Below are 115,343 nucleotides of genomic sequence, written 5' to 3'. Positions count from 1 at the left end.
TTGTGAAATCTTTTCATTCAACCATACGCCTCAATATGGACGAGGGAAAATTTATCATAGAGAGGAGCGAGGGATGAAGTCAGTTTTTAAGAATTTAGGATATTATTTACATGAAGTTATGACGATTTTTAAGCTCAATAGAAATTCAAGTATATTGTCAATTATAAGTTTGGCTTTGATTTTTTTTATTGCACTTATAACCGTTTCAGGATGGTTTTTCAGTATGCGTTTTTCTCAAATCTTAAAGGATGAAGCAGAAGTGAGTGTATATTATGAAGAGACTTTAAATGCATACGCATTGGAGACACTAATTGATAACATAAAAAATATCGATGGTGTTGAAGTTGTTAATAAAGTTACTGCTGATGAAGCAGAATATCAAATGGCTGTCGTTTTGGGAGAAGAAGCTAATATCCTTGATCAATTTGAGAGTAGTCCTTTTGTACCTTATCTAGAACTTGAAATTGATATTAAGCAGATTGATCCTATTGTCACAGCTATGAGAAGTTTAGACCATGTTACGTATGTTAGAGATAATCAAGATATATTGATGAAAATAAGTAGTTTTTCAAAGTTGATTGGTGTAATTGGTTTGATGATGACGTTGGCTGTAACTTTTGGAACTTTTATCATTACATCTCATATTATACGAGAAGGTGTGCATGCACACGCAAATCAAATTAATACGCTTCAACTTCTCGGTGCTCCAGATCGATTTATCAATACGCCTTTTTATATTGAAGGCATTGGAATTTCAATTGTCAGTGGTTTAATTGCAATTATATTGTTTGCCTTTTTTTCTAACCTTGTAGCAATGATGAGTGAAGATATTCTACCATTTGTAACTAATATAAATATGCAGACCAATCCGCTAACTTTATCAGCTGTCATGTTGGTATTAGTAGTTATTATGGGTGGTCTAGCAAGTGCATTTGGTTTGAAAATGATAACTCAAAAATAAAAAAGCACTACTTGTTGATTCTAAATTCATCAAGTAGTGCTTTAATTTTATTTTCTAAGTGATATTTCTTCTAATTTTACATTTTTGTTTCTTTCTTCAATTTGACGGATGGACCAATCATTTTGGAAGATTAAAACAGGATTAGTATATTCATCTTGTACGAGCATAGTGTCCATTGTCATTGAGAAATTCTTTTTATCAAAGTTATCAGAAGTGATCCATCTCACATAACGATATGGAAGGGACTCGATGATAACATCAACACCATATTCATTTTTAAGTCTGTACTCTAAAACTTCAAACTGTAAAACACCAACAACACCTATAATTAGTTCTTCTACACCGATGTTTGGTCTTCTAAAAACTTGTATACTACCTTCTTCAGAAAGTTGTTCAATACCTTTGATAAATTGTTTTCTTTTAAGTGCATTTTTAGTATAAACTTTGGCGAAATGTTCCGGTGCAAATACTGGTATACCTTCATATTTAATACCAGAAGCATCTTCACAAAGTGTATCGCCAATTCTGAAAATACCAGGGTCGTGAATACCGATAATATCACCAGGATAAGCTGTTTCAACAACAACTCTATCTTGTGCCATAAATTGTTGTGGCTGTGCCAGACGCACTTTTTTGTTCTCTTGTACGTGATTGACTTGCATTCCTTTTGTAAATTTACCAGAACAAATTCTTAAAAAAGCAATTCTATCTCTATGGGTTGGATTCATATTGGCTTGAATTTTAAATATGAACCCAGAAAAATTATCAGAGTTCGGGTCGATTTCACCTTCATTACTTACTCTCGCAATGGGCGGTGGTGTAAGTTCTAAGAAAGAACGTAAAAAAGGTTCAACGCCAAAGTTAGTAAGCGCACTACCAAAGAATACTGGCGTCAATTCACCTTGGAGAATTTTATCTAGATCATAAGGATCACCAGCATGGTCTAATAGTTCAAGCTCATCCAGTAATTTTTGGTGTAAATCTGCGCCAAACATTTCTTTATATTTTGGGTCTGATAAATCACCTGAATCGATCTTGGCAATGTTTTGACCATGGTTAGAATCGTTAAACATCTCAATCTGTTGTTTGGCGCGGTTATAGACACCTTTAAAATTTTTGTCAGAACCGATTGGCCAATTCATAGGATAAGATCGGATGCCTAAGCTATTTTCTAAATCTTCAAGTAGTTCAAATGGATCTTTACCTTGTCTATCCATCTTATTGATAAAGGTGAAAATTGGAATTCCACGCATTTTACACACTTTAAAGAGTTTTCTAGTTTGACTTTCTACCCCTTTTGAAGAGTCAACAACCATAACAGCGCTATCAGCAGCCATCAAAGTTCTATAGGTATCTTCACTAAAGTCCTGGTGACCAGGAGTATCAAGTATATTGATACAGTGATTTTCATAGTTAAATTGAAGAACTGAGGATGTAACTGAGATGCCTCTTTGTTTTTCAATTTCCATCCAGTCAGAAACTGCATGTTTTTGTGATTTTCTTGATTTAACAGTTCCAGCTTCACGAATAGCCCCTCCGTAAAGCAGTAATTTTTCAGTTAGTGTAGTTTTACCAGCATCTGGATGGGAGATGATCGCAAAAGTTCTACGCCTTTTTACTTCTTGTACGATTTCCGGATTCATATCAGACATATTTACTTCCTTTTCTTTTTACTTTTTTAACACTATTTAATGACATTTGTCAAAATTCTACATTTTCATTATAAACGACTACAACCTTTAAATTTTACCTTATCTAGTTTAGTTCGTCAATATAGGACAATTTAATAGGATGATGCTTTTAAATATAAAGCGTCATTTACCTGAATTTTACATAGAGTATGGTTAAATTCTCAAAAAAAGTTTATAATAATAAGCATATAAAATACAAAATACAATATAAAGCAATGTGATTAAGTGATAAAGCGAGGTATAAATGAACGAAAATATAAACAAAAATGCTTGGGAGCAGGAACATGTATCTGCTTGGATAGAGCGGTTTGGCCCTCCTGAAACATATGCTTTAAAGCTTAAAGCTAATCCACATGGGCCAATTATCAATTTAGAATCACAATTTGGCTCAATTGTGGGAAAAAACATCCTCAATGTAATGGGGTCAAATGGCAATAAAGCAGTTGCTTTAGCATTACTTGGCGCACAAGTGACAGTTGTTGATTTTTCTGAATCAAATAAGCAATATGCATTAGAACTCGCCAAAGAAGCAGGCGTAAATATTAATTATATTTTGTGTGACATATTAAAGCTGGAGGTGGATGACCAATACGACTTGGCATTTGCTGAGATGGGAATTCTTCACTATTTCCTCGATTTAGAAGTCTTTTATAATGTGCTATATAAAGTGCTTAAATCTGGTGGAGAACTAATCATCAGAGACTTTCATCCTGTTAGTACTAAGCTTATTTCTTCTAGGGGCTCTACTGCAAAAGTAAGGAAGCACAAAGTAGAGGGTGATTACTTTGATTCTAATTTGGTTGAAAAGACAGTATCATATGGCAAATATATTGCTGGTGAAAAAAGTGAAAAAGCAGAGAAAGTTTTTTTAAGAAATTGGACATTGGGTGAAATAGTAACCTCAGCTGCGAATGTCGGATTTAAGGTTGTATCATTAACAGAAGAACCTAACAAATCCAGTGATGTATATGATAAAGGTATACCGAAAACCTTTATAATTAAACTTAGAAAATAAATGATGGGGGTTTTTATGGATTATGATTACAAAAGAGCGATTCGTGCTAATGTAGGGTTTGTTTGGGCCTTTTCAGTAATATTATCGATTACAGCATTTATTAATGGTGGTGTCGCTTATGGTATAGAAGCAGTGACTTTAACTGCAGCAGCTTCAATTTTTTCAACTATATTTAGTCTGTTGCCAATTAATAGAGTATTCAAAGGTGAAGTGATTGTTACTATACCATTTTTAGCAGCCATTGGTATGTCAATTGTTAATGGTGGCATATCAAGAATGTTCAATATATACTTTTTAGCCTTGATTATGCAGTCACTCTATTTCAACCTAAGGTTGATGATTGGTTTTGGTTTGGGGTCATCTACAATTCTATCTGCTTTATATTTGATAAAACCGACCTTTCTGCTAGAGCCCAATCTAGGTTTAGGCGATTTTATACCACGTATGGGGGCTTACTTTTGTGCATTTATCGTTTTATTGCTTCTTTCAAAGTGGGGGCAAGAAACATTGCGTTCAGCACAAGAGGAAGGACGAAAAAGCAAGCATGCTTTTGATCAATTGAATTTAGTATTTGAAAAGATAAATCAGACAAGTCATAGCATAGATGCATCAGCATCAACTGCTCAAGTTAAGATGAATGATAATTTGATAAGTATTAAAGAGGTTAACTTGTCAATCGAATCACTTTCTGAAAGAGTTTCCAATACTTCTGAAAGCTTAAGAGATGCAAAATTGCGTGTAGAAGATTCTAGTGACTATGTAAAAGAAACATTTGATTTGATGACGACTATAGAGACTCTTTTTACTGGTGTCAACGGAAAAGTGGATGAGAGCGGAGACTCAATTACCGAAATGCAACATAAAATGAAACAAATTGAAGAAGCAATAGCTCAAAGTCATGATACCATCAACATACTGTCAACTAAAATGTCGGATATTTATAGCTTTTTAGATGGGATATCATCAATCGCTGATCAAACCAATTTATTAGCGCTTAATGCTTCAATTGAAGCAGCACGTGCTGGAGAACACGGCAGAGGTTTTGCAATTGTAGCAGAAGAAATAAGAAAATTATCAGAAGAAAGTGGACAATTTGCTGATGGGATTAGAAAAATCACAAAAGAATTTATAGCTTCAACTGAACTCGCACTTGATCAAGCTAATCTTGGTAAAATAGCAATGAATCAAGGCAATGATAATATGAGTACTTTGGGGGCCTATTATAACGAAATGAAAGCGAGCTTCAACACTGTAAGTGAAGAGCTCGCCAAAGAAGCAAAATTAATAGAACAAATTTACAATCAATTTTCATTTTTAGAAAAAGCCATTGAAGATGCTTCTGCTACACTTCAAAATAACAATGAAAAATTCATCGAAATTAAGTCGGTGATGCAGCATCAAGTTGAGATATCAACCGATGTAAACCAAGAGGTTAACGTCATCAACTCTCACTCTAAAGCACTCACTAAACTATCACAAAGCAGCAATTAAAGATTCTTTCTCTTTTAATGCTTCATACTGTTCCATCAAATCAAGAAGCTCAAGTTCAAGGGCTTCTTTTTTTTCTGTTAATTGCGTAAGTTTGGAAAAATCTGTACTAAAGCGTTCAATTTCCTTATCCAACAAGCCTAAGTCATCTGAAAGTTTATCGATATTTGAAGGCAAAGTTTCAAGCAATTTTAACTCTTTAAACGTCAATTTCTCCTTTTTGGTGCGATTGAGTTCTTGATCAGAAGCTTGATTTGTATCAATATCTGCTTTTGCTTTCACAGGTGTTTTTGAGTTTACTTCTTGCGCTTCATCATGAATGTGATCTTCTAAATACTCACTATAACTCTGATTGGCAAAGCTGAGTTTGCCATTGTCAATTGCAAGTAATTTATCACAAGTTCGGTCTAGAAAATAGCGATCATGTGACACAACTAATATTACACCTTGAAACTGATCAAGGTATTCTTCAAACACTTTAAGTGTGTCAAGGTCAAGGTTGTTGGTTGGTTCATCGAGCAATAGTACATTGGGTGCACCAATCAAGATTCCTAAAAGCTGTAATCTTCTTCTTTCACCCCCAGATAATTTAGCAATAGGCGTCCATTGTAGATCAGCTGGAAAGAGGAAAGTTTCCATTAGTTCTGAAGCGCTAATGCGATATCCAGAAGGCGTTGTAACATATTCAGCGATATCTCTAATGTACTCTATCGCGCGCTGGTCATCACTACCAAAACCTTCAAAATCTTGCGTAAAATAACCAAATTTTACGGTAGAACCAATTTCCACAGTCCCTTTAATAGGCGTGATTCTTTGTGCGATAATGTTGAGTAGAGTGGTCTTGCCGACACCGTTATCGCCAACTATTCCGATGCGATCATTTGGTGCAAGACTGTACTCAAAAGTATCAAATAAATGTTTGTTCCCAAATTGCATAACGATGTTTTTAATTTCAGCTATTTTACTTCCTAGACGTGTAAAACCTGCTTCAATTTGAACAGAAGAATCATTAAACTGTTTTATATCTTCTTGAATTTTTTCAAATCTTTGAATTCTTGATTTGGACTTTGTTCCTCTCGCTAGAACACCAGCGCGCATCCAAGCGAGTTCGCGACGGTATAAATTCTGGTTTTTCTGATGACTGCTTGTTTGTTGCAGCATCCTTTCAGCTTTTTTTTCAAGGTAATATTCGTAATTTCCTTGGTATTCATATAATTTTCCTCTAGAAAGTTCAACACTTTTATTAACGATGCGATCGAGAAAATAGCGGTCATGGGTAATCATCAATAGACCGCCTGTTCGCGCTTTTAAAAAGTTTTCAAGCCAAAGAATCGTTTTACTGTCTAGATGGTTGGTAGGTTCATCAAGTACGAGTAAATCACATGGTGTTACAAGTGCTTCAGCTAGTGCGACACGTTTTTTTTGCCCACCAGATAGTGTCTGTACTTTTGCTTCTAAGTCATATATGCCCAGTGCACCAAGGATGCTTTTCATTTGAAATTCAATATCAAATAATTGCTTGGCGTTCATTACTTCAGAGAGGTGATTAAAGGTACTGAGAAGTTCAGTGTCATCCGGATTCTCTTCTAACTCCTGAATAGCTATCTCATACTTTCTAATGGTTTCCATTGCTTCGGAATTTCCGTGAAAGAGTTGTTCGATTACAGTGAGATCTTCGGTGTAATCGTGCTCTTGTGCCAAATAGTTGATTTTGATGTTTTTGGCAGTGACCACTTGACCAAAGTCAGGGAATTCAAGCCCAACAATGATTTTTAAAAATGTAGATTTACCAGTTCCATTGACACCAATTAGACCTATTTTGTCGTTTGAATCGATAGAAAAATCGATGTCATCTAATAATTTTGTCATGCTATAACTTTTACTGATTTGGTTGCAATTGAGTAAATGCATATTTAAACTCCTTTAAGAGGTATTTTGAAAATTTAACTCTCTCTATTTTAACATAATATGATAAACTGTATAGTAGTGAGACACTAAACAATTTTTTCGGGAGGATACGACATGACAACAATGTACGAGGCGCATAGAGCTCAACTTGAAGGATTCCTTGAAGTTGGAGATATGGCGATACTATTTTCAGGTAAAGCACCAAAAAGCACAGCGGATTCACACTATTCTTTTCTACCGAACAAAAACTTTTACTATTTCACAGGTTGCACGCAAGAACATTTTATCATTGCAATGGTTAAAACGATAAAAGGTCTTGAAGCGACTCTTTTTATAGAAAAACCAGATTATGATATAGAGAAATGGATTGGTAGAAAACTAACGCGTGAGGCTGCTGAATCAATATCTGGTATTAGAGATATTCAGTACCTTGACGGTTTTGTTTCATGGGTTTCAAGGACTGTTTATAATGGTAAAGTGGAAAGACTATTTTTAGATCTTGAAAAGATGAATTGGGATGAAATGGATAGCCCAGCATCGGTATTTGCCCATGATTTTACCAAGCGTTATCCATTTGTAACCGTTAAATCTTTACATTATATTTTATGTGAACTTAGAGTCCTTAAATCAGATGAAGAAGTATCACTAGTAAAAAAAGCAATTGATATTACTAGTATTGGAATACAAGAAATTATGAAAGCACTAAAAAATGAGTTGTACGAGTATCAATTAGAAGCAACTTTTCAATATCATATAAGAATGAATGGCGCGGAAAGATGTTCATTCGAAACCATTGCAGCTTCTGGAAGCGATGGCGTGATTTTGCACTATGTTGAAAATAGCAAAAAACTTAAAGATGGAGATTTAGTACTTTTAGATTTGGGTGCTCAATATCAACAATACGCTGCTGATATCTCTAGAACTATTCCGGTTAATGGTAAGTTTACTGACCGCCAAAAGCAGATTTATAATATCGTGCTAAAAGCACAAAGTGCGGTGATCGATGCGATGAAACCGGGAATTCCATTTGAAGAACTCAATAAGGTTTGTCAGAGAACACTTACAGATGAACTTAAAAAAATTGGTTTAATCAAAGAAGATTCAGAGCTTTCTAAGTATTATTATCACGGAGTAAGTCATTATTTAGGACTTGATGTTCATGATATCGGTAGCAGAAATGGCTTATTGAAAGAAGGCATGATCTTGACGGTTGAACCTGGTCTTTATATCGCAGAAGAAAACATTGGTATACGCATTGAAGATGATATACTGATCACTGAAAACGGAAATGAAATATTATCAAGTCATATCCCTAAAACGGTGGAAGAAATTGAAGCCATCATGTACAGGTAATGGAATGTAGAATAGGGTGTGGTGCATGTTGCATTATCCCGTCAATATCTACTAAAACAAAACTTTTACCTAATGGTAAACCAAGTCATACGCCTTGTATTCATCTGGATGATAAGATGAGGTGTCTAATCTTTGATCATGCTGAAAGACCTTCAGTGTGTGGCAGTTTGAAGCCAAGTTTTGAGATGTGTGGCAACAATCGCGACGAAGCTATAAGTTACTTGATCATGTTAGATGAGTTGACAAAATAAAGCAGTTAATTATCAGAAAAATTAATTTATATGCAAAAGGGTGTTGACATCTCTTTTAATAATGCATATAATCAGTTCAATATATTAAAGACTTTGACGAGAAGAGTAATCATAAAGTAGAGGTAATAGCGAGCCGATGAGGGTGTAAGTTCGGCACTGAGCTTTTGATGAAGAACATCTCTGAGTTATCAGGCTGAAAGCTTAGGCGAGTAGGCGTGGTCGTATCCGAAACGTTACCTTCGGTAGATATCGACAATTTTGTCCGTATCGATGAGCTGGATCAATTGATCAATTTGGGTGGTACCGCGAAATAAGCTTTCGTCCCTGTTTATATAACAGGGATGAGAGCTTTTTATTTTTGTATACCTTAAAGTGATGCTCTCGATAATAAAGAAAGGGGTAAATTTATGAAACTTAAAAGAACACATTTCTGTGGGAGCATAAGGCCAGAGCATGTTGGTCAAACTAGCGTTCTCAAAGGTTGGGTACAAAGAAGAAGGGATCTTGGAGGTGTAATCTTTCTTGATCTACGCGATAAAACAGGTATCTGCCAAGTTGTATTTGATGCAGCAAACTTAAGTGAAGCAGATTTTCAAAAAGCTGAAAGTATTAGAAACGAGTTTGTCATAGAAGTATCTGGATTAGTTGAAAATAGAAGTGAAGATACAATTAATTGGCTCCTTCCAACAGGTGCAGTGGATATAAGAGCAAACAAATTGACCATTTATTCTCAAGCAAAGAATCCACCCTTTAAAGTGGGAGAATCTTTAAATATCAAAGAGGAACTTAGAATGGAATACAGGTATCTAGATCTTCGCACGCCAGAGATGTTATCCAATCTGATGATGAGGCAAACAGTTACAAAAGCAGTAAGAGAGCAACTTGTTGATCTTGGCTGCCTTGAAGTTGAGACACCACTCCTTACTAAAAGTACACCAGAGGGTGCAAGAGATTTTCTAGTGCCAAGTCGTATGAGTAAAGGCAGTTTTTATGCACTACCTCAATCGCCTCAAATCTATAAACAACTTTTAATGGTTGGTGGCATTGATCGATACTTTCAGATTGCAAAATGTTTTAGAGATGAAGATTTAAGAGCGGATCGGCAACTAGAATTTACACAAGTAGATATGGAGTTTTCTTTTGTTGATGAAGAGGATGTCATTGAGATACTAGAAAAGCTTTTTCAAAATATAATGCGTGATGCTGTTGGTTATGAACTTAAGTTACCGCTTAAAAGGATGACATACCATGAAGCCATGGAATGTTATGGGTTTGATAAACCAGACTTAAGATTTGGTATGCCAATGGTAGATTTAACTGAAATGATGCGCGTAAGTGATTTTTCAGTATTTAGAAAAGTAGTTGACCAAGGTGGTGTCGTCAAAGCACTTAATGTCAAAGGTGGACAAAGTTTTACGCGTACTCAGATTGAATATTTGACGCAAAAGGCAGTGGATTTCGGTGGAAGTGGCATGGCATGGATTTCAATTGATGAACATAACGTCATCCAATCTATTCTGACAAAGTATTTTACTGAGGCTCAGATGGCTGAGATCCTTAGACAAACTGATGCTAAAGCAGGAGATCTTATTATATTTTGTGCTGAACCCCATAAGCAAGCAAGTGTTATACTTGGAAGTCTTCGACTTGAAATTGGAGACATGCTTGGACTTAGAAAAAAAGATGATTATGCATTTGTGATTATCACTGAGTTTCCACAGTTTGAATATGACAGTGAAGCTAAAAGATATGTTGCCATGCATCATCCTTTTACACATCCTGTGGACGAGGACATTGAACTATTTGATACAGCACCAGAAAAAATGAGAGCAAAGGCATATGATGTCGTCCTAAACGGCATAGAACTTGGTAGTGGAAGTATCAGAATTCACGATCATAAATTACAGGCCAAAATGTTCCAAATGTTGGGTTTCACCGATGAACAAATCGAAAGTAGATTTGGATTCATGTTAAAAGCTTTTGACTATGGTGTACCACCACATGGTGGATTTGCATTTGGTCTTGACCGATTAGTGATGATGTTAGTAGGCGCTTCGAGTATCAGAGAAGTCATTGCATTTCCAAAGATGAGAGATGGTTCTTGTGCCATGATGGACGCTCCTTCAAAAGTGGATCAAGTGCAACTTGAAGAATTGTCTCTCTTCTTAACAAGTGCAATGGAGTTTGAAAAAAGAAAAGAAACTTTGGACTTAAGTGTGATTGAATATGTATCAGAACTTGCAAAGATTGAACTATCACCTTTTGAGAAGGAAATTTATGCAAAGGATTTAAACGATGTCATCGCATTTGCAGATGCAATCGCCAATATAGATGTTTCAACTTATGAACCACTTAACTATGTCGGTGGTGGTGAGAATGTACTCAGAGAAGATGAAGTGAAGCACTCACTTAGCCCTCAAAATGTACTTCAAAATGCACCAAGTCAATATGAAAATTGTTTCTTTGTTCCTAAAACAGTAGAGTAGGAGGCTTTATGCAATCCGTTATTTTTGAATCAATGAAAGAGCAAGCTAAGATGCTTCAGGATAAAAAAATATCCTGTGTTGAGCTAACAAAGGCTTATTTAGACAATATAAAAAGTCAAGACGAAGTGATCGGTGCTTACCTGCATGTGGCAGAGGAAAGTGCAATAGCTTCAGCAAATAGAGTAGATGAAAAAAGAAGAAAAGGTGAAGCGTTACACCCTCTTTCAGGTTTACCTATGGCAATAAAAGATAATATATGCACAAAAGGCATGCCAACTACTTGCGCATCAAAGATGTTAGAGGGTTATCAATCCCCATTTGATGCTACTGTGGTAAAACTTTTAAAAGAAGCAGATGCTGTGGTGCTTGGAAAAGTAAACATGGACGAGTTTGCCATGGGTGCATCTACTGAAAATTCTTATTATAAAAAAACGCGTAATCCAGTAGATACAGATCGAGTACCTGGCGGAAGTTCAGGCGGTTCTGCAGCAGCAGTAGCTGCACATATGGCAACTTATACGCTAGGATCAGATACTGGTGGATCTGTACGTCAACCTGCAAGTTTCTGTGGTGTGGTTGGCCTTAAACCTACTTATGGGAGAATATCACGAAGCGGTCTTATTGCTTTTGCATCATCTTTAGATCAAATTGGTCCTTTGGGAAGAAGTGTTGAAGATGTGGCTGCGGTATATAAAATGCTTGCTAAGCACGACGAGATGGATTCAACTAGTGGCCCAGATGAAGCTCTGAGCATAGATGCACTCCTAGGTAAATCAGTTAAAGGCATGAGAGTTGCACTTCCAACGGCTTTTTTTAGCGAAGGCATACAAATAGAAGTAAAAGAAGCGGTACTTCACGCTGCAAAAGTCTTTGAATCCATGGGGGCGATTGTTGAGGAAGTATCTCTAAAGGCAATTGACGCTGCACTACCTGCATATTATTTGATATCATCTGCTGAAGCGTCATCGAACTTAGCACGTTTTGATGGTGTAAAATACGGCTACCGAACAGATGATTTTCAGTCGATTGAAGAACTTTACAAACGCACTAGAGGTGAGGGGTTTGGTCGAGAAGTGAAACGTAGAATATTACTTGGCACTTATGCGCTAAGCTCAGGCTATTACGATGCCTATTATCAAAAGGCACTTAAGATTAGGACGATGATTTTAAGAGAGTATACACAGTTATTTGAAAGGTATGATTTTGTGCTTTCACCAGTTGCACCAAGCACAGCTTTTAAGTTTGGAGAACATGGAAAAAGTCCTGTTGAAATGTATCTTGGAGATATCTATACAGTACCAGTTAACATAGCGGGACTGCCTGGGCTTTCAATCAACTGTGGTTTTGATCAAAACCATATGCCCATAGGACTACAGCTTATAGGTAAGGCGCATGATGAAGCGACATTGCTTTCTGCTGGCTTTGCATTTGAACAAACTAAAAAACTATGGAGGGTTGAGCGATGAGTTATGAATGTGTCATAGGTTTAGAAGTGCATGTTGAATTAAATACGAAAAGTAAAATCTTCTGCAGTTGTTCAACTGAGTTTGGAGGTGCACCAAATACACATGTATGTCCAGTTTGTTTAGGTCTACCAGGTGCATTACCTGTTTTAAACAAAGAAGTGGTGTCTTCAGCTATAAAAGCAGGTCTAGCACTGAATTGCTCTATAACAGAAAAGGGGAGACAAGATCGTAAAAACTATTTTTATCCAGATTTACCTAAAGCTTATCAAATTTCACAAAATGAATTACCAATTGCACTAGGTGGTTACATGAATATAGAGACAGCTTTGGGCAACCGGCAAGTTGGCATTACACGCGTGCACATAGAGGAAGATGCAGGTAAGCTAATTCATGAAGCTTCTGGTGGTACGCTTATTGATTATAATAGAGGTGGTGTGCCTCTTATTGAAATCGTATCTGAACCAGATATGCGCTCAGCAGAAGAAGTTAAAGCATATCTTCAAAAATTAAGAGCGACGATGCTTTATTTAGACATATCTAGTTGCAAGATGAACGAAGGTGCTTTTAGATGTGATGTGAACCTTTCAGTCAGAAAAAAAGGCAGTCAAACTCTTGGCACGCGAACTGAGATGAAAAACTTAAATTCATTTGCTTTTATTATGAAAGCCATAGAAAGTGAAAAAGAGAGACAGATTGCAGTCATCGAGGGTGGTGGTGAAGTGGTTCAAGAGACACGGAGATGGGATGCACAAAAAAACCAATCATTTGCAATGCGTAGCAAAGAAGATGCTCATGATTATCGTTATTTCCCAGATCCGGATTTGATGCCAATAGTTATAAAATCACAGGAAATTCAAGCGATAAAGGATAAATTACCTCAGTTACCAGAAGACTATAGGGTGTTGTTTTCACAGCAGTATGGCATAAAAGGTGACATTTCTGAACAATTGGTTAAAGATAAAGCGATTGCGGATTATTTTTCGAAGGCCGCCAGTATGACGAAAACGCCTGAAATATTCGCCAACCTTTTAATAATGGAAGTGAGTAAGTTTTTAGATACAGGGAGTGAAAATGTTGTTATTCCAATTAAACATGAACACTTTGCAGCGCTTGTTAATCTCGTAGGTGAGCGTAAAATTAGCACAAATATTGCTAAGAAGGTCTTATCTTCAATGTGGCAAACAACAGAAAGTCCACAAAAAATTTTGGATGATAAAAACTGGTGGCCTATTGTCGATAGAGAAGTGTTACTTGTATTAGGGAGAGAGATCCTTAAAAAAACACCACAAATCGCTAGCGATTACCGCGCAGGTAAAAAGCAAGCACTTGGGGCGTTTATGGGGCAAATGATGAAAGCGACTGAAGGAAAAGCAGATCCATCAATCGCCGAAGAGATTTTCACGACTCAGTTGATTCATGAAATTTAAAATTTCAAACTGAAACTTGATGAAGTGCAGCCAAGGAGTTAATTGCAGAAAATATAAAAGTTGCTGCTAAGTTTGAAGTGATGTTGTCATTGTCATATCTAGGTGAGACTTCAGCTATATCGAAAAGTACCACTTTGCCTGTTCTAAAAATCTGTTTGAAGAACTTTAAAATTCGCTCAGGGTGAAGTCCAAGTGGTTGTGTTGCACTAACACCTGGTGCAAAAGCTGATGAGAAAACATCTGTACAAATAGTAACATAAAGCTGGTTTTGTCTTTTAGTAAAGGCATCCAGCTTTTTTAACGCCTCAGTAAGGTCACCTTCACCGATGTCTTTAGCCATTAAATAAGTTGCTCCCATTCTATCTGCTATTTTAAACAGATCTACGGTATTGCCACGCTTTTGAATCCCAATTACAAAATAGTCAAATGGTTTATTGTTTTTTTCAAGTTCGTCATAAATTTGCCTGAACATAGTACCTGATGTACCTTGTACAGGATAGGGCCTGATATCAAAATGTGCATCAAAGTTGATGATCCCTGGCGCGAGGCCTGATTTCATCAAACCCTTGTAATCACCATATGCCACTTCATGTCCGCCTCCAAGAACTATAGGGAAAAGACCAAGAGACAAGATTTTAGAGACTGCATCTGCAAGTGCTTCTTGGCTACTTTCTAAATCGCCATCATTGCAATGAATGTTTCCAGCATCATATAGTTTAAAGTCTTGTGTAAAGCAGCAAGGCAAGCTACATAGCTCTTTGCGAATGCTCATAGGCCCTTTAGAAGCGCCTGTCCTACCTAAGTTTCTTCTAACCCCTTCGTCACTTACAAATCCAATGATAGCAACGCCAGCTACAAATGGTTTTAATACTACATTGTTATCGTTCAAGTCAAGTGGCTGGATCCATTGATGCCATCTATAAGCGTCATAATTTTCTGTAGAATCTATTCTGCCAGTCCAAGTGTCCATATTGGGCACGCTATATTTTAATATCATCTTTACCTCTCACAAATATAGTTTGTCTATTTTTATATTATCATCAACAGTATATCGAATGCGTAACTATTTTACGTCAAGTTTTTTATTACATTTTTTTCAAATTTGATAAAAGTGGTTATTTTCTCTGAAAAATAGGTATGTTACAATAGTAATAGAATTAATTAGGGTAACAAAATATAGGAGGCATTATGAAAATTCACTTAAGAGAAGCGTCAAGCATCGAAAATTCAGACGGATTGATCGTTTGTACTGGAAATGATCTCGATGTAAGCAAAGCCTATGGATTACCGATTGAACACTTAAAACAAAAAGAAACTTTTGAAGGCAAAATTGGAGAAGTTCAGTTTATGACTTTGGTCCAACAAGAAAAATTACAGGATGTTGCACTAATAGGCGTGGGCAATTCTGAAAAGTTTTGTGAAACTAAATTTATCAAAAGCTTAGGAGAAGCAATAAAAGGATTAAAAAAGAAGAAAGTATCTCATATCGTTTTAGATTTAAAGGCACTTTCAAGTGTAGCTGTTGTTGATAAAAAACTACAGAAATTGATATTTAGTGCGCTTATAATGAGCGATTATGAATTTAATGATTATAAAACAGATGCTAAACCGAGTACGCTAGAAACGATTTCAGTTTTGGGAAATGATTTAGATGAATCATGCCTTAACGAGGGTGTGATTTTAGGTGAAACAAATGTATTTTCAAGATATCTTACAAATATGCCTGCCAATATTATGACGCCTGATCAATTGGCGAAGATAGCAAAAGACTATGTTCAGCCCTATGGGTTGGAGATTGAAATCAAAGATGAAAATCAGATCGAAGCACTAGGGATGCACGCGTATTTCGCAGTTGCAAAAGCTTCTGCAAATCCACCTAGACTCATTGTAATGAGACATATGGGTGCACCTGAATCGGATAAAAGACTTGCACTTGTAGGTAAAGGATTGACCTATGATTCAGGCGGACTATCAATTAAACCCACTGCATCCATGGTGACGATGAAAGATGATATGGGTGGCGCAAGTGCTGTAATAGCAGCAATGGGAGCAATCGCAAGATTAGATATTAAAGCAAATGTAATTGGTATTGTTGCAGCATGTGAAAACATGATCTCGGGATTGAGTTATAAACCTGGTGATATTATATCCTCTATGGGTGGAAAAAGTATCTATATTGGTAATACGGATGCAGAAGGCAGACTAACGCTGATTGATGCTGTCACATATGGCTTAAATGAAGAAAAAGCAACTCATGTTGTTGATATTGCGACGCTTACTGGTGCTGCAATTCATTGTTTGGGATCCGTTGCCTCACCAGTTGTGACAAATAATGACGATTTTTATCATATTGTTGAGAAATCATTCAATAAAGCTGACGAAAAAGTTTGGAAAATGCCTGTTTTTGATGCATATAAAGAATTAGTTAAACATGACCAAGCAGATTTAACCAATACAGCAGGCGCACCAGGCACAATTACTGCTGGAATTTTCATTGGAGAGTTTGCAAAAGATGTACCTTGGGTACATATAGATATAGCTGGAACTGCTTTTAAAGATAAAGCTTCAGGTATATATTCTAAAGGTGGTACAGGTTCCGGTGCAATTCCACTGGTATATCTGGCTAAAAAAATGACTAAATAGTGAGGTTGATTATGTTAAAAAGAGATGTAGAAGTTTTTAAACAAGCAATACTCAACGAAGTAGAAGGCTATGAGTTTTATAAAATGGCTGCGTATAATACACCAGAAGAGGATGTAAAAAAAGCATTCCTAAATCTTGCAAATGAAGAACTTAAGCATATTGATTGGCTTAAAGATGCCTTCAAAAAATTAAGTGGTAATCCAGAAGACAGTTCAACTTTGGCGATGATAGAAAATCCGCCAAGTCCTGAAATTTTCAGATGGGATAACCTTCAAACTAAAAATGCAAGCTTAGCAGTATCTGTATTTGGAATCGGCATTGAAATGGAACGTGCATCAGTTACTTTCTATGAAAATGCAATGACTGAAACTACTTTTGAAGCTGCCAAACAACTTTTCGAAGTGCTTGCAAAATGGGAAAAAGTACACTTAGAGCAATTTTCAAGAGCCTATGACGATCTCATCAAAGACTGGTGGATGGAGCAAGGCTTTGACGCATTCTAACAAACTAATATGGAAGAAATTCAAACAGATAGACTAAGGCTTGTCGCGCTCGACCTAGAAAATCTTTATCATTATATCCATGATTATGAGCGCGTACAGACCAATTTAGGCGTAAGTGTAACCATGCCCATACAAGACCAAGAAATCAAGTATGTTTTCTCTAGTGCTCATTATGAAGCAAGTGCGCATCCTGAAGATATTCTTTGGTATACCAGTTGGGAAGTAATCTTAAAAGATGAAAATGTTATCATTGGTGGGATAAGTTTTAAAGGTCCTCCCGATGACCAACTTGAAGTTGAAATAGGATATGAAATAGTATCTGAATATCAGCAAAATGGTTATGCTACTGAAGCAACTGCAGCCCTTATAAAGTGGGCAAAAGAAGTGAAGCACATAGAGCGTATTGTTGCATGCGTTGAACCACATAACTATTCATCGACGCAGGTGTTAAGGAAGCTTGGTTTTAATTATTTCGAGTCCGATGAAGGCCTAAATTGGTGGCGTAAAATTTAATAATAAGGATGGCATCATTGGTACAAGTAAAACTTGTAACCCTTGAGCCATCTTTTTTTGTTTAAGGTCGTAGGTTTGTGATTACTGGACAAGTGATGTAGAATTGATTAAAATAGATGAAAGTAGTGATTTGGAGGCAATTGTGAGTCTGAAAGAAACTGATTTGCATCACCCAATTAAAAATTGGCTGGAAACACAAAACTGTGCTGTGAAAGCTGAAGTTAAGTCGATAGATATGGTGGGCATGTTTAACGAACTATTGATTGCTGTTGAGCTAAAATTAAAATTAAACCTAGAAGTCATCAATCAGGCTGTTGAAAGACAAAGTATAGCAGATTTAGTTTATATTGCAGTTGTGCATGATTTTAAAGCAGTGGAGAGCAAAAGGTTTAAAATGACACTTTTGACTTTGAAACGACTTAACCTTGGTCTATTAGTCGTTAATTTTAGAGCGACTGAACCAATCGTTACAGAGCTTCTTAAGCCAGAACATTTTGACTTTGAAAAGAGCAAGAGACAGAAGCAAAGGAAACGTGCTGAAATTATAAAAGAATTCAACAGAAGAAGCGGTGATTTTAACAAGGCGGGATCGAGTAAGTCAAAGTTAATGACTGCTTATAGAGAAGAATGTATATATATTGCCTATCTGATACAAACACTAGGATTAAGTAGAGCGAAGGAGTTTGAACCTTACGGAATAAAAAGTACTAAGGCAAGCTCAATCATGAGTAAAAATTTTCACGGATGGTTTGAAAGGATAGATAAAGGTCTCTATCGATTAAGTGAGAGTGGTGTACTTGCGCTTGAAGAATACAAGGGTGTAGTAGAATTTATTATCAAATCTAAAGAGGTGAAAAATGACACTTAATGCACAGCGTTTTTCAACTGTACAGATAACGAAGATGATCTTGATAGCATTTGTGGATGCTGTTATTTCAGGTTTTTATCTTAAAATATTTCCTTTTGATTATACGATTAATCTAGCTGTTGTTATTTTACCTATTTATTATTATTTAGATAGACGTTTGGTTCCTGCTGTAACTGGCATCTTTATAGGAAGTGTCGGCTTAATCTTTCGAACTTTGACGGGCTTTTATTATTATGGTAGCTTTGCTAACGCATTTTGGGCAGATTTTAATTTTCTCTATTTTGATTTAATGTATGGTATTGTATTTACAATTCTATTTTTTAGAAATGAAAATAAAACACTTTATACTTTTTTCTTTGCAGCACTTGCGGCCGATTTTTTAGGGAATGCAGCTGAGTTTATCTCAAGGTTTGGTGTAGCAGATTATGTTTCAAATTCTGTTATGGCGACTCTAATGTTAGTTGCTGTTATTCGAGCTACACTTGCAGTTGTGCTGATTAGTGCAATTAAATACTATAATTTCTTTCTTAGAAAAGAAGAGCATGATGAGCGCTACAGAATGCAAATGAATTTGCTCTCGGAACTAAGGGGTGAAATGTATTTTTTGAAAAATAATACTGAACATGTTGAATCTGTAATGGATGAAGCTTTTAGCTTGTACCGAGAATATGATGGGTTGACCTTCGAAGCCCAAAAGACCAAGGCGCTTAACATCGCAAAAAATGTACATGAAATAAAAAAGAATTATTTTAAAGTTATTGAAGGTATTGACGAGATTATTCTAAAAGAGACGCCATTTGATATGCTTAAGTTAATGGATCTCACAAAAATGCTCTATTTATCTACACAAAGAAGTATTGATAATGAGCATCGAAACATAACATTAGTCTTTGATGTGCATAGTGAAACTCAAATTCATGAACATAGTATGCTGATGTCAGTGCTGCGAAATTTGGTAAACAACGCAATCGAAGCAATTGGCAATTATGGTGAAATTAAGCTTCTCCATTCTGAGGATCAAGATAAACATTACTTTATAATAACTGATAATGGATGCGGTATGACTCAAGATACCCTTGCATATATTTTCAAACCTGGTTTTTCAACCAAATATGATGATGATACTGGTAACTCCAATAGAGGAATTGGATTGTCTCTTGTACAAGATATCGTTGATAAATATTTTGACGGACAAATCGAAGTGGATTCAATAATTGGAGTAGGTACAAAATTCAAACTTACAATTCCCAAAAATAAAGTATAGCTGGAAAAGTGAAATAGTAGAAGTAATATAGGGGGACGCATGAAGATCTATATAGTTGATGATGATATCATCGTAATTAAGATGATTGAAGAAATTGTGCTTGATGGCGAATTAGGTGAGATTATTGGCACTTGTGACAAAAGTTTAACTGCTCTAGATGAAATTTGTCTTTTAAAACCAGACATATTGATTGTCGATTTATTGATGCCAGAACTTGATGGTATTTCATTAGTAGAAAGATTTAAACGCGTATGCCCAAATAGTAAATGTATCATGATTTCACAAGTATCATCAAAAAAAATAGTGGGTGATGCTTACGATAAAGGAATAACTTTTTTTATAAGTAAACCAGTAAATAAAAAAGAGATTAGACAAGTCATTAAGAACTTAACCGATCAAATCACTTTAGAATCACATCTCAATAAAATTAAACAGGTGCTTTCACTTGAAGATATAAAACAAGTTTCGTTTAGTGAGAAGCATAAACAAAACGATGAGCAAGATATCGAGAAGAAGTTTAAAATGATTTTTTCAAGATTAGGGATACTTGGGGAAGTTGGTTGCGATGATATTTCAAGACTTTGTCTACATATAATGAGCTCTGATAAACAAGGAAGTAACCATAAGCTCAAAGACCTTTCAAACTATTTGTCAGACAATCCAAAAGCGATGGAACAAAGAATAAGAAGGACAATTAATAAAGGTTTAAGTAACATTGCTAATTTGGGAATCGAAGATTATCTAAACGAAAATTATGTGAAATATAGCAATACTTTATTTGATTTTGATCAAGTGAGGCTGGAAATGGAGTTCATTAGAGGAAAAAAAGGAAGTGGTGGTAAAATCAATATCAAGAAATTTATGGATAATCTTATCTTAATTGTTGATGAAATGTAAAAAAAGTGTACAATTATCAGAAAACTAAATGTATTTTTTTGATTTTTTTTAAATTTTCAAGTAATGATTAAATATAATTAACACAATGGCGATTGGGTTAGTTATAACCCGTGGTTAATAAAAAAAGGGGGAAATAATCATTATGGAAAAAAGAAAAGTTTCACCGCTTATCGCACTAATTCCAGTAATCTTTTTAATTGGTTCACTCTGGTACGCAATTCAAGTACTTGAGGCGTCACCGCATATTCCTTTATTTACGTCAGCAATAGTTGCTGCACTTGTGGGTATGTTTGCTCTAGATATGAAATGGTCTGAAATTGAAGAAGGAATCGTAGATACAATCAAGATGTCAATGGGGGCAATTATTATCTTGATGATCATCGGTATGGTAATTGGTACTTGGATTTTATCAGGTGTTGTTCCGACAATGATCTTCTATGGTTTAAAAATTCTATCACCAAAAATCTTCTTAGTAGCTACATTATTCATGTGCTCTATTGTTTCTCTTGCAACTGGTTCATCTTGGACAACTGCTGGTACCGTAGGTATTGCACTTATGGGTATCGGTCAAGGCTTAGGTATTCCGGTTCCAATTATCGGTGGTGCAATTATTTCAGGTGCTTATTTTGGAGATAAAATGTCTCCGTTATCTGATACAACAAACTTAGCGCCTGCAATGGCTGGTGCAAAATTGTTTGATCATATCAAGCATATGATTTTTACAACAGGTCCTTCATATATTATCGCAACAGTATTTTTCTTAGTACTAGGTTTTAAATACTCAGGAAATGTACTTGATTTAACAATGATTAATGAAATGAACACTGCTATGTCAGCAAGTTTCTCACTTAATCCTTTGTTACTTTTAATTCCAGTAATCGTAATTGGTATCGTTGTTATGAAAGTACCAGCTATTCCAGGATTATTTGGTGGAGCAATCCTAGGTGGACTAGCAGCTATGGTTTTCCAAGGCTCGTCTATTGGAGCAGTTGTTGATGCACTTCACTATGGTGTTGGTGTAGAAACAGGTTCAGTATTTGTTGATGAATTATTATCACGTGGTGGTTTAGACAGTATGATGTGGACAGTTTCTCTGATTCTTTGCGCGATGACTTTTGGTGGCGTTATGGAAAAAACAGGTATGCTTGAAGCATTGGCAAATCAAATCTTAAGACTTGCAAAATCAACTGGTACACTTGTAACTGCAACAATTTTCACTGCAATTGGTATGAACTTAGTAGCTGGTGATCAGTACTTAGCAATCGTTATTCCTGGTAGAATGTTTAAAGATGCATTTGATAAAAGAGGTTTAGCACCTAAAAACCTTTCAAGATGTCTTGAAGATTCAGGTACATTGACTTCTGCACTTATTCCTTGGAATACATGTGGTGCGTTTATGATTGCTACTTTAGGATTAACGCCTTGGACTTATGTTCCTTACTGTATCTTAAACTTAGTAAATCCACTTGTTTCTATATTCTATGGTTTTACTGGTATAACGATGGAAAAAGTAGAACCAGAAGTTCAGCAATAATTTATAATTGTATGTTAAGAGTCATATAGGAGTTCTCCTATATGACTCTTTTTTTAATCTAATTATATGCACTGAAATCGCTTTTTTATTTTTGAATCGACTTTTAAATTTTTGTTAAAAATGCTATGCTTGAGTATATACACTAATAGGAGTTAACTATGAAAATTGAAGAAAAAGTAATAGATTGTCTTTTCGGAACCTCACTTTTTAAGGGAATCGATAAAGCGGGTATTCACAATATGATCCAATGTCTTAATCCAAGAATTCATAGGTATAAAAAAAATGAAAGCATAGCAATAGCTGGAGAACCTTTTTATGGCATCGGTATAGTTATTGAAGGCGAGGCCGTCATTGCCAAGGAGAATATTGCTGGAAATAGAGCGATATTAACCGTATTGAGGCAAGGTGATATGTTTGGTGAGATGATTAGTTTTACTGAGAAAAAAGTTTGGCCAGTTAATGTTACTGCGCAATTTGATAGTGAAATCGTTTTTGTATCGCCTGAAAACATCATAACAAGATGTGAAAAAATGTGTGATTCACATCAAATATTGATTCAAAACATGTTGAAAATTATGTCAAGGAAAGCATTGTTGCTTAGCAGGAAAGTGGATTATCTTTCAATTAGAAGTTTGAGAGGAAGACTTAGTGCTTATCTTATTGAACAGTGGCAAATACAAGATACTTCAGTGTTTTCATTGCCTATGAATAGAGATGAACTAGCAGATTTTTTTAATGTCGCAAGGCCGTCAATTTCGCGCGAACTTGGCAAAATGAAAGATGAAGGCTTAATTGATTTTCACAAATCGTCTTTTAAGATCCTCGATCTTGAAGCTCTGAAAAAAGTAATTTGAGCGATTATAATCAATTCGATTTGTGATGATATAATTTCAACTGAAATGATACAGGCTGAAATGTTAAAATTTAAGAGATAAGAAGTAAGGATAGGTATGATAATGAGAGGAACTAGAGCTGAGGTAGACTTATCTGCATTAAGTCATAATTATCAATCAATGCGAGCAATGGTGCCAGAAAATGTAAAAATCGCAGGTATCGTAAAAGCAAACGCATATGGACATGACCTTGTAAGTATCGCAAAAAAATTAGAGCAATTGGGAGTGGATTATCTAGGAGTAGCCAATATCTTTGAAGCTAAGTCACTTAGAAATCACGGGATTGAATGTCCGATCTTAGTTATGGGAAAAACGTTTGAGGAAGATTATGATCTTGCTGTTAAGCACGATATTACTTTAACAATATTTGATCTGGAAGATGCGCGAAAGTTAAATCTAAATGCATCATATGATAATAAAGTTGCAAAAATTCATTTGAAATTTGATTCTGGGTTTAATCGATTGGGGTATAAAGAGATCCATAAACTCATAAGTGACGTGCTGGAGATTAAGAATTATGAATTTGTTGAAATTGAAGGATTGTTTACCCATCTAGCGCTAAAAAATGTTGAAGCAGATGAAGAGCAGTTTGATAAGTTTGATGAGCTATTAAAAAAACTAAAAGAGCTACAAGTAAATATTCCGATTAAACATGCATGTGATAGTATTGGTGCAGTTGCTTATCCTAGCAAGCATTATAATATGGTAAGGTTAGGCGCAATTTTATACGGATATTGTAGCCGTAAAACAGCATTTGAGCTTAAACCCGTGATGAGCTTTAAAACTAATATTTCTCAGATAAAATATCTAGAGATAGGAGAAGGTGTTGGATATGACTATCTGTTCGTAGCAAAACGAAAGACAACACTTGCAGTTTTACCAGTTGGATATGCCGACGGTTTACCTAGAAATTTATCTAATGCGGGATTTGTCGTTATCAATGGGCAAAAAGCACCTATTATTGGTTTGCTTTGTATGGATCAGTGCATGGTAGATGTAACAGAATTACCATCATTAAGTGTGGGTGATGAAGTTATATTGTTCGATGAACATGCACCGACACTCTCTGAAGTCGCCAAAATTGCACAAACTAATCGAAATGAATTATTAGCAAGAATTGCAATAAGAGTTCCAAGGCTTATTTTGGATGAAGAAAATATTACGCGAATTGACTATATGGATAGATTTTGATGCCAATAAGGAGTAAATATGAAATACTATGATGATCCTATATATAAAGAAGTTATTGGATATAAAGATTGGCTAATAGCGTTGAGGAGACAATTTCATAGCCATCCCGAGTTAAGTGAATTTGAGTTCACAACGCAAGAACGCATAATTGATGAATTAAATGAAATGGGAATTAATAATTACCCAAGTGCAGAAACTGGTGTTTGTGCGGTATTACTCTCAGACAATAGTCGCACAACAATTGGTTTGAGAGCTGATATTGATGCTCTACCAATTCAAGAAGAAAGCATCTCATCTTATGCCTCGACTATACCAGGTGTAATGCATGCTTGTGGACATGATGCACATACGACGATTCAATTAGGTGTAGCTAAGTACTTTTCAAGACGGAATCAAATGCTTCAAAGTAATCTGAAGTTTTTCTTTCAACCTGCTGAAGAGACTGTAGGTGGAGCTGAACGTATGGTTGAGGAGGGTGTTATGAGATCGCCGGATGTAAGTTATATGCTTGGACTTCACGTTATGCCCTATATGCCAGTTGGAGAAATAGAGATTCGTGATGGAAAACTTAACGCAGCCTCTGATTCGTTCTCAATAACGATTAAAGGAAAAGCTGCACATGGTGCATATCCCCAGCAAGGTGTGGATGCTATTGTAATTGCAGCTCAAGTGATTGTGTCTATTCAAACTTTAATTTCAAGAATGATTTCACCTCTCGATCAAGCTGTGATTACTATAGGAAAAATAAACGGTGGCGTGAAAGACAATATTATATCAGACGAGGTTGTTTTTTCAGGTGGAATGCGTACAACAGATGAAAAGACTAGGCTTTTTTTGAAAGATAAGATTGAAAATCTAGTAACTTCAACTTGCGATTATTATGGCGCTACTGGAGAGGTGAGCTTTGAACCAGGTTACAAAGCTCTTGTAAATCATTTGGAAGTGACAAGTATTATTCGAAGTGAGGCGCATGAAGCATTAGGTATCGAATCAGTACATGAAAAAGAATTGCCATCATTAGGAGTAGAAGATTTTTCATATTTCTTAGACGAGGCAAAGGGCGCTTTTTATCATCTGGGTTGCGGCGTAAAAGATCAACCCAATGGAGCACTTCATACGAAAGACTTTGATATTGATGAGATGTGCTTAGTGATGGGAACTTATCTTCAAATTAAATTCATTAATGCGCTATCTAATAATAATAAAGAAGGTGATTAGCAGTTGAAAATCAGCGAAATTAATAACATTAACGATCAAATTGAAAATGATGAAGCTATCACTTTGGTTACCAAGAAAAAGTTGATTGATGAAGCGATAACACTTAGTCAAGCGTTAGATGAACCAGCGGTGCTAGCCAGATCACTTGTAAATCTTGCTACTTACTTACTGAGCACTGGTGAACCTTCATCTGCCAATGAAAAGGCACTTGAGGCAATGAAAATAGCTGAAGAATTACAACTACACAATATTAAGCGAAGACTTTGTAATTTGCTTGGAAATATTAACAGCTATTATGGGCGTTATAATATTGCACTTAATTATTATCATCAATCTTTACGTCTCTCGCAACAGTTAGAGATAGAGGCCGCTAAAAGTGGGATTCTCAACAATATTGCGATACTTTATGGCACCATTAAGATGAACGATCGAGCAGTTGAGTACTATTTAGAAGCTCAAAAGTCAGCAGAAAGAGAGCATAATTATAGACTGTATTTTCTCATAACGCATAATATTATCAATTTATATTTTGATGGTAATAATCTGGAACAAGCAAAAACACATATGTCAAAGATGGAAGCGATGCTTACTTTGAAACCAGAAGTTAAAGAATATGTTGGGATCACTTTTCTTAATAAAGCTAAGATAGCGATACTCGAAGGAAAATTAAAATATTCTCTTGAAGCTACATTAAATGGAGAAAATATTTTTGAAGAAATCGGAGATATTGTAGGGATCAATGAAGCGAGATTGCTGAGGAGCAAAATCTATTTTGAAATGTGTGATTATGAACGTGCTTTTGAGATCGGTATAAAATTATGCGAAGATGCCGAGAGACAAGCGGAATTTGAACTTGAGAGAGAAGCGAGAATGCATGTCAATAAAATTGCTCAATATATGGAAATCAATCCTCAAATAGAATGGAATTATAAACGTATAATTGTACTGGATGAGCAACTTTTAAGCAATTTATATCAGATGAGTTTGTATCAGCATGAAGAACGAATTGATATTGAACTTCAACAACAACTAAAAAATAATACAGATCGACTTATTGAAAATATGAAGTTCATCAATGAAGTATCTAAAGATATTTCTAAGGAACTAAATTATGATGCCCTAATTAAGATTATAATTGGAAAACTTGCTAGTTTTGTTCAATTTGATGCATTGGTAATTGGCTTATATGACAAAAACCGTGAGGTACTGTTTAACCGAATCACATATGAAAAAGGTGTCATTAATCAGAGCTATGATGTGCCCCTTTCAAATAAAAGTAGTATGGGAACTTGGGTTGTCAGGAAGAAAAGAGATCATTATACAGGCTATCTAAGTCATATGGTGCTAGATGATTTTGAACCGTTGCATAAGAATTTTAAAGACATAACTGTGCCTTATGAAACAGTATATTATGCCCCTTTAATTGATGATGAAGAAGTAATCGGTGTTTTTTCACTTCAAAAGTATACAATTAATGGCTTTGATCATTTGCAGATAGATATGTTAAGAGCGATTGCATCATATATTGCCATCGCAGTAGCTAACGCACTAAAAACTGCTAAAATGAGAGAGCTCAATGAACAACTGAAAACTATTTCAAAAAAAGATGGACTAAGCCAATTGCTCAATAGATATGCACTCAATCAAGATGCTAAACCAATTTTAAGCCAATTCAATGATCAAAAGATGACGATATCAACATTGATGTGCGATATTGACTATTTTAAAGAATACAATGATTACTATGGACATGTTGAGGGAGACAATGTAATTATAAAAGTAGCTCAGATCCTCACAAAAATCTGTTTAGACTATACCCCATATATCTATAGGTATGGTGGCGATGAGTTTTTAGTCGTTTTTCAAGATTTAGAGGAAACAAAAGTTGAAAGTATCGCATATGATATTTTAAAGTCAGTCGATTTAGCAGATATGCCACATATTGAGAAGGGTATCGGTGAAAAAGTAACCATAAGCATTGGTCTTGCGCACTTTTCTCCATCTAATGAATTGTTAAATGAAGATGACTTACTGAGAGGTGCAGACATTTCACTTTACATTTCAAAACGGAAAGGTAGAAACCAAGTTAGGGCAACAAGATTTTAAGTTTAAAAGTTTGACATATTATTGACAAATAAGTCTGGTATTGATAAACTATTAACAAGATCATATTCTCGAGAATTTCTTTAGAATGTGTGATTTCCATATTCCACCTAACAAGAAAGAGTTATCTGAATTGAAAGGCAGGAGCTATAGTTTAACCCTATTAGGGTTGTTTCATGTTGACTTTAGCCTTCTCCTTGGAGAAGGTTTTTTTATGAGTTTAATTACATTTGATAACATATAATGCGTAAAAGTTGTTTGGGGGATATATGGATAAGAAAATAGCAGTTATAAGTGCGATATTAGAAGAACCACATGATGTACAACAAAGATTCAATGAGATTATCGCTGAGTTTAGAGGTATCGTTAAAGGGCGTACTGGTATCCCTTTTGATCAGTATGGTTTATCGGTTGTTACGATTATTATTTTAGGTACTGTTGATGAAATCAATAGTCTAACAGGAAAGTTGGGTAACTTAAAACATGTTTCAGTGAAAACTTCAATTTCGAAAAAGACAATTGAAGCTTAATGGAGGAAGATATGGCAAAGTATGGCGATCAGAACTATGGTGAAGCAAATTTTATTGATCATGCATTAATTGAATCAGTGCTTGAAAAAACGAAAGATGCTACTGATGAAGTTATCGATACAATTATAGAGAAAGCAAAGTTAAAAAGGGGATTAGAACTTGAAGAAATAGCAGTTTTATTACAAGCACATTCACCTTCGCAACTTGAAAAAATATATAAAATTGCATCAGACATTAAGCAATCAATCTATGGCAATAGGGTTGTTTTATTTGCACCCCTTTATGTGAGTAATTATTGTGTTAATAATTGTGTCTATTGCGGCTATAAACGTGAAAACGAATTTCCGAGACGCAAATTAAATGAAGCAGAGATTCGTGAAGAAGTAAGAATCTTAGAACGTATGGGACATAAACGACTTGCGCTCGAAGCGGGAGAAGATCCTGTAAATTGTACAATTGATTACGTAATTGATACACTTCGAATTATTTACGATGAAGCGACAGCAAAAAGTAACATCAGACGAGTAAATGTCAATATTGCTTCTACAACAGTAGAGAATTACAGAAAATTGAAAGAAGCTGAAATTGGTACTTATATATTATTTCAAGAAACATATTACAAACCTACCTATTTAGAAATGCACCCTAGATCTTTAAAAGGTAATTATGAATACCATTTAACTGCATTTGATAGAGCAATGCAAGCTGGTGTTGATGACGTTGGAGCAGGAGTGCTTTTCGGTTTGTCTGATTATAGGTTTGAAGTGCTTGCGTTAATGCTTCACAATCAGCATTTAGAGGACAATTATGGCGTTGGATTCCATACCATCTCCGTACCGAGAATCAAAAAAGCAGAAGGAATGGAGCTCAATGAATTCAATCATATACTAGATGATGAGACCTTTAAAAAGATCGTTGCAATCTTAAGAATTGCAGTACCTTTCACAGGTATTATACTTTCAACAAGAGAAACAAAAGAGATTCGCGATGAGCTAATTCATCATGGTGTTTCACAGCTAAGTGCAGGTTCATGTACTGGTGTTGGTGGTTATAAAGAAAGTGAAGAGGGCCCTAAAGAAGTAGCACAGTTTAAAGTATCAGATGAGAGATCACCGGTAGAGGTGATTAAAGGTCTGATTGAAGCTGGTTTTATACCGAGTTATTGTACCTCTTGTTATAGAATGGGAAGAACAGGAGATCGCTTTATGTCCCTTGCTAAGTCAGGACAAATTCAACATGTATGTCAACCGAATGCTTTGATGACTTTAAAGGAATATGCATTAGATTTCGGTGATGAAGCCTTAAATATCCAAGTAGATGAATTTGTTGATAAAGAAATTAAGAAAATTAGTGATGTTAAAACAAGAGAAACCGTAGTAAAGGGCATTCAAGATTTAAACGATGGTGTCCGAGATATTTTCTTATAGCTTAATAAAAAGTTTACTATACAAGGAGTTATTATGAATAAAACACCAAATGCAAATAGAGTTCACATAGGAATCTATGGCAATAGAAACGCTGGAAAGTCATCACTGTTTAATGCGATTATTGGTCAGGATGTCGCTGTGGTTTCTACTTTTGAAGGAACTACCACTGATCCTGTCTTTAAGGCGATGGAACTCATTCCTTTTGGACCAGTTGTTTTCATCGATACGGCTGGATTGGATGACGAGGGCATACTAGGCTCACTTAGAGTTGAGAAAACTAAGCAAATGCTAGGTAGAACAGATTTTGCTCTTTATGTGATGGACGGTTCAAATCCAGACATTACTGCTTATCACAGTATGGTAGATGTCTTCAAAAGATTTAATATTCCACATCTTTTAGTCGTTAATAAAAAAGACCTTTTAACAGATGAAGGAAGTATGAAATTAGAAGGTTTAAATACAGAATTTCAACTCATCAACAGTGGCGTGTTAAGCGATATTCATGCACTTAATGATGTATTGATGAAGAAACTAGATACTTTAAGTGAAGAAGCACCACTTGTAGGTGATCTTCTTCCATATGGCAGTACAGTTGTGCTCGTAGTTCCTATTGATTCTGAAGCACCAAAGGGACGAATTATTCTTCCTCAAGTTCAAATCATTCGTGATTGCTTGGATCATGGCATTAAATGTCATGTGGTGAGAGATACTGAACTTGCTGATACACTTTCAGAGCTAAAAAAAGTTGATTTAGTTATTACTGATTCACAAGCTTTTCGTGAAGTGAGTAAGATAGTGCCTCCAAGCATTCCTTTGACCGGATTTTCGATTCTATTTTCAAGACAAAAGGGCGACATTAAAAAATTGCTAAATGGACTCAATTCGTTAAAAAATTTAGACAGTACTTCTAAAGTCTTGATCAGTGAAAATTGTACACATAATCATTCTCATGAAGATATAGGAAGGGTAAAAATTCCAAAGCTGATTCATGATCATATCAGCCCTGATATCAAAATTGAGTTTGCAATGGGACATGATTTTCCTTCAGATCTGTCAGTTTATGATGTGGTAATTCACTGTGGTGCATGTATGGTAAATCGCAAAACGATGTTAACACGTATTGATCAAGCTGAACAAGTTGAGGTTCCAATGACCAATTATGGTTTGACCTTGGCTCATTTTTCAGGTATTCTCGAAAGGAGTATAGAAATCCTTAAAGACAGGATGTGATTAAGTGATACAACGCTATAATAGTTTGAGCGATTATATGAAAAAGACATATGGTAAGAAGATGGTTAAGCTTTCACTTGATGGAGGTTTTTCTTGCCCTAATAGAGATGGCACATTATCAAGTTCGGGATGTGTATTTTGTTCTGAAGAAGGATCTGGTGATTTTTCAGGGTTAATTGTAAATGGTGAAAAGTGTAAAAATATAGATTTGGCTATGCAAGTAGAGAGCCAGAAAAAATTATTGTCTTCAAAATGGAATGATTGTGGTTATATTGGGTATTTTCAAAGTTATACCAATACTTATAAGCCTTTAGAAGATTTAGAAAACCTCTATGGAGAAGCCTTAAATTGCGAAGGAGTAGAGGGACTCGTCATCGCGACAAGACCAGATTGTGTAAATGATAAGCATATTGAACTTTTTAAACGGTTTAATGTACTTTGGGTAGAAATTGGACTTCAAACCATTCATGATGATCGTGCTGGTTGGCTCAATAGACATTATGATATGATAGCATTTGAAAAGACTTTTCAGCTGCTTAAAAACGCAGGAATACCAGTTGTAGTGCATCTAATTGCAGGTTTACCCAATGAAACAAAGATGGATTTTTTAAAATCCATAGATTATATAACTGCAATAAAACCTTTTGGTATCAAACTTCATATGCTTCATATTGTAAAGAATACGCCCTTGGCAAAGATCTATAGTGAAAGGCCATTTGAACTACTCGATGAAGAAGAGTATATAGAATGGATTTGTGAAGCGATAAGTAAACTACACCCCAAAATTGTGATTCATAGACTAACTGGTGATGGTAAAAAAGAAGATGTGTTAGCACCAAGCTGGATTTTTAATAAAAGACATGTACTTAATCACATAAATAAACGCCTTAACACGATGGAAATCATGCAAGGCGATCAAGTTAAAACAATGGTAGTTGATTGATAGAAGTTACGATATACACAAAAATAATGATAGAGAGTGCAATCATTAGTGTTAAAAGTAACGGCCAATGAATCGTGCTGTTGTTTTTTCTTATTTCCCTAAGGTTTAACGTTAACCCAATAAGATCGAGAATCACAATTATAATAGCGACAATGAGAGCGCCAAAAAGGTATTCACTTTTCCAAAATTGTGGGCGATAAAAATCAAAAAAATAATCTAGAACATACATTTTCTTAGGTCTTGAAAAAAGAAGCATTACAAATGCAATAAATATTCCGACAGTTCCAATAAGACCAAATACTTGTAATCTTTTGTATTCAGTTGAATAGATATCTATAAAGTTATCATCTTCATGATCAAAGTAGCTTGTGATCTTTTGACTTATCTCAGGGTTGAGATGTAGAATCTCAGTTTGTTTTGCGTATAGGTATTGTATTAAAAATTGTGACTCAGTTTCAGTTAACCCCTCAAATTGGATACGATTTAGATAGCGTCTAATTTCTACTTGAGGCATGCTATCGAGGATACGACACCTTATTTTAAATATTTTATAATCTTGGTAGTCAGAGTCAAGAGCTTCCTTAGGTTTAGGATTGGCATCAAAAGTAATTTCTATTATAGTATTACTAGGCAATTGAATTGTGGATAAAGCCAACATGCCAGAAGAACTGATGTCTTTTGTCATTAACTCGTAATTAGAGTTTCTAAAATTAAAGGTGTAAGTATTATATATATTAACTCTAAAAGATTGTCTACGTTGAACTTTTGTAGGTTTATCCACTACCATAAGTTTAATGGTAGATAAATTATGTGCAAAGTTGCGATCAACTATTCGACATTTTACCGAAAATAGGTCTTTGCTAGACGGATCTGGTGATGAAAATGTAACGAGTAGGTATTCATCAATATGGAAATTATATACTTTTCCATGATAAATTGGGGCTATGATCTTAAATACACCGTCTTTGAAGCCAGTCTCAATAACCGTTCTAAGTATTAAATCTGTTGCTTTTAAATTTTCATCTCTTACAGATACGGTAACTTCCACGGAGTGGGAGGGTAGTAATATATTTGATAGCTCCATTGCGATACCTCCAGTACAATTTATTGTTTATTTTCTCATCAAAAGGGGTATTAAGTCAATATAACAAACCACTTTGGTTTTTTATAGATGGAATTTGGGACGTCCGTAAGAGGCAGTGGCCTCAAATAATGAATGAGTATTTCCTACAAGCTTTAAAATGATACCAATTACTTTGTTTTTGATTAAATAGGAGGAATGCTTATATTGAAAGAATCTTATAATACAACTGAATATGAACCAAATATTCGTGCCAAATTCCAGTGAATGGACTTTCATGTGTTATGTGAGAGTCCATTTTATATTTGGCAAATCATAAACTTTAGGGTTGATCGCAAATAAAAGCATCAATGTGACTTTGCTCTAGCATATTGATAAATTGCTCGGTCATGCGAGCGGTTAAACCCCAAATGGTATAATCTTCGTAATCATAAAAAACAACTGGATATTTCATGGTCTTAAAATTATAATTTTTACCCTCGGGAATACTTTGATAAGGAAAATCATCAGACAACTTAAATTTGGAGTCAATTATATAAGTCGTTGGCTGATGCTTAACAAAATACTGAACGGGTACTGTAAAAATATGATCTACTTCATCTTTCGAAAAAGGAATTTTGTCAAAATCATACTTAATAATACCGACAAAACAATGGATGATCATATCGAAGCTGGTTAATATAGAATCAATTTGTCCAATCAACTGGATATCAGAATCGAGAATCCCTAGTTCTTCACATGTTTCTCTTATAGCCGCCTCTCTTGAATGTTCGATCTCCTCAATTGAACCGCCTGGAAAGCAAATTTCACCAGGTTGTGATTTTAATGTAAGGGCTCTTTTTTCAAAAAGCAGATGCCAGCACCCATCTCTTAATATTAAAGGTATAAGAACTGATGATTGTCGTCTTACACCACTTGTATTTGGTTTGTGTCCTTGAATTAAATCTATAAGTGTGTCAATCATTTAATACTCCTAGTTATGTTCTCAATCACCATAAAATGATGTATAATGGTACAGTATCAAAGCCTGTACTATTCTTATAATACTATATTATACCCAAAACTCAAAACACTAGTCTAGATTGATTTAAAAGGAGACAAAGAATGATTTATTTATTTATCGTATTTGCAAAAGTAATTGAAGTTTCAATGGCAACTGTTAGAATGGTTCTGATCACAAAAGGCGAGAGAAAAATTGGCGCAATCATTGCTTTCTTCGAAGTGTCACTTTGGGTGGTTTTGGTAAGTACAGTTCTTGATAATATTATGGAAAACCCTTTAAAAATAGTTGCTTATGCACTTGGTTTTTCAGTGGGTAACTATCTTGGCAGTTGGATAGAAGAGAAAATTGGTATCGGTTTAGCTGAAATGCAGGTTATATTAAAAGATGAACATGGTGAACCAGTTGTAAAAGCATTGAGAGACAAAGGTTATGCTGTAACGGTTTTAAAAGGTGAAGGGAAATTCCACCCTAGATACGTTCTTTTAATGTACGTACAAAGAAAAAAAATCAAAGAATGTGCAAACTTAATCAAATCCGTTCAAGACAATGCAGTTATCACGGTTTCAGATAAGAAGGCAGTTTATGGCGGATACGGTGTTGTGCGCAAATAGTCAAGTGAGGAAGATAATGAATTCAAATTTTAAAGTAAGAGAAATAGATATAGATGGTATAAAAATCGGTGGAAAAAATGCAATAATAATAGCTGGACCTTGTTCTGTGGAGAGTCAGGATCAAATTATACAGATCGCTAAAGCGGCAAAAGCGGCAGGTGCAAATATGTTGCGAGGTGGGATATTTAAGCCTAGAACTAATCCAAATGATTTTCAAGGATTGGGCATAAAAGGCCTGGAATACCTATTAGAGGCAAAGCGTCAAACAGGACTACCGATTGTTACTGAGCTAATGGATACACAGCATTTAGATGCTTTTATAAAGCATGTAGATATCATTCAAATAGGATCAAGGAATATGTATAATTATTCTTTACTGAAAGCTGTAGGAGAGACTAAGAAACCAATTCTCTTAAAACGCGGATTTAGTGCAACGATTAGAGAATGGATTTTAGCAGCTGAGCATATTGCTAAAGCTGGCAATGAGAACATCATTTTCTGCGAAAGAGGGATAAGAACGTTTGAAGAATACACTAGAAATACGCTAGACTTAACGGCTGTTCCTATTATACAAAAGGAGACAGGTTATCCAATTATAGTTGATCCAAGTCACGGTACAGGTATTAGAGCACTTGTAGGGATTATGTCGGAAGCTGCAATAGCGTGTGGGGCAAATGGTTTACTTATTGAAGCACATACTCATCCTGAACAGTCAATTTCCGATAAGGATCAAACGATTGACATAGGGGAGTTGGAACAAATCACCAAACGTATAGCTTTGCTAAAATAATCGATTAAATATGAAAAGGACGCATGTAGATGAAAAAAGATCATCTATATGCGTCCTTTAGTTTTTTATTGATTTAAAGAATTAACACCATTTGAGAAGTATTGTAGATAACTGTTGTTTTTATCAATATACATCACAGTATCTGCATCTATTGTTATCTCGTATGATTTTAATGTTCTCCAGAATTCATAGAAATCTGGGTCTTTACTGAATCCATCTGCATAAATTTCGAGAGCAGTTGCATCAGCTTCACCACGAATTTGTTCAGATTCTTCGATGGCACTTGATTTGATTTGAGCTACATTTCTGTCTGTATCAGCTACAGTGTTTTGGTAAATCTCAAGCCCTTCAGATCTAATTTGCTGTGCAATAGCTTCACGCTCTGCAACCATTTTTTTATAAGTTGATTCGATATTTGATATAGGTACAATTGTACGATAAACATCAATATCTGTTAATTGTATACCTTGCGTTGCTAGGTTTGTATTAAGTTCATCCATAGCTTCTTGAAGAATATTAGAGAGTGCTTCTTTATTATTTAGAAAATCATCACTGCTTAAACGATTTACTCTATCAATGATAACCGCATATGCAATTTCATCAATTTTTGTGTTAGCACCTGTTACTGTTCCAAGTGAAGATCTAAATATGCCTGGATGCGTAATTTGCCACTGTGCATACATGTTAATTTCATATTTGATTTTGTCTTTTGTATTGATTTTCGCAGTGTTTGATACATATGTTAATAATTTGCTAGTATCTTTTTCTACAGTTGTGATAAAAGGTGTTTTAAATTTTAAACCTTTTACTTTATCAATTTTTACATCTTTAAATCTTGAGTCAAGATCATTTTGTTCTTGAGCGAGATTGCTATTTGAGTCAACGATAACAGCTTTAATCTCGCCAAGCTCTCTTACAGTCGCAACTTCATCTTCTCTAACAATATAAAAACTGTTTGCAAGTACAACGAGTAAAGCAAAGATAATGATAAAAACTATCACTGAGAAGAAGCCTTTTTTAGCATGCTCTTTAGCAGTTTTAAATTTTGGTCCTATATCTTGTCCAAACGATGAATTTACTTTTTCTTGAGATTCTTGTTTTGGTTCACCTTGATTAATATTCATTATTGAGCACCTCCATTCGTTTGGAGTGGTAAGAATTTAAGTACATTATCATTATCAAAATCAATAATGAACTTATTTTTAACAGTTGAAAGCACTTTTTCCATTGTCTCGATATAGAGTCTTGTTTTAGTGATTTCTTTAGAAACTTTGTATTTATCATATACTTGGTTAAAGTTAGTGACATCACCTTTTGCTTGTGCAACTTTTTCTGCTTTGTAAGATTCAGCTTGTTGAATCATTTGATAAGCTTCTGCACGTGCTTTTGGTAACATTTCGTTTGAATACTTGTCAGCTTGACTCTTATAAGAATCTTTTTCATTTGAAGCGATATTGACATCATCATAGGCATATTGAACATCTTCTGGTAGAAGAACGTCTGTCAATTTAACTTCTTGGAGTGTAATGCCCACATTGTATTTCGCTAATTTACGTATTAAGTCAGGCATAATTTCATTTGCAATGCTATCTTTGTTTACCAAAGCTTCATCTAAAAGTTGGTTTTGGATGTTGCTTCTTAAAACACTTTCAAAAGCAAGTCTAATTGTGCCTTCCTGATCATCTACATTATAATGATATGCAGCGGTGTCAGTAATTTTATATTGGATAACTGCTCCAATATTGATGAGGTATGAACCTTTGGTCAGTACGATTGCTTCACTATCAACATCTTGATAAGTCGCAGCAGAATCCGTAGTAGCAGCGCTCAAAGGTCTATACCCATACTGTAGTGAATAAATTTCGTTTGTGTTGTAGATGATTACTTTGTCAATAAATGGGACTTTGAAGTGTAAACCTGCTGTGGTATTAACACTTGTTAGTTTACCAAATCTTTCAATTACTGCTTCCTCTGCGTTGTCTAGCGTATAATAACTGCCTAAAAAAACAGCTGCTATGACGATGACAAGTGGAATCAGTATAAAGAATTTTCCTGATTTCATAGTTGCCTCCTGTTATTTTTACGTTGCTCTATTAATAGTTTATGCGCTAGCGACGAAAATTACAATTAACTTTTGATAAAAAGAAAGGTAGAATAAGAGGGATAGACATTAAAAAAGTCTTATGAAACTATTAACGGAGGCAATAATGAGTGGAAAATTACCATTTAAAAGAATATTTGGATTTGTAAAACTATTAAATCAAAGATACAAGACACATAATTTAACAGCTTTTGCAGGACAAATGGCTTACTTTTTTGTGCTATCTTTTTTTCCATTATTAATTTTTTTACTTTCTATCATATCTAAGCTCAAAATTAACTATGATTATGCAATGGAAATCTTTGAACGTTTTATACCCGATAACATCAGTTTAATGATTGCAGATTTTATAAGTCAAACTATTTCTACTGAAGGTGTTGCTGTTCTTTCTATTTCAGGTGTTTTGATGCTATATTCTGCGTCGAGAGCTGTCAATGCACTACAAAGATCCATCAACATGTCATATGAAGTGACTGAAACAAGAAACTTCTTTATGGTAAAATTAATGGGAATGTTCTACACACTTATGTTTACCCTGATTATTGTTCTTTCGCTAATGGTACCAACGGTATTTCAAAGTGTTTTTCAATTTCTCAACACAATGATCACCATTAAAATTGATTCATATTGGTTAGATTTGGCTCATTTTTTAAGAAATATACTATTAATGTCAAGTTTTGTAATTGTGATACTTTCGATTTATGCATTTCTACCCAATAAAAAAATGCACCTAGCTGATATTTTGCCAGGTGCAATATTTTCAATTTTTGGTTCAATATCAACAAATTTCGTTTTTTCCAAAATTGTTGGAGAGTTAACAGATTACTCGATCTTATATGGCTCGTTATCAGCTGTAATTGCTTTTATGGTTTGGGTGTATTTCTTGTCATTAATTATAATTATAGGAGCTGAAATCAATGCCATACACTACCTAAAAGTAAAGCAGTAGATCAAGTTCTATAATCAATAATTCGGCCTTGAATTCTAGTGCTATCAGTTATTCCTTGGATTTTGAGATAAACACGTGCTAGCAATTCCATCATACCATCAGGTAACCTAAATAAAAATTTAAAAGATTCTGGTGATGTGCAAATAACATTGAAAAATATATTTTTGTTTAAGCTATAATTATAGCTTTTATGTGTAATTCCAATAGACGAGAGTTGATTTTCATAATCATTGAGAATGCTCTCTACTAAGAAACCAAAATGGGTACCGTAGATTCTATCGCAAGATCGACTTGATTCTACGATGTTTCTTATGGCTTCAAGTAAACTTTCTGCTCCTGAAAGAACCTCTTCTTCGTGGGTTCGATAATAATTTTTGATATGGTCTTCATCTGTGTCATGTGATGACAGTCTGACAAAAGAAGCTTTTAAATTATGTGCATTTGAATAAAAGGCATCTACAATAAACTGTTCATTTCCAGAACGATGATTGGGAGTATTATGTGTCTCACCTTTACCATATACATGTGTGACAATTTGATTAGATCGCGTACTCTTAACTTTACTAGTTGGACCATTACGATAATTTGATATGGCACTGCTTTTAGTAATATTAGACATAATTCTCCCTCCTTTCACTGCTAATAGATATATCGGTATAAATTCTAAAAATAATTAGTTTCTTTAAGAACGTTTCCGAACTTTGGATTATGGTATAATAATATTATCATTATAATTCATGAGGTGGAGTGATGATCAATCGTGTACAAATTATCTTAGGGGAAATTGAAAAGGAATTATTGAATAGATCATTTTTGAAAAACTTTGGTTTAACACGCAAAAAAATAGTAGATTTAACAGGTGATGATCGATTTAAAGAGCAACTTATTGTGATGGTCAATGAAAACAAGTATCACTGCAAAGATGTTTTTAAATTATTGTCACCATTTTTTGAGTCTTTTATCCATGAAGTTGGAGAAGATGAATGGTTAAAATATTTTTATCAATATAGTTTGAAGTTTTCGTTTCCAGAGGCTGTGGCTATTTCTTTAGATGTCTCTAAGAACAGAATGGCTGAAGTTTATCTTCGTGTGTTGAAAATTATCGCGCATTGGCAAATGAAATCGAAAGATGGTACATGGCAAAGTCAGTATCCACTGGAACTATTAACGGAAAGTGAAATTGAACAACTGGAAGATAAGTCGGAATACCTACTGTTTAAGCATGCATATCAACATGATTATGTATATGAGATGATGAAGTTAAACCAAGAAGTGATTGGCTATACGACTTTAGATCATATCTGTGGTGTAAATCATCTCGCTATGAAGACAGCACGACAGTTAAAAAATGCTGGTTTTCCTATTGACTTAGGAAGAGTTTCAGGTGCAGCAATAGGACATGATGTTGGAAAGTTTGGTTGTAAAGTTGACGAGATGCATAGAGTCGCATATTATCACTATTTTTACACAGGTGAGTGGTTTGAAAAAAGGGGAATTGTGTACATTAGAAATGTAGCAATTAACCATTCTACTTGGGATCTTGAACTTGATGCTTTACCAATTGAGTCGTTGATTTTGATATACAGTGATTTTAGGGTGAAAGCTGAAAGAATTAATCATAAATCTTATATGCATTTTTACAACCTTAAAGATTCGTTTGATGTCATTTTAGATAAGTTAGATAATGTTGATGAGGCTAAAGAAAATCGATACAAGCGAGTTTATGCTAAATTGCGAGATTTTCAAGATTTTCTGATTGATTTGGGAATAAAAACTGAACCCAATGAGGCTTACGACCAATCTGTACCTGATGCTGTAGTAAATAAAAGAAAATATTTTACACTAATGCAAGGTACTGAGATTACACAAAATGTTATTTTTTCTTCTATAGAGCATAATATTGAACTTTTGTATAGACTTAGAGATGAAGCTTCTCTTAATAAGATGTTAGAACCAGTTCGTAATAGTAGAGACTTAACGAGTTTAAGAGGCTATATTGCGATTTTAGAAGAATACTATAATTATTTGACTCAGAAGCAGAAGCAAATAATGCTTAATTTCTTATATGAAAAATTAGTATTACCAGAAGAGGATATTAGAAAGCAATGTGCAGAATTAATTGGTACTATAATAGCTTCATATGATGAAGAAATTAGGAAAGAGACACCCCCAAGTGCTCAAATTGAAACCAATATTCTTGACACGATTGGTCTTTTGAAGACGTTTATTGATAAGTTTATTAATCCAGAAAATAAGATAATAGATAGGCATAAAAAATATATCAGTTATAGCATGCGCGATATGTTAGATGCCTATTTTAAACACTTAAGTGGACATGAAAAACGCATTAAAAGTTTTGAATTAACGGTTAACTTTTTTACGGAATATAGTGATCACGAAGTGATTAGATTTTATTTAATTAAAGCTGCAAGGATTTTACCATTTTCTGAGTTTACGCATGAGCAAACTTATACCATTTTAAATTTTGTATCTAATCTGCTAACAGACGAAGATTTTAAAGTGAGATTAAGAGCTTATAATTTAATCTACTCTATATTGCCATATGCAAGTCAAGAGGTAATAGAACAAGCAGATGTTGCTAGAGTTTTAGTTGGTTATCCAAGTGCTTTAGATGATCCAGCTGAAAATTATGCGCGGTTTAAGCTTGCTGAAAACTTAAAACTTGAAGAAAATGTAATTGAACATTTCAGGGTTATCTGCCAAGATGACTTACAGTATACAAGTAATATATTTTTGAGCAATCTTAAATCGGCAACAATTGATGTTGCAAAGCGATTTCAAATTGAGTTGTTAATGCGCAATACATTGCTTTATGATTATGAAAATTGTTTTTATATGGCGATGCATTTATGCAATTTGTTAAAAGTCAGTGCGCTTGAATCTGTTCGAAATACAGCTGGTAGAATGTTACTTAATCTAGTACCACATCTATCGTATGAACAAAAAAACGATATCGCTGTTGAACTCATTCGTGCTCTTGAGATGGAAAGCTATGAATTCACCAAGTACATTCCACCATATCTTGGTAAAATAATCCTACAAGTAAAACCTAAAGAACTTGATGAAATCATAGAAAGTTTCGAGAAGAAAATGAGTACAAATAACAATAAACTCATTGCACTTATTGAAAAGACAGTTGGGTATGCTATTGCTCAGTATGCTGACTATCGTTATGCATTTAAAGAGGTTGTTGAAAACCATAATCACAGAGTATTAAGGTTGTTTGGAGTGCTTTTCAATGGCTTTGTGCATGGTTCAAGTTATGTGAATCAAATGGCATTTTCAGTGATTGCAAAAGATGTTTTGACAGATAAAATCTTAAGTTTACGTAAGAAAGAATATTTATATAAACTGGTGATTAAGAAAGTAATGTCTTTGATGATTAACACAGATGAGACTGAAGAATTGATTTTTTATAATAATACTGCAAGCTTAAAATATATTTATAGTTTTATATCAGAATTCAGTCACCATTTAGGTCCGATTCAATTAAAGCCCAATAGGAGGATTGCATTTTTTCCTGGTGCTTTTGATCCTTTTACTTTAAGTCATAAGCAAATTGCCAATGATATAAAAAACTTAGGGTTCGAGGTGACGTTATATGTTGATGAATTTTCGTGGTCGAAACGAACACAGCCTAACTTGATTCGAAGAAATATCATCAAAAAATCTATTGCTAGTGAAATCGATATTTTTCAATTTCCTAGAGATATTTCAATCAATATCGCAAATGATGAAGATCTAAAAAAACTTAAATCACTGTTTCCAGATTCAGAAATATTTCTTGTTGTAGGCAGTGATGTTGTGCTCAATGCGTCTGCTTACAAAGGAGAAGAAAAGAAAACGATACACGAGATACCACATATTGTATATGAGAGATTTGCAGATCATGAATCTAATGATGCACATCTTATGCTAGATGAAAAATTTGAAATGCTTCATCCTGATTCATTGAGATTTACGCTTCCCAAAGACTATGAACATATTAGTTCAACACTAATTAGAGATTCTATTGATGAAAAAAGAGATATATCAACACTGATTGAACCTTTAGCGCAAAATTATATCTATGAAAAAGGATTGTATCAGCGCGAACCAATGTTCAAGAGTATGATGACGACTAAATCTATTTTTCTTGAAGTACTTGATGATGTAAGTGATTATTTATATGAAGAGTTTATCGATTTAATTGGATCAGATGCATTTGAGACGATTGCTAAGATCAAGGATTTAGCTACTAAAGAGAGTTTCAAAATCTATGTACTTAGAAGTTTAGAGAGAAGTGGTGAAATTGTTGCTATAAGTATTTCTCATTGGTTGAGAGCAACGGAAATTCACCATGAGTTTTCTGATCAAAATATCATCAGATATATTAGAACCCAATCGATAGGTAGAATCTCTGTAATTGATGGAATTATCAAACGCAAAGGGACTGATGTTAGAAATGTGGAACAAATTATGTTGACTGAAACATTAGCACATGCCCTATCGAGAGATTATACCTACAGTGTATTTAAAGAAGGGCTGAAATCAAATACGACTAAAGACGTAATTGATGTATTAGAACTGCAGGGTTTTGTAAATATTTCATCGAATAAGACCAACGAACATGTTCATGTTGTGAATATGTCGTCGCCATGCACCTTAAATTTGGATATCCACTCGATGTTTAAAGAGCCTTATAGAAGTTCTCAGGATATTTTACAAGCGATGTCTAGAGCACGTCATAGACTTCAAAAATCTCTCACGGGATTGTATCCTGGAAATCTAGTACTCAACTTTGACAGGGCGATGATCTATGAAAACTTGATTAAAAAGGTATGTGAAGAAAATCAGATGCCTACAGTACCGATTATTCCTAAAACGGTGGGCAGTGCAATGTGTGTTCCTTTTGGTGCAGTTTTTAAACGTTGGTTGATCCCAAATACAGTAACTAAGACGCTTCATGCTGAAAAGTATTTTTCACCAGATTTATTAACACATCAGATTAAAGAATATCCATTTTACTTGGACATTGAGAATCAAATTAAAATGCTAAAATCGTTTAATAGACCTGTTATTCTTGTGGATGACCTTTTGAATAAAGGGTATAGGGTACAAGCACTGGAACCTTATTTTAAAAAATATAACTTAGAAGTTCAGAAATTCATAGTAGCAATTATGTCGGGACAAGGAAAAGAAATTGCAGAATCAATGAATATTAATGTGGATTCAGCTTACTTTATACCTAAAATTAAAGTGTGGTTTTACGAAAGTAAATTGTATCCTTTTATTGATGGTGATGCAATTTGGAGAGGCAGTATTCCCGATAGTAATTTAATTAATTCAGTTAACTTGATTCTACCGTATTCGTCTGCTTCTTATATTATGGATGCTTCACAAGAAGCTATTTATAATGTCTCTGAAACTGCGTTGATTAATGCGATAGAAATCATGTCAGCACTTGAAATAGCCTATGAAAGGCTTAATGACAGGTTGTTGACGATAGATCGTCTCGGCGAAGTGTTAAATACACCTAGATACCCAGATAAGGGTAAGCACATATTTTACGCAGATAACATAAGGCCATCTGAATATATCAAAGACGATCTAGAGCAACTTAGAAAAATGAAATCAATTTATATAGGGTAGGGAAAATGAATAAATATTATTATCGAAATTGGGAAATAATTACAGAAGAAACAACTGATTTAACTTCAGAAAAGTGCAAAGATTCGTATGACCCAATATATGTTTTTAGAGCAGAACTTGATGCGACAAAATGTATCACAGAAATTGATGAGGATCAAATAGGGTTGGTGATCACTGAATCACTTGATCAACTTTACACTTCAAATAAGAAATTAATTCCTGCTATTAACTTGAATTTACTTAAACACCATTATGGGGTAGATTCACTAGAATTTTATCTTGAGAATTTAACTAAATCAAAAACAAATAAACGAAAAAAAAGAGTCACTATGTTGGGACTCGGCGATGTAGGTGGATTGCTAGCGATAGGTATAAAGTTACTTGGCGGTGACATAATCGATGAACTCGGGATATATGATATTAATCCTGCTGTTAAAGCACGATATGAAATGGAACTTAATCAAATTGATGTGAACCCGTCTCTTAAAATTAGAGCGATTGAGATGGAAGAACTTTTTGATACAGACTTGTTCTTATTCTGTGCATCTAAGGCTGTACCACCAGTTGGTGACACTGTGAAAGATGTGAGAATGATTCAATTTGAAGAAAATGCTAAGTTGATATCTATCTATGCTCAGAAGGCAAGACAGGTTAACTTTAAAGGAATATTTGGAGTCGTTTCAGATCCAGTGGACCTACTGTGTAAAAAGGTTTATGAAAGTTCAAATACCGATGAAAATAGAAATATTAAGGATTTTAAGGGGTTATTACCTGAGCAAGTTGTTGGGTTTGGACTTGGGGTTATGGATGCTAGAGCAAAATATTATAGTGATGTACTAGGGTATAACTATAGAGAAACAGGACGTTCTTTTGGACCACATGGTAAAGACCTAATTGTTACCGAAAACTATAACAATGTAGATCAAGAAATTTCAGAGTTGCTGACGGAAAAGGTTATACATTCTAATTTGGACATGAGAGCAATTGGTTTTAAACCTTACATTGCTCCTGCGTTGTCCTCAGGTGCCAACTCTGTAGTTAAGATGTTAAAAGGAGAGTTTCACTATAGTGCAAATTATTTAAGTGGAATATACTGGGGAGGACTAAATAGACGTTTTGATGACATTGTTGAATTTGAAAAATTAGTTTTATCAGATACATTATTAAAGCGTGTCAAAAGAACTTATTCTCATTTGGAGGAGTTATGGACAGCATTGAAATAAGGGATTTTACTAATCATCAGTTGACCCTACTTGATAAGATTAAAGTAATGAATTCAACGACCAAAAATGTAGCAAAAACATCTCGTAAAAAAGTTGTTTTTGTTATCGAATTGGATGAAATAGGTGAATGTCAACAAGCAAATGACTATTTGCGACTACAGATGAAAAAGGTTGAAATTGATAATTGTTCAGAGCTAGCTGAGATCATTGGTGCTTTAATTATCATCTCGCCAAAAGAATGTTATACAAAGTCATATGCGAGAAAATTTATGTTTTTATCAAATCAATTGGGTTGTGAATTTATTGGACATCCAATAGTCGAACGTGTAGCAAATTTTCAAAATTTTAAAACTTGGGCAAAAACACTCAATGAGAATTTGGAAGAGATTGAAGCGATACAGATTCAAAAACTCTTACATCGCTTAGCAAAATACGAAACAATTTCTCGAGAGCGTTTGAAAGTTCTTGTTCTTCATGCTGGTCATAAAGATATATCAAATACCTTGATGTTTTGGGAAATGATTAAAGCAAAGCTTTCAGGAATAAAGATGGATATTGATGAACTACATGTTGAAGAGGGCAAAATATCAGATTGTTACGGCTGTAGTTTTGAAACCTGTATGTATTATGCACTTGAGAAAGGTTGTTTTTACGGTGGTTTTGTAGTTGAAGATCTGTATCCCAAAATTGAAACAGCTGATATTGTTGTGTGGATATGCCCCAATTATAACGATGCCATTTCGGCAAAATTAATGGCAGTTATAAATAGATTGACGGCATTATATCGTTCAATTAGTTTTAATGAAAAATATATTCTAAGTATTATTGTCTCTGGTAATTCAGGCAATGATTCTGTAGCAGGACAATTAATTGGTGCTTTAACTATCAATAAAGGATTTAGGCTGCCACCACATTTTGCTGCAATGGCAATAGCCAATGACCCAGGTGAAATTATGGTGGTAAGTGATATAGAACAAAGGGTTGATGATTATGTAAACAGTGTGTATAAATTAACAAACAAAATTGTTTCGAAATAGTAAAAAAAGCTTTGCTTTTTTAAAAAATGTGGTATAATAAGAATAAGAAACCAGTTCAACAATTTCATATGGAACGTAGTTAAAGCAACCATTCTAGGTTATATACAAAGGAGTGAGTCCGCCAGATTACTAAACGTGTTAGAATTGTTATGTTAAAAGAAAATTTGTTAGATTCTTGTAACGAGTTCGTGTTATGTCAACTGTTTTGAAAAGCACACCAAGTTGTGAATCACTGAGGATTCAAGTATATATTTTGGGTCGAGGTTTAAGACAGATAACACGAATTGATAAAAATGATTTGTAAACAATGAACTGGTCAAATGAGCTTAGCTCAAAAAGAAAGGGTGAGTCCACCAGAAGTGTTAGAAACTATTGAAGAAAATAAGTAAAGTGCCTCTCATGTGAATTGCGAGAGGCACTTTATTAGTTTTTGAGTTAGAAATAAATTTATTTAAACAAGTTACATTGATTTTCATTTCTCATAGCAGTTAATAAATTTTTCCTGCTATGCGGATTGTCTTTATAAATAGTTTTTAAAAGTTGGGACATATCTTCGCGTTTGGTATGTCGGTCCATAGGACAAGGACTTTTTAAAACTGGAATGCAATTACTTTTTATAAATCCAATAATGTCAGCCTCAGCAGTATCGAGAAATGGTCTAATAACGGTGATGGCTGTTCTAGACAAATATGAACTATATTCTAGCGAATTGAGTTTTCCAGCATAAAGCATATTGAGGAATAGAGTTGATAATGCATCGTCTGCATGGTGTCCGAGCGCAAGCACATTAAGGTTTCTATCGTTCATCACTTTTGAAAGTGCACCTCTTCTCATATTTGCACAGAGTGCACATGGATTTTTCTCTTCTCTTATCTCAAATACAATTTTTGCAATATCTGTTTTTTCAATCCTATATGGAACTGCCAATTGATTACAAAACACTTTAGCAGCATCCAAATCGAAATTGTTGAATCCCATATCTATTGTAATTGCTTCAAGTTCAAAAGGAATAGGGCTAAATTTTTGAAAACGGCTAAGTTCATGCAATAATGCCATGCTATCTTTACCACCCGATAAGCCAACTGCGATTCTATCTCCTGGCTGAATCATCTCTTGTTCTTGAATCGTCTTGCGCATACTTCCTAAAATATTATTCATTAAATTATCCTTAGTGAGTTTTAGTCTAAACGGTTATATTAAAATAAATCTGATTATGGATTAGTGGTTATTTCTTCGGTTGTCTCTACAAAGTAATCGAGACTGAAAGGATCACTCCAATTTCCTTTCTTATCTTCAACCTTCAAAACAATTGTATATGTGCCTTCTGTATCAAAAATTGGGAACAGATTTTCGTCGGTAAAGGTCTGAATTAGATCACCATGATAGTAAATTTCCCATTCATATGCTTGTACATTTTTAATACCAGTTGTTTTATTCATAAATGCAACATGGTTATCTCGAAGAGGTTCGACATCAAAACGTACAACTATTGGTTCGTTTGAAAACAATATTTTTGAAGTAAAAAAGATAATAAGCGCTAATAAGAGTATACAAATGGGAATAATGACCCATTTTGAGTTTAAGGATTTTTTTGATGCTTTTTCATTTTCAGCTTCATCAAAAAGGTCAAAAACATCATCATCAAAAAGATCTTCATCATCCATATTTCTTTGCTTAGAAGACTTTGGAAGTGACTCAGGTAGAGAAAACTCATCTTCGTATTGCGCTTTAAATGATGTCGTATGATGTAGCTTATCAGAATCTAATGGTGTGCTTTCAATGTGAGTATTGACAGTCTCGTTTTGAGATTGATTGCTATCCTCAAAAGAAAGGGATTCATCTTGTTTTGATAAGTTTGGATCTGGCTCAAGTATCAACTTATTTTCGGGGTGATCAATAAGGTGTTCATCTGTTTCTAGTATTTTTATGTCATCATCCAATAGGCTATTTTCGACCAGAATATCTGTGTCTTGGAGAGTAATTTCTTCAATAATTTCTTCAATAGCATATTCAATTTCTTCTTTGATTTCTTCTTCAAGTTCTTCTTCAAGTTCTTCTTCAAGTTCAAGTGTATCGGGTTCTTTGATTTGTGAATCTTTTCCAAGTAATTCAAATAGTTCACGATGCAGGTCTTCATGATGTGCACCTAAATCAATGGTTGCGGATGGTAATGGGTTTAGATCTTTATGAGGTACACTAGTGTAGGGAAGTGGGGGGCCAGCTTCTAAATCATTAAGTATTATATTGTATTCTGAACTTATGGATTCTAAAGCATCTGGTTTTTCAAAAATAAAAATATCTTTAAAATCTTTCTTGATTACTTTAATAGAACTATAGTTATGATGTCCCAAAATAAGATTGTCTACAAACTGGCTATGATACCCCTCAGCATCACTTATGATTAAATCAATGGTTAAACCAAGTTGTTTAAATACCTCAAACTCACTATAGGTATTACTCAAAGTGTAATCAATCAACTCACGAAAAGCGAGTCCTTCATCTGAGATCAGCAATTGTTCTTCATCGAGTAATTGAATTTTGATAGCATTATTAAACGCATCATATTTTTCTAACATTTTCAGATATTCGTAAACGATTTGTACGCGATCATCATATTCTAAGTTTGAACGCTTGATGAATTTTTGAATGCTTCTTCCTTTTTGCTGTTTAAGAATCAGATGCAGTTTACCTTCTTCTTCGATTAAAGCAACAAAATTATGGAGGTGAGCATCCATTAAATGTTTAGTTGCCTTAGAAATATTTTCTGGTACAAAAAATGTAATAAAAAACACGTCCAATTGATTTATGGTATTAACTGCGCTTGAAAAGCACAACTCTTCATCTTCATATAGTAATTTCCAAGACGTAAATTGATTGAGATTCATTTAGCCCTCCATAGTGATACTCTTTCCAATATTTTAACATACAAATTGATGACATTGCAGTTTTATTTTATTAGGTCCTTTGACTCAATATATTGTAGATTATGTGATTTTAACCCCAATTAGTCTACAATATACTGGTTACTTTGTCTAGCTTGTACTATAATTGAAGTGATAATGACAGAAAGAATTTCTTGGAGGAAATATGGTGAAATTACTGCATATATCTGATGTTCATATGAATGCTGGATATTCAAATAAAAACGAACGTATTAGAAATAGATTAAAAGAAGCTATGAAAATGAGTTTGATGAAAGCTTTTGATTTTGCTTTATCTGCACAAGTTGATGGCATCCTAATTGCAGGCGATTTTTTTGATCACGACAAAATCTCATTTGAAGATGAAAGTTTTGTGTTCGATCAACTCAAACGATTATTAGAAAAGAATGTATTTATCTTTTATTGCTCAGGAAATCATGATCCGATGCAAACAGCTGATTTTCTTAAATCACTTGAAAAACATCCCAATTTTTATCTGTATGAGGACGATCAAGTGACTTGTACAGAATGTACTAGTAAAGATCAGACTAGATTTAAAATTTTAAGTGTAGGACATAAATCGAAAAACGAACAGAGAAACTTGATCCAAACTTTTCCATGTAAAGATGATGATTCAATTTGGATCGGTATGGCACATGCAAGTGTACCAAGTGCGCTTACGACTTCTGATAAAACGAGTTATATGGCAACTGCTTTATCAGATATAGAAAAACTGAATTATAATTATTTTGGACTTGGTCATATTCATATGAGACAGTTGTTAGCACCTAAGGTAGGGTATTCAGGAAATTTACAGGGGTTAAACGTTAAAGAGATTGGGATGAAAGGTGGTTATTTAGTAACTTTGGATGATTTTGAAACTAAAGTTGAACCTGTTAATTTTAGTGAAATTATCTGGGAGCAAATTGCACTTCAAATTCCTTCAGATGTCATCAACCTACCTTTGCTTCAAGAATGGCTTGTCGATTGTGTAATGCCCATTATCTCAGAATGCCCGATGCCAGCTAAGAACATTATTGTAAGGATTGTATTGTCGGGAAAAACAGTGCTTAGAAATGAACTGAGAACATCAGAAAATATCGAGTATTTAGTCGATTATATGGAGAATAGAACGGGCTTACTTCAAGTGGAAATCAAATCCTCTGAACTTACACATCCGGTAAACACCGATGAACTCATAGAAGAAAATACAGTTTTATCAGTTGCATTAAAGACCATATCAGATAGTGAATACGATGAAGATCTTTTAGAACGGTTACTATCACTACCAATTTACAATAAACTTAATACAAGGGAATCACAGATAAGATATTTAACACAAGTTATAATGGGATTAAGTGATGAACTTATTGAACGAATGGTGGTGGAAAAAAATGGTGATTAATAAAATTTCATACAAAACTTATGGTAGGATTTTAGATAGAGAAATCCAATTAAAGAAAGGTCTAAATATATTTATCGGAGATAATGAATCGGGTAAAACAACCATTTTTAATAGTATCTACTCTACACTCTTTGGATTTAATCCAACCAATCGAGATAAACATCCCTATACAAATTGGGATAAAAAAGAAATCGTTTTTTCTACAGAAATTAATCATTTAGAGGAACTTTTTTTGGTTGAACGGAGTCTAAAGAGTGTACCAAAATTAAATTTAGTTCAAATGAGTAATGGACACGTTCAAACTTTTAGAAATGAAGCGTTACCTTTTATTCATCACGTTAGTGAAGGTATGTTTGAAAAAGTTTTTTATTTGTCTGCTGAGGATCTCAACAGTGTGGAGAAAGAGACTTGGGAAAATGTGCAAGAGAAACTCATATTTAACTATGGCTCAGATTACTTGAGAAAGACATCTGATGTCCTTACTTCGCTTGAACAAGAGATCAACTCGCTATGGAGAAGAGATAAACGGGGAAATCCTTTGATTAACCAACTTCAAACCGAATTAGGACAGTTGAAAATCCAGAAGATTAGGGCTGAGGAAAATTATGATTTAATGCATAAGGAAATTGATAGGCTCGATCAATATAAATCGGAACAAATTTCAAATGAGGATTTGAAGAGAAAACGAGAGGCTGAACTGAAAAACCTTAGAAAAATTTTACCTGTAAAAGAGTTGATGGAAAAAATTGAAAGTCTAAATAAAAAAGTTTTCAAAAAAGATGAGTTTGAAGGATTTTCTACCAGTTTACTGTCGGATATGAAAAGCAAAGAAGAAAATTTTATTGCTTTAAAAAACAAATGCGATCAAATTATTGAAAGCATATTAGAGCTCAAAAGTCAGCTAATTCCTATGTCGGCTCATGATGAAAAACTCTTTGAAATCAGTTCTGAACTTGATACTTTGAAATTTCAACAAAATGAGTTAATGCGTTTTGAGCATGAAGAACATTCCAAACTTGAAGAATTAATTAGAATGGGTGAAAAAATTGACGCACAATATCGACTCCTTTTTGGGAACGGAATGGAAGATAAGGTCAAAGAGAACTTAAAAAAAATACAAGTACTGGATCTCATCTCTTTATTACAAAAATATTCAGAGGGTATAGAAACAAACCGAATCAACGAAATGCAAAGTAAGTATGAAGCTATTAATCACAAGAAGTATAATTTTGTTTTGATGTCTTTGGGAATTGTTTTAACGCTTTTAGGCTTTGTATTAAAACCAGTTCAACAGGTAACTTTGTTAGGTGTTGGCATATTAGGATATAGTCTTGCAAAGTTAATGCCATCAAAAAAGAGAGCAAGAGTCAATTTTGTAGATTTAGATAGGATTGAGGAACAAATTGATATTGCTACACATGGTATTAAATTACCTGAATATGTTTTTAGGGAAGATAGTCAACGCTTTTTAAGTAAACTTGAACAGTTGATCACCTTATTATTTGATGAGGAAGTACTTAATGAAAAATGGGATCAGATTTTAGTTCAAAAACATGAACTAGAGGCAAAACTTGAAGAGTTATTTAAACGTGCCAATTTAGATACGTCTAGAGGTGTTCGATTGACTTTACAATATGCACTACTTCAGATTGACACTTTGATTCAGTCAAATGAGTTAGAAAATGCGAAGAAAATGAAAATAGCACATTTAGAAGACAACTTATTACAAGTCAAATCCGAATATAGTGTAAATGAAGAAGAACTTAATTCAATTTATGAGACTATCAAAAGATTTGGTGAGGGGAACCTTCAATTTGGTAAGGACCAATTGATGAAAAATTTGGAACTTCAAAACAGTATCAAAGTATTCAAAGAAGAGTTAAGTAACTATCAATTTGATTTAGAACAGCTAGTGAATTTTGATGTAATGGACATTGACAAATTAGAAGATGAAATTAGAGTTTTGCAGGTTAGGGATAAGGAGTTGACTGAGGCAATTGTTCAACTTACTTCTACAATTGAGATCATGAAATGCAAGTTTGATTTAGATCGTATTGAAAGTGATATTTTAGCGTGTGAAGAAAATTTACATGAAGTCATTAGAAGGCGTGACGAGCTGATGGTAACGTTTGAGATTTTAAAGTGGTCCGATGAAAAATTCCGCGTTAAAAATCAACCGGATATCATTCATCGCGTGAGTCACTTTATGTCAGTTATGACAGCTCAAAAATACACTCAAGTACTTATTAAAGAAGAGAATAATCAATATGAACTTCAGTTTTTAGTTAATGGTGAATTAATGAGTGCTAAAAGAGCATTTAGTAAAGGTACAATTCAGCAATTATACTTTGCATACAGGCTTGCTGTAATTGAAGCTTTAGATCCAGAAAATCAAATGCCTCTCGTTTTAGATGAAGCACTTATCAATTGGGATCAAAGTCGATTTGATGAGACGTTGAAGATTCTAGATGAAATCTCAAAAGATAGACAAATACTATTTTTTACATGTCATAAAGGAATAGCTTTGCGAATGATCAACCAATTAAACGCAAACTTAATAGAGGTGAATTCATGAGTAAAGAAATTTTAGAACAATTAGAATTTGAAAAAAACAAACGAAAGATTCTCGAACAAACAAATATGATGAAAAAACCTATTGTTACAGAAACAGAAAACTCAAACAAATATGCATGGGAATATGAACTAGATTTTTATAGAAAATCTAAAAGAAAAGACAGATTTTATACTTTTGGTTCTATCTGTGGCATTTTGGCACTTGTCATTTCTCTAATTTTTCATGGCAATGAAATTTTGAGTTTTCTAATGCAATTTTAATGTTTTCCTTAGTGTAAGTAAAGGATTAAGCGTTATGATAGGGAAGAGAATAAAGCACCATTAATCACAATGAAAGGAGGTCATAACGTGATAGAGAATAGTGATGCAAAAAAAGACATAAAATCAGCCGAAGTAACAAAAAAAGACTGTGTCATTGAAGTCAAAGATCTCCGCAAAGTTTATAAGATTGGAAATGAAAAAGTAGTTGCACTTAATAAGATCAACTTGTCAATCTATAAAGGAGAGATTTGTTGTATATTGGGAACTTCTGGTTCTGGAAAATCAACATTACTTAATATGATGGCCGGCCTAGAAAAGCCGACTAAGGGTTCTATAGAAATAAAAGGGAATCCAATTGAGAAAATGAATGAAAAACGTTTAGCGGGATTTAGACAAAAATATATTGGCTTTATATTTCAGTCTTATAACTTATTAGCAGCACTTACGGCACTTGAAAATGTAGCGATGCCTTTAATTTTTCGAAGAGTTCCAAAGGCCAAAAGAGAAAAAATCGCAAAAAAATATCTTAAAATGGTAGGGCTCGAAGAGCGTTACAAACATAAGCCAAGCCAGATGAGTGGAGGACAACAACAGCGCGTCGGGATTGCTAGAGCCTTTGTTGGTACGCCTGAGATTATCTTTGCCGATGAACCTACGGGTAACCTTGATACTAAAACTTCTATAGAAGTTATGCATATTATGTGGAAGATGGCGCGTGAGAAAACACAAACAATCGTAATAGTAACACATGATCCAGAAGTCGCACTTTATGCAGACAAAGTCATTCATATCCGTGATGGAGATATACAAAGTATCGAAGAACGAAGTGTTGATGATGTATATGAAAAGTACATCAAACCTTATGAAGAAAATTATGTACATGTTTAATACACTCAAAAAGTCGAATATTAAGGGGAATAAAATGAAGTTGAACATCAAAAAAATAATGGTAATGATGATGGTTTTAATGTTGACATTAAACTCATTTAGTTTTGCAGTATCAGATCCTTATAAGCCAGTGCTTGGAGTCGTTGCAGATGGAGAACTTCAAGTAGTTAAAGCAGGTGAAAAATCTGAATTTAAGGTAAACATTAAAAATGCTGGATATGTAGTAGCACAAAATGTAAGAGTTAGTATACAAGGGGAACATCCTTTTAGAAGTGATATAGCAAATTTGTCACAAACTTTCTCGTTTTTAAATCCAAATGATTCAAAAGAGTTAATTTTCAATGTAACAACGAGTCCAACGGCTGAATCGAAGATATATGAGTTCAATGTTTTAATTGAGTATAGTAACTTTGATGATAATGGCTACTCAACTACAGAAAAAGTATATGTACAAGTTGATAATGGAAATGTTGAGCCTATCTTAGGTGTTTTTTCTTATGAAACTGGACAAAGTGCTTTAGAGCCAAATACACCAGACTCACTTGTGCTTAAAATCAAAAATTCAGGTGGAATTGTTGCTAAAGATGTAAAAATCACCGCTTCGGGTTTTTCTAACGAAGGTGTAGTTCTATACAAGGATGTTGATACAAAAACATTTGCTGAATTGGGAACTAAAAACACACAGATGGTATACTTTAACGTTATTGCAGGTAAAGATGCTAAGGCAGGTACTTTTCCGATCAACCTTAAAATTTCATATATTGATGAAACTGGTAAAGCATATACTAAAGATTCAATAGCATATGTCACTATGGCGGGAAAAGACTCAATTGATGCAGATTTGGAAATCTCAGATGTTGTTTTTCCAAATGCAGTTAAATCAAATCAAGACTTCGAGGTTGCTTTTACAATTACCAACAATGGTAATGTAGAAATTGCAACAGCAGATGTAAGTTATGATTACCCAGATGTCTTTATTTCAAAGGCAACATCTAGAGTTGTCGTTAAGAATTTAGCGCCTGGGGCATCAAAAACAATGACTTTTAAATTAATGGCAAAAGCTGAGACAGCTACTGAAAATTATCATTCTTATATCAAAGTTGCTTATGTACCAAAAGATGCAACAAATGTAGAACCAGAAACCATTCAAGAATATGTGGGTTTATACGTTGAAGGCAGCGAAACTGATACTTCAAGTAAACCAAAATTAATTGTTGATAATTATAACTACGGCGGTGAATATGTCTATGCAGGACAAAATTATCCGTTGACATTAAATATTAAAAATACAAGTACAACTGAGGGAACAAAAAATATTAAAGTGACTTTAACAAGTGAAGACAATGTTTTCACACCTGTTGATTCATCGAGTTCCTTCTTTATCGCGAGCATCGGACCAGGTCAAGTGTATACACAAACAATTAATCTTAAGACTAAAATTGATGCCAATGTAAAAATTTATACAGTAACGGCTAAGATGGAGTACGAAGATGGTAAAGGTAATGCATATGATGCTAATAAGTCTCCATATGAAGAAAGCGAAGTACTAAGTATTGCTGTAGCTCAACCTGTAAGACTTGAAACAGCGGAGATGGTAGTGCCGTTTGAGATCTATGCAGGGCAACCATTCTATATTGAACAAGAATTTTACAATCTAGGTAAATCCACTATGTACAACATGATTGTTAAACTAGAAGGTGTTGAAACTAACGAAGGCAGTTACTTTGTTGGTAATTTTGAAGCTGGAAAAAGCGAATTCTTCTCAGCTCAAGCGTTTGCTTATGAAAGTGGTTCATTTGAAGGAAAGTTAATCTATACATTTGAAGATGCACTTGGAACCATTTCAACGTTAGAACAACCATTTACTTATATGGTTACTGAGATGCCAACTTTTGAAGAAGGCGGCGGAGAATTCCCGATTGATCCAGGTATGCCAATAGAAGAAGAAAAAAAAGGCATGCCATTATGGCAGATTATCATTGCAATTATTGTTGTTTTGGCAATTGTTGCATTTATCATTCGAAAAGTACTAAAAGCTAAAAAACACAAAAAAGAAATGGAGGAGTTAGATGAATAGTTTTGATTTGGCTTTGATGGGCATTAAGAATTTATTGCGTCGAAAAGCTAGAACTATTCTTACTGTACTAGGTGTAATTATTGGAACTGCATCTATTGTTGTTATGGTTTCGCTAGGTTTAGGGATGAACAAGGCATTTGAACAACAATTAGAGGAGTATGGAAGTCTGACGATGATTGATATCTATGCAAATCAATATCGTATGGAGGGCTCTTCAAGCGCTTCAGATGGACAACTATATCTTGATGATGAAACGATTGCAACTATTGAGGCAATTGACAATGTTGATTTTGTGATTGGCTTCAAAAGATTTGAATCGAAAATCTATGCAGGGAAATATGAAAATTATACCAGTCTCAAGGCGGTAGATTTTGATAAATTATCACTTATGGGTATCAAATTAAGTGAAGGTACGCTTCCGACAAAAGAAGGAAATAACGAAGTTCTGTTTGGCTTTTATGCAAAACAAAATTTCTATGATCCCAATTCGAGGAATCCTTATCAAAATCCACCAGTAGTCGATATTTTCAACACGAAAATTGAAATGCTCCCAACTTCTCAATATTATGATGGGAAAAGACCAAGAGGATTTATACTCACACCAACAGGTATTACTTCTGAACAAGATTATACGTATTCTTGGGATGTGTTTATGGATTATGATAATTATGTAAAACTTAAAACTGATTTTGATAGAAAAAACAAAACAGCTGATCAAAATAATGGCTCAAAAGGTTCGCGTAGCTCTAAAACTAAAGAAAATAAATATGATGAGATGAAAGTAAGCGTGAATAATATCAAAAACGTTCAGGAGGTTCAAGATCAGATTAAAGAAATGGGATATGAAGCCTATAGTTTAACTGATGCACTTGAAAATCAAAAACAAACATCGGGTTTAATTCAAGCAATACTAGGTGGCATAGGAGCAGTCTCGCTATTTGTAGCTGCCATTGGAATTACCAATACTATGGTAATGTCGATCTATGAAAGAACGAAAGAGATTGGGGTTATGAAAGTAATTGGTGCACAATTAAAAGATATAAAAAGACTATTCTTATTTGAAGCTGCAATGATTGGATTGTTTGGTGGAATCCTAGGAATCGGAATTAGCTATGGGATATCTGCAATTATCAATTCGATTTTATCTGGAATGAATGGCGAGTCTGGGTATTATGGACCTGCGTTACTCTCAGACATACCAATCTGGTTATCTTTATCAGGGATGGGTTTTTCAACACTGATAGGTTTAATCGCAGGTTATTATCCGGCCGTTAGAGCGACTAAGTTAAGTGCGCTAGAAGCTATAAGAACAGAGTAGTGAGCAATATTGCATAACATACAAAGAAGAGTTAAACAATTAAGAAGATTGTAGAACAATCAATCTATTGTTTGACTCTTTTTTTCTAGTATAATTTAGCATATAATATATTTGGAGGTACGAAATATGTTGAACCAGTTGACAGAATATCGAATTCAAAATGGGAAACTCATTGTTTCAACCGATATTATAAAGTTTTCACAGCCACCAGTATATGAAGTGATACGTCTTTTGGATGGTGTTCCGATGTTCTTTGAAGGGCACATGGAGAGGATGACTCAATCGCTAGAAATGATTGGAGAAAGCCAAGTGGTTTCTCCAATATCGATTTTAGAAGGACTAAACACCTTAGTATCCAAAACGAATATAAAAGATAACAATATTAGAATTGAAATAGGGAGAGATGAAGAACAGCAGTTTATATGGACGCTTTTTTTTGTGATTTCTTATTACCCCACGACAGACGAATATCAAATTGGTGTTAAAACGATATCACATCAGGTTGAGCGCATTAATCCTCACGCCAAAATTTTCAGAAGTGAATTTACTGAGAAAATCAATCGATTAAAGAAGGAACATAATGCTTTTGAAGTGATCTTGATAAATTCTGAGGGTTATGTTACAGAGGGGAGCCGGTCTAACTTATTTTTTGTTAAAGAAAATTGCGTTTATTCTGCAAAAACAAAAGATGTTTTAGAGGGCATTACACGAAAGAAAATTTTGAAGGTGATTGAAGTAATAGGCGTAAAAAATATAGAGATGAATATTTCTTATGAAAATTTAGCTACATTTGATGCTTGTTTTTTATCTGGTACGTCTATCAATATTTTGCCAATAGCTTCAATTGATAACATAAACTATGCTTCATCAGAACATCCCTTATTAACTCAGATTTTAGAGGCACTAAAAAGTGCTGTAAAAAATGATATAGAAACTACGAGGAGGTTATTATGACTAAGGTACATGAAAGATTTTTAAAATACGTTGCTTTCGATACAGAATCAGATCCAGAATCTGAAACTTGTCCTTCAACAGAAAAACAATTGAATTTGGCTAACTACTTGATAGCAGAAATGAAAGCTATTGGGATAGAGGGTGTAGAACTAGATGAAAACGGGTATGTGTATGGTTATATAAGTGGTAATGCACCGGGACCAAAACTTGCTTTTATTGCTCATATGGATACATCTCCAGATATGTCTGGTGCAGATGTAAAAGCTAAAATCGTAGAAAAATATGATGGCGGTGAAATTGTACTTAATGAATCATTACAAATTAAGATGTCACCAAAAGAATTTGAACATCTAGAACATTATATTGGAAATGATCTAATTGTAACAGATGGTACAACTTTACTCGGTGCTGACAATAAAGCTGGAATTGCAGAAATTTTAACAATGGCAGAATATCTGATTACACATCCAGACATTAAGCATAGTGAGATTAAAATTGCTTTTACGCCAGACGAAGAAGTTGGCCGAGGCGCTAATTTATTTAACCTTGAGAAATTAAATGCAGATTTTGGTTATACGGTTGATGGTGGTGAACTTGGTGAAGTTGAGTACGAAAACTTCAATGCGGCAACTGCAAAAATCAAAATCCATGGTACCAATATTCACCCGGGCTCTGCAAAAGGCAAGATGAAAAATGCGATTCTCATAGGGATGGAATTGCATGCGATGTTACCAACATTTGATAATCCAGCATATACGGAAGCTTATGAAGGATTTAACCATCTTAATGATATCAATGGCTCGGTAGAATTAACTAGCATGCTCTATATCATTAGAGATCATGATATGACGAAATTTGAAGCAAAAAAGAAGATTTTCAAAGAAATTGAGACGTTTTTAAATGCTAAGTATGGCAATGGAACTGTTGAAATTGAAATTGTTGATTCATATTACAACATGAAGGAAAAAATATTGCCTTATTTCCATTTGATTGAAAATGCAATACAAGCTATGGAAAACTTGGAAATTAAACCGATTGTTGTACCAGTTAGAGGTGGAACAGATGGTGCTAGACTTTCATATATGGGGCTACCATGTCCAAATGTTTGTACTGGGGGCCATAATTTTCATGGTAAATTTGAGTATATTCCTGTACAGTCAATGGAAAAAACAGTTGATATACTAGTTGAAATAGTTAAGCTTTATGTTGGAAAGTAGTGGACGACATATACAGCTAAAATTTGATGAACTGTAATTAATAAAAAAGAGCAGTGGGTACCATTCTAATTGTTAAAGAATTGGTACCACTGCTCTTTTTAAAAATAACGTATTAATTAATATCTTTCATCATCTTCATCTCTGTCATCACTTTCTACAGGATCAGATTTTCTTAACATAAATAGACCAACAGCAATAAGTCCAACAAAAAGTATCAAATCATAATTGAGGTTGATAAAATTTTCAACTAAAAAAACGAGAGAAATAGCTGAAAGGACAAAACCTGTTCGGTAATTACTTCTTGGTCTATGGCCATAGTATGCCATCTGTAAGAAACCAATTGCTGGTCCTAAAATATAAAGGGGCCATAATTTTCCTTGAATACCCCAAGTCGTAAAATTGCCTAGTAAAAAAAACAAACCATATGTGAGAAAAGTCGCGCCTGTTAACAAGTTTCTACCACTTGCTGAACCAGCAAAATAATCTCTTTCAGCTTTCGCACCAATATAAACTAAAATGAGTGGCCAAAAATCCCAAAAGCTAAAATGAATAATATGATAATAATCTAGTACTAAAATTCCTCCGGCTATTACTAATAGAATGCCTAGTAGCTTGTTCCTTGACTCGTTCATATAAACCTCCAAAGTATAAGTTCAAATCATTATTTAACTAAAGTATAAAGGATAAAGGTTAAATTCGCGTTAGAACAGAATTAGAAAGCCTTAAAAGGGGGATGAGTTGTTGACTTTTTAAGGTGATTTGATTATAATTAGAACAATATGAAAATGAAATTCTGTGAAAATGAGGAGTAGTTGCTGGAAGTTATAAGAGAGGTGGATTCAAGGCTGTAAGATCTACCAAATGAAAGGCAATGAAGGTCGCATTTGAGAAAGTCTGTTAAAGCAATTTAAGGATTAAATTGTGTGTAGGTAGATTCGGTGAGCACCGTTATATGCATTGAGGTGTCATCTCACATGAGATGGAATTAGGGTGGTATCGCGGATCATTCGTCCCTTTAAGACGGATGTTTTTTTTATTTTTTGTAAGCATAATAATGTTTAAGTAATTATATTTTGGGAGGAAATTATGCAAAGTAAGTACAATCCAAAGGAATTTGAAGATCGAATTTATGAGAATTGGTTGGCGAAGAAAAGCTTTAGTGCTAAAGTCAATCCAGATAAAAAACCATATACAATAGTTTTGCCACCCCCAAATATAACGGGTCAACTTCATATGGGGCATGCATTAGATCAGACACTTCAAGATGTGCTAATTCGCTGGAAGAGACTCCAAGGATATGAAGCACTTTGGCTTCCAGGAACTGATCATGCAAGTATAGCAACTGAAGTAAAAGTGCTTAAGTCAATTGAAGAGAAAGAAGGTCTAACTAAAGATGAACTTGGAAGAGATGAGTTCTTAAAAAGAGCATGGAAGTGGCGAGATGAGTATGGCCGTATCATCGTCAATCAAATGCAAAAGTTAGGTTCTAGCTGTGATTGGGATAAAGAAAGATTTACCATGGACGAAGGCTGTAATCAAGCTGTAACCGAAGTCTTTGTACGTCTTTATGATAAAGGCTTAATCTATCGAGGCAATCGTCTCATTAACTGGTGTCCAGATTGTAAGACGACTTTATCTGATGCAGAAGTAGAGCACGAAGAAAAACCAGGTGCATTTTGGCATGTAAAATATCCTGTGGTTGGATCAGATGAGTTTTTAGAAATTGCGACGACAAGACCAGAAACGATGGTTGCTGATACCGGTGTAGCAGTTCACCCAGAAGATGATAGATATAAACATTTAATTGGTAAGAAATGTTTATTACCACTGTTTAATAGAGAAATTCCGATTATAGCAGATGACTATGTAGAAATGGACTTTGGAACAGGCGCACTTAAGGTTACACCAGCACATGATCCAAACGATTTTGAAATTGGTATGCGACATAATTTGGAACAAATAAACGGCATGAATGAAGATGCTACTATGAATGAAAACGCTGGTAAATACCAAGGTATGGATCGTTTTACTTGTAGAAAAGAAATTGTTAAAGACTTAGAAGCTGAAGGCTACTTAGTAAAAATAAAGGAACATCCACATAATGTTGGTACATGCTATAGATGTAGTACGATTATTGAACCAAGAGTATCAGATCAATGGTTTGTACAGATGGCGCCTTTGGCAGGTCCAGCTATTGACGTAGTTGAAAAAGAAGAAATGCATATTATTCCAGATCGTTTTACTAAAGTATATATGAACTGGCTAGAAAACATTAGAGATTGGTGTATCTCAAGACAACTATGGTGGGGACATCGAATCCCAGCTTACTACTGTGAGTCTTGTCCTGAGATCGTTGTTGCAAAAGAGATGCCTGATGTTTGCCCTAGTTGTGGAGGGACTCATTTTAGACAAGATGAAGATGTACTTGATACTTGGTTCAGTTCTGCGCTTTGGCCTTTCTCTACGTTAGGTTGGCCGAATCAGACACCTGAGCTCGATTACTTTTATCCAACCAATGTACTGGTAACGGGATATGATATTATTTTCTTCTGGGTAATTAGAATGGTCTTTTCTGGTCTTGATTCTATGGGTGAGAAACCATTTGATGATGTATTTATCCATGGTCTTGTTAGAGATGCAAATGGCAAAAAGATGAGTAAATCGCTTGGAAATGGCGTTGACCCTCTTGATGTTATCGATCAGTTTGGAGCAGATGCTCTAAGATTTATGCTTGCAACGGGCAATAGCCCTGGTAATGATCTGAAGTTCCAAGTGGAAAGAGTAGAATCTTCTAGAAATTTTGCAAACAAACTTTGGAATGCTTCTAGATTTGTGATTATGGGTCTTGAAGGAGAATTACCTGAACTTGATGGTACTGAAAAACTCACACTTTCTGATCAATGGATTTTATCTAGACTTGAAACGATGATTGCTGAAATTACAGCAGCACTTGATAAATATGAACTTGGAATCGCAGCGAACAAGATCTATGAGTTTACATGGAATGAGTATTGTGACTGGTATATAGAACTTGCGAAGAAAAGACTTTATGGAGAAGATCTTGAGGCAAAACAAACTGTACAGAAAGTACTTGTTAAAGTTCTTAAAGATATTCTTAGACTTTTACATCCTTTTATGCCATTTATTACTGAAGAAATTTGGAGTTTCATGCCTAATATCACAGGACTTTTAGTAACTGATCAATGGCCAAAAGAAGAGAAGGCTTATCATAATGAAACTGCAGTTGGACAAATGAACCTAATCATGGATGCGATTAGAAATTTAAGAAATGTTCGTGCTGAAATGGATGTTGTACCATCAAGAAAAGCAAAATGTATGATTCTTGCTTCTGATGAAAGTGTTGCAAAGATTTTATTAGAGCAGTCAGAATATTTAATAACACTTGCTTCATGTTCTGAGGTTATTGTTGTTGCTGATAAAAATGAAGTGCCTGAAGATTCTGTTTCAGCAGTTATATATGGCGCAGAGCTTTATTTGCCACTTGATGACTTAATTGATTTTGAGAAAGAGATGGAGCGATTAACCAAGGAAAGAACAAAACTCGAAAAAGAAGTTGAAAGGGTAATTAGCAAATTAAACAATCCTGGTTTTGTAAACAAAGCGCCAGCACAGTTGCTAGAAGAAGAACGTCAAAAGGAAACTAAATATCAAGAAATGTTAATGACAGTTAATGCTAGAATTGAAAGTATATCTACGAAAATAAAGTAGACAATTGAGGTATGCGATGACATATGAAGAAGCACTAGCTTTTATACACGGAACGTATAAGTTTGGCAGTAAACTTGGACTCGATAATATCAAAAACTTGTTAGAGAGACTTGATTCGCCACAGCTAAAATTAAAATTTATTCATGTAGCGGGGACCAATGGGAAAGGATCTACGAGTTCTTTTATCCATTCTGTGTTGGTAAAATCGGGATATAAAACTGGGCTGTATACTTCGCCTTTTATAGAGACATTCAATGAACGTATCAGAGTTAATCATACTTTAATCACAGCAGATGAACTTGCTAAGTTTACTTTGGAAGTTAAAGTACAGATAGATAATATGGTTGCTGAAGGCTTCAATCATCCTACGGAGTTTGAAGTTGTTACCGCAATTGCTATGCTTTATTATGTGTATCATCAATGTGATGTAGTGGTACTAGAAGTTGGTTTAGGGGGAAGATTAGACGCAACAAATGTAATTGAAACTCCGTTAGTATCTGTAATTACACCGCTTGCTATTGACCATACTGAATACCTTGGAGATACAATCGAAGCAATTGCACTTGAAAAAGCAGGTATTATTAAAAAAGGTGGGATAACAGTCAGTTATCCCCAAACCCAAACTGCTCTAGAGGTGATTAAGAGCAAATGTGCTGAAATGAATAATCAATTGCTAACAGTAGATTTTTCGAGTTTGTCAGTTATAGATGCAGCCCTCGGTAATCTTGAGTTTGAATTTGAAGATAAAAAGTTTTCACTTTCTTTATTTGCACCTTATCAAGCTGAGAATGCATCTGTTGCCATCAAGACAATAGAAGTACTTGTTGAACGTTTTGGTTTTGAAATTAACGGTGAAGCATTAAAAGAAGGTCTTAAGATGACAAAGTGGATTGGAAGGATGGAGATTCTATCTGATGATCCCTTTGTCATCATTGATGGCGCTCATAATTTGCATGGCATTAGAGGTCTTGTAAATAGTCTAAAGATCATTAAGAAAGATTATAAAGTAGTAGGACTTGTGGGGATTTTAAAAGATAAAGATATAGACGGTATGATTAGCGAAGTAGCACCGTTTCTAGATGCAGTTATTATTACTCGTCCTGATAATCCAAGAGCATTGTCTTCTGATGCATTGAAAGTAGCCTTCGAAAATCAAGGCGTGACTGTGATTTTTAATTCAGAAAGTATTCAGGAAGCCATCAAGAAATTATATGAAGTACATCATAATTCTGATGAAAAGGTACTTTATTTAGGATTTGGTTCACTCTATATGATTGGTGAAGTAAGAACTGCAGTTTTAAAAGCGTTATAAAATATAAAAAACACGCAATTTGAGGCGATCCCTTAACAGGAAAGCCACTCATTTTGCGTGTTTTATTTTTATGGTTTAGTGACTGGAAAAGCAAAAGCTCGTATAGCGACACTAGCGTTTGGACGAATTTCAGTAAGGTCTACAAAGTTTGTTTCAGATCCAATAAAACCTTGTCCAGGTGCAGCGAAAACATTGTAACTGATTCCTGGGTACGGTGCTTCAATAGGTAGTATGAAATTTTGTTTACCTTCATACTTAACAGCAACCCAAAACTTTTCATCTTTTATAAGTGGTAGACCAACGGGGAGCGTTAAGGTGTGATAACCTTTTTCAAGCAGTTTGGTTTCATATATGGGACTTTGATCAAGTGACATTGGAAATTTTGAATTGCCAGTATATATTGAAATGTGAATATTTTCCTCATTATTATATATGCCAACTTGAGTTAATATGCTATCTGATTTAGCTGTAAAATTATTGATACCAGTTACAAGTGGTGCATCATTAAAATTTTCATAATGTGTTACGCCAGTTGTATCATAATAGTAGCTTTCTTTGGAGGGGGAATAATCAGTTATGGGGCTTATTTTATCTATTGCATAGACATATTCTTTAATATGCACGTCTTCATAAGAAACATAAAAGAAACCATTATCACCCCAACTGTTTCCAAAGCTGTTCTGTGCAATAAAAGCACCGTCTTTGGTAGGAGATTCAGTGAAATTTAATTTGCTATATTGATCATCCCAACCAACAAGTACCAGTTCATGTGTTCTTCCTTTTTTATCATTGCTATTAAAGTAGGCGTTAGTCGTTTGGTTGTAAACAGCTTCATCACTTTCATTTAAATAGATAGAAGTTAAAACCGCACCATTTTCTATTATATTTTCCTTCATTTTATTGATATTATTATTAAACTCAAGATACTCATCTAACTGATAAGGAACTTGATCTAGAACGGACTCGCTACCTGCTCGGGTAGCACTTTCGATAACTGGACCTTTTTTGTTAAGAAAGTAGATCGATGATGCTTGGAAATTACCGCCACTTGCATAAGTGGATTTAATGGGTGTATTTTCAATGAGATGTGATTCTGAAAAGTTCAAAGTTTCATGGTATTGCTTTTCAACAGCTAACTCGAATAGTGTGTTTGCTGCGAAAGCCCAACATGAAGCTGCACTCCCTTGATCTCTGACAAAATTTGACTGATCAACTTTATCATAAGTATTATAAGTGGTGGGGTATCTTTTGTTATAGGTAGTTTCTGTGAGAATCTCCAGATCGACATTGGCCTGTATCGTGATTTTAGAACGTAGTATCGGTGTGAACTCTATAGCGACATAAGGTACGTTCGCAAACTGATAGATAGGTTTTTCTGAATAAAGCGTGTATCCAGAGGCCCTAATTTGAAAACTTGATAAATTGAGGATGCTAGAGGATGATGGAGAACCAAAACTCCTTTCCGTTATCATGTTTTTTCCAATTGAAGATCTATGGGTGAGAATCACTTCGTTGTTTTCTGTTTGATGCATTGAAAAACCCAAGACTTGGGTAAACTCAGGTGTTAAAGGATAATAAATCACACCATTAATAAGAACCAGTGGATTTTTTAATGCTTGATTTGAATATGAGTTCCCCCAAATTACTATATTTCCATCTAAGATGCCTATTTTCATGGGGATATCAATTGATTCATTTGCAGATGAAATTGAAAAAGTACTAGTAATTAAAGCGAGTAATATAGCAGCTGTTATAAACCGCTTATATGCTTTTGTTAGTAGTTGCATTTAATTATCCTCCTGATATTAAAAAAATGATACAGGCTATTGCTCTGTATCATCAACAAGTTTATTTAAAATATCACCATATAGATACTGGGCTTTTTTTTCCCAATTCTCACAGATTTGTTTAGCGTGTTTATTTGAAACAACATTTACTTTAATATCCATTAAGGTATATATACCTTCTTTTACAGATAAATGAACGATGTAATCGTTATCGTCTTCTTTATAGTAGTCAGCAGTGATATTGGTCTTAATGACAAAGGACTTTTTTTTCATGTCAACGCTATCGTTGATAGTACGTCTAAGTGTTTGTGAGACACGATCAGAAAACAGTTCTAAAGTATTTCTACCGCTCTCGGTAATGATATAATAACGGTCACCTTCACTCATACTGTATTCAAGCATGGAAGTTGCTACGAGGTCGTTTAAGTATTGTTGTAAATCGAAATAGTTCATAATATCATGCTCTAAAATAAAGTCTGTTAACTGTTGATTCGTAAGTGGAACTGAGAATTGATTAAGAATATATAAAATAATTATTTTAAATTTAAGTTGCTGATCCGAGCTGATTTTCAACAGAGCGGCCTCCTCTTTGAATATGGTTACAGATGATAGTATAGCATAGAATTTAGAAATTTCAAAACGAAATTGACAACTTAGTTGGAATCATTTGTGTTAAAATAATAGTACATAGTTTGTCGTTTCAAAAAACTATTTTTAATAAGGAGGATGCTATGGGAAGTATTAAATATGAATGGATTGGAATTATCTTTTTTTTCATTATTCTAGTTTCGATTCAGTTTTCATTAAACAAAATCATCATATTATTAAAAGAATTGATTCAGATATCAAGGTCAAAAAAATAAGTATATATATTAACAGCAGCCCTTGCAGGCTGCTGTTTGTAATTTTATATCTAATTATTCGCATTTATTTTACAAGCATAGTAAAGAGGACGTAGATATAATGTGCTGAGATTCCAGCCATTAAGCCACCAACTGTATGAGAAATAATTGCTTTAGATGCCAGTTTTCTTACGTTAAGTGCATCCATCATCCCAACATGTGTACTTAAATAACCACTAAAACACATGCCCATGGCAGTAAATACAGCGACATCATTAGGTCCGATTAGGCCTTTAACAAGGAAGTCCTTTACAAGACCCATAGCAGCACCAACTGAACCGAGAGCGGTAATTGGGAAAGCTATTGCTTCTGCGCTTGTAAAACCAAATAGAGGGTCTAATATACCGCTTAGAAGTTCCCCGATTTTAGGAAATAAAGCAACACCTTCTTTTTTTGCACCAGTATAGATGGCAACACCATTGACTGTCTCTGCAGGACCAAAAGTGAATATCATAACTAGAGTACAAATTACGACAACACCAGGAATTATTGCCAGTCCAAGTTCAACACCACTTTTTCCACCTTCTAGAGTTGCATCAAGCACACGTTCAAAAAGATTACCCACTCGGACATCTCTTACTTTGTTGAAGTCCTCATAATCCATCTTTTCTCTTTTTTGTCCTTTAGGAATGTTGTAATACTTCTTGGTAAAACCTGTCATGATACGAACGCTTACAATACTACCTATTATGGCACCAAAGTTTCCAATAACAACAGGTGCAATGAACTCCGTACCATCTCCAAGACCAATCATAAAAGTACTTACAATTAATCCCATGCCAAAAGCAGTACCAAGATTACATAAGGTTGGAATTTCGTAATTTTTAAAATACTTTTTAAAACCTTTATCGTGTGCAAGGGAAATAATCGCAGGATTATCTGAGAGATAAGTTGTGATCATACCTATAGAAGCTGCACCGGGTAAACCATAGATGGGTCTGATAATTGGTGAAATAATCTTATTGATTAATGCGACAACACCAAATTCAGATAAAAGTGCAGCAAATGCACCTGCTAAAACTGCGATTGCCATAATAAAAAATACGACGTCAATCAAAAGATAGTGAGCCGTATTCATAATAGTGTTGAACATCTTGTCGACCCCCATAACCGATCCAAGATAGCTAAATACAACACCTGCAATAAAAATAAAGACAAAAGTTTCCATCGTTATTGCTTTCTTCACTTTTGTGTCGTGTTCCATGTGTAATCCCCCTTCAAGTAGTTAATTTCATTGTACTATTTCTGTGTGCAAATTCACAATATTTTCTGACATTAGGCTGATTAATTTCTTGTAATAATTGTTAATTTTTTTGAAAGTGTAAATTCACTTGAAAAACACAGGCCACTACTATAAAATATTGATAATCACTTAGTTGAAAATTGGAGGTAAAAATGGGAATTGAGAATAAGAGAAGAGAAATCTTATTATCAAAAGAAAAAATTGATGAAAGAATAGAAGCTCTAGGCAAAACATTAACAGAGGATTATAAAGATAAGAATTTACTTGTAATCTCTTTATTGAAAGGAAGCTTTATTTTTACAGCTGACCTAGTAAGAAAGATTGATTTGCCTGTTCGAATAGAATTTATGACAACATCAAGTTATGGTCACAGCGAGGAGAGTACAGGTCAACTAAAGATCGTACAAGATATTACAGCTGATGATCTTTCTGAGTTTGATGTCCTCATAGTAGATGACATTACTGACTCTGCACTTACAATGACTGGTGTTATGGCGATTTTATCAAAGCGAAATCCTAAAAGTCTTAAAGCATGCGTTTTATTAGATAAACCTTCAAGACGAAAAGTATCGTATGTACCAGATTATGTTGGATTTGAAATTCCAGATATGTTTATAGTGGGATATGGTCTTAACTATGGCGATTATTATCGTAATATTGACCATGTATTTGCTTTTGTAGACTAGTTATGGAACAACTAAGTAGCGAATAGTAAGAGGCTATCTTAATGCGATTTTATCGCGCCAAGATAGCCTCTATTAATTTTGTCATTCGGTTTATCTTAAGTCATCTAACAATTGTGTTTTGCTAATTGTTTGATCATCTTTTAATTTAATAACTTTTGCAGGTGTTCCTGCGACCACTGCACCACTAGGGACGTCTTTTGTAACCACAGACCCAGCTGCGACTACAGCGCCTTCTCCTACTCTGACACCTTCTAATACAACACAGTTAGCACCTATCAGCACATTGTCTTCAATAACAACTGGTGTTGCACTTGGTGGCTCGAGTACACCAGCGAGTACAGTTCCAGCACCAATATGACAATGATCACCAACGTATGCTCTCGCACCTAGAACGGCATTCATATCGATCATAGATGCTTTTCCAATATGTGAACCAATGTTGATCACTGCCCCCATCATGATGACGGCTTGGTCTTCAATCTCAACACGATCCCTAATTAAAGCGCCAGGTTCAATTCTTGCGTTAACTGTTGTTAGATCAAGCAGTGGAATCGCAGATAAACGGCGATCGTTTTCTAGCTCATAAAAGAGAATTTTACTTTCGTTTGTATTTAAAAACGCTTTGATATCATCAGCTTCACCAAAAGCAGTATAAAAAGGACAATCGCCAAAGAGCTTGACTGTATCGCTGTATAAAGATTCATTTACTTGGATATATGCTTTCATCGGTGTCGTTTTTGTTGCATTTTTAATAAATTTTGCTATCTCGTACGGGTTAGTTAAATCGTATTCTTGCATGATACCTCCTTGTGTTTAACTATGTGTAACGTATATTTTCAATTTAAAGTAATGAGTTTAACTTTTGTGCAACAAGATCATCCATGTTATATAAACCGGGAGTGCGGCCAACTAAGAATTTTGCAGCATCCAGTGCGCCTTTTGCAAAAACTGAACGGCTTAGTGCTGAGTGTGAAAGCGTAACTAGTTCTTCTGCACCTGCAAATAAAACTTCGTGTTCACCAACGATATTACCACCTCGAATAGAATGTACATTTATAATGGACTGGTCTTTTGAGCCATGTGCACTTCTACCAAGTTCGATTATTTTAGGATCTTGTAAGCCTTCATTTACTGCATCGGCCAGCATAATTGCTGTACCACTAGGTGCATCTAATTTTCTATTGTGATGCTTTTCAATTATTTCAATATCAAAATCATTTTCAAGCACACTAGCAGCCTGTTTGACTAGACGCATCAAAAGATTGATTGCTAAAGACATATTTCCAGATTTAAAAATTGGAATTTGAAGTTTTGCTGTTTCAATATGATCAAGCGTTTTTTCTGTCAAACCTGTTGTACATAAAACAACAGGTATTTTATGATGTTGTGCAAAGTGCAATAAATCATCTACAATGCTAGCAGTAGAAAAATCGATGATACAGTCTATAGGAAAGTCAACAGATTCAAAATTTGAAAAAACCTTAAATTGATTATTTTCTCTTTCGATCTCTACATGTCCTAATCCACCAACTATTTCTATTTCAGGAAATGCTTTTGCCTGCGCAACAACATTTTTCCCCATGGCACCAGTGATCCCGCAAATAAATAAGCGAATCATCTTGACACCTCAAGAGCTAACATCACTTTTTCCAGTTGTTTAACGGTGCTATCAAGAGCAGGTGTTAGCGGTAGCCTGACATTTCCTACTTCAAAACCAAGCATTTGTACTGCAGCTTTAATTGGTATTGGATTGACTTCAGTGAAGACCGATTGAGCCATGGGATTAATTTTGAATTGAAGCGCTTTCGCCCCCATATAATCATTGTTTAAACAGCTTGATGTTAGTTCATGAACTAACTTTGGTATAATATTGCCAACAGTAGTTATTACTCCGGCACCACCAAGAGCCATAATTGGCAGTACATGGTCGTCGTTTCCAGAATAGATATCAAATGTAGGAGGTACAAGTCTGAATAGTTCAGTAATTTGAGTGATATCTGCACTAGCTTCTTTGATGCCTACTATATTTTCAATTTCTGATAGTCTTAAAACCGTTAGAGGTAACATATTAACAGAAGTTCTCGAGGGTACATTGTACAGGATCAAAGGCAAATCTACAGCATTTGCAATTGCTTCAAAATGTAAATAAAGACCTTCTTGTGTACATTTATTGTAATAAGGCGTTACGACCAAAAGTCCATCAACACCACATTCCTTTGCGAGTATGCTGTTCTCAATAGAAGTTTTTGTGCTATTTGTACCGGTTCCTGCGATAACTGGGATGCGTTTGTTAACATACTTGACTGTCTCTGTAAAAAGAATTTTCTTTTCAGTTAGCGTCATTGTTGACGCTTCACCAGTAGTGCCACTGATAATAAGGGCATCTGTACCTTCAGCAATATGCCAATCGATTAATTGGTATAGAACTTCTAAATTTAGGGTATCTTCACTGAAGGGTGTAACTAATGCAACACCTGAACCTTTAAAAATACTCATATTAAGTTCCTTTCAATTAATGTTTCAGCGATCTGAATCGCGTTAGTAGCAGCACCTTTCCTGATATTATCTGCAACAATCCAAAGATTGATACCATTTTCAAGGCTTTCATCTCTTCTAATTCTACCTACATAAACTGGATCAGTTCCAGCAGCAGAAGCGGCAAGAGGATATATCCCGTTTGCAGGATCGTCTTGTAATACCAATCCTTTTGAACTGCTTAATAATGATTTAATTGCCTCAACTTCAAAAGGTTTTTCAAGTTCAATATTGACGGATTCGCTATGGCTATAAAAGATCGGCACACGTACAGCGGTAGCAGTAATTTTAAGTGCGTCATCTTCAAGGATTTTTTTGGTTTCATCGATCATTTTCATTTCTTCTTTTGTATAGCCATTTGATTCAAAAACATCTATCTGTGGTAAACAGTTACCAGCAATAGGATGCGCATAACAGCTTAATGGATTATTACCTTTTAAGCCTTCTTCTAAATCATAAACACCTTTAACACCAGAACCTGATACTGCTTGATAAGTAGAATAGACAATTCTTTTAATGCCAAATGCTTCATATAATGGTTTAAGCACTACCATCGCTTGTATAGTAGAGCAATTTGGATTTGCAATGATATTTTTGTGGTTTTTAAGGACGTGTGGATTTACTTCTGGTACAACAAGAGGGACATTTGGATCCATTCTCCACGCGCTTGAATTATCAATAACGACAACACCTTTTGCGGCAGCAATCGGTGCGAACTTCAAGCTGATATCTCCACCAGCAGAAAAAAGTGCAATATCAATATCTTGATCAAATGACGCTTCGGTCAATTCTTCGACAACATATTCCTTACCTTTACAGACAACGATTTCGCCAGCTGATTTTTTTGATGCAAAGCAAAAAAGTTTTTCAAATGGGAAATCTCTGTCTTCTAGTACTTTTAAAAATGTTCTTCCCACCATGCCAGTTGCACCGACTACAGCCAAGTTGATTTTTTTCATAAAAACCTCCTAAATATAATTGTTTTTTTTGTTAACAGCGCTAACCTTGAATACTTAATCCATATCATATAAAATATAATAATGATTGACACTAAGGTGATGTCCAAAGATGGGTTAATTAGTTCCCAATTATATTGTATACATGCAGTCTTTTGGATAATTATATATATACTATCACTATGAAAAAGTGACGTCAATAATAAAAATAATGTTATACGAGGTGAATATGACAATACTAGAGCAATTAAAAGAAAAAGTTTACGAAGATCGAAAAGCATTACACCTTATTCCAGAAGCTGGATTTTGTGAATATAAAACCAGCGCGTATATACAAAATGTTTTAAAAGAATTGGATGTTGAATACGAACTTGTAGGTGGTACTGGTATTGTTGCGCTTTTTAAAGGGATTTCACCAACACAAACACTTGCATTTAGAACCGATATGGACGGCTTATCTGTTAAAGAAGAAAGTTCATTTGAAACACATTCAACCCATGATAATTTTATGCATGCCTGTGGTCATGATGGGCACATGGCAATGATGCTTGGACTAGCTAGAGTGCTTTCGAGTAGTGATGTTAAAATAGTAGATAACATACTCCTTATTTTTCAACCTGCTGAAGAAGGACCTGGAGGGGCTGAAGTTTTAGTCAATGAAGGGATACTTGAAAAATACAATGTTTCAGAAATCTATGGTATTCATGTTTTCCCATCGGTAGCGCAAGGAAAGATTGGCCTTTGCCCTGGTCCTATGATGGCGATGACTGGTGAATTTGATATAGATATTTATGCAAGGAGTGCACATGGCGCCATGCCTCATACTGGTATAGATGGTATTGTAATTGCGAGTGAAGTTATTTTAGGTCTTCAATCAATAGTTAGTAGAAATATTAGTCCAATTAATCCAGCTGTTTTAACAATAGGGAAAATGGATGCAGGAGAACGTCGTAACATCATAGCTGGAAAGGCGAGACTTGAAGGAACAATACGAGCTTTTGATAAAGTAGTGTACAATCAAATTAAGACAAGAATGACAAAGTATTTGGCTGGTATTGAAGCTGCATACGAAGTGAAAATCGAAATCGAATATAGAGATATGTATCCACCTGTGGTTAATGATCAAAGGCTTTTCACAGAGTTTGTAAATTTTCATGGCGTACAGTGTGAAGTCATTGAACCACAGATGATTAGCGAAGATTTTTCCTATTATCAAGAAAAAGTACCGGGGCTTTTCTATTTTGTGGGGACATATAATGAAGAAAAAGACTATGTATATCCCTTGCACAATTCGAAATTTAATTTTGATAACAGGATATTACTCGATGGTATGCAGTCCTATATCAATATCTTAACATATAAAGGTAGTATCCAAATATAGGAGGACATATGAGTGAATCAAAAATTAGACAACGTGTATTCTCTATAAAAGAAGCCAATATATTTTTTATCCTATTGGCATTGCTCTTTCTAACTGTAGGAGCATATGTTCAGAGCAGAGAACTTATCTCAGGACTACTGATCACAGAATTTGGATTAATGGCAATTCCGATTTTACTATATGCATTTATAACAAAAAAAGATGTGAAGAAAGTCTTTAGATTTAAAAGTATACCTTTTAGTGCTGTGCTCAAGATTATCATTTTAGCAGCATTATTGCTCCCTACAGTTGCAGTTGCTAATTTAATTACGATATTTTTTATTGAGTTGTTTGGTGATTCGATTGTATCAGTGATTCCAACAGCATCAAATAGTGCAGAGTTTGCACTACTTTTTGCTGTAATTGCAGGTTCGGCTGGTATCTGTGAAGAAATATTTTTTAGAGGTGCTATACTCAATGCTTATGAGAGCAAGCTAGGGAGAAAATGGGGCGCGATTTTTAGTGGACTTTTATTTGGAATATTTCATTTTAACCCGCAGAATTTTTTAGGTCCAATCATTCTTGGAATTATGTTTTCATATCTCGTACAATTGACGGGTTCGATATTTTCAGGCATGATTGCCCATATGACGAATAATGGTATTGCAGTTACTATGGGATTTATAACGAATCTTTCTTCATCTAGTGGCGTCATCCCTCAAGAATCAAATGAATTGATTTTTAATACGCCAAGTGTTATACTAGGCGTTATGGTTTTCTATGTTTTAATTGGTGCAGTATGTATTATAGGTATAAAAGGATTACTGAAAAGTCTGCGAACTCAGTTTCCACGGTTAGAAATGACAAATGGAATTGTAGATGATGTAGATAGATCTGGTGATCAGAGCAATTATTTAGAAAACATAAATCTTGAAAAAAATTCGGATAGATATGGACCACTATGGGAGAACAAACCACTTAATATTAACCCAATTGAGTTATTACCTATCGTGCTGGCGATGATGATGTATGGGCTCGTAATCTATTTGGCTTATTTTTAATTTAAGGAAGATAATATGGAAATTTATAGAGAGTTCGCTTCAGTTTACGATCTAATGCAATATGATATTGATTATCCTTTGTGGATCAACCAATTAGATAGTATTGCAAAAAAGCATATGACTAATCCAAGGAGTATACTTGAGTTAGCCTGTGGCACAGGGACAATTAGTGTTGGCTTATCACAAAAGGGATATCTATGCGAAGCACTGGATATTTCAGAAGATATGCTCACAATTGCTCAAAGTAAGGCCTATGACTGTGGTGCTAAGATTAAGTTTTATCATCAAGATATGGCGAATTTTAGTACGAAAAAAAAATACGATATGGTTTGTTGTATGTGTGATGGCATGAACTATCAACATGATATCGATACTTTATCAAAAGTAATGCAACAAATTAACCTCCATTTAAATGAAGAGGGGGTTGTTGTGTTTGATTTGAGCTCAAAGTATAAATTAAAAGAAATAATTGGTAATAACACTTTTGCCGAAACTTTTGAGAGTGAAGCATATATATGGGAAAATGAATATGATGAAACACTCAATCTCTTGAATTTCTCATTAACTATATTCAAAGACGAAGGCAACGGATATGAGAGATATGAAGAATTCCACACTCAAAGGGCATATGAAATAGAAGATGTTTTAACTGTTATCAACCCATTTTTTGAGGTGTTGGATATCGTTGATGGCGATAGTTTTAAACAAAAGCATGAACAATCTCAAAGAATTTGTTTTATATTAAAAAAGAAAACTGAAGTTCAAATTACGGAGGCAAAATGAAAGGTAAATTAATAACAGGGATGTCTGTTAATAGGGAAGTAAGAATTTACGTGGCACAGACAACAGAAATGGTAGAAAATGCGAGAACGACACATGATTTATCACCTATCTCTGCAACTGCACTTGGTAGAACGATTACTGCTGCATCGATGATGGGAATGATGAGTAAAATAGACAAAGAAAAAGTAACGTTACAAATCAAAGGTTCAAATGAAATAAAGCTCATGGTTGCTGTTGCGGATTCTCATGGAAATGTGAAGGCTTATATGAATAATCCTCAAGCTGTTAATATCTTCGACGAGCACGGAAAACTTGATGTAGGAACAGCAATAGGCAAAGATGGAAAGATCATTGTAATAAGAGACATAGGCATGAAAGAACCATTTTTAGGACAGTGTAATCTAGTATCTGGAGAAATTGCTGAAGATCTAGCACAATATTTTGCTCAATCAGAACAACAGCCTACTGCTGTATCATTAGGGGTAAGTTTTGGAAAAGATGCACATGTAAAATACGCTGGTGGCTTTATCGTTCAATTGCTCCCTGAGACTACCGAAGAAACAATCCAACAACTTGAATCAAATTTAAAGGGAATGCCTCCTTTAACACAACAGTTTGAAGAAGGTTTAACGATTATGCAAATTGCTGGACAAGTCTTAGCTGGTCTTGGTTTTGATGAATTAGAAGAGTATGAACTTAACTACAAGTGTGATTGCAGTAGAGAAAAGATGGAGAACGCACTTATAAGTTTAGGCAAAACTGAAATCAAAGCAATCATTGATGAAGAAGGTGAAGCTGAGCTCGTTTGTCATTTTTGTAATCAAAAGTATATTTTTAGTGAGCTTGAATTAACTGCACTTATAGAAGCGCCAAACGAAGTTCTATCATAAAAGTGAGCATCTATGGGAATAATATTTACAAATGCAGAAGTTGCGGAGAAAATTAGAAAAAATAGTTTTTTTGATAACCATCATGTTGTTGAAATAACGTCAAACCCTAGTGTAGATATTAGAGTTGCGCATCACTGTGATTTATCACTTGCAGTCATTGGTGATAAAATTATATTGGAGCCTAGTATTTACAATTTATACGAAGAATATCTTTTAAGCCTAGGGGTAGAAGATGATCAAATCATATGCGGTAAGACTTTGTTAGATGTGACATATCCATATGATGCTGTATACAATGTGCTCCCGATGAAAAATCATTTGTTTCTAAAAAAAAGCATTACCGATCAAATCATCTTAGATCAAACAAAACTCAATATTATTGATGTCAATCAAGGTTATGCAAGATGCAGTGTATTACCTATAGGGCAAATAGCTGCAATTACATCTGATGGTGGTATGTACAAAGCATTAAAGGAACAGGGCTACAAAGTGCTTAAGATAGAACCTGGAAACATTGCTCTAGATGGGTTTCAATATGGTTTTATTGGTGGTGTGGGTGGTACTGTTGAAAAAAATATAATCATTAATGGATCGCTTGATTTCCATCCAGAAGGCGATCTGATTAGGCAGTTTATCGAAAATCAGAGTTTTAAAGTAGTCGAATTACATCAAGGCTTGTTAGTAGATGTAGGTTCGATTTTATACTATCAGAGATAGAAGGTGTTCAAATGTTAAAACTATTAATATTAGCAAGTATAGGTGCGATTATTGGATGGATGACCAACGTCATCGCAATTAAATTGATGTTTAGACCTGTAAACCCAATAGGCATAAAAGGTACACCATTTGTTATACAAGGGCTTATCCCTAAAAGAAAAGCTGAGATCGCTAAATCAATCGGCGATGTCATAAGTGATGAACTCATATCAATCGAAAAAATAGTCGATAAAATGATTACAGATATGGATAAACAGCAAATTATAAATTTGATTAAACAAAAAGTTATGGTTGTAGCAAATGAAAAGATGCCTTCGATTATTCCATCGATGTTTAAAGGGATGATTTTGCAAAATATCGAACAAATGATTGATGAAAATGGTGAGCAAATTATTGTGGAACTTGGTGAACAATTAAGTCACAAAGCGATAGAATCTATCAATATCAGTAAAATGGTTGAAGATCAAATAAACGCTTATGACTTTGAAAAAATCGAAGAGATGACACTTAAGATAGCGAAAACTGAACTTAAACATATTGAAGTTTTAGGTGGTGTTATTGGTTTTTTTATTGGGATTTTTCAAGGGGTAATTGTTCTGTATGCTTTAAAATAAATTGTTTACAATTATTTTTGTATGGACAGTTGACATTTTTCAGTCAGTAAGCTATCATTATTTTAAATTAATAAAAGCGTTAATAAAGAAGAGTACCATTATATAAACTTCAAGAGAATGAGTTCAGTAGCTGTGAGAACACATAAGTAGCGTAATGGGAAAACTAACTTTTAGCTCAAATTTAGTAAGTGAATACTGAAATGTTTGCGTTAGGCCGCGTTAAGGTCTTTTGAGTGGCTCGTTAAGAGCTATTAGGGTGGAACCGCGATATAACCTCGTCCCTAGCGTATGCTAGAGATGAGGTTTTTTTAGTTTCATCTACCTTGTGATAGAATCCAAGTACTTGTTGTACGAAGATTTTTACTTTGACTTAAGTCAAAAAATAAAAAGGAAAAAAGGAGGTTAACATGATTAAAATTACACTAAAAGACGGATCAGTGAGAGAGGTACAAAAAGGCACAACTGTATATGATGTTGCAGCATCTATCTCTGGAAGACTTGCCAAAGAAGCTGTTGTTGGAGCGGTGAATGGTAAAACCGTCGATTTATCATATAAATTAGAAGAAGACTGTGAACTTAGCATCTTAAAATTCGATGACGCTGAAGGTGCACATGCTTTTAGACATACAAGCTCTCATATTATGGCGCAAGCAGTAAAAAGACTATTTCCAGATGCACAACTTGCAATTGGACCTGCAATTGAAAATGGTTTTTACTACGATTTTGACACTGAACATAAATTTGTACCGGAAGACTTAGATCGCATTGAAGCTGAGATGAAAAAAATTGTAAAAGAAGATCTTAAACTTGAAAGATTCGAACTTCCTAGAGATGAAGCTATCAAATTTATGGCAGAAAAAGGTGAGGCTTATAAAGTTGAACTGATTAACGATTTGCCTGAAGACGCGATTATTTCTTTTTATAGACAAGGTGATTTCGTAGATCTTTGTGCTGGTTGTCACGTGAGTTCGACAAAAGAAATTAAAAGTGTGAAATTAACTTCTCTTGCTGGCGCATACTGGAGAGGAAATGAAAACAATAAAATGCTTCAAAGAATATATGGTACATCTTTCCCTAAAGCTTCTATGCTAGACGCATATCTTGAGATGCTTGAAGAAGCAAAGAAAAGAGATCACAGAAAAATTGGTAAAGAACTTGGTTTGTTCGCTTTGATGGAAGAAGGACCAGGATTCCCATTTATGTTACCAAAAGGTATGGCAGTTAAAAATAATCTCTTGAAATATTGGAGAGAAGTTCATGATAAAGCTAACTATGTTGAAATAGAAACACCAATTATGCTTAACAGACATTTATGGGAAACTTCTGGTCACTGGTATCATTATAAGGACAATATGTATGCCCTTGAGATCGATAATGAAGATTTTGCGGTTAAGCCTATGAACTGTCCTGGATGTATGCTTGTTTATAAAACTGCTATGCGTTCTTATAAAGATTTCCCAATTCGCATGGCTGAAATGGGTAGAGTGCATAGACATGAATTATCTGGAGCCCTTCATGGCTTGATGAGAGTAAGATCTTTCACTCAAGATGATGCTCATATTTTCATGTTGCCAGAGCAAATTAAAGATGAAATTATCGGTGTTGTTAACTTGATTGATGAAGTATATAAAACTTTTGGATTTAGCTACCATGTAGAACTTTCAACTAGACCTGAAAATTCTATGGGAAGTGATGAAGAGTGGAATAGAGCTGAAGAGGCACTGACAGAAGCGCTCGTCGAACTAGGTATTAATTACAAACTCAATCCAGGAGATGGTGCTTTCTACGGTCCTAAAATAGATTTCCACTTGATGGACTGTCTTGGTAGAACTTGGCAATGTGGAACAATACAACTGGACATGCAGTTACCACAACGTTTTGAACTGAGCTATATCGGAAAAGATGGTGAAAAACATCAACCGATAATGATCCATAGAGTTGCATTTGGATCAATTGAGAGATTTATGGGTATATTAATAGAAGAGTTTGCAGGTAAATTCCCATCATGGCTTGCTCCTGTTCAAGTTAAGCTACTCACTATCGCGGATCGACATATTCCATATGCTGAAGAAGTTGCTAAGAAACTTAGAGCTATGGGGATTAGAGCTGAGCTTGATGATCGTGCTGAAAAAATCGGATACAAGATCAGAGAAGCGCAACTTGAAAAAGGACCATATATGCTGATCATAGGCGATAAGGAGTCTGAACTAGGTCAAGTATCAGTGCGTTCAAGAGATATTGGCGAACTTGGAAGCTTAGAGCTCGATGTATTTATAAATACTTTGCTAGCTGAAGTTGCTGAGCGTTCTTTAAAAACAAAATTTGAAAAAATAGATCAATAGGCTTGACACACGATTTCTATCGTGGTATAGTTATTGAGGTTAACAAGTAGAAGTCCGCTTCTCACCATATAACTTTGTGTTCATATGGTTCGTAGTATTTAACAGTTTTGATTGTTGAGTTGCTAACGGCGGATATTCGTATCTGCCGTTTTTATTTTTATAGAACCTAGGGGGTGTATCTTATTAAAATAGCTGAAATCAATGAAGAAATTCGTGACCTTGAAGTGAGACTAATTGGTGATGACAACGAGCAATTGGGAGTTATGTCTGGAAAAGAAGCACTTGCATTAGCGCAAGAGAAAAAACTTGACTTAGTGAAAATTGCACCAGGTGCAAAACCACCAGTATGCAAAATTATGGACTTTGGTAAATTCAGATATGAACAACAGAAGAAAGATAAGGAAGCGAAAAAGAAACAAAAAAGCGCTACACTTAAGGAAATTCGTTTGGGTCTGAATATCGAGAAAAACGATTTAGAAACCAAATCAAAAAATGCAATCAAATTCTTACAAAGTGGTGACAAAGTAAAGGTTTCTTTAAGATTCAAAGGCCGTGAAATGGGTTATACACAGCAAGGATTTGAAGTAATTAAAAAATTTACTGCAGAAATTGAAGGCTTTGGAACACTTGAAACACCTACAAAACTTGAAGGTAGAAGCTTAGTTGCAATCTTTGCACCTAATAAATAAAGCGAGCATTTTGGAAGGAGGAAAGAGCTATGCCAAAAATGAAAACACACAGCGGCGCTGCTAAAAGAGTTAAGAAAACTGGTGGCGGAAAACTTAAGAGAAGTAAGGCGTTTACAAGCCATATTTTGACAAAAAAATCTTCTAAAAGAAAAAGAAACTTAAGACAATCTACAGTTGTTAGTGAGTCAGATATGAAACGTGTTAGAACAATGTTACCTTATTTATAGGATAATTAAATAGAAGGAGGTTTTGAAACATGGCAAGAATTAAAGGCGCAGTAAACGCAAAGAAGAAACATAAAAAAATTCTTAAATTAGCTAAAGGCTTCTATGGCCAAAAGAGCTTAGTATTTAGAGCAGCAAACCCTGCAGTTATGAGATCTTTAAGATCAGCATACGTAGGTAGAAAATTAAGAAAAAGAGATTTTAGAAAATTATGGATCGCTCGTATTAATGCTGGTGCAAGAATTAATGGCTTAAGCTATTCTAAATTCATGAACGGTCTTAAAAAAGCAAACATTGACATCAACAGAAAAGTACTTTCTGAAATGGCAATTAATCATCCAGAAGATTTTGCTAACTTAGTAACTTTAGCAAAAGGCCAATTGTAAAATTGAGTAGAATATAGGGAGTGGATCAAGATAACTTGATACGCTCCTTTTTTACGTTTATCAAATTGTGTTTGTAATTTGGACAATAAGTGTATAGTAAGTTTACACAATCAAAATACTTGAAACACATTTAAATGACTGGGTTAAGTCAAATTAAATTAACCTAAAAAAAGATGATTAAATATGAGGATGTATCTTGTATACATTATTTAAATAGCATATAATGAACGTGTGAATAATTAATAAAGGAGTGTGTGTTTATGGCATTTTTAGACCAAGTAATTGAAATTGCTCGCAAGGACATTCAAACAATTGTATTGCCTGAAGCTTTTGATCCGAGAACAATCGAAGCAACTCATAAGATTATCGAAAAAGGGATTGCTAAGGTTATCTTAGTAGGTGATAGAAATGAAATTCTTGCTGGTGCAGGTGAGTGGAAGATAGACGAAGCAATTTTCATTGATCCAAAGAATTTTGATCAAATGGATGCTTTTGCAGCAGAACTTGCAAATCTAAGAAAAAGTAAAGGTATGACACCAGAAGAAGCTAAAGCTATTTTACTTGAAAGCGAACTGTTCTTTGGTGTGATGTTAGTTAAAATGGGCTTTGCAGGTGGTATGGTTGCAGGAGCTGCAAATTCAACTGCAAATGTATTAAGACCGGCTCTTCAGATTTTAAAGACTGCACCTGGAACAAAACTTGTTTCAGCAGTATTTTTAATGGAAGTACCTAATTGTGAATATGGCGAAAATGGATTGTTTATCTTTGGTGACTGTGCACTTAATCCAAATCCAACTGCTGAAGAATTAGCACATATCGCAATAAGTTCAGCTAAAACTTTTGAATCACTTGTACACACTGAGCCAAAAGTTGCGATGCTTTCATTTTCTTCAAAAGGCTCAGCATCTCATGCTGATGTAGATAAAGTGGTTGAAGCTACTAGGATTGCTAAAGAAATAGCACCTGACTTAGCACTTGATGGCGAACTCCAGTTTGACGCTGCTATCGTTGCTTCTGTTGGTAAGAAAAAAGCACCGGAATCAAAGGTTGCTGGTGAAGCAAATGTAATTATATTCCCTGATTTAGATGCAGGAAATATTGGATACAAGCTTGTACAAAGACTAGCAAACGCTAATGCTTATGGTCCAATATGCCAAGGACTAGCGATGCCAGTTAATGATTTATCAAGAGGTTGTTATGCTGACGATATCGTTGGAACTGTTGCATTAACAGCATTACAAGCGCAAATGCAAAAAAAATAGTTTCTAAAAGTAACTATACTATATTTTAGATGAAATCAAATCGGCATGATCTGTTATATCATGTCGATTTATTTTTGATTTTTTATGTATATTTTGATACAATGTAAGTTGTGAATCAATGAAAAATAAAATGCTTTTACATCATTGGAGGCAGCGATGGAATTAAGACAAAGAATGACACGATCTTTAAAACCGGCACAGATTATGGTATTGAGTTTTGGGGGTGTCATTATCATCGGAGCATTGTTATTAATGCTTCCAATCAGTTCCCAATCAGGACAGATCACATCTTTTATTAATGCGTTATTTACGGCAACTTCAGCAGTTTGTGTTACTGGGTTAGTTGTCGTTGACACTGGGACCTATTGGTCTGTATTTGGAAAAACTATTATTTTGATCATGATTCAAATTGGTGGCCTTGGTTTTATGACCATGACGACGTCAATTGCAATTGTGCTTGGCAAGAGAATTGGCCTAAGAAATCGTATGATCATGCAAGAAGCGCTTAATCAATTTTCGATATCCGGTATTGTTAGACTGACTAAGTATGTCATTATGGCGACCTTCTCTGTAGAAATCGTAGGTGCACTGCTCTTATCTATAAGATTTGTACCGCTTTATGGTTTCAAAAATGGATTTTACTATTCTGTGTTCCACTCGATATCTGCATTTTGTAATGCAGGATTTGATATTATGGGTAATTATCAAAGTCTAACACCATTTGCTCGAGATCCAATTGTAAATATTGTTATTATGGCATTAATTGTACTTGGTGGTATTGGTTTTGCGGTAATTGCAGATTTGTCAACATTTAAAAGTTATAGGAAACTTTCGCTTCATACTAAATTGGTATTGCTAATGACCGCTGCTTTGCTGTTATTTGGTTTTGTTTTTATTTTTGTGCTAGAATTTGATAACCCTAATTCTATAGGGAACTATACATTGGGTGAAAAAATCATAACTTCAATGTTCCATTCGATTACACCAAGAACTGCTGGTTTTAATACATTAGATCTGAATAATATGACAGTTCCATCACGTTTTATTACCATGATCTTGATGTTTATTGGTGGTTCGCCAGGTTCTACAGCCGGGGGGATAAAGACAACCACTTTTGGCATGTTAATCCTATATGTAATTTCGGTTTTTAGAGGCAGCGATGATATCAATTTCTCAAATCGTAGAATTTCAAAAGAGGCGGTTAGCAAAGCCTTGGCAATTGTGTTTATATCTTCATTTTTAGTGGTGATTATGACTTTCATGATGACTGTGTTTGAGGGTAATTTTTCATTAGAACAGATTGTATTTGAAACGATGAGTGCATTTGGTACCGTAGGTTTATCTTTGGGAATTACACCATATTTAGGTGTGATGGGTAAAATTATTTTAACAATTATGATGTTCCTTGGTAGATTAGGTCCTTTAACAATTGTTATTGCTATTAGCAAGAAAGCTTCTCAAAATAAAAAAGACTTATTAAGATATCCAGAAGGTAAAATAATCGTAGGTTAATCAAATGATGCAATTATATAAATTCGGAGGTATAATGTGAAGCAATTTGTTGTAATAGGATGCGGAAGATTTGGTCAAAGTGTCGCAATTAAACTCGCTGAATTAGGAAGCGAAGTAATGGTCGTAGACGATAAAGAAGATGTTATTCAAAATATAGCCAATAAAGTAACTTATGCAGTACAAGCAGATGCAACTGATGAAAATGCAATTAAAGCACTTGGAATTAGAAATTTTGATGTTGCAATTGTTACTATCGGCTCTGACATACAATCATCTATACTGGTGACTTTGTTGGTTAAAGAGCTTGGAGTAAAGCACATTGTTGCAAAAGCTCAAAATCCAGCTCATGCGAAAGTGCTCTATAAAATAGGTGCAAATAGAGTTGTATTCCCTGAAAAAGAGATGGGTGTAAAAATAGCCAAGAGTTTAGTTTCTAGTAATGTACTTGACTTAATTGACTTAGCACCAGAATATAGCATCTTAGAGATTAAGATGAATGATGAGTGGGTTGGGAAAACACTTGTCGAAATTAACATGAGACGACGCTATCAGATATCCGTTATTGCAATTAGAAGAGATGATCATGTGGATATTAACGTTGAACCTGATCGTGTACTTTTAAAAGACGATATTCTCATAGTAATTGGTAACAATGCCGATCTTAAAAAAATAGAGAAAAATTAAAATTTGTGACGTCCTTGAGACGTCACTTTTTAAAATTGGAGGCAATAATGAACAGCTCAATTAATGAGATTACTTCAAATAAAAATAAGTATTTCAAAAGATTTAAGTCACTCAATATGAAAAAGTATAGAGAATCTGAGAGACTTTATTTGCTTGAAGGGCAACGGTATATTGATACAGCAATTGAGCTGAAACTAAAGTTTGAAGCATTATTGTTTGATATAGATTCTTGGAATCAAATGGAACTGAAAGCCCAAAACTTTTATCTGGAAGCTGCAGAAGTTTTTGTGTTTCCATCTCATCTATTTAAAGAAATAACTCAAACAGAACAGTCTCAAGGATTTTTAGGTGTTATAAATATGCCAGAGGTATTGGAAATTGATTTCATTGAAAAATCTATGGCAGATAAAACAAAACTCAATATTTTACTACTAGATCGCGTGCAAGATCCTGGTAATTTAGGTACGATTATCAGAACTGCAGATGCAGCTGGAATTGAATTTGTTTTATTGGCTAAAGGAACTGTTGACGCTTATAGTCCCAAAGTAGTAAGAAGCACTGCAGGCTCTATTTTAAATATTAAATTAATCGCACTTGAAGAAGTTGAGGTAGCTATTTCAGAATTGAAAACATATGGTTTTAATATAATTGCAACAGCACTTGAGGGTGCAAAGGACTACGGAGAATCAAGCTGCTATAAGTCACGTAATTGTTTGATAATTGGCAACGAAGCCAATGGTGTGTCAGCAGAAATCCTTAACATGGCTGATAACAAAGTTAAAATACCTATTTTTGGTAAAGCGGAGTCCTTAAATGCTGCAGTAGCAGCAGGTATAATGATGTACAAACTTAATTCGCTGTAAGAATAACTAGAAAAAAACTTGTTCACGTTTTGAAATTGTGTTATGATAGCGATATTGAAAACATGTAAAATCTGTGAAAGAGAGAGTAAGTTTTTTATCGACACAAAGAGAGGGAGAGAATGGTGAGAATCTCCATGTTGATGAGGCTGAAGTTCACTCTGGAGATGTGCTCTTGAAATTAGTAGGGAGTAACGTAGTCCGCGTTAAGGAATCGAGTGAGTTGCGTTATAGCAATTAATTTGGGTGGTACCGCGGAGATAACTTCGTCCCATTAGGGGATGAGGTTTTTTTGTGCTTAAAATAAGGTGTAGGAGGATTTGGAAATGAAAGAAAAACTGCAAGCTTTATTGCTACAAGCTAAAGAAGAAATAGTAAATGCTAAAGCTTTAAAAGAGCTTGAAGACTTAAGAATCAAATACTTGGGAAAAAAAGGTGAAGTCACTTTAGTGTTGAAAAATATGAAGGACCTTTCTCAAGAAGAGAGACCTTTGGTGGGTAAAGTTGCCAATGAGATCAGAGAGCAAATTGAAAATTTACTAGAATCTGTTACTGATGATAAGAAACAGCTTGAAATTGAGAATCAACTTGAAAAAGAGTCGATAGATGTAACGATGCCATCAAAAGGAACACTTAGAGGGCATAAACATCCTATCAATGTCGCACTTGATGAAGCGATAGAGATTTTCTTAGGGATGGGATTTAAAATTGCTGAAGGACCTGAAATAGAAACTGTTTATCATAACTTTGACGCACTCAACGCACCTGTTGATCATCCGTCTAGAAGCTTATCTGATACATTTTATATAACTGAAGATCTTCTTTTGAGAACTCAAACTTCTCCAATTCAAGTGAGAACGATGAAGAGTCAGCAACCACCAATCAAGATTATTGCACCAGGACGTTGTTTTAGAAACGACGAGATCGATGCGACACACTCTCCGATGTTCCACCAGATCGAAGGACTAGTAATTGATAAAAACATTACTATGGCAGATTTAAAAGGCACACTTGATATGTTTGCTAAAAGATTATTCGGAAGCCAAACAAAGACAAAATTCAGACCACACTATTTTCCATTTACTGAGCCAAGCGGCGAAGTAGATGTATCTTGTTTTAAGTGTGGAGGCGAAGGTTGTCGTTTTTGTAAAGGAAGCGGCTGGATAGAAATTTTAGGATGCGGTATGGTACATCCAAACGTTCTTGAAGAATGTGGAATTGATCCAAAAGAGTATAATGGCTTTGCTTTTGGGATGGGACTTGATCGCGTTACGATGCTCAAATATGAAATTGATGATATTCGTGTTCTTTTCGAGAACGACATAAGGTTTATCAAACAGTTTTAATCTAATAAAATCGATCGGAGGATAGTATGAGAGTACCTTTGCAATGGATAAAAGAATATGTTGATTTCTCAAATATAGAAGAACGACAATTAATTGATAAACTCGTTTTGACGGGTTCAAACAATGAAGGAAGTTACAATCTAAAGGATGATATAGAAAATATTGTAGTTGGTAAAATCACAAAAATAACGTCTCATCCAAACGCAGAAAAACTTTGTATATGTCAAGTTGATGTGGGTAATGAAGTGCTTCAAATCGTTACAGGTGCAACCAATGTTTTTGAAGGGGCAGTGATCCCAGTTGCTATTCATGGCGCTATTATTGCCGGAAAGATCAAGATAAAAAAAGGTAAACTTAGAGGTGAAGTTTCTAACGGCATGTTATGTTCGCTTGAAGAAATGGGTTTCGAAAGTTCAAATATTCCAAAAGAATTTGATGATGGTATTTTAATTCTCGATCGCGAATATCCTCTAGGCATGAATATCTTAGAAGCTCTAGATTTAGACCAATCAGTGGTTGAATTTGAAATTACGCCCAATAGACCAGATTGTCTAAGCATGGTAGGGATGGCACGTGAAATTGCTGCAAGTTTTGATTTGAAAGCTGAGTTGCCTAAAGTTTATGTTGAAAATAATGCTTCAGTTATAGATCAATATGCAAGTGTTGAGATCAAAGATTCTGATCTTTGCTCACGCTATGTTGCAAAAGTTGTGACAGATATAAAAGTTGAACCGTCGCCAATGTGGCTACAACTTCGATTAATGCAAGCTGGTATGAGACCGATTAATAATATAGTAGATATTACAAACTATGTTATGCTTGAATATGGTCAACCTATACACGCATTTGATTTAGATTCACTTTCAAATGGTATAGTTATTGTAAAGCGTGCTGGTGAAGGGGAGCTCTTTGAAACCTTAGATGGTAAAGAACGTATCCTTACTTCAGAGATGCTAGTCATTGCTGATGAAAAGAAAACAATAGGCATTGCTGGCGTAATGGGTGGTGCAAACACTGAGATAAAAGAGACTACAAAAAAAGTGTTGATAGAAGTGGCGAGTTTTGATAAATCAAGCATAAGAAAAACATCTAAAGAGTTAGGTTTAAGAACTGAAGCTTCTTCACGCTTTGAAAAAGGCGTAAGTAATGTATTGCCAATGGAAGTTGTAAACAGAGTTTGTTACTTGATTGAACAACTTAAAGCTGGTGTGATTTTGCCAGGTACGATTGACGTTTATCCAAATGGTGAAAAACAAGTAAAAATTCCATATACAGTTGAGGGCATCAATCGTGTTATTGGTTCAGAACTGGTTGAAAGTCAAGTGATAGAAATATTAGCAAAACTAGACATTAAAACAGAAAAAGAAGAGGGTTTAACGGCAGTTGTGCCACACTATAGACTAGATTTAAGTAAAGAAATAGACTTGGTTGAAGAAGTTGCCAGAATTTATGGATACGATAAAATTAAGATGACTTTACCTAAACTAAATGTTTGGGGGGCAAAAACAAATGCGCAACTTATTAAAGATCGTGTTAAATTTGAGTTGTTGGCAAATGGGGTTGACGAAATTTTATCTTACTCATTTGTCTCAAAAAAAGATCTTGATAAGATTAATGTATCTGAAACAAGCATGCTTAGACAACAAGTTGAACTTATCAATCCGTTAGGTGAAGAATTTAGCGTGATGCGCTCGACGATGGTGCCTAATGTTCTTGAAGTTTTAGCGCGTAATAATAATAGAAAAAACAAAAATGTAAAAATCTTTGAAATTGGAAGTATATTTGTCCCTAAAGAAACTCCTGTTGTTAGTTTACCAATTGAAAAAGAGGCAATGGTTGTTGGAATGATAGGTGAACATGAGGATTTCTTTACTTTAAAAGGAATAGTAGAAAGTGTCTTAAAGGGATTAGGAATAACAGACTATTATTTTGAAAAAGAAACGAATCACCCAACTTATCATAAAGGTAGATGTGCAAATATTATATGGAATGGCCATGTTTTAGGCATTATGGGTGAGATTCATCCACATGTTTTGGAGAATTACGATTTGTCTGAGAGAGCATATGTTGCCGATCTTGATTATAATATTTTGCTTCAATTAGCGAGAGAAGATAAAAAATATAAAGCAATTCCTAAATACCCTGCCGTTGAAAGAGATATAGCTGTGTTGGTTAGTGATGAAATCACTTCGATGCAGATTGAAAATATTGTAAAAGAAACAGCAGGCCATTTACTTGAATCAGTAAAAATGTTTGATATGTATAAAGGCAAGCAAATTACTGAGGGGTATAAGTCGGTTGCGTATGAGTTGATCTTTAGAGCAGAAGACAGAACGTTGATTGATGAAGAAGTCAATAAAATTTTTAATAAAGTGCTCAAGGCATTGGAAGAAAAAATAGGAGCTCAATTACGTTAGTTATAGCGGTTATTGACGAATCTCAAATATTTTATTTGAGATTCGTTTTTAGTTTTCACAAAATTGATTTAAATGATTGATTGAATGTGAATTTTAATGGATTATTTCACATGAATTAGGAGTGGAAACTTTAAAACAACTAAGTTATGATGATGTTGGTTAGATCATTTTTAACACACAGAACTTGATAAAGAATAAGTGAGGCATTATGTCGAGAATAGATGAAAATACAAATCCAGTTAAGTTAGCAGTTCCTATATTTATTGAATTACTGTTGTTTATGTTTATGGGAAATGTAGATGCGATTATGCTGAGTAAATATTCAGATTCAGCAGTAGCAGCGGTTGGAAATGCCAATCAAATTACAAACACGCTTTTAATTTTATTTAACATTACTTCTGCTGCAACCGGGATTATGGTTGCTCAGTATATAGGGGCTTCAAAAAAAGAGGACCTAAATAAGATCTATACACTTGGTTATGGCATGAACTTGGTTTTAGCACTTATGTTGGGATTGTCTTTTTCTGTTTTCCAAGCGGATTTCTTTAATTTAGTTAAGATGCCAAAGGAACTGTTTGTCGATGCAAAGGCATATTTGAGTGTGATTATGACTTTTCTTTTTGTACCAGCTTTCTTTAGTTTGTCATCGGTTATTTTAAAAAGTCATGGCATTACCAAGCTTTCTATGTATCTTGCTATTTTGATGAATATTGTCAATATTATTGGTAATTATACATTCCTTTTTGGTCCATTCGGTCTTCCAATTTTAGGTGTTAAAGGTGTTGCGATTTCCACAGTACTCAGTAGAGGTCTTGCAGTACTCATCATGGTAGTGATTCTCATCAAAAATTTAAACATGTCAGTTAAAATAAAGCATTTACTCCCTTTTCCTAAACAGCTTTTTAAGCAGTTTATGAAATTAGGATTACCATCAGCAGGTGAACCGATATCATATCAGTTTTCACAAATGGTTATTTTTACGTTTATTAATATGATGGGTACAACCACGGTTACAACAAAAATTTATGTCCAAATCATTGTTTGGTTTACATTCCTTGGTTCAATGGCAATCGCACAGGCGAATCAAATTGTAGTAGGCCAGTTAGTAGGAGCGGGTAAGGAAGATGCTGCATACCGTATTACATTAAAATCATTTAGGCAATCTCTTGCATATACTGTGGTAATATCTCTTATATTTATTACATTACGTTACAAATTAATTGGTATTTTCAGCTCAAATAAAGAGATAGTAACTTTAGGAGCGACTATTTTACTGATTGATATTTTTGTAGAAATTGGCAGAGTGTCTAATCTTGTGATTATTTCTGCCTTAAAAGCAGCAGGAGATGTTAATTTTCCAGTTGGCGTAGGTATATTTTCAATGTGGTTAGTGAGTACTTTGTTTGCTTATGTTTTAGGGATTCACTTTGGCTTAGGCTTGGTGGGAATATGGATTGCAATGGCTGCAGATGAAATCCTAAGAGGTGTAATAATGTTCTTTAGGTTGAAATCAGGTAAATGGAGAGGAAAACGAATCGTTACAGGTTAGTTATATTTAGTAAAACCATTGAACAAAGTATAAAAGCTGATATAATTAATAGTTGAGTGTTATAAAGTGCAAAAGCACTGTTGAACGGATATTATTTGAAAGGTGGCTATTAACGTGATACAAGTTACGAATGTTAGTTTGAGATTTAGCGATCGCAAACTTTTTGATGAAGTTAATTTAAAATTTACACCCGGAAACTGTTATGGTGTAATTGGAGCAAATGGAGCAGGTAAATCTACTTTCTTAAGAATTCTCTCGGGTGATATTGAACCTTCAACTGGTGAAATATTTATTACACCTGGAGAAAGACTTGCAGTTTTAAAACAGGATCACTTTGAATTTGATGCTTTTTCTGTTATGGATACAGTGATCATGGGACATAAAAGACTCTATGACATCATGAAAGAAAAAGATGAACTTTATTCTAAAGAAGATTTTACTGAAGATGATGGGATGAGAGCAGCTATCTTGGAAGGCGAGTTCGCTGAACTTGATGGTTGGGATGCGGAGTCTAATGCTGAGAAATTATTGAATGGACTTGGCGTTACACCAAGCTGTTTCACTAAACAAATGGCTGATGTTCACTCAGATGATAAGGTTAAGATCCTATTGGCACAATCCCTATTTGGTACACCAGATATTTTACTCATGGATGAACCAACTAACCATTTGGATTTCAAAGCAATCAAGTGGTTAGAAGAGTTTTTAATCAACTATGAAAAAACAATAATTGTTGTTTCGCATGATAGACACTTTTTAAATAACGTGTGTACGCATATGCTTGATATCGATTTTGGAAAAGCAAAAATGTTTGTTGGTAACTATGATTTCTGGTATGAATCTAGCCAATTGATGTCAAGATTACTAAAAGAACAGAATAAGAAAAAAGAAGAGAAGGTAAAAGAATTACAGGACTTTATTGCGCGTTTTAGCTCAAATGCTTCGAAAGCAAAACAAGCTACTTCACGTAAAAAGATGCTTGAAAAGATCAATATTGAAGATATTCAGCCTTCATCTAGAAGATATCCATTTGTAGGATTTACACCTGAGAGAGAAGCTGGAAAAGATATTTTATTAGTCGAAGGGTTATCAAAGACGGTAGATGGCGTAAAAGTACTTGATAACGTAAGCTTCACAGTTAATAAAGGTGATAAAATTGTCTTTATGAGTAGGAATGAATTAGCGAGAACAATGCTTTTCAAAATTTTAATGGGTGAAGAAACTGCTGATGAAGGAACTTTTAAATGGGGTGTTACTACTTCTCAAGCGTATCTACCAAAAGATAATACTGAGTTTTTTGAAGGTGCTGATATGAACCTTATCGATTGGTTAAGACAGTTCTCAGAAGAAAAAACTGAAACTTTTATCCGTGGATTTTTAGGTAAGATGTTGTTCTCAGGTGATGAACCTTTAAAAAGATCAAGTGTTTTATCGGGTGGTGAAAAAGTACGTTGCATGTTTTCTAAATTGATGCTTTCAAAAGCTAATGTAATAATTCTAGATGAGCCTACAAATCACTTGGACCTTGAATCAATAGAAGCTGTTAATAACGGACTTATTGCATTCAAAGGTACAATGATGTTTACTTCTCATGACCATAAATTTATTGAAACTATTGCCAATAGAGTAATTGAAATTACACCAAATGGCTTGTTTGATAAGCCAATGGAGTTTGATGAATTCTTGGATTCCGATGAGATTCAACAACAAATTGAAGAGATGTACAAAAATTAGAATCAGTTCAGAAAAATCATAATATTGCAGAAATTTCTCTAAAACTTTATCAAAATACTTGCATTGATATCACAAAAAGTGTATCATTAATTGTACCTTAGATTCACCTGTAACAAGAAAGTTAATAAGTTGGAACCTATGTTTTCGTATGATTACCGAGCTTCCAAAATTTTATTAATGGTGTACAGTTTAGGTTTTCTAGGAATTAAAAATTTTGGAGGAACAAAAATGATTAACGGAACAGTAAAATGGTTTAACTCAGAAAAAGGATTTGGTTTCATCACTGGTGAAGATGGTAATGATGTATTCGTACATTTCTCACAAATCAACAAAGAAGGCTTTAAATCTTTAGAAGAAGGCGAGCCAGTAAGCTTTACTATCGCTCAAGGTCCTAAAGGTCCTCAAGCAGAAAACGTAACACCAATTAGATAATTTACAAAGGCCTCGGATTTTCCGAGGCTTTTTTTATTGAAGTCACAACTTGTTTCTTATTAAGATAGAAACTATAGTTAATATATGAGAAGGTTTGTTTCATTGTTTTTTAGTGAATCACGATTAGATTTTCATTAACTTGGTTTCTAAACTGTGTTATGGCTTGATAATCGGGTATGTATACATACAGCATTTACAATGGCATAAAAAATGATATAATGATTATCAGACTATAAGATAAGGAGCTGAAGACATGTTTGCAATAGGTAAGATTCAAAAGGCATATGTCAATCGATTTTCCGATTTTGGACCATTTTTAAGCAACGAGAAAAATGGTGAATTTGAGGTGTTACTTCCAAATAAATTTGCACCAAAGGATTTGAAACTTGATGATGAATTAACGGTATTTATATATAGAGATTCTGAACAAAGATTAACTGCAACGATCCAAACACCACTTATATCTTTAGGTGAAATAGCGTACCTTGAAGTGGTAAGTAGTATAAAAAGTGGTTATTTCCTCAATATGGGATTGGACAAAGATTTGTATATGCCGTACAACGAAACTAAGGGAAAACCTCAAAAGGGGCGCAAAGTTTTGGTGATCGCATATTTGGACAACCAAGACCAATTAAGTGCAAGTATGAAAATTTTCAATCATTTACAAGATGCAAGCCATTTTAAGGTAGGTGAGCACGTTAAAGGTACTGTTTACGAAATCAAACCAGAAATGGGTGCTTTTTTTGCAGTGGATGATCGTTACCACGGACTTATTCCTAAGCATGAGCTTTATAAAGAGATTAAAGAAGGTGCGAAAATTGAAGCGAGAATTACTAAAGTTCGTGAAGATGGTAAAGTAAATTTAAGTGTTAAAGAAAAATCGGCTGTTCAAATTAATGATGATATTGATATCATTATGAAAGCTCTTACCGATTCAGAAGGCGTGTTATATCTCAATGATGAAAGTGAACCAGAAGATATCAAACGAAAATTGAACATCAGTAAGCGCGCATTTAAGCGAGCAGTAGGTAGATTGTTAAAAGAAGGAAAAATTCAAATATTTGAAGAAGGCATTCGTTTATTGGATTAGATTTTTGTAAAAGGATAGGTGGTTATATTTGAAGGTCATTTTGATGGTATGTAATGGCGGACTCTCAGGACAACATTTCTTAAAATCTTTAGCAGCAGCTGCTGAAACCGAGGGCTATAAAGCGGGTATAGATTTTGGTGGTGTTTTATATGACAAAAAAGCAATTTCTAAATATCTAGATGTAGATTATTTGTTTTTGTTTGCACCTGCTACAGAGATTACTAAAGATGCGATGGATAGTAGCTTTGTAAAAATTGATACTATTTTACTTGCACCTCAGGTTCGTTACATGTTAGCGGCAATGCGTGAGCTAAGTCATGGAAATGACATTAAATGTATTGCAATTGAACCTGTCACTTTTGCAGAACTTGCAGTTAAAGAGTGCTTTAATCTAATAAAATAGCAAAAAAACACCATTTTTATGTTAAAATTTTAATTTATTTAGTATAATAGAAAGAGAGTTAGTTATAGGGGTGATCAAATGAGCGATAAAAATAAAGTAACCGTCAAAATAATGGATAGAGATTATACTTTAGTGAGCGAAGATGCGCGTGAGCACATGCAGCGTGTTGCTAATTTTGTCGATGACAAAATGAGAGAAACCTATAATGGAAATAAAAAGCTAAGTACCTCAATGATTGGTGTTTTAACTGCTCTGAATATCGCAGATGAGTTATTTAAAGTAATCATCGAAAAAGAAGAGTTGGAAAAGCGAATCAATTCACCACAGTATGAGTTGAAAAGTGCTAGAGATGAATTGGGTGCTGTTGTTTCCGAGTACGAAAAACGTAGTCAGGCATACGAAAAAATGATACAAGAATTTTCGAGATTAATTGACTCTTCCAATATATATGAGACGGGCGTTGCGCAGCTTAAAAAGCGTATGGACAAACTGGATATAGATTTACGTACAAAGGAAGAAAATTTAAGAAAATCGAGAAATGAAGTTCTTGAGCTTGAAAAAGAGTTTTCTCATAAAGAAGGTCAGTCTAGTATGATTGATTTTGATGATGAAACGACGAAATAAACATTAGGCGCCTTGGACAAAGGCGCTATTTTTATGTAAATATGAGGTGGATATGAATAAAATTGAATTGTTAGCACCAGCAGGTTCTAAAGAAGCTCTAGTTGCAGCAGTAAACGCAGGCGCAAACGCAGTGTATTTAGGCGGGAAATCTTTTGGTGCAAGACGTTCGGCATCTAATTTCACCGATGATGAGCTAAAAGAAGTTATTAGTTACTGCCATATGATGAGTGTTTCTGTATATGTAACGGTTAATACGTTGATAAAAGAAGAAGAATTTGTAGATGTGATGAACTTCATCAAATTTTTATATGAGAATGATGTAGATGCAGTTATTCTACAGGATATTGGTTTGCTCATGGAAATAAGAGAACGTTTTCCTGAACTTCATTGTCATGCGAGCACACAGATGACATTTCATGATCTTGAAGGTGTTAAATATGCTGAAAGGATGGGGTTTTCACGTGTTGTTCTCTCGCGTGAATTGAGTTTTCAAGAAATTGAGTCAATAAGCCAAAATACAAATCTTGAAATCGAATTTTTTGTACATGGCGCACTTTGCATATCGTATTCAGGACAATGCTTAATGAGTAGTTACATTGGCGGAAGAAGTGGAAATAGAGGTGCTTGCGCACAGCCATGCAGAAAAGCATACAAGGTAAAAAACTTATCGACAGGATTTCAAACTGATGATGCCTTTTTCATGAGTCCTAAAGATTTGATGACATATGATCAGATCGAAAAACTCAAAACTTTGGATAATATATCACTTAAAATTGAAGGTAGAATGAAAGGCGCAGATTATGTTTATTCAGTAATATCATCCTACAGACGTGGATTAGACGAGGGATTTGACGAAGTAAGTGGAGATAACTTCAAGAGAACTTTTAATAGACAACTCAGCAATGGTTTTATGTTCGATACACCTTATGAGAAACTAATGAATTTTGAAATTCCGAGTTCATACGGGACACCTGCAGCTAAGGTGATTTCAATTAGTGATGGGAAGATGACACTTCAACTTTTAGATCAACTCAACAAAGGTGATGAACTACAATATCGTTTTAAAGGAAAAACAGTTGGTACAAGGGCCGATGTGATTATGATCGGTGATACACGTGTGCAAACGGCCGCTTCAGAAACGTTTGTTAAAATCCCATTTAAACATAAGGTACCAGAAAATGCTGTTTTATATAAAACATATGACAAGACTTTTATCGATGAAATGTTAAAAAATAGCGAAATCCAGAAAATAATATACTTCGTCAAGTTTTGTTTCGAAGCAAAACTCGGTCAAAATCCAGTCTTAATTGGTGAATTTTCTGATCCAAAAGCAACTAAAATTACGATTAACTCTGATAAAATAGTGGAAAGAGCAATCTCTAAAGCCTTGAATGAAGAACGCGTTGTTGAACAGCTTTCAAAACTTGGTGGAACGCCTGTCGCAATTGAAAGTGTTATTTGTACGATTGATACTGAGGTGAGTATACCAGTTAGCGAACTTAATGCTATGAGAAGAAGATGTATCGAAGAATTTTTGAGTATGCAATCAGTTAGGTATAATCGGAGAAAAAGCAATGATCAGAGCATAAAAGCGATAAAAAATAATGATGATTCAATAATAAATAAAGATGAACTGCAAAATACAGTAAATTCATTTCATCTGATTTTTAGAGATGCCAACCATTTGAACCAAAAATTATCTCAACTTGAAAATTTAGATTTTAATTCAAAATCATTTGAAGTTAAGTTATATCTCAATGACTTTAAAGGATTTAATCAAAATTTCGAAGCTCTTTTAAGCTACGATGTGATTCCACTTCTTCCAAGAATTATAAGGAGTGATGATAAAGTTGAGATTCAACTTTTTTTAAAACGATATCACAATACAAGACCAAATGGTTTTATTAGAATATCTCATATTGGACAACTTGAACTGTTAGCGCCATATGCATTTGAAGTTGAAGCAGACTACCCTTTAAATATTATTAATTCCTCTGCAGTAAAACAACTCGAAGGACAGAATATCAAAAGTTTTGTATGGTCAACTGAAATGACAAAAGAGGAAATCAAAACTAGCAATACAAAACTCAATCCAAAATTTAAAAATTGCAGTAGTGCTTTTATATATGGACATTTACCACTTATGTTGTCTGAATATTGTCCGGTTGGAGGCGCATTTGTTGGACATGACAAGTGTATGCTATGTAAAAAGAATGAGTTTGCATTAGTTGATGATCACAATCTTGCATATCCATTATTTTGCGATCCAGAGCATTGCCGTGCTGAAGTTATGTCTGACCAAAAAATAAATTTGATTGACCAAATCAAAGCGCTAGAAAAAATTGGAGTTTACCAATATAGACTTGCAATGGATTGTTATAATTTTGATTGTAGTCGTCTGTTATCTTCAATTTTAGAGAGTGATTCTGTTGACGAAATAAGAGATCAAAATCGATTTGATCACGAACTACACACAAAAGGAAATTTTATAAAAGGAATCGAATAAATTCTGAGTAAAGTAGCATTAATAGTAGGATTATAAGACATGATTGGATGCTATAGGAGGAAAAATATGAACGAAAAAGCATTACGTGTTCTTGAATACAACAAAATAATTGACATGTTAGAAAGCAAAGCGACTTCATCACTTGGCAAAGACATGTGTCAATCACTTAAGCCTAGTTCAGAGTATGAAGAAGTACAAAGTTGGCAAAAGGAAACCTCTGAAGCAGTTATGATGATGCTTCAAATAGGTACGCCGCCTATTGGTCCTATTTTTGATTTGACTGCGTCTCTTAAAATGGCAAGTATTGGAGGGTGCTTATCACCTAAACAATTACTCGAAGTGGGAGATGGGCTGCGCACTTCAAGAAGTATTAAAAAATATATATCGTCTAATGGTGTAAACAAAGATAAATATCCTGTTCTTTTTACACTTGCAGATGGTCTTCAAAATCATATAGAATTAGAAAAACATATTGAACAATGTATTTTAACGGAATCTCAAGTTTCCGATAATGCATCTTCTGAATTAAGACGGATAAGAAAAAGCATAGAAAGCAAGAATGCAGCAATTAGAAATAAGTTAGAGTCGATGATTACATCGCCTGTATACCAAAAATATCTGCAAGATTCATTGATTACTATTAGGCAGGATCGCTTTGTAATTCCTGTTAAAAGTGAACACAAAAATCAAGTTAAAGGACTTGTACATGACCAGTCTGCAAAAGGAAGTACTTTCTATATTGAACCACTAGCAGTTGTTGAACTCAATAATGAGCTTCGAGAACTGGTGATGCAGGAACATGCAGAAATCGAAAAAATATTGAGAATGTTAACAGAAGAAGTTGCCGTTGTTGCACCTGCTATAGCCGTAAATATTGAGATTCTAACCAAAATCGATTTTTTATTTGCTAAAGGTAAATTCGCGTTAGACATCAAAGCTGTTGAGCCTGAAATAAATCAACATAAAAGATTCAGAATTAAAAATGGAAGACATCCACTATTGCCAAAAGATTCTGTTGTACCAAGTAATATATGGCTCGGTGATCACTTTACAACGCTATTGATAACGGGACCAAATACAGGCGGGAAAACTGTAACCTTAAAAACAGTGGGCTTACTCACGCTTATGGCTCAAGCGGGATTGCATGTACCTGCTGATTATGGAACGGAACTCACGTTATTTGATGAAGTCTTTGCTGATATTGGGGATGAACAGAGTATTGAACAGAGTTTAAGTACTTTTTCATCTCATATGACAAATATCGTTAAAATTTTAAGAGACGTAACAGCAAACTCTTTGGTACTTTTTGATGAACTCGGTGCGGGTACTGACCCTACAGAAGGTGCCGCACTTGCAATGTCTATATTAGATCAACTTAAAAGTAAAAATATTCGTACGCTTGCTACAACACATTATTCTGAGCTTAAAGAATATGCGATAATTACTGAAGGTATTGAAAATGCATGTGTTGAATTCGATGTTGAAACACTAAGTCCAACATATAAACTATTAATTGGTATCCCAGGAAAATCAAATGCATTTGAAATTTCTGAAAAACTCGGCTTAAATACAACCGTCATTGCCAAAGCACGTGAATATATCCATAAAGATGATATCCGTTTCGAAGATATTCTTGCTAATATTGAGAAAAACCAAAAGCAGATTGAAACTGAAAGAGATGAAGCAATCAGGATGCGACTAGAGATTGAGAAGCTAAAGAATTCTCTGAAGGATAAAGAGGATAAATGGCTAAGACAACGAGATGATCTTGCAAAAAAAGCAAAAGATGAAGCGAGAGCGATTTTAAAAGAAGCAAAAGATGAAGCCGATGAGATTGTTAAAGAGCTTCGAAGTATTAAATCTTCTGCAGATCAATCGAGAAATAAAGAAATCGAAGAGATGCGCCGTAGATTGTCGGATGGTATTAATAAAAATTCTGATTCTGCAATTGATGCTGATGTGATCAATGAGTTTGCACCAGAAAAACTTTTAGTAGGTGATTCGGTACGGGTACTTAGCATCAATCAAGAAGGAACGGTTATTACCCTTCCCAATGATAAAGGTGATTTGTCAGTTCAAGTCGGATTGATGAAGATGAATGTGAATCTAAAGCAACTTTCAGTGATTAGTAAGAAGAAAAAAGATGAAAAAGTTTACAATAAAGTACGAGAATTTGTTTCAAAAACAGCCAGTATTAGTCCTGAGATAGATGTAAGGGGCAATAATACTGAAGAAGCTATAGCAATACTTGATAAGTACTTGGATGATGCTGCGATATCTTCACTTAGTCAAGTGAGAATCATTCATGGTAAAGGCACTGGTGCGCTTAGAAAGGGCTTACAAGCCTATTTCAAAGGACATCCTCACGTTAAAAAATTTGAAGATGCTGCTTACAACGAAGGTGGAAACGGAGCAACAGTGATTATCTTGAAGTAAATTTGGAGGTTGAGATGTTCAAGGTAGATTTAAATGCTGATGTAGGAGAAAGTTATGGCGACTTCATAGTTGGCGAGGATGACCGTCTAATTCCCATTATAACATCTGCAAATATAGCTTGTGGGCTCCATGCAGGAGATTATAAGATAATGGATCACACGGTTAAACTCTGTAAAAAGTATGGCGTTAAAATTGGTGCCCATATTGGTTTCAATGATATTTTTGGATTTGGTAGACGTAGTTTTCCAATTGACTCAAATGAGCTAGAAATGCTTATCTCATATCAATTAGGTGCTTTGATGGGTGTTTGTAAAATAAATGATGCCGAGATTAATCACGTGAAGCTACATGGTGCACTATATAATATAGTTGCAAATGATTTAAATCTATCGAGAACATTGATACTAACTGTTAGAAGATTTGATGCTTCGATTAAAATATATGGTCTTTCAAGGAGTGAAACTGAAAAGGCTGCTTTTCTATTGGACCATCCTTTTTATGCTGAGGTTTTTTCGGATCGCGCTTATCAAAGTGATGGTCAACTTGTTTCTAGGAATAAAAACAATGCGCTCATTAATGACGCTGAGATCATTGTCAAAAGAATGATTCATCTCATCAAAACTGGACAGATTTCTGCAGAGAATGGCGATATGATTACGCTAAAAGCAGATACAATTTGTATCCATGGCGATCAAATAGGTGCAGCTGTGAAAGCTGATAAATTAAAAAGTGCCTTAGTTGAATCAGGAATCGAAGTCAAAAGTGAATAATTTGAGGAATAATCTAATGACATATGTGACGCTAAATGATAGAACACTGGGCATATATTTTGATCAAAAGATTTCAAGACATATTAATTTAACTGTAATTACACTTTGTCATGAACTCGAAGTGTTAAAAGTAGAAGGCATTAAGGCTATACAGCATACGTATCATATGATTGCAGTACATTATGACCCTTATATAATTGATGAATCTAACCTTAAAGAGATTATAGCTAATATATCCTTAGATGTTTCTTTAGAAGATTCTAAAAGTGAGGTTGTTCGCATTCCTGTATTATATGATGGACCAGACCTTGATCAAGTCTCGATTGCTCATAATTTGACAATAGATGAAGTGATAAATATTCATTCAGGTGTTCAATATTATGTGTATTTTTTAGGTTTTTCAGCTGGTTTTCCATATCTCGGTGGACTAGATCCTCAAATTGCTACACCGAGGCTTAAAACACCGCGTTTAAAAGTAAAAGCTGGGTCAGTAGGTATCGCAGATCAACAAACTGGAATCTATACTGTCGATTCGCCTGGCGGATGGAATATCATAGGGAGGACACCTCTTAAATTGTTTGATCCTAGTAAAGACCAATCTTGTATCTTGCGTGCAGGATGTAATATCGAGTTTTATCCAATAGATGTTCATACTTTTAACATGTTAGAATCAGGTGATGCAAATGACTAAATTGAAAATTTTGAAACCGGGATTATTGACGACTATTCAAGATCGAGGAAGATTTTTAGGGTTATCGCTTGGATTGGCGCAGTCGGGTGTAATGGATAATTTTGCATATGATATTGCACTGTTGTTAATTGAAAGTGAAGGTGAACAACCAGTAATTGAAGTGACAGGTGGGCAATTTTGTATGGTAGTAGACTGTGAATGCGAAATTTCAATTACGGGTGCAGATAGTGAAGTTTATATTAATGAAGTGAAAATCCAGTTGTGGCAAAGTTACCAGCTAAGAAAAGATGATAAAATTGAGATCAAAAATGTCAGTTTTGGTTTAAGAAATTACATCGCAGTTAAGGGAACTTGGCATACAGTGGATTTTTATAAAAGTTCATGTTCCACCGATTTGAAAGCAAAACTAGGTGGCTATTTAGGAAGGCAATTAAAGCTAAATGATGAAATTTTCGTTGATGAACAAGTATCAAATATTAAAAAAATTGCAAAGATAGGTTTAGAGAGTAAGAGCTCAAGTAAGCAATCTTATTTTTCACAAATTAGATTAAAGGATAAGTTAATTCGTGTATGTGACGGACCTCAGATCAATGCATTTACTAGTGAAGTGATTGAGCAGTTTTTCAGTAACGTTTATGAAGTAAGTCCGTTTTCTGATAGAATGGGCATTAGATTAGTGGGGAATAAGATTTCACATAAAGTAAATGCGGACATTATCACAGATGTTGTTGCGTTTGGAGCAATACAGATTCCAGGTGATGGCATGCCAATTGTTATGATGGCGGATAGACAAGCAACAGGTGGGTATACGAAAATTGCAAATGTTATTTTTGAAGACCTTTCTATCTTAGCACAAGCCAATCCAGGTGATCAGATTCGGTTTTTAAGAACTGGAGTTGAAACAAGCAAAGCAAATAAAATTGAAATTGATAAGTATAACCTTGTGGATGTAAGGCAATATAAAATGACGCTTGAAGAGGATAATCCTTCATCAAACGTCATTAAGAATTTTAATGTTTTAGTTGAGACGATAACTTAACCAAAAATTGAGATTAGTTTTTGTCTAGTATAGATTTCATATAAAGTAAGTCAGCTTGCTCTGGATATTTTTTAAGCCCTTTCTCGATAACATCCAAAGAACGATTAATTTTTCCCTCAGTGTAATAGTAATATGCACCTGAGACAAATAGGTCTTCACTAGATTGAATCTTTAAAGTACCAAATACAATAGGTAGAACTAAAAGTAATACAGTGAGCATTTGATAAGGTGCTCTTTTTTTAACCCATATTTTTTCAACGTTTAAGCCTAATGCACTTGCGATTACAAATCCAGAGATTAAACCACCAATGTGACCAGCCATATCAATATTGGGGGTTATAAATCCAAGCACTAGATTGATGCCTATAAGGATCAACAAATCGGTACCATAAAGACGTTTGTAAACCAATGGATTGAGTTTGTATAAAAACAAGTTAGCACCCATAAGACCAAATATTGCGCCAGAGGCTCCAACGGATACACCTGGTACAAGTAGAAAACTTGCTCCTGATCCTACTAATCCAGATAAAAAATATATGAGCAAAAACTTCTTTTTCCCAAAAAAACGTTCTATATCTCTACCGAGAATATAAAGTACCATCATGTTGAAAATCAAATGCATGATACTTGCATGAAGAAACATCGCGGTAAATAAACGCCAATATTCGCCAAGGCCAATTAAAGCATTAACTTTAGCTCCAAGAGTTAGCAAACCATCACCGGAGACTAAATTGAATAGCTGAGTAAGTAAAAACATGATGACATTGATTACTATAAGACCTTCGGTAAGCGTCAAAATCTTGATTCTATTCCTGATTCGATTCTTGTAATAATTGATGTTAGGCATTGTTTGCTCCTTAATTTTTGATCGTGTAAATAATGTTGTGAAATTTTAAATCAAGTTACCATATGATGATTATACTATTTAAACGACAATAAGAGAAATATTATCATGTGAATTCATAAAAACTTTACAGAAAATATGTAAGTCTTCATAATTATGTGGGATTTACCATTAAAAATATAAAAAAGCGAACAAAATTATTGAAAAAACACTGTTTTTATGCTAAACTTAATCACAAATTGAAAAATCTATGATTGGAAAAGTAATTATAATGTCCCTTTTTAGCGAGTCGATGTGGGTGTGAGATCGATAATACATTGTAGTGAAAAGAGCCCATGAGATACCGAAAGGTCGGCTGTCACCGTTATCGACATTGAGTGAGAAGGAATCCCTTCTAAAAAGAGTGGCAACGCGGAAATTTTCGTCTCTTATTTAGAGGCGATTTTATTTTTTTTTGAGGAGGCATTATGATAAATTACAAAGAATCAATTGCTAAAGCATTGGAAGCAAATATCGATGTTTTGAGCTACGATGAAATACTAACTTTAGTTGAGCATCCTAAAAACACTGAAATGGGCGATTATGCATTTCCATGTTTTAAACTTGCAAAAGCATTCAAAAAGGCACCCAATGCGATTGCAGAAGAACTTGCATCCAAAGTAAGTAACGAAGAATTGTTTTCAAAGGTTGAAGCGATTGCTGGATTTTTGAATTTTACGGTAAATTCAGAGCATTTTGCAAAAAATATAATTGAGGAAGTTTTAAAACTAAATTCTAAATATGGTGCTTCCAGTATTGGTGCCAATAAGAAAACAATCATTGAATATTCATCAGTTAATATAGCGAAACCTTTTCATATGGGGCATATTAGAAGCACGATGATTGGGGAATCACTTCACAGAATCTATAAGTTTTTAGGTTATGATACTGTTGCAATTAATCACTTAGGTGACTATGGAACACAGTTCGGAAAATTAATTGTCGCTTATAAGTTATGGGGTGACAAAGAACTGATCGACGCAAATCCAATTCCCGAATTATTGAAAATTTATGTAAAATTCCATCAAGAGGCAGAAGATAATCCTTCTTTGGAAGATGAAGCAAGAGCTTGGTTCACGAAACTTGAAAATGGAGATGAAGAAGCTGTAGCACTTTGGACGTTATTTAAAGATATGTCACTAAAAGTTTTTAACCGTGTCTATGGAAAATTAGGAGTTACATTTGATTCTTATGCAGGAGAAAGTTTTTATTCAGATAAAATGCCTGCAATTGTTAAAGAGTTAAGAGATAAAAACATCGTTGAGAAATCTGAAGGCGCAGAGATTGTCAATCTTGAACCTTATGGATTAACACCTGCCTTAGTAACGAAAAAAGATGGTTCTTCTCTTTATTTGACGAGAGATTTGGCAGCTGCTAAGTATCGAAAAGAACATTATAATTTTGATAAAAATATCTATGTAGTTGGAAGTGCACAAAAACTTCATTTTCAACAATGGATTAAAATTGTTGAATTGATGGGGTATGATTGGTACAAAGATTGTGTACATGTTGAATTCGGTATGGTTGCATTAGAAGATGGCGCACTTTCTACACGTAAAGGCAATGTTGCATTTCTTGAAGATGTGCTTGATAAAGCTGTGGAACAAACACTACTAATCATCAATGAAAAGAGTCCTGAACTAGAAAACAAGGAAGCTGTTGCTAGACAAATTGGTGTTGGAGCAGTTGTATTCCAAGAGCTTTATACTTCAAGGACAAAGGACTATTCTTTTTCGTTAGAAAAGACGCTTTCTTTTGAAGGAGAAACAGGTCCTTATGTTCAATATACGCATGCGAGGGCATGTAGTGTTCTACGTAAAGTTGAGATAAATGACGACGTTGCACCTGATTATTCGGCACTTACAGATGAAGCATCAAAAGATGTTGTAAGGACGTTGTCAAAATTTGGTGAGATTGTGGCACTTGCTCATAAAAATTATGAGCCGCATACAGTAGCAAGATATGCAATTGAACTTGCTCAAGGTTTTAACAGATTTTATCACGACAATCCAATTCTAGTTGATGATAAGCAGATAAGAGCGGCAAGGGTAGCACTTGTTCAAGCGACTGAGATTGTTTTGAAGAGTGCACTTCATCTTGTTTGTCTAGAAGCGCCAGAGAAAATGTAAACTGTATAAAAAGAGCTGAAATCAATTGTGATTTCAGCTCTTTTATTAAGTCATAACTGTTTTGTGACAGAATCTGCTGGCTCGATGCCCGAAGATTCTTTTATTAGTTAAATTTTTTCAAATCGATTAACACATTTTTTTAGAGATTGAATGGTAAGGTTTTCCTTAACAATAAAATCACTAAATTCTATACCTTTCAACCTTTTGTGAATATCTGCAATTTCACTGGAAGTTAAAATTACAATAGGTAGAAAATCAAATTTTGAGCTCTTTATATTTGATATGAGTGATTCAGCACTCATATCGCTGAGTTCCATACCTGTAAAAATCACATCAATATCGTGTTTTGCTAAAATTTTAAATAAATCATCACCGTTACTAGTTCCAATATAATCGTAACCTAGTCTCAATGCCATATCATGAACGACGCGTCTAAAAAAGTCACTGTATTCAAAATGAAGTATTTTCATGGCCTCTCCTTATTGTCGCTGTTATTTGATTGCAAATCAATTTCTTGAATTCTTTGATTAAGTTCTTGAGTCCTTTTTATTATGGAAGCTAATTCGTCTGTAGATAATTTTTTATGCATATACAGGTTTCTAGATCATTTCTGATGATTGAGATTACTTCTTCAGTGCTTCCCAATTGTATACTTTTTAAGTATAACATATTTTATATCACGACCACAGTGTAATTTGTAATTCCTAGAATTATTAAGTCGTGTTATACTAAGTAATAAGTTTTACTATTGATAGCAATTTAAAGGTGTTGAAGGAGTTAAAATGAAAATATTACTAATGTCGTTGAATTCGAAATACATTCATACAAATTTAGCGATTCATTATTTAAAAAATTATATTTGTAAGCATAATCCCGATCATAAAAGTGAGATCATACTAAAGGAATATACGATAAACAACGAGATGGATTATGTGCTAAGAGATATTATCAAAGGAGATTATGATTATATACTAGTTTCAACGTATATTTGGAATATTGAACCTTTAAGTATATTATTCACTAATTTTAGACAAATCAATCATCATACAAAAATTATTTTTGGAGGTCCAGAAGTTACTTATAATCCTAAAACCCAACTAGAGAGACATGCTTTTCTAGATGCGGTTATGGTAGGAGAGGGTGAGCAAATTTTTAATGAGTGGATTAATCAGCTTGAAAGCAACAATAAATCTGAAGCATTTACTCAAACTAGAGGAATCATCTATAGAGATGATGACCAAATTATCAGTAATTCACCGATGCCATTAATAGAGGATTTGGATTGTGTACCGTTTGCATATGATACTAATTTACTTTTAGGCAATAAGATTTTATACTATGAAAGTTCCAGGGGATGCCCATATAATTGTTCTTATTGCTTATCCTCTGCAGAAAAAGGTGTACGTTATTTCTCGTTAGAACGAGTAAAACATGATTTAGACCAATTCCTAAGTCATAAAGTGCCACAAGTTAAATTTGTAGATCGAACATTTAATGCAAAAAAAAGTCATGCACTTGAAATTTTAAATTATCTAGTAGACCAAGACAATGGTGTGACGAATTTTCATTTTGAAATAACTGCGTCACTTTTAGATCAGGATTATTACGATGTAATGGAAAAAGCAAGATCAGGATTGTTTCAGTTTGAAGTAGGTATACAAACCACATATCAACCCACTATGCATGCAATTCACAGACCAATTGAGTTTGAAAAAGTCAAAACTGCATGTATGAAAATTATGGAGATCGGTGGTATTCATTTGCATGTTGACTTAATTGCAGGCCTTCCTTATGAAACATTTGAGAGGTTTTTAATTTCTTTTGATGAAGTATACAATATAGGTGCAGAACAATTACAGCTTGGTTTTTTAAAAATCCTTGAAGGAACAAAAATTCAGGTAGAAGCACCAGAACACCAGTATTTGATAAGAAAAGAATCGCCCTATGAAGTACTTCAAAATAAGTATATAAGCTTTAAAGAGATGACTAGATTAAAAGAGATAGAAACGCTAGTTGAATATTATTATAATTCAGGAAAGTTTGTCCACTCTTTAAATTATGTGATTAAAAGTAATGAAATTTCTCCAAGCGAATTTTATTTAAATTTAGCAGCATATTTTAACAGGAATTATTATTTTGACGCAGCAATTGGCACTTATAGACTATATGAAATTCTTGCAGATTTTTATAAAGAGAACTATGAAAATCTAGAAGTTTTTTTAGACTTGTTAAAAGTAGATTATCACTATGCAAATTTAAAAGGTCAAAAACCACTTTTTAATTACATTGAAATTAAGAATTTTAACAATAAACGTTTAGAATTATTAAATGATGAAGCATTTAGAAAAGAGACTCTAAATATAGATGGGAATATACCTGCAAAACAAATACTCAAAAACGTAGAATTTATTACATTAGGTTATGATATAATGACTTTAATCAAAAGTGATTATAAAGTAGTGAAACAAAAGATTAATGTGGTTATGTTTGATTATAATCAATCTGACCAAACTGCTATAATTACAATAGAAGATTCGAAATTTATCAAAGAAGGTGAGGTTATTTAATGAATAGAGTGCTTATTCATCACAACATAAAAGCAGATTCAATGCATGTAAAAAAAGAGTTGACAGAATTACTTGAAACAAAGGGAAAGCTAATTGTAAATGAAGATCCAGATGTAATAGTTGTTATTGGTGGTGATGGCACGATGCTCAGCGCTATTAGAAAGTATAAACATCTTCGTAAACCCTTTGTAGGGATAGATACTGGTACGTTAGGATTTTTAACAACGATTATGCCCAACAAATTAGAAAAAATATTTGATGTTTTAGACAGTAAAAATTATCGCATAAATTCATATCCGCTATTAATGGTAAATACGAAAACATTAAGTGGTGATGTTTATACTGAATTCGCTTTCAATGAAATAACTATAAAACATGTAGAGCCTAAATTAATGGAAGCGAAAGTTTACTTAAACACGAAGCCATTTAATTATTTTACAGGAGATGGTTTAATCATTTCTACACCTATGGGAGCTACTGGTTATGCAATTTGGGCTGGTGGCGCTGTAATTCACTCTGATATTCCCGTATATCAAATTACACCGTTAACGCCGAATGATAATAGTGTCAATAGACCAATGAGTTCAACGATGATTGTTCCAATTGAAACTATATTGGATATAAATATTGTAAAGGCGCATAAGAGAAAGGTGATTGTAGCATGTGATGGCATAAAATTGTCGAATGAGTACATTGAAGATATCCATGTTAAAGTTGCTGACGACTTAACTATAGATGTAATTCGTTCGGATGAGTTTGATTATTTTGATTTGTTTAAAAGAAAAATTATAGATAAAAATATTAGACGTGTACTTGAATAAGCTGAACTGTTAACAAATCTCTTTAGAATGAAAGGATTTACAAATGCATAATAAATTTAATGATATCATGGCTAAAATGTTGAAACGATTTATTGATGAAGTTGTCTTTATTGAATTAAAACCTGGGCATAGCCTGTCTATTAAAGGTGTTGATTTTCCAGAGAACATTACTTTACCTGTTTTTATAGATGATTTAGCAAAAGGTATAAAAGCCAATGAGGTTGAAGAAATTCCCGTGTTAGGTTTGATTAAAGGTTTAGTTTATATTGTTGGTTCAGAAGCTAGAATTGAACACTATAATTTTTATGTGTCCCTACTAGTGGCATTAGATAACCAAATTACAGATACGCATGCCAAATTAGTTACAAGTATCTTGATGGATGGCCTAAGACTTGCAGATGATCAGCATTATGCCAATGCAATTTTATATTTTAATGCAGTACTAAAATTAGACCCAAGCAATGTTGATGCATTCTATAATATGGGAAGAAGCTTTCAAGATTTAGCCAATGAGGATGAGAGAAGTGAACTAAAAAAACTTGCAAAGTATTGTTTTGAGAAATGTTTGGAGTTTGATCCTGACTTTGCTTATTCTCATTTTAGTTTAGGTTTTCTGTTTTATAATGAAGAAAATTTTCAGTTTGCTCAGATGCATTGGCTTCATGCCCTTCGAATAGGATTGACAGATGAAATGAAAGAAGAAGTTGTAGTTGGACTTGGTCGAGTAAAAGATAAGGCTGCTTATGAAAAAGGTTATGAGCTAATACTATCTGGAAGAGTCGACGAAGGACTTGAGATTTTAAAAGCGCTGGAAGAAGATCACGATGAATGGTGGAATTTACTATTTTTTATCGGTGTTGGTTATAGAATGCAAGAACAATATGAAGATGCACTCTCGTATTTTTTAAAAGTTATGTCATTGAATACTGGTCATATTCAGACGATGAATGAACTTGGAATTTGCCTTTTATCACTTGGTGATTATGATGAAGCAGAAAAATATTTTAAAGAAGCAATAAGACTATCGCCACAAAATGCTGAAATAATATGCAACTTGGGCATTGTCTATTATAATAGAGGTGATGATTTGACTGCTAGATCGTATTTTCAAAATGCTAGTGAACTTGCACCAGATGATGAAGTCGTACAAATGTGGAAAGATCATATCAATAAAAAGCTTATGTAGAGATCTAAAATATTTTGGTCCTAGACGAACAAATTCGTCTATGGACCTTTTATTTTTGTGATATGAAGTTTTTTTATTATTAATGAAAACTATTGAAGCATTCAACAAATTATAGTAGAATGAGATGAGATTAAAATTTTTGTGGAACACATCTAAAAATAATGTAAAAGGTGAAATTATGATTAAAAAACTTGACGAATTGTTAGCAGTTGCAAAAAAAGGCAAAACTATGAAATTGATTGTTGCTGCAGCGCAAGATGAAGATGTGCTCGGTGCAATTTGTAAAGCTGCAGAGGAAAATTTAGTAGATCCTGTTTTAGTAGGCGATAAAGCTGAAATTGAAAGAATTGCTAAAAAAGATGGCTTAGATCTAAAAAACTATGAAATTCACGATATAGTTGATTTGACAGAAGCAGCGAAATTTTCAGTGAAGCTTGTGTCAGAAGGAAAAGGCGATTTTTTAATGAAGGGTTTAATTGATACGTCAATTTTACTTAAAGCGGTTTTAGACAAAGAGTTTGGCCTAAGAACTGATCGTTTGCTCAGTCATGTGATGATTTATGATGTTCCTCATTATCATAAATTGATCTACCTCACTGATGGTGGCATGAATATTGAGCCAACATATGAGGAAAAAGTCAAAATCACTGAAAATGCTATCGATGTTTGTAGAGCTTTAGGTAATGAAGTTATAAAAGTAGCTGCAATAGCAGCTAAAGAGAAAGTTAATGCTAAAATGCCTACAACAGTGGATGCTAGAAAACTTCAAGAGTTATGTACTGAAGGTAAGTTTGGTAAAGATGTTATTGTTGAGGGGCCTCTAGCTCTGGATTTGGCAATTTCTAAAGACGCAGCTGAGATTAAAAAGTTTAAAAGTGAAATTGCCGGAGATACTGATATTTTATTAGTACCTACTATTGAAGTTGGAAATGGTATCGGTAAAACATTGACTTATCTAGCAGGAGCTGAATCTGCTGGGATAATTATGGGAGCTAAAGTTCCCGTAGTTTTAGTTTCAAGAGCAGATAGTTACGAGGCGAAGTTGAATTCAATTGCACTTGGTAGTGTAATTGCATCTTATAAGGGTCAAAAATAGTATTTGAGTTTATGAGTTGTCATTGGCGAAGACATACAAAATAAGGAGTTTAACAGATGAAAGTTTTATTAACTGGTAATGAAGCGGTTGCTAGAGGTGCTTTCGAGGCGGGCGTAACATACGCTAGCGCATACCCAGGTACACCAAGTACTGAAATTCTCGAAAATATGATTGAGTACAAAGAAGATTTAATTGCTGAATGGGCACCAAATGAAAAAGTGGCTTTAGAGTCTGTGATTGGCGCATCAATGGCGGGTGCGAGAACGCTTGCAGCTATGAAACACGTTGGTGTAAACGTTGCTGCCGATCCACTTTTCACAATTGGATATACTGGAATTACGGGTGGTCTTGTTCTTGTGTCTGCAGATGATCCGGGTTGTCATAGTTCACAAAACGAGCAAGATAATAGATATTATGCTAAGTTTGCTAAAATTGCAATGTTAGAACCTAGTGACTCTGAAGAATCAAAAGAATATGTGAAAGCTGCATTTGAAATTTCCGAAAAATTTGATGTTCCTGTTTTATTCAGAATGACAACAAGAGTTTGTCACTCTAAAGGATTGGTAGAACTTGGCGAGCGTAAAAATGTAGAAATCATTCCATATAAGAAGCAACCACAGAAATTTATTTCAGCACCTGCACATGCAAAGATGCTTCACCCTATCGTAGAAGATAAATTGGTGAGATTAGAGCAATTTTCAAACGAAACAGAACTGAATCGCATTGAGTGGGGCTCTAAAAAAATTGGAATCATTACTTCCGGTGTTGCATATAACTATGCTAAAGAAGTATTTGGTGATGATGCATCATACTTGAAATTAGGTTTTACATTCCCGCTCCCAATGGATAAAATTAGAGCTTTTTCTAAAGAAGTTGAGACGCTGTATGTAATCGAAGAACTTGAACCATTTATTGAAGAACAAATGAAAGCTGCTGGTATTTCTTGTATCGGTAAAGAAAAAATTTCCAGAATTGGAGAACTTAATCCTGATATAGTAGCAAAAGCCCTTCTTGGCATTGAAAAAGAAACAGTAAAGCCCGATCCAGATCAAATTGTAGGCCGTCCTCCAACTTTGTGTGCTGGATGCCCCCATAGAGGTTTCTTTTTTGCACTGAGTAAAAAGAAAAATGTCGTTATAACTGGTGATATTGGTTGTTACACACTTGGATCAGCAGAGCCTTTAAATGCTACGGATTCAGTAATTTGTATGGGTGCTTCAATTTCTATGGGGCATGGCGCTTCTAAAGCATTTGCTAAGAACAATGTAGATAAGAAGGTTGTAGCTGTTATTGGTGATTCAACATTTTTCCATACAGGAGTAAATTCATTAATTCATGTAGCATACAACAAAGGTAATACAGTAAGTGTAATCTTAGACAATAGAATTACTGGTATGACAGGCCATCAAGAAAATCCGGGAACAGGCTTTTCATTACAAGGCGATCCAGCAAATATGATCAATATTCCGGATCTTGTAAAAGCTATAGGAATAGAGCATGTAGTAACTGTAAATCCACTTAAATTAAAAGAAGTAGAATCAGCACTTGATGAGGCGTTTGCTTTTGATGGTCCATCAGTAATTATTACAAGATGGCCATGTGTCCTTAAAAACTTTTCAGAAGCAGATATTAAAGAGTTTGATTTAAGTAAAAAACAGTGTCATGTTATTGAAGATAAATGTAAGGGTTGTCGAGTTTGTACGAAAACTGGTTGTCCAGCTATAAGTTTTGACAATAAAACTAAGAAAGCTAAAATAGATAAATATATGTGCGTTGGCTGTGAAGTATGTCTCCAAGCATGTCCATTCAAAGCCATAGAAAGGGTTGGTGAATAGAATGTCTGAAGTTAAAAATATACTTTTATGTGGTGTTGGTGGTCAAGGTATCATATTAGCATCTAAAATATTAGCAACTGGTCTAATTAAGGCTGGCTATGATGTTAAAATGAGCGAAGTACATGGTATGGCACAGCGCGGTGGTAGTGTAACGACTCAAGTAAGATATGGAGAAAAAGTTTATTCTCCAATTATTGGGAAAGGTCAAGCTGATGTACTTGTATCTTTTGAAACGATGGAAACTCCTAAATGGTTAGATTTTGTAAAACCTAATGGGAAAGTAGTTATCAATGCCTATGAAATACCTTCTGCTACAATTTTATCAGGAGCCGCTGAATATCCTCAAGGTGTAATTGAAGATATATCATCAAAGATCAATACAACTGTTTTCAAAGCTGCAGAACTTGCTGAAAACCTAGGCAATATTAAAACTATGAATGTAATCGTAGTTGGTGCTCTTGTAAAGGCTATGGGGCTTGTAGAAATGGTTGATTGGAATGAAGTGATTAAAGAAACAGTTAAAGAGAAGTTTGTTGATATCAATATTAAGGCTTTTGAAATAGGAATTAACCAAGTTCAATAGGTCTTAGATACTGTATTTGTAACTTGTTCCTAAAATTAAATAAATGCTGACTTTTTCATATAATTGAAAGGGTCAGCTTTTTTTATAAATTTGAATTTTACAAGAAGAGATAATTATTGAATAAGAACCAAATTTACAATGGCTAAAAGGGTCTAATCTAGTTGAATTATCAGAATAGTTTTTCTTTTAATTTTGGGGTTGACGCAAAAAATAAATGGTGTTATTATAACTAAGCGGTATTTGTTAGCAATTAGTTGTTTGAAACAATCTAATTTTGAGTACAAATGAAACACCGACATTTATGTAAAATCTATGTAAAAAACTTTCTTGAAAACTCAAATAAAGATATTGACATTAGAAATAATCGATGATATCATAATAGAGTCGCCGCAAGACATTGCGGACATGAGAGAATTTAAAACAGGACCTTGAAAATTGAATAGCGCAAATGAAAAAAACCAAAAACGTAATTCTTTTGAAGATGTCGATTTAAAGCAATTTAAATTGAAACTCCAAAGAAAAACAATAAAACAACTTAACAGTTGTTTCCGGATAAACTTTGCAGAAAGTTTATACAAACGTAAGAGAAATCTTACAAAAGCAAGTTAGCTCATTTATGAGATAACAGGCAAACTTTAAAATTATATTTAAGAGTTTGATCCTGGCTCAGGATGAACGCTGGCGGCGTGCCTAACACATGCAAGTCGAGCGCGATTAAGTGGAACTGAGACTTCGGTCAAAGAGAAACTTATGAAAGCGGCGGACGGGTGAGTAACGCGTGGGTAACCTGCCCCATACAAAGGGATA

The 115,343-nt window shown here is 34.4% G+C and carries 96 protein-coding genes, 1 rRNA gene and 5 other annotated features (1 of these 102 running past the window's edge); of the genes, 77 read left to right on the top strand and 20 right to left on the bottom strand.

The annotated features are described in order from the left end of the window. On the top strand, positions 1–77 hold the 3' portion of the coding sequence (locus QE109_RS05755) for a cell division ATP-binding protein FtsE (protein WP_281093462.1). 598 nt of this gene lie to the left of the window's left edge; 77 of the gene's 675 nt are visible here — the last part of the coding sequence; its start codon lies off the left edge, out of view; its stop codon occupies positions 75–77. Further along, complete coding sequence (locus QE109_RS05750; RefSeq protein WP_281093461.1) at positions 74–961, top strand: cell division protein FtsX; 888 nt, start codon at positions 74–76, stop codon at positions 959–961. Before QE109_RS05755 ends, QE109_RS05750 begins: the two co-directional genes overlap by 4 nt. A 47-nt stretch (positions 962–1,008) precedes the next feature. On the opposite strand, the gene QE109_RS05745 is transcribed toward QE109_RS05750, so the two are convergent. Next, positions 1,009–2,613, bottom strand: a complete 1,605-nt coding sequence (locus QE109_RS05745; RefSeq protein WP_281093460.1) for a peptide chain release factor 3 — start codon at positions 2,611–2,613, stop codon at positions 1,009–1,011. 283 nt (positions 2,614–2,896) lie between these two features. Between QE109_RS05745 and QE109_RS05740 the strand changes: the two genes are divergently transcribed. Together QE109_RS05740 and QE109_RS05735 are read left to right on the top strand one after the other, a co-directional pair. Beyond that, positions 2,897–3,667 (top strand): class I SAM-dependent methyltransferase, encoded by a 771-nt coding sequence (locus QE109_RS05740; RefSeq protein WP_281093459.1) that lies wholly within the window; start codon positions 2,897–2,899, stop codon positions 3,665–3,667. A 15-nt stretch (positions 3,668–3,682) separates the two neighbouring features. Beyond that, positions 3,683–5,158, top strand: coding sequence for a methyl-accepting chemotaxis protein (locus QE109_RS05735; protein ID WP_281093458.1), 1,476 nt, complete (start codon positions 3,683–3,685; stop codon positions 5,156–5,158). Here the strand turns inward: QE109_RS05735 and QE109_RS05730 are convergent. Further along, positions 5,141–7,066 (bottom strand): ABC-F family ATP-binding cassette domain-containing protein, encoded by a 1,926-nt coding sequence (locus tag QE109_RS05730; RefSeq protein WP_281093457.1) that lies wholly within the window; start codon positions 7,064–7,066, stop codon positions 5,141–5,143. The two genes, QE109_RS05735 and QE109_RS05730, sit on opposite strands and share 18 nt — an antisense overlap. Positions 7,067–7,177: 111 nt before the next feature. Between QE109_RS05730 and QE109_RS05725 the strand changes: the two genes are divergently transcribed. The 5 genes from QE109_RS05725 to gatB all read left to right on the top strand — a co-directional run bounded on the left by QE109_RS05725 (position 7,178) and on the right by gatB (position 14,046). Then, on the top strand, positions 7,178–8,416 hold the full coding sequence (locus QE109_RS05725; protein ID WP_281093456.1) for an aminopeptidase P family protein: 1,239 nt from the start codon (positions 7,178–7,180) through the stop codon (positions 8,414–8,416). Next, positions 8,416–8,667: a YkgJ family cysteine cluster protein gene (locus QE109_RS05720; protein WP_281093455.1), complete on the top strand. Its 252-nt coding sequence runs from the start codon at positions 8,416–8,418 to the stop codon at positions 8,665–8,667. The genes QE109_RS05725 and QE109_RS05720 overlap by 1 nt, the downstream gene beginning before the upstream one ends. 84 nt (positions 8,668–8,751) lie before the next feature. After that, positions 8,752–8,996, top strand: a binding site (T-box leader). A gap of 78 nt (positions 8,997–9,074) precedes the next feature. Further along, positions 9,075–11,153, top strand: coding sequence for an aspartate--tRNA ligase (gene aspS, locus QE109_RS05715; RefSeq protein ID WP_281093454.1), 2,079 nt, complete (start codon positions 9,075–9,077; stop codon positions 11,151–11,153). 8 nt (positions 11,154–11,161) lie between these two features. Next, positions 11,162–12,619: an Asp-tRNA(Asn)/Glu-tRNA(Gln) amidotransferase subunit GatA gene (gene gatA, locus QE109_RS05710; RefSeq protein ID WP_281093453.1), complete on the top strand. Its 1,458-nt coding sequence runs from the start codon at positions 11,162–11,164 to the stop codon at positions 12,617–12,619. Further along, positions 12,616–14,046, top strand: a complete 1,431-nt coding sequence (gene gatB / locus QE109_RS05705) for an Asp-tRNA(Asn)/Glu-tRNA(Gln) amidotransferase subunit GatB (protein ID WP_281093452.1) — start codon at positions 12,616–12,618, stop codon at positions 14,044–14,046. The genes gatA and gatB overlap by 4 nt, the downstream gene beginning before the upstream one ends. A gap of 4 nt (positions 14,047–14,050) precedes the next feature. On the opposite strand, the gene hutG is transcribed toward gatB, so the two are convergent. Next, positions 14,051–15,043 carry a formimidoylglutamase gene (gene hutG / locus QE109_RS05700; RefSeq protein ID WP_281093451.1) on the bottom strand — a complete coding sequence of 331 codons (993 nt, stop codon included), beginning with the start codon at positions 15,041–15,043 and terminating at the stop codon, positions 14,051–14,053. A 191-nt stretch (positions 15,044–15,234) separates the two neighbouring features. Between hutG and QE109_RS05695 the strand changes: the two genes are divergently transcribed. From QE109_RS05695 to QE109_RS05625, 15 genes are all read left to right on the top strand, one after another. After that, complete coding sequence (locus QE109_RS05695; protein ID WP_281093450.1) at positions 15,235–16,689, top strand: leucyl aminopeptidase; 1,455 nt, start codon at positions 15,235–15,237, stop codon at positions 16,687–16,689. 11 nt (positions 16,690–16,700) lie between these two features. Then, positions 16,701–17,192: a ferritin family protein gene (locus tag QE109_RS05690; RefSeq protein WP_281093449.1), complete on the top strand. Its 492-nt coding sequence runs from the start codon at positions 16,701–16,703 to the stop codon at positions 17,190–17,192. A gap of 9 nt (positions 17,193–17,201) precedes the next feature. Continuing rightward, positions 17,202–17,705 carry a GNAT family N-acetyltransferase gene (locus QE109_RS05685; protein ID WP_281093448.1) on the top strand — a complete coding sequence of 168 codons (504 nt, stop codon included), beginning with the start codon at positions 17,202–17,204 and terminating at the stop codon, positions 17,703–17,705. Positions 17,706–17,847: 142 nt separating this feature from the next. Continuing rightward, positions 17,848–18,573 carry a DUF2161 family putative PD-(D/E)XK-type phosphodiesterase gene (locus tag QE109_RS05680; protein WP_281093447.1) on the top strand — a complete coding sequence of 242 codons (726 nt, stop codon included), beginning with the start codon at positions 17,848–17,850 and terminating at the stop codon, positions 18,571–18,573. Continuing rightward, positions 18,563–19,837, top strand: coding sequence for a sensor histidine kinase (locus QE109_RS05675; RefSeq protein WP_281093446.1), 1,275 nt, complete (start codon positions 18,563–18,565; stop codon positions 19,835–19,837). The genes QE109_RS05680 and QE109_RS05675 overlap by 11 nt, the downstream gene beginning before the upstream one ends. Before the next feature lie 39 nt (positions 19,838–19,876). Then, a complete protein-coding gene (locus QE109_RS05670; RefSeq protein ID WP_281093445.1) occupies positions 19,877–20,734 on the top strand; it encodes a response regulator in 858 nt (285 codons plus the stop codon). A 142-nt stretch (positions 20,735–20,876) separates the two neighbouring features. Further along, entirely contained in the window at positions 20,877–22,268 is a 1,392-nt protein-coding gene (nhaC, locus tag QE109_RS05665) for a Na+/H+ antiporter NhaC (protein WP_281093444.1), read from the top strand. A gap of 158 nt (positions 22,269–22,426) precedes the next feature. Further along, complete coding sequence (locus QE109_RS05660) at positions 22,427–23,122, top strand: Crp/Fnr family transcriptional regulator (protein ID WP_281093443.1); 696 nt, start codon at positions 22,427–22,429, stop codon at positions 23,120–23,122. A 102-nt stretch (positions 23,123–23,224) separates the two neighbouring features. Beyond that, positions 23,225–24,352: an alanine racemase gene (gene alr / locus QE109_RS05655; protein WP_281093442.1), complete on the top strand. Its 1,128-nt coding sequence runs from the start codon at positions 23,225–23,227 to the stop codon at positions 24,350–24,352. An 18-nt stretch (positions 24,353–24,370) separates the two neighbouring features. Further along, positions 24,371–25,570: a M20 metallopeptidase family protein gene (locus QE109_RS05650; protein WP_281093441.1), complete on the top strand. Its 1,200-nt coding sequence runs from the start codon at positions 24,371–24,373 to the stop codon at positions 25,568–25,570. A 3-nt stretch (positions 25,571–25,573) separates the two neighbouring features. After that, positions 25,574–27,676, top strand: a complete 2,103-nt coding sequence (locus tag QE109_RS05645; protein WP_281093440.1) for a sensor domain-containing diguanylate cyclase — start codon at positions 25,574–25,576, stop codon at positions 27,674–27,676. Between the two features lie 266 nt (positions 27,677–27,942). Beyond that, on the top strand, positions 27,943–28,203 hold the full coding sequence (locus tag QE109_RS05640; RefSeq protein WP_281093439.1) for a TM1266 family iron-only hydrogenase system putative regulator: 261 nt from the start codon (positions 27,943–27,945) through the stop codon (positions 28,201–28,203). An 11-nt stretch (positions 28,204–28,214) separates the two neighbouring features. Beyond that, positions 28,215–29,630 carry a [FeFe] hydrogenase H-cluster radical SAM maturase HydG gene (gene hydG / locus QE109_RS05635; RefSeq protein WP_281093438.1) on the top strand — a complete coding sequence of 472 codons (1,416 nt, stop codon included), beginning with the start codon at positions 28,215–28,217 and terminating at the stop codon, positions 29,628–29,630. Between the two features lie 33 nt (positions 29,631–29,663). Then, positions 29,664–30,860, top strand: a complete 1,197-nt coding sequence (hydF, locus tag QE109_RS05630) for a [FeFe] hydrogenase H-cluster maturation GTPase HydF (RefSeq protein ID WP_281093437.1) — start codon at positions 29,664–29,666, stop codon at positions 30,858–30,860. Positions 30,861–30,864: 4 nt separating this feature from the next. After that, positions 30,865–31,803 (top strand): TIGR01212 family radical SAM protein, encoded by a 939-nt coding sequence (locus tag QE109_RS05625; RefSeq protein ID WP_281093436.1) that lies wholly within the window; start codon positions 30,865–30,867, stop codon positions 31,801–31,803. Here the strand turns inward: QE109_RS05625 and QE109_RS05620 are convergent. Both QE109_RS05620 and QE109_RS05615 read right to left on the bottom strand, forming a co-directional pair. Continuing rightward, the gene (locus QE109_RS05620) at positions 31,781–32,887 is read right to left on the bottom strand and encodes a PilZ domain-containing protein (protein WP_281093435.1); all 1,107 of its coding nucleotides are present in this window, start codon (positions 32,885–32,887) and stop codon (positions 31,781–31,783) included. The two genes, QE109_RS05625 and QE109_RS05620, sit on opposite strands and share 23 nt — an antisense overlap. Before the next feature lie 319 nt (positions 32,888–33,206). Next, complete coding sequence (locus QE109_RS05615) at positions 33,207–33,848, bottom strand: NUDIX hydrolase (RefSeq protein ID WP_281093434.1); 642 nt, start codon at positions 33,846–33,848, stop codon at positions 33,207–33,209. Between the two features lie 140 nt (positions 33,849–33,988). Here QE109_RS05615 and QE109_RS05610 point away from each other — a divergent pair, with 140 nt between their 5' ends. After that, complete coding sequence (locus tag QE109_RS05610) at positions 33,989–34,498, top strand: DUF2179 domain-containing protein (RefSeq protein ID WP_281093433.1); 510 nt, start codon at positions 33,989–33,991, stop codon at positions 34,496–34,498. Next, positions 34,434–35,288 (top strand): 3-deoxy-7-phosphoheptulonate synthase, encoded by an 855-nt coding sequence (gene aroF / locus QE109_RS05605; RefSeq protein WP_342637113.1) that lies wholly within the window; start codon positions 34,434–34,436, stop codon positions 35,286–35,288. The genes QE109_RS05610 and aroF overlap by 65 nt, the downstream gene beginning before the upstream one ends. A 65-nt stretch (positions 35,289–35,353) precedes the next feature. On the opposite strand, the gene hflC is transcribed toward aroF, so the two are convergent. Then, complete coding sequence (gene hflC / locus QE109_RS05600) at positions 35,354–36,412, bottom strand: protease modulator HflC (RefSeq protein ID WP_281093431.1); 1,059 nt, start codon at positions 36,410–36,412, stop codon at positions 35,354–35,356. Beyond that, a complete protein-coding gene (gene hflK / locus QE109_RS05595; RefSeq protein WP_281093430.1) occupies positions 36,412–37,350 on the bottom strand; it encodes an FtsH protease activity modulator HflK in 939 nt (312 codons plus the stop codon). Before hflK ends, hflC begins: the two co-directional genes overlap by 1 nt. A gap of 145 nt (positions 37,351–37,495) precedes the next feature. Between hflK and QE109_RS05590 the strand changes: the two genes are divergently transcribed. Continuing rightward, positions 37,496–38,338, top strand: a complete 843-nt coding sequence (locus QE109_RS05590; RefSeq protein ID WP_281093429.1) for a YihY/virulence factor BrkB family protein — start codon at positions 37,496–37,498, stop codon at positions 38,336–38,338. A 1-nt stretch (position 38,339) separates the two neighbouring features. Here QE109_RS05590 and QE109_RS05585 read toward each other — a convergent pair whose 3' ends face one another. After that, positions 38,340–38,957, bottom strand: a complete 618-nt coding sequence (locus QE109_RS05585) for a hypothetical protein (protein WP_281093428.1) — start codon at positions 38,955–38,957, stop codon at positions 38,340–38,342. A gap of 131 nt (positions 38,958–39,088) precedes the next feature. On the opposite strand from QE109_RS05585, the gene QE109_RS05580 reads away from it, so the two are divergent. Genes QE109_RS05580 through QE109_RS05570 form a run of 3 tightly spaced genes read left to right on the top strand, consistent with a single transcriptional unit; the run spans position 39,089 to position 46,250 of the window. Next, positions 39,089–43,990: a cytidyltransferase gene (locus QE109_RS05580; protein ID WP_281093427.1), complete on the top strand. Its 4,902-nt coding sequence runs from the start codon at positions 39,089–39,091 to the stop codon at positions 43,988–43,990. Positions 43,991–43,995: 5 nt separating this feature from the next. Continuing rightward, entirely contained in the window at positions 43,996–45,213 is a 1,218-nt protein-coding gene (locus QE109_RS05575; protein WP_281093426.1) for a lactate/malate family dehydrogenase, read from the top strand. Next, entirely contained in the window at positions 45,195–46,250 is a 1,056-nt protein-coding gene (locus QE109_RS05570) for a flavodoxin family protein (protein WP_281093425.1), read from the top strand. The genes QE109_RS05575 and QE109_RS05570 overlap by 19 nt, the downstream gene beginning before the upstream one ends. Before the next feature lie 447 nt (positions 46,251–46,697). Here the strand turns inward: QE109_RS05570 and QE109_RS05565 are convergent, their stop codons facing one another. Further along, positions 46,698–47,408 (bottom strand): tRNA lysidine(34) synthetase, encoded by a 711-nt coding sequence (locus tag QE109_RS05565; RefSeq protein WP_281093424.1) that lies wholly within the window; start codon positions 47,406–47,408, stop codon positions 46,698–46,700. A 53-nt stretch (positions 47,409–47,461) separates the two neighbouring features. After that, entirely contained in the window at positions 47,462–49,135 is a 1,674-nt protein-coding gene (locus QE109_RS05560; protein WP_281093423.1) for a hypothetical protein, read from the bottom strand. 202 nt (positions 49,136–49,337) lie between these two features. On the opposite strand from QE109_RS05560, the gene QE109_RS05555 reads away from it, so the two are divergent. The 8 genes from QE109_RS05555 (at position 49,338) to pepT (ending at position 59,865) form a co-directional block, all read left to right on the top strand. After that, positions 49,338–50,576 carry a metallophosphoesterase family protein gene (locus tag QE109_RS05555; protein WP_281093422.1) on the top strand — a complete coding sequence of 413 codons (1,239 nt, stop codon included), beginning with the start codon at positions 49,338–49,340 and terminating at the stop codon, positions 50,574–50,576. After that, positions 50,566–53,151, top strand: coding sequence for an AAA family ATPase (locus QE109_RS05550; protein WP_281093421.1), 2,586 nt, complete (start codon positions 50,566–50,568; stop codon positions 53,149–53,151). The genes QE109_RS05555 and QE109_RS05550 overlap by 11 nt, the downstream gene beginning before the upstream one ends. Continuing rightward, positions 53,148–53,411 carry a hypothetical protein gene (locus QE109_RS05545; protein WP_281093420.1) on the top strand — a complete coding sequence of 88 codons (264 nt, stop codon included), beginning with the start codon at positions 53,148–53,150 and terminating at the stop codon, positions 53,409–53,411. Before QE109_RS05550 ends, QE109_RS05545 begins: the two co-directional genes overlap by 4 nt. 90 nt (positions 53,412–53,501) lie before the next feature. Beyond that, positions 53,502–54,299: an ABC transporter ATP-binding protein gene (locus QE109_RS05540; protein WP_281093696.1), complete on the top strand. Its 798-nt coding sequence runs from the start codon at positions 53,502–53,504 to the stop codon at positions 54,297–54,299. 34 nt (positions 54,300–54,333) lie between these two features. Further along, positions 54,334–56,376 carry a COG1361 S-layer family protein gene (locus tag QE109_RS05535; protein ID WP_281093419.1) on the top strand — a complete coding sequence of 681 codons (2,043 nt, stop codon included), beginning with the start codon at positions 54,334–54,336 and terminating at the stop codon, positions 56,374–56,376. Beyond that, positions 56,369–57,694, top strand: a complete 1,326-nt coding sequence (locus tag QE109_RS05530; protein WP_281093418.1) for an ABC transporter permease — start codon at positions 56,369–56,371, stop codon at positions 57,692–57,694. The genes QE109_RS05535 and QE109_RS05530 overlap by 8 nt, the downstream gene beginning before the upstream one ends. A gap of 126 nt (positions 57,695–57,820) precedes the next feature. Continuing rightward, a complete protein-coding gene (locus tag QE109_RS05525) occupies positions 57,821–58,648 on the top strand; it encodes an aminotransferase class IV (protein ID WP_281093417.1) in 828 nt (275 codons plus the stop codon). Then, on the top strand, positions 58,645–59,865 hold the full coding sequence (gene pepT, locus QE109_RS05520; RefSeq protein WP_281093416.1) for a peptidase T: 1,221 nt from the start codon (positions 58,645–58,647) through the stop codon (positions 59,863–59,865). Before QE109_RS05525 ends, pepT begins: the two co-directional genes overlap by 4 nt. A 116-nt stretch (positions 59,866–59,981) precedes the next feature. Here pepT and QE109_RS05515 read toward each other — a convergent pair whose 3' ends face one another. Continuing rightward, a complete protein-coding gene (locus QE109_RS05515; protein WP_281093415.1) occupies positions 59,982–60,497 on the bottom strand; it encodes a LiaI-LiaF-like domain-containing protein in 516 nt (171 codons plus the stop codon). A gap of 154 nt (positions 60,498–60,651) precedes the next feature. Further along, positions 60,652–60,883 (top strand) — a binding site (T-box leader). A 68-nt stretch (positions 60,884–60,951) separates the two neighbouring features. Between QE109_RS05515 and QE109_RS05510 the strand changes: the two genes are divergently transcribed. Next, on the top strand, positions 60,952–63,594 hold the full coding sequence (locus QE109_RS05510) for a valine--tRNA ligase (protein ID WP_281093414.1): 2,643 nt from the start codon (positions 60,952–60,954) through the stop codon (positions 63,592–63,594). A 16-nt stretch (positions 63,595–63,610) separates the two neighbouring features. Then, positions 63,611–64,906: a bifunctional folylpolyglutamate synthase/dihydrofolate synthase gene (locus QE109_RS05505; RefSeq protein ID WP_281093413.1), complete on the top strand. Its 1,296-nt coding sequence runs from the start codon at positions 63,611–63,613 to the stop codon at positions 64,904–64,906. 68 nt (positions 64,907–64,974) lie between these two features. On the opposite strand, the gene QE109_RS05500 is transcribed toward QE109_RS05505, so the two are convergent. Next, positions 64,975–66,693 carry a C1 family peptidase gene (locus tag QE109_RS05500; RefSeq protein ID WP_281093412.1) on the bottom strand — a complete coding sequence of 573 codons (1,719 nt, stop codon included), beginning with the start codon at positions 66,691–66,693 and terminating at the stop codon, positions 64,975–64,977. A gap of 36 nt (positions 66,694–66,729) precedes the next feature. Continuing rightward, positions 66,730–67,266 carry a DUF4364 family protein gene (locus QE109_RS05495; protein WP_281093411.1) on the bottom strand — a complete coding sequence of 179 codons (537 nt, stop codon included), beginning with the start codon at positions 67,264–67,266 and terminating at the stop codon, positions 66,730–66,732. A 158-nt stretch (positions 67,267–67,424) separates the two neighbouring features. On the opposite strand from QE109_RS05495, the gene QE109_RS05490 reads away from it, so the two are divergent. Next, positions 67,425–67,556 carry a hypothetical protein gene (locus QE109_RS05490; protein WP_281093410.1) on the top strand — a complete coding sequence of 44 codons (132 nt, stop codon included), beginning with the start codon at positions 67,425–67,427 and terminating at the stop codon, positions 67,554–67,556. Between the two features lie 64 nt (positions 67,557–67,620). On the opposite strand, the gene QE109_RS05485 is transcribed toward QE109_RS05490, so the two are convergent. Then, complete coding sequence (locus QE109_RS05485; RefSeq protein ID WP_281093409.1) at positions 67,621–68,799, bottom strand: CD0519/CD1768 family membrane protein; 1,179 nt, start codon at positions 68,797–68,799, stop codon at positions 67,621–67,623. A 197-nt stretch (positions 68,800–68,996) separates the two neighbouring features. Here QE109_RS05485 and hpt point away from each other — a divergent pair, with 197 nt between their 5' ends. Further along, a complete protein-coding gene (hpt, locus tag QE109_RS05480; protein WP_342637117.1) occupies positions 68,997–69,524 on the top strand; it encodes a hypoxanthine phosphoribosyltransferase in 528 nt (175 codons plus the stop codon). A gap of 90 nt (positions 69,525–69,614) precedes the next feature. Here the strand turns inward: hpt and dapD are convergent, their stop codons facing one another. The 4 genes from dapD to QE109_RS05460 are packed head-to-tail and all read right to left on the bottom strand — an operon-like array spanning position 69,615 to position 73,018. After that, positions 69,615–70,322: a 2,3,4,5-tetrahydropyridine-2,6-dicarboxylate N-acetyltransferase gene (gene dapD, locus QE109_RS05475; protein ID WP_281093407.1), complete on the bottom strand. Its 708-nt coding sequence runs from the start codon at positions 70,320–70,322 to the stop codon at positions 69,615–69,617. 43 nt (positions 70,323–70,365) lie between these two features. After that, positions 70,366–71,142, bottom strand: a complete 777-nt coding sequence (gene dapB / locus QE109_RS05470; protein WP_281093406.1) for a 4-hydroxy-tetrahydrodipicolinate reductase — start codon at positions 71,140–71,142, stop codon at positions 70,366–70,368. Beyond that, entirely contained in the window at positions 71,139–72,020 is an 882-nt protein-coding gene (dapA, locus tag QE109_RS05465) for a 4-hydroxy-tetrahydrodipicolinate synthase (protein WP_281093405.1), read from the bottom strand. The genes dapB and dapA overlap by 4 nt, the downstream gene beginning before the upstream one ends. Further along, positions 72,017–73,018 (bottom strand): aspartate-semialdehyde dehydrogenase, encoded by a 1,002-nt coding sequence (locus tag QE109_RS05460; protein ID WP_281093404.1) that lies wholly within the window; start codon positions 73,016–73,018, stop codon positions 72,017–72,019. Before QE109_RS05460 ends, dapA begins: the two co-directional genes overlap by 4 nt. A gap of 226 nt (positions 73,019–73,244) precedes the next feature. Between QE109_RS05460 and QE109_RS05455 the strand changes: the two genes are divergently transcribed. From QE109_RS05455 to QE109_RS05325, 27 genes are all read left to right on the top strand, one after another. Then, positions 73,245–74,396 carry a M20 metallopeptidase family protein gene (locus tag QE109_RS05455; protein ID WP_281093403.1) on the top strand — a complete coding sequence of 384 codons (1,152 nt, stop codon included), beginning with the start codon at positions 73,245–73,247 and terminating at the stop codon, positions 74,394–74,396. Positions 74,397–74,404: 8 nt separating this feature from the next. After that, positions 74,405–75,436 carry a CPBP family intramembrane glutamic endopeptidase gene (locus QE109_RS05450; RefSeq protein ID WP_281093402.1) on the top strand — a complete coding sequence of 344 codons (1,032 nt, stop codon included), beginning with the start codon at positions 74,405–74,407 and terminating at the stop codon, positions 75,434–75,436. Positions 75,437–75,451: 15 nt separating this feature from the next. Further along, the gene (locus QE109_RS05445) at positions 75,452–76,219 is read left to right on the top strand and encodes a class I SAM-dependent DNA methyltransferase (protein ID WP_281093401.1); all 768 of its coding nucleotides are present in this window, start codon (positions 75,452–75,454) and stop codon (positions 76,217–76,219) included. Then, on the top strand, positions 76,216–77,109 hold the full coding sequence (hslO, locus tag QE109_RS05440) for an Hsp33 family molecular chaperone HslO (RefSeq protein WP_281093400.1): 894 nt from the start codon (positions 76,216–76,218) through the stop codon (positions 77,107–77,109). The genes QE109_RS05445 and hslO overlap by 4 nt, the downstream gene beginning before the upstream one ends. A gap of 12 nt (positions 77,110–77,121) precedes the next feature. Beyond that, positions 77,122–77,826, top strand: a complete 705-nt coding sequence (locus QE109_RS05435) for a DUF6873 family GME fold protein (protein ID WP_281093399.1) — start codon at positions 77,122–77,124, stop codon at positions 77,824–77,826. 11 nt (positions 77,827–77,837) lie between these two features. Beyond that, positions 77,838–78,440, top strand: a complete 603-nt coding sequence (locus tag QE109_RS05430) for a DUF445 domain-containing protein (RefSeq protein WP_281093398.1) — start codon at positions 77,838–77,840, stop codon at positions 78,438–78,440. A 70-nt stretch (positions 78,441–78,510) separates the two neighbouring features. Next, positions 78,511–78,726, top strand: a binding site (T-box leader). A 121-nt stretch (positions 78,727–78,847) separates the two neighbouring features. Next, a complete protein-coding gene (gene thrS, locus QE109_RS05425) occupies positions 78,848–80,782 on the top strand; it encodes a threonine--tRNA ligase (protein WP_281093397.1) in 1,935 nt (644 codons plus the stop codon). A gap of 173 nt (positions 80,783–80,955) precedes the next feature. Continuing rightward, on the top strand, positions 80,956–81,471 hold the full coding sequence (gene infC, locus QE109_RS05420; RefSeq protein ID WP_281093396.1) for a translation initiation factor IF-3: 516 nt from the start codon (positions 80,956–80,958) through the stop codon (positions 81,469–81,471). Positions 81,472–81,500: 29 nt separating this feature from the next. Beyond that, positions 81,501–81,698, top strand: coding sequence for a 50S ribosomal protein L35 (gene rpmI / locus QE109_RS05415; protein WP_281093395.1), 198 nt, complete (start codon positions 81,501–81,503; stop codon positions 81,696–81,698). Between the two features lie 29 nt (positions 81,699–81,727). After that, a complete protein-coding gene (rplT, locus tag QE109_RS05410) occupies positions 81,728–82,081 on the top strand; it encodes a 50S ribosomal protein L20 (protein WP_281093394.1) in 354 nt (117 codons plus the stop codon). A 260-nt stretch (positions 82,082–82,341) separates the two neighbouring features. Then, positions 82,342–83,343 carry a phosphate acetyltransferase gene (pta, locus tag QE109_RS05405; RefSeq protein WP_281093393.1) on the top strand — a complete coding sequence of 334 codons (1,002 nt, stop codon included), beginning with the start codon at positions 82,342–82,344 and terminating at the stop codon, positions 83,341–83,343. 156 nt (positions 83,344–83,499) lie between these two features. Further along, positions 83,500–84,855 carry a TrkH family potassium uptake protein gene (locus tag QE109_RS05400; protein WP_281093392.1) on the top strand — a complete coding sequence of 452 codons (1,356 nt, stop codon included), beginning with the start codon at positions 83,500–83,502 and terminating at the stop codon, positions 84,853–84,855. 36 nt (positions 84,856–84,891) lie between these two features. Beyond that, positions 84,892–85,539 (top strand): potassium channel family protein, encoded by a 648-nt coding sequence (locus QE109_RS05395; RefSeq protein WP_281093391.1) that lies wholly within the window; start codon positions 84,892–84,894, stop codon positions 85,537–85,539. 47 nt (positions 85,540–85,586) lie between these two features. Next, positions 85,587–86,402 (top strand): TrmH family RNA methyltransferase, encoded by an 816-nt coding sequence (locus QE109_RS05390; RefSeq protein WP_281093390.1) that lies wholly within the window; start codon positions 85,587–85,589, stop codon positions 86,400–86,402. Positions 86,403–86,466: 64 nt separating this feature from the next. After that, positions 86,467–86,676 (top strand) — a binding site (T-box leader). 49 nt (positions 86,677–86,725) lie between these two features. Continuing rightward, entirely contained in the window at positions 86,726–87,745 is a 1,020-nt protein-coding gene (gene pheS, locus QE109_RS05385) for a phenylalanine--tRNA ligase subunit alpha (protein WP_281093389.1), read from the top strand. A gap of 26 nt (positions 87,746–87,771) precedes the next feature. Next, the gene (gene pheT / locus QE109_RS05380; protein WP_281093388.1) at positions 87,772–90,162 is read left to right on the top strand and encodes a phenylalanine--tRNA ligase subunit beta; all 2,391 of its coding nucleotides are present in this window, start codon (positions 87,772–87,774) and stop codon (positions 90,160–90,162) included. 208 nt (positions 90,163–90,370) lie between these two features. Then, positions 90,371–91,711, top strand: a complete 1,341-nt coding sequence (locus QE109_RS05375) for an MATE family efflux transporter (RefSeq protein ID WP_281093387.1) — start codon at positions 90,371–90,373, stop codon at positions 91,709–91,711. A gap of 114 nt (positions 91,712–91,825) precedes the next feature. After that, entirely contained in the window at positions 91,826–93,445 is a 1,620-nt protein-coding gene (locus QE109_RS05370; protein ID WP_281093386.1) for an ABC-F family ATP-binding cassette domain-containing protein, read from the top strand. Between the two features lie 231 nt (positions 93,446–93,676). Further along, the gene (locus QE109_RS05365; protein WP_281093695.1) at positions 93,677–93,877 is read left to right on the top strand and encodes a cold-shock protein; all 201 of its coding nucleotides are present in this window, start codon (positions 93,677–93,679) and stop codon (positions 93,875–93,877) included. A gap of 253 nt (positions 93,878–94,130) precedes the next feature. Continuing rightward, positions 94,131–94,967, top strand: a complete 837-nt coding sequence (locus QE109_RS05360; protein WP_281093385.1) for a CvfB family protein — start codon at positions 94,131–94,133, stop codon at positions 94,965–94,967. A gap of 28 nt (positions 94,968–94,995) precedes the next feature. Continuing rightward, the gene (locus QE109_RS05355; protein WP_281093384.1) at positions 94,996–95,370 is read left to right on the top strand and encodes a PTS sugar transporter subunit IIB; all 375 of its coding nucleotides are present in this window, start codon (positions 94,996–94,998) and stop codon (positions 95,368–95,370) included. Positions 95,371–95,448: 78 nt separating this feature from the next. Continuing rightward, positions 95,449–95,994: a cell division protein ZapA gene (locus QE109_RS05350; protein ID WP_281093383.1), complete on the top strand. Its 546-nt coding sequence runs from the start codon at positions 95,449–95,451 to the stop codon at positions 95,992–95,994. A 52-nt stretch (positions 95,995–96,046) separates the two neighbouring features. Then, complete coding sequence (locus QE109_RS05345) at positions 96,047–98,500, top strand: U32 family peptidase (RefSeq protein ID WP_281093382.1); 2,454 nt, start codon at positions 96,047–96,049, stop codon at positions 98,498–98,500. Between the two features lie 66 nt (positions 98,501–98,566). Next, positions 98,567–100,936 (top strand): endonuclease MutS2, encoded by a 2,370-nt coding sequence (locus tag QE109_RS05340; RefSeq protein ID WP_281093381.1) that lies wholly within the window; start codon positions 98,567–98,569, stop codon positions 100,934–100,936. Positions 100,937–100,950: 14 nt separating this feature from the next. Then, entirely contained in the window at positions 100,951–101,706 is a 756-nt protein-coding gene (locus QE109_RS05335; RefSeq protein ID WP_281093380.1) for a 5-oxoprolinase subunit PxpA, read from the top strand. 16 nt (positions 101,707–101,722) lie between these two features. Further along, entirely contained in the window at positions 101,723–102,397 is a 675-nt protein-coding gene (pxpB, locus tag QE109_RS05330) for a 5-oxoprolinase subunit PxpB (protein ID WP_281093379.1), read from the top strand. Next, the gene (locus QE109_RS05325; RefSeq protein WP_281093378.1) at positions 102,390–103,436 is read left to right on the top strand and encodes a 5-oxoprolinase subunit C family protein; all 1,047 of its coding nucleotides are present in this window, start codon (positions 102,390–102,392) and stop codon (positions 103,434–103,436) included. The genes pxpB and QE109_RS05325 overlap by 8 nt, the downstream gene beginning before the upstream one ends. 13 nt (positions 103,437–103,449) lie before the next feature. On the opposite strand, the gene QE109_RS05320 is transcribed toward QE109_RS05325, so the two are convergent. Then, positions 103,450–104,283, bottom strand: coding sequence for a rhomboid family intramembrane serine protease (locus QE109_RS05320; protein WP_281093377.1), 834 nt, complete (start codon positions 104,281–104,283; stop codon positions 103,450–103,452). Positions 104,284–104,521: 238 nt separating this feature from the next. Then, positions 104,522–104,712: a binding site (T-box leader), on the top strand. Between the two features lie 38 nt (positions 104,713–104,750). Here QE109_RS05320 and argS point away from each other — a divergent pair. Then, positions 104,751–106,448, top strand: a complete 1,698-nt coding sequence (gene argS / locus QE109_RS05315; RefSeq protein WP_342637116.1) for an arginine--tRNA ligase — start codon at positions 104,751–104,753, stop codon at positions 106,446–106,448. Between the two features lie 107 nt (positions 106,449–106,555). Here the strand turns inward: argS and QE109_RS05310 are convergent, their stop codons facing one another. Then, positions 106,556–106,918 carry a response regulator gene (locus QE109_RS05310; RefSeq protein WP_281093375.1) on the bottom strand — a complete coding sequence of 121 codons (363 nt, stop codon included), beginning with the start codon at positions 106,916–106,918 and terminating at the stop codon, positions 106,556–106,558. 312 nt (positions 106,919–107,230) lie between these two features. Between QE109_RS05310 and QE109_RS05305 the strand changes: the two genes are divergently transcribed. The 7 genes from QE109_RS05305 to QE109_RS05275 all read left to right on the top strand — a co-directional run. After that, on the top strand, positions 107,231–109,015 hold the full coding sequence (locus QE109_RS05305) for a B12-binding domain-containing radical SAM protein (protein WP_281093374.1): 1,785 nt from the start codon (positions 107,231–107,233) through the stop codon (positions 109,013–109,015). Next, positions 109,015–109,836, top strand: a complete 822-nt coding sequence (locus tag QE109_RS05300; protein WP_281093373.1) for an NAD(+)/NADH kinase — start codon at positions 109,015–109,017, stop codon at positions 109,834–109,836. The genes QE109_RS05305 and QE109_RS05300 overlap by 1 nt, the downstream gene beginning before the upstream one ends. Positions 109,837–109,879: 43 nt before the next feature. Further along, positions 109,880–111,022 (top strand): tetratricopeptide repeat protein, encoded by a 1,143-nt coding sequence (locus QE109_RS05295; RefSeq protein WP_281093372.1) that lies wholly within the window; start codon positions 109,880–109,882, stop codon positions 111,020–111,022. A 178-nt stretch (positions 111,023–111,200) separates the two neighbouring features. Further along, positions 111,201–112,118 (top strand): bifunctional enoyl-CoA hydratase/phosphate acetyltransferase, encoded by a 918-nt coding sequence (locus QE109_RS05290; protein ID WP_281093371.1) that lies wholly within the window; start codon positions 111,201–111,203, stop codon positions 112,116–112,118. Positions 112,119–112,174: 56 nt separating this feature from the next. Beyond that, positions 112,175–113,953 (top strand): indolepyruvate ferredoxin oxidoreductase subunit alpha, encoded by a 1,779-nt coding sequence (gene iorA, locus QE109_RS05285; protein ID WP_281093370.1) that lies wholly within the window; start codon positions 112,175–112,177, stop codon positions 113,951–113,953. Position 113,954: 1 nt separating this feature from the next. Beyond that, positions 113,955–114,536: an indolepyruvate oxidoreductase subunit beta gene (locus QE109_RS05280; RefSeq protein WP_281093369.1), complete on the top strand. Its 582-nt coding sequence runs from the start codon at positions 113,955–113,957 to the stop codon at positions 114,534–114,536. A gap of 643 nt (positions 114,537–115,179) precedes the next feature. Next, positions 115,180–115,343 (top strand): 16S ribosomal RNA (locus QE109_RS05275); the annotation flags it as partial.

Origin of the sequence: Fusibacter bizertensis (assembly GCF_029914245.1) — a bacterium.
Classification (GTDB): Bacteria; Bacillota; Clostridia; order Peptostreptococcales; family Acidaminobacteraceae; genus Fusibacter_C; species Fusibacter_C bizertensis.
Note: the sequence above shows the minus strand (reverse complement) of the source record. Positions and strands in the feature narration are given on the sequence as shown.

What these genes read in the sequence shown, in the direction of transcription:
- QE109_RS05750 (WP_281093461.1), top strand. Translation starts at nt 74, where the DNA reads ATGAAGTCAGTTTTTAAGAATTTAGGATATTATTTACATGAAGTTATG.
- QE109_RS05745 (WP_281093460.1), bottom strand. Translation starts at nt 2,613, where the DNA reads ATGTCTGATATGAATCCGGAAATCGTACAAGAAGTAAAAAGGCGTAGA.
- QE109_RS05740 (WP_281093459.1), top strand. Translation starts at nt 2,897, where the DNA reads ATGAACGAAAATATAAACAAAAATGCTTGGGAGCAGGAACATGTATCT.
- QE109_RS05735 (WP_281093458.1), top strand. Translation starts at nt 3,683, where the DNA reads ATGGATTATGATTACAAAAGAGCGATTCGTGCTAATGTAGGGTTTGTT.
- QE109_RS05730 (WP_281093457.1), bottom strand. Translation starts at nt 7,066, where the DNA reads ATGCATTTACTCAATTGCAACCAAATCAGTAAAAGTTATAGCATGACA.
- QE109_RS05725 (WP_281093456.1), top strand. Translation starts at nt 7,178, where the DNA reads ATGACAACAATGTACGAGGCGCATAGAGCTCAACTTGAAGGATTCCTT.
- QE109_RS05720 (WP_281093455.1), top strand. Translation starts at nt 8,416, where the DNA reads ATGGAATGTAGAATAGGGTGTGGTGCATGTTGCATTATCCCGTCAATA.
- aspS (WP_281093454.1), top strand. Translation starts at nt 9,075, where the DNA reads ATGAAACTTAAAAGAACACATTTCTGTGGGAGCATAAGGCCAGAGCAT.
- gatA (WP_281093453.1), top strand. Translation starts at nt 11,162, where the DNA reads ATGCAATCCGTTATTTTTGAATCAATGAAAGAGCAAGCTAAGATGCTT.
- gatB (WP_281093452.1), top strand. Translation starts at nt 12,616, where the DNA reads ATGAGTTATGAATGTGTCATAGGTTTAGAAGTGCATGTTGAATTAAAT.
- hutG (WP_281093451.1), bottom strand. Translation starts at nt 15,043, where the DNA reads ATGATATTAAAATATAGCGTGCCCAATATGGACACTTGGACTGGCAGA.
- QE109_RS05695 (WP_281093450.1), top strand. Translation starts at nt 15,235, where the DNA reads ATGAAAATTCACTTAAGAGAAGCGTCAAGCATCGAAAATTCAGACGGA.
- QE109_RS05690 (WP_281093449.1), top strand. Translation starts at nt 16,701, where the DNA reads ATGTTAAAAAGAGATGTAGAAGTTTTTAAACAAGCAATACTCAACGAA.
- QE109_RS05685 (WP_281093448.1), top strand. Translation starts at nt 17,202, where the DNA reads ATGGAAGAAATTCAAACAGATAGACTAAGGCTTGTCGCGCTCGACCTA.
- QE109_RS05675 (WP_281093446.1), top strand. Translation starts at nt 18,563, where the DNA reads ATGACACTTAATGCACAGCGTTTTTCAACTGTACAGATAACGAAGATG.
- QE109_RS05670 (WP_281093445.1), top strand. Translation starts at nt 19,877, where the DNA reads ATGAAGATCTATATAGTTGATGATGATATCATCGTAATTAAGATGATT.
- nhaC (WP_281093444.1), top strand. Translation starts at nt 20,877, where the DNA reads ATGGAAAAAAGAAAAGTTTCACCGCTTATCGCACTAATTCCAGTAATC.
- QE109_RS05660 (WP_281093443.1), top strand. Translation starts at nt 22,427, where the DNA reads ATGAAAATTGAAGAAAAAGTAATAGATTGTCTTTTCGGAACCTCACTT.
- alr (WP_281093442.1), top strand. Translation starts at nt 23,225, where the DNA reads ATGAGAGGAACTAGAGCTGAGGTAGACTTATCTGCATTAAGTCATAAT.
- QE109_RS05650 (WP_281093441.1), top strand. Translation starts at nt 24,371, where the DNA reads ATGAAATACTATGATGATCCTATATATAAAGAAGTTATTGGATATAAA.
- QE109_RS05640 (WP_281093439.1), top strand. Translation starts at nt 27,943, where the DNA reads ATGGATAAGAAAATAGCAGTTATAAGTGCGATATTAGAAGAACCACAT.
- hydG (WP_281093438.1), top strand. Translation starts at nt 28,215, where the DNA reads ATGGCAAAGTATGGCGATCAGAACTATGGTGAAGCAAATTTTATTGAT.
- hydF (WP_281093437.1), top strand. Translation starts at nt 29,664, where the DNA reads ATGAATAAAACACCAAATGCAAATAGAGTTCACATAGGAATCTATGGC.
- QE109_RS05620 (WP_281093435.1), bottom strand. Translation starts at nt 32,887, where the DNA reads ATGGAGCTATCAAATATATTACTACCCTCCCACTCCGTGGAAGTTACC.
- QE109_RS05615 (WP_281093434.1), bottom strand. Translation starts at nt 33,848, where the DNA reads ATGATTGACACACTTATAGATTTAATTCAAGGACACAAACCAAATACA.
- QE109_RS05610 (WP_281093433.1), top strand. Translation starts at nt 33,989, where the DNA reads ATGATTTATTTATTTATCGTATTTGCAAAAGTAATTGAAGTTTCAATG.
- aroF (WP_342637113.1), top strand. Translation starts at nt 34,434, where the DNA reads ATGCAGTTATCACGGTTTCAGATAAGAAGGCAGTTTATGGCGGATACG.
- hflC (WP_281093431.1), bottom strand. Translation starts at nt 36,412, where the DNA reads ATGAATATTAATCAAGGTGAACCAAAACAAGAATCTCAAGAAAAAGTA.
- hflK (WP_281093430.1), bottom strand. Translation starts at nt 37,350, where the DNA reads ATGAAATCAGGAAAATTCTTTATACTGATTCCACTTGTCATCGTCATA.
- QE109_RS05590 (WP_281093429.1), top strand. Translation starts at nt 37,496, where the DNA reads ATGAGTGGAAAATTACCATTTAAAAGAATATTTGGATTTGTAAAACTA.
- QE109_RS05585 (WP_281093428.1), bottom strand. Translation starts at nt 38,957, where the DNA reads ATGTCTAATATTACTAAAAGCAGTGCCATATCAAATTATCGTAATGGT.
- QE109_RS05580 (WP_281093427.1), top strand. Translation starts at nt 39,089, where the DNA reads ATGATCAATCGTGTACAAATTATCTTAGGGGAAATTGAAAAGGAATTA.
- QE109_RS05575 (WP_281093426.1), top strand. Translation starts at nt 43,996, where the DNA reads ATGAATAAATATTATTATCGAAATTGGGAAATAATTACAGAAGAAACA.
- QE109_RS05570 (WP_281093425.1), top strand. Translation starts at nt 45,195, where the DNA reads ATGGACAGCATTGAAATAAGGGATTTTACTAATCATCAGTTGACCCTA.
- QE109_RS05565 (WP_281093424.1), bottom strand. Translation starts at nt 47,408, where the DNA reads ATGAATAATATTTTAGGAAGTATGCGCAAGACGATTCAAGAACAAGAG.
- QE109_RS05560 (WP_281093423.1), bottom strand. Translation starts at nt 49,135, where the DNA reads ATGAATCTCAATCAATTTACGTCTTGGAAATTACTATATGAAGATGAA.
- QE109_RS05555 (WP_281093422.1), top strand. Translation starts at nt 49,338, where the DNA reads ATGGTGAAATTACTGCATATATCTGATGTTCATATGAATGCTGGATAT.
- QE109_RS05550 (WP_281093421.1), top strand. Translation starts at nt 50,566, where the DNA reads ATGGTGATTAATAAAATTTCATACAAAACTTATGGTAGGATTTTAGAT.
- QE109_RS05545 (WP_281093420.1), top strand. Translation starts at nt 53,148, where the DNA reads ATGAGTAAAGAAATTTTAGAACAATTAGAATTTGAAAAAAACAAACGA.
- QE109_RS05535 (WP_281093419.1), top strand. Translation starts at nt 54,334, where the DNA reads ATGAAGTTGAACATCAAAAAAATAATGGTAATGATGATGGTTTTAATG.
- QE109_RS05530 (WP_281093418.1), top strand. Translation starts at nt 56,369, where the DNA reads ATGAATAGTTTTGATTTGGCTTTGATGGGCATTAAGAATTTATTGCGT.
- QE109_RS05525 (WP_281093417.1), top strand. Translation starts at nt 57,821, where the DNA reads ATGTTGAACCAGTTGACAGAATATCGAATTCAAAATGGGAAACTCATT.
- pepT (WP_281093416.1), top strand. Translation starts at nt 58,645, where the DNA reads ATGACTAAGGTACATGAAAGATTTTTAAAATACGTTGCTTTCGATACA.
- QE109_RS05515 (WP_281093415.1), bottom strand. Translation starts at nt 60,497, where the DNA reads ATGAACGAGTCAAGGAACAAGCTACTAGGCATTCTATTAGTAATAGCC.
- QE109_RS05510 (WP_281093414.1), top strand. Translation starts at nt 60,952, where the DNA reads ATGCAAAGTAAGTACAATCCAAAGGAATTTGAAGATCGAATTTATGAG.
- QE109_RS05505 (WP_281093413.1), top strand. Translation starts at nt 63,611, where the DNA reads ATGACATATGAAGAAGCACTAGCTTTTATACACGGAACGTATAAGTTT.
- QE109_RS05500 (WP_281093412.1), bottom strand. Translation starts at nt 66,693, where the DNA reads ATGCAACTACTAACAAAAGCATATAAGCGGTTTATAACAGCTGCTATA.
- QE109_RS05490 (WP_281093410.1), top strand. Translation starts at nt 67,425, where the DNA reads ATGGGAAGTATTAAATATGAATGGATTGGAATTATCTTTTTTTTCATT.
- QE109_RS05485 (WP_281093409.1), bottom strand. Translation starts at nt 68,799, where the DNA reads ATGGAACACGACACAAAAGTGAAGAAAGCAATAACGATGGAAACTTTT.
- dapD (WP_281093407.1), bottom strand. Translation starts at nt 70,322, where the DNA reads ATGCAAGAATACGATTTAACTAACCCGTACGAGATAGCAAAATTTATT.
- dapB (WP_281093406.1), bottom strand. Translation starts at nt 71,142, where the DNA reads ATGATTCGCTTATTTATTTGCGGGATCACTGGTGCCATGGGGAAAAAT.
- dapA (WP_281093405.1), bottom strand. Translation starts at nt 72,020, where the DNA reads ATGAGTATTTTTAAAGGTTCAGGTGTTGCATTAGTTACACCCTTCAGT.
- QE109_RS05460 (WP_281093404.1), bottom strand. Translation starts at nt 73,018, where the DNA reads ATGAAAAAAATCAACTTGGCTGTAGTCGGTGCAACTGGCATGGTGGGA.
- QE109_RS05455 (WP_281093403.1), top strand. Translation starts at nt 73,245, where the DNA reads ATGACAATACTAGAGCAATTAAAAGAAAAAGTTTACGAAGATCGAAAA.
- QE109_RS05450 (WP_281093402.1), top strand. Translation starts at nt 74,405, where the DNA reads ATGAGTGAATCAAAAATTAGACAACGTGTATTCTCTATAAAAGAAGCC.
- QE109_RS05445 (WP_281093401.1), top strand. Translation starts at nt 75,452, where the DNA reads ATGGAAATTTATAGAGAGTTCGCTTCAGTTTACGATCTAATGCAATAT.
- hslO (WP_281093400.1), top strand. Translation starts at nt 76,216, where the DNA reads ATGAAAGGTAAATTAATAACAGGGATGTCTGTTAATAGGGAAGTAAGA.
- QE109_RS05435 (WP_281093399.1), top strand. Translation starts at nt 77,122, where the DNA reads ATGGGAATAATATTTACAAATGCAGAAGTTGCGGAGAAAATTAGAAAA.
- QE109_RS05430 (WP_281093398.1), top strand. Translation starts at nt 77,838, where the DNA reads ATGTTAAAACTATTAATATTAGCAAGTATAGGTGCGATTATTGGATGG.
- thrS (WP_281093397.1), top strand. Translation starts at nt 78,848, where the DNA reads ATGATTAAAATTACACTAAAAGACGGATCAGTGAGAGAGGTACAAAAA.
- rpmI (WP_281093395.1), top strand. Translation starts at nt 81,501, where the DNA reads ATGCCAAAAATGAAAACACACAGCGGCGCTGCTAAAAGAGTTAAGAAA.
- rplT (WP_281093394.1), top strand. Translation starts at nt 81,728, where the DNA reads ATGGCAAGAATTAAAGGCGCAGTAAACGCAAAGAAGAAACATAAAAAA.
- pta (WP_281093393.1), top strand. Translation starts at nt 82,342, where the DNA reads ATGGCATTTTTAGACCAAGTAATTGAAATTGCTCGCAAGGACATTCAA.
- QE109_RS05400 (WP_281093392.1), top strand. Translation starts at nt 83,500, where the DNA reads ATGGAATTAAGACAAAGAATGACACGATCTTTAAAACCGGCACAGATT.
- QE109_RS05390 (WP_281093390.1), top strand. Translation starts at nt 85,587, where the DNA reads ATGAACAGCTCAATTAATGAGATTACTTCAAATAAAAATAAGTATTTC.
- pheS (WP_281093389.1), top strand. Translation starts at nt 86,726, where the DNA reads ATGAAAGAAAAACTGCAAGCTTTATTGCTACAAGCTAAAGAAGAAATA.
- pheT (WP_281093388.1), top strand. Translation starts at nt 87,772, where the DNA reads ATGAGAGTACCTTTGCAATGGATAAAAGAATATGTTGATTTCTCAAAT.
- QE109_RS05375 (WP_281093387.1), top strand. Translation starts at nt 90,371, where the DNA reads ATGTCGAGAATAGATGAAAATACAAATCCAGTTAAGTTAGCAGTTCCT.
- QE109_RS05360 (WP_281093385.1), top strand. Translation starts at nt 94,131, where the DNA reads ATGTTTGCAATAGGTAAGATTCAAAAGGCATATGTCAATCGATTTTCC.
- QE109_RS05350 (WP_281093383.1), top strand. Translation starts at nt 95,449, where the DNA reads ATGAGCGATAAAAATAAAGTAACCGTCAAAATAATGGATAGAGATTAT.
- QE109_RS05345 (WP_281093382.1), top strand. Translation starts at nt 96,047, where the DNA reads ATGAATAAAATTGAATTGTTAGCACCAGCAGGTTCTAAAGAAGCTCTA.
- QE109_RS05340 (WP_281093381.1), top strand. Translation starts at nt 98,567, where the DNA reads ATGAACGAAAAAGCATTACGTGTTCTTGAATACAACAAAATAATTGAC.
- QE109_RS05335 (WP_281093380.1), top strand. Translation starts at nt 100,951, where the DNA reads ATGTTCAAGGTAGATTTAAATGCTGATGTAGGAGAAAGTTATGGCGAC.
- pxpB (WP_281093379.1), top strand. Translation starts at nt 101,723, where the DNA reads ATGACATATGTGACGCTAAATGATAGAACACTGGGCATATATTTTGAT.
- QE109_RS05325 (WP_281093378.1), top strand. Translation starts at nt 102,390, where the DNA reads ATGACTAAATTGAAAATTTTGAAACCGGGATTATTGACGACTATTCAA.
- QE109_RS05320 (WP_281093377.1), bottom strand. Translation starts at nt 104,283, where the DNA reads ATGCCTAACATCAATTATTACAAGAATCGAATCAGGAATAGAATCAAG.
- QE109_RS05310 (WP_281093375.1), bottom strand. Translation starts at nt 106,918, where the DNA reads ATGAAAATACTTCATTTTGAATACAGTGACTTTTTTAGACGCGTCGTT.
- QE109_RS05305 (WP_281093374.1), top strand. Translation starts at nt 107,231, where the DNA reads ATGAAAATATTACTAATGTCGTTGAATTCGAAATACATTCATACAAAT.
- QE109_RS05300 (WP_281093373.1), top strand. Translation starts at nt 109,015, where the DNA reads ATGAATAGAGTGCTTATTCATCACAACATAAAAGCAGATTCAATGCAT.
- QE109_RS05295 (WP_281093372.1), top strand. Translation starts at nt 109,880, where the DNA reads ATGCATAATAAATTTAATGATATCATGGCTAAAATGTTGAAACGATTT.
- QE109_RS05290 (WP_281093371.1), top strand. Translation starts at nt 111,201, where the DNA reads ATGATTAAAAAACTTGACGAATTGTTAGCAGTTGCAAAAAAAGGCAAA.
- iorA (WP_281093370.1), top strand. Translation starts at nt 112,175, where the DNA reads ATGAAAGTTTTATTAACTGGTAATGAAGCGGTTGCTAGAGGTGCTTTC.
- QE109_RS05280 (WP_281093369.1), top strand. Translation starts at nt 113,955, where the DNA reads ATGTCTGAAGTTAAAAATATACTTTTATGTGGTGTTGGTGGTCAAGGT.